Annotated in this window: 91 protein-coding genes, 4 tRNA genes and 1 pseudogene; 36 read left to right on the top strand and 60 right to left on the bottom strand. The window is 72.2% G+C overall.

The features are described from left to right. Positions 1-396, top strand: a 396-nt coding sequence (locus tag ABZ810_RS42710; RefSeq protein WP_358412993.1) for a hypothetical protein, incomplete at its 5' end; no start/stop codon positions are given. Positions 397-446: 50 nt separating this feature from the next. On the opposite strand, the gene ABZ810_RS42705 is transcribed toward ABZ810_RS42710, so the two are convergent. Then, on the bottom strand, positions 447-2,270 hold the full coding sequence (locus ABZ810_RS42705; protein WP_358412991.1) for a glycoside hydrolase family 3 protein: 1,824 nt from the start codon (positions 2,268-2,270) through the stop codon (positions 447-449). A gap of 144 nt (positions 2,271-2,414) precedes the next feature. On the opposite strand from ABZ810_RS42705, the gene ABZ810_RS42700 reads away from it, so the two are divergent. Together ABZ810_RS42700 and ABZ810_RS42695 are read left to right on the top strand one after the other, a co-directional pair. After that, on the top strand, positions 2,415-2,924 hold the full coding sequence (locus ABZ810_RS42700) for a metalloregulator ArsR/SmtB family transcription factor (RefSeq protein WP_358412989.1): 510 nt from the start codon (positions 2,415-2,417) through the stop codon (positions 2,922-2,924). Next, positions 2,921-3,415 (top strand): SRPBCC family protein, encoded by a 495-nt coding sequence (locus ABZ810_RS42695; RefSeq protein ID WP_358412988.1) that lies wholly within the window; start codon positions 2,921-2,923, stop codon positions 3,413-3,415. Before ABZ810_RS42700 ends, ABZ810_RS42695 begins: the two co-directional genes overlap by 4 nt. Before the next feature lies 1 nt (position 3,416). On the opposite strand, the gene ABZ810_RS42690 is transcribed toward ABZ810_RS42695, so the two are convergent. From ABZ810_RS42690 to ABZ810_RS42675, 4 genes are all read right to left on the bottom strand, one after another. Then, a tRNA-His gene (locus ABZ810_RS42690) sits at positions 3,417-3,489 on the bottom strand. Positions 3,490-3,491: 2 nt separating this feature from the next. Continuing rightward, positions 3,492-3,564, bottom strand: a tRNA-Arg gene (locus tag ABZ810_RS42685). An 18-nt stretch (positions 3,565-3,582) separates the two neighbouring features. Beyond that, positions 3,583-3,655: transfer RNA gene (locus tag ABZ810_RS42680), tRNA-Met, on the bottom strand. 1 nt (position 3,656) lies between these two features. Then, positions 3,657-3,742: transfer RNA gene (locus ABZ810_RS42675), tRNA-Ser, on the bottom strand. Positions 3,743-3,873: 131 nt separating this feature from the next. Between ABZ810_RS42675 and ABZ810_RS42670 the strand changes: the two genes are divergently transcribed. Next, positions 3,874-4,467: a LysR family transcriptional regulator substrate-binding protein gene (locus ABZ810_RS42670; protein ID WP_358412986.1), complete on the top strand. Its 594-nt coding sequence runs from the start codon at positions 3,874-3,876 to the stop codon at positions 4,465-4,467. A 167-nt stretch (positions 4,468-4,634) separates the two neighbouring features. Here the strand turns inward: ABZ810_RS42670 and ABZ810_RS42665 are convergent, their stop codons facing one another. From ABZ810_RS42665 to ABZ810_RS42645, 5 genes are all read right to left on the bottom strand, one after another. Continuing rightward, positions 4,635-4,886 (bottom strand): hypothetical protein, encoded by a 252-nt coding sequence (locus ABZ810_RS42665; protein WP_358412984.1) that lies wholly within the window; start codon positions 4,884-4,886, stop codon positions 4,635-4,637. Between the two features lie 402 nt (positions 4,887-5,288). After that, positions 5,289-6,458, bottom strand: coding sequence for an acetate kinase (locus ABZ810_RS42660; protein WP_358412982.1), 1,170 nt, complete (start codon positions 6,456-6,458; stop codon positions 5,289-5,291). Next, positions 6,455-8,497: a phosphate acetyltransferase gene (gene pta, locus ABZ810_RS42655; RefSeq protein WP_358412980.1), complete on the bottom strand. Its 2,043-nt coding sequence runs from the start codon at positions 8,495-8,497 to the stop codon at positions 6,455-6,457. Before pta ends, ABZ810_RS42660 begins: the two co-directional genes overlap by 4 nt. A 181-nt stretch (positions 8,498-8,678) precedes the next feature. After that, positions 8,679-8,924, bottom strand: coding sequence for a sigma factor-like helix-turn-helix DNA-binding protein (locus tag ABZ810_RS42650; protein WP_358412978.1), 246 nt, complete (start codon positions 8,922-8,924; stop codon positions 8,679-8,681). A gap of 143 nt (positions 8,925-9,067) precedes the next feature. After that, positions 9,068-9,856 carry an ATP-grasp domain-containing protein gene (locus ABZ810_RS42645; protein WP_358412976.1) on the bottom strand — a complete coding sequence of 263 codons (789 nt, stop codon included), beginning with the start codon at positions 9,854-9,856 and terminating at the stop codon, positions 9,068-9,070. A 174-nt stretch (positions 9,857-10,030) separates the two neighbouring features. Here ABZ810_RS42645 and ABZ810_RS42640 point away from each other — a divergent pair, with 174 nt between their 5' ends. Further along, a complete protein-coding gene (locus tag ABZ810_RS42640) occupies positions 10,031-10,387 on the top strand; it encodes a YciI family protein (RefSeq protein ID WP_358413053.1) in 357 nt (118 codons plus the stop codon). Between the two features lie 85 nt (positions 10,388-10,472). Here ABZ810_RS42640 and ABZ810_RS42635 read toward each other — a convergent pair whose 3' ends face one another. From ABZ810_RS42635 to ABZ810_RS42625, 3 genes are all read right to left on the bottom strand, one after another. Continuing rightward, positions 10,473-11,915: an alkaline phosphatase family protein gene (locus ABZ810_RS42635; RefSeq protein ID WP_358412974.1), complete on the bottom strand. Its 1,443-nt coding sequence runs from the start codon at positions 11,913-11,915 to the stop codon at positions 10,473-10,475. 431 nt (positions 11,916-12,346) lie between these two features. Continuing rightward, complete coding sequence (locus ABZ810_RS42630; protein WP_358412972.1) at positions 12,347-12,904, bottom strand: DUF4232 domain-containing protein; 558 nt, start codon at positions 12,902-12,904, stop codon at positions 12,347-12,349. 214 nt (positions 12,905-13,118) lie between these two features. Beyond that, entirely contained in the window at positions 13,119-13,979 is an 861-nt protein-coding gene (locus ABZ810_RS42625) for a LysR family transcriptional regulator (RefSeq protein ID WP_358412970.1), read from the bottom strand. Between the two features lie 160 nt (positions 13,980-14,139). Between ABZ810_RS42625 and ABZ810_RS42620 the strand changes: the two genes are divergently transcribed. The 5 genes from ABZ810_RS42620 (at position 14,140) to ABZ810_RS42600 (ending at position 19,191) form a co-directional block, all read left to right on the top strand. Next, positions 14,140-15,279, top strand: a complete 1,140-nt coding sequence (locus tag ABZ810_RS42620) for an MFS transporter (protein WP_358412968.1) — start codon at positions 14,140-14,142, stop codon at positions 15,277-15,279. Between the two features lie 81 nt (positions 15,280-15,360). After that, positions 15,361-16,164, top strand: a complete 804-nt coding sequence (locus ABZ810_RS42615) for an SAM-dependent methyltransferase (RefSeq protein ID WP_358412967.1) — start codon at positions 15,361-15,363, stop codon at positions 16,162-16,164. Positions 16,165-16,411: 247 nt separating this feature from the next. Next, the gene (locus tag ABZ810_RS42610; RefSeq protein WP_358412965.1) at positions 16,412-17,182 is read left to right on the top strand and encodes an MBL fold metallo-hydrolase; all 771 of its coding nucleotides are present in this window, start codon (positions 16,412-16,414) and stop codon (positions 17,180-17,182) included. A gap of 54 nt (positions 17,183-17,236) precedes the next feature. Continuing rightward, on the top strand, positions 17,237-17,725 hold the full coding sequence (locus ABZ810_RS42605; protein WP_358412963.1) for a GyrI-like domain-containing protein: 489 nt from the start codon (positions 17,237-17,239) through the stop codon (positions 17,723-17,725). A 44-nt stretch (positions 17,726-17,769) separates the two neighbouring features. After that, complete coding sequence (locus ABZ810_RS42600; protein WP_358412961.1) at positions 17,770-19,191, top strand: amidase; 1,422 nt, start codon at positions 17,770-17,772, stop codon at positions 19,189-19,191. 47 nt (positions 19,192-19,238) lie between these two features. Here the strand turns inward: ABZ810_RS42600 and ABZ810_RS42595 are convergent, their stop codons facing one another. Both ABZ810_RS42595 and ABZ810_RS42590 read right to left on the bottom strand, forming a co-directional pair. Then, positions 19,239-19,643, bottom strand: a complete 405-nt coding sequence (locus ABZ810_RS42595) for an SRPBCC family protein (RefSeq protein WP_358412959.1) — start codon at positions 19,641-19,643, stop codon at positions 19,239-19,241. Between the two features lie 236 nt (positions 19,644-19,879). Continuing rightward, positions 19,880-20,554 carry an SDR family NAD(P)-dependent oxidoreductase gene (locus tag ABZ810_RS42590; protein ID WP_358412957.1) on the bottom strand — a complete coding sequence of 225 codons (675 nt, stop codon included), beginning with the start codon at positions 20,552-20,554 and terminating at the stop codon, positions 19,880-19,882. Positions 20,555-20,636: 82 nt separating this feature from the next. On the opposite strand from ABZ810_RS42590, the gene ABZ810_RS42585 reads away from it, so the two are divergent. Then, positions 20,637-20,999 carry a MerR family transcriptional regulator gene (locus ABZ810_RS42585; protein WP_358412955.1) on the top strand — a complete coding sequence of 121 codons (363 nt, stop codon included), beginning with the start codon at positions 20,637-20,639 and terminating at the stop codon, positions 20,997-20,999. A gap of 100 nt (positions 21,000-21,099) precedes the next feature. Here ABZ810_RS42585 and ABZ810_RS42580 read toward each other — a convergent pair whose 3' ends face one another. Continuing rightward, the gene (locus tag ABZ810_RS42580; RefSeq protein WP_358412953.1) at positions 21,100-21,591 is read right to left on the bottom strand and encodes a hypothetical protein; all 492 of its coding nucleotides are present in this window, start codon (positions 21,589-21,591) and stop codon (positions 21,100-21,102) included. A 36-nt stretch (positions 21,592-21,627) separates the two neighbouring features. Here ABZ810_RS42580 and ABZ810_RS42575 point away from each other — a divergent pair, with 36 nt between their 5' ends. Continuing rightward, the gene (locus tag ABZ810_RS42575; protein WP_358412951.1) at positions 21,628-22,521 is read left to right on the top strand and encodes a hypothetical protein; all 894 of its coding nucleotides are present in this window, start codon (positions 21,628-21,630) and stop codon (positions 22,519-22,521) included. After that, the gene (locus ABZ810_RS42570) at positions 22,473-23,288 is read left to right on the top strand and encodes a hypothetical protein (protein ID WP_358412949.1); all 816 of its coding nucleotides are present in this window, start codon (positions 22,473-22,475) and stop codon (positions 23,286-23,288) included. The genes ABZ810_RS42575 and ABZ810_RS42570 overlap by 49 nt, the downstream gene beginning before the upstream one ends. Here the strand turns inward: ABZ810_RS42570 and ABZ810_RS42565 are convergent. Further along, positions 23,285-23,836, bottom strand: a complete 552-nt coding sequence (locus ABZ810_RS42565; RefSeq protein ID WP_358412947.1) for an NUDIX hydrolase — start codon at positions 23,834-23,836, stop codon at positions 23,285-23,287. The genes ABZ810_RS42570 and ABZ810_RS42565 overlap by 4 nt on opposite strands. A 120-nt stretch (positions 23,837-23,956) precedes the next feature. Between ABZ810_RS42565 and ABZ810_RS42560 the strand changes: the two genes are divergently transcribed. The 4 genes from ABZ810_RS42560 (at position 23,957) to ABZ810_RS42545 (ending at position 29,856) form a co-directional block, all read left to right on the top strand. Continuing rightward, a complete protein-coding gene (locus tag ABZ810_RS42560) occupies positions 23,957-25,651 on the top strand; it encodes an AMP-binding protein (RefSeq protein WP_358412945.1) in 1,695 nt (564 codons plus the stop codon). Positions 25,652-25,978: 327 nt separating this feature from the next. After that, positions 25,979-28,594, top strand: a complete 2,616-nt coding sequence (locus ABZ810_RS42555) for a PQQ-dependent sugar dehydrogenase (protein WP_358412943.1) — start codon at positions 25,979-25,981, stop codon at positions 28,592-28,594. A 21-nt stretch (positions 28,595-28,615) separates the two neighbouring features. Beyond that, on the top strand, positions 28,616-29,527 hold the full coding sequence (locus tag ABZ810_RS42550) for a phosphotransferase (protein ID WP_358412941.1): 912 nt from the start codon (positions 28,616-28,618) through the stop codon (positions 29,525-29,527). 68 nt (positions 29,528-29,595) lie between these two features. Next, entirely contained in the window at positions 29,596-29,856 is a 261-nt protein-coding gene (locus ABZ810_RS42545) for a zf-TFIIB domain-containing protein (protein WP_358412939.1), read from the top strand. Positions 29,857-29,966: 110 nt separating this feature from the next. Here ABZ810_RS42545 and ABZ810_RS42540 read toward each other — a convergent pair whose 3' ends face one another. From ABZ810_RS42540 to ABZ810_RS42530, 3 genes are read right to left on the bottom strand one after another with little or no spacing between them, the layout of a single operon-like run. Further along, entirely contained in the window at positions 29,967-32,603 is a 2,637-nt protein-coding gene (locus ABZ810_RS42540; RefSeq protein ID WP_358412937.1) for a polynucleotide kinase-phosphatase, read from the bottom strand. Then, the gene (locus ABZ810_RS42535) at positions 32,600-34,060 is read right to left on the bottom strand and encodes a 3' terminal RNA ribose 2'-O-methyltransferase Hen1 (protein ID WP_358412935.1); all 1,461 of its coding nucleotides are present in this window, start codon (positions 34,058-34,060) and stop codon (positions 32,600-32,602) included. Before ABZ810_RS42535 ends, ABZ810_RS42540 begins: the two co-directional genes overlap by 4 nt. A 48-nt stretch (positions 34,061-34,108) precedes the next feature. Continuing rightward, positions 34,109-34,936 carry a DUF3152 domain-containing protein gene (locus ABZ810_RS42530; protein ID WP_358412933.1) on the bottom strand — a complete coding sequence of 276 codons (828 nt, stop codon included), beginning with the start codon at positions 34,934-34,936 and terminating at the stop codon, positions 34,109-34,111. Between the two features lie 72 nt (positions 34,937-35,008). Between ABZ810_RS42530 and ABZ810_RS42525 the strand changes: the two genes are divergently transcribed. Then, positions 35,009-35,395, top strand: a complete 387-nt coding sequence (locus tag ABZ810_RS42525; protein WP_358412931.1) for a hypothetical protein — start codon at positions 35,009-35,011, stop codon at positions 35,393-35,395. Between the two features lie 168 nt (positions 35,396-35,563). Then, positions 35,564-36,451 (top strand): TIGR02452 family protein, encoded by an 888-nt coding sequence (locus ABZ810_RS42520; protein WP_358412929.1) that lies wholly within the window; start codon positions 35,564-35,566, stop codon positions 36,449-36,451. Here the strand turns inward: ABZ810_RS42520 and ABZ810_RS42515 are convergent. Continuing rightward, positions 36,448-37,212, bottom strand: a complete 765-nt coding sequence (locus ABZ810_RS42515) for a TetR/AcrR family transcriptional regulator (protein WP_358412927.1) — start codon at positions 37,210-37,212, stop codon at positions 36,448-36,450. The genes ABZ810_RS42520 and ABZ810_RS42515 overlap by 4 nt on opposite strands. Positions 37,213-37,336: 124 nt before the next feature. Between ABZ810_RS42515 and ABZ810_RS42510 the strand changes: the two genes are divergently transcribed. Beyond that, positions 37,337-38,821 carry an MFS transporter gene (locus ABZ810_RS42510; RefSeq protein ID WP_358412925.1) on the top strand — a complete coding sequence of 495 codons (1,485 nt, stop codon included), beginning with the start codon at positions 37,337-37,339 and terminating at the stop codon, positions 38,819-38,821. Between the two features lie 99 nt (positions 38,822-38,920). Here ABZ810_RS42510 and ABZ810_RS42505 read toward each other — a convergent pair whose 3' ends face one another. The 4 genes from ABZ810_RS42505 to ABZ810_RS42490 all read right to left on the bottom strand — a co-directional run bounded on the left by ABZ810_RS42505 (position 38,921) and on the right by ABZ810_RS42490 (position 42,462). Continuing rightward, on the bottom strand, positions 38,921-39,847 hold the full coding sequence (locus ABZ810_RS42505) for an LLM class F420-dependent oxidoreductase (RefSeq protein WP_358412924.1): 927 nt from the start codon (positions 39,845-39,847) through the stop codon (positions 38,921-38,923). 94 nt (positions 39,848-39,941) lie between these two features. Then, positions 39,942-41,624 carry a DUF11 domain-containing protein gene (locus tag ABZ810_RS42500; protein WP_358412922.1) on the bottom strand — a complete coding sequence of 561 codons (1,683 nt, stop codon included), beginning with the start codon at positions 41,622-41,624 and terminating at the stop codon, positions 39,942-39,944. A 116-nt stretch (positions 41,625-41,740) separates the two neighbouring features. Further along, positions 41,741-41,938, bottom strand: coding sequence for a hypothetical protein (locus tag ABZ810_RS42495; protein ID WP_358412920.1), 198 nt, complete (start codon positions 41,936-41,938; stop codon positions 41,741-41,743). 146 nt (positions 41,939-42,084) lie between these two features. Further along, complete coding sequence (locus ABZ810_RS42490; RefSeq protein WP_358412918.1) at positions 42,085-42,462, bottom strand: helix-turn-helix transcriptional regulator; 378 nt, start codon at positions 42,460-42,462, stop codon at positions 42,085-42,087. A 152-nt stretch (positions 42,463-42,614) separates the two neighbouring features. Between ABZ810_RS42490 and ABZ810_RS42485 the strand changes: the two genes are divergently transcribed. Together ABZ810_RS42485 and ABZ810_RS42480 are read left to right on the top strand one after the other, a co-directional pair. After that, positions 42,615-42,926, top strand: coding sequence for a hypothetical protein (locus ABZ810_RS42485; RefSeq protein WP_358412916.1), 312 nt, complete (start codon positions 42,615-42,617; stop codon positions 42,924-42,926). 112 nt (positions 42,927-43,038) lie between these two features. Continuing rightward, positions 43,039-43,800 (top strand): class I SAM-dependent methyltransferase, encoded by a 762-nt coding sequence (locus tag ABZ810_RS42480; protein WP_358412914.1) that lies wholly within the window; start codon positions 43,039-43,041, stop codon positions 43,798-43,800. Here ABZ810_RS42480 and ABZ810_RS42475 read toward each other — a convergent pair. Further along, on the bottom strand, positions 43,787-43,954 hold the full coding sequence (locus tag ABZ810_RS42475; protein ID WP_358412912.1) for a hypothetical protein: 168 nt from the start codon (positions 43,952-43,954) through the stop codon (positions 43,787-43,789). The two genes, ABZ810_RS42480 and ABZ810_RS42475, sit on opposite strands and share 14 nt — an antisense overlap. 64 nt (positions 43,955-44,018) lie before the next feature. Then, positions 44,019-44,591, bottom strand: a complete 573-nt coding sequence (locus ABZ810_RS42470) for a TetR/AcrR family transcriptional regulator (protein WP_358412910.1) — start codon at positions 44,589-44,591, stop codon at positions 44,019-44,021. 95 nt (positions 44,592-44,686) lie between these two features. On the opposite strand from ABZ810_RS42470, the gene ABZ810_RS42465 reads away from it, so the two are divergent. After that, positions 44,687-45,415, top strand: a complete 729-nt coding sequence (locus ABZ810_RS42465; RefSeq protein ID WP_358412908.1) for a siderophore-interacting protein — start codon at positions 44,687-44,689, stop codon at positions 45,413-45,415. 20 nt (positions 45,416-45,435) lie between these two features. Here the strand turns inward: ABZ810_RS42465 and ABZ810_RS42460 are convergent, their stop codons facing one another. Continuing rightward, the gene (locus ABZ810_RS42460) at positions 45,436-46,785 is read right to left on the bottom strand and encodes a class I SAM-dependent RNA methyltransferase (protein WP_358412907.1); all 1,350 of its coding nucleotides are present in this window, start codon (positions 46,783-46,785) and stop codon (positions 45,436-45,438) included. Beyond that, positions 46,778-48,826: an APC family permease gene (locus tag ABZ810_RS42455; RefSeq protein ID WP_358412905.1), complete on the bottom strand. Its 2,049-nt coding sequence runs from the start codon at positions 48,824-48,826 to the stop codon at positions 46,778-46,780. Before ABZ810_RS42455 ends, ABZ810_RS42460 begins: the two co-directional genes overlap by 8 nt. Before the next feature lie 225 nt (positions 48,827-49,051). On the opposite strand from ABZ810_RS42455, the gene ABZ810_RS42450 reads away from it, so the two are divergent. Together ABZ810_RS42450 and ABZ810_RS42445 are read left to right on the top strand one after the other, a co-directional pair. Continuing rightward, positions 49,052-49,717 (top strand): TrkA family potassium uptake protein, encoded by a 666-nt coding sequence (locus tag ABZ810_RS42450; protein ID WP_358412903.1) that lies wholly within the window; start codon positions 49,052-49,054, stop codon positions 49,715-49,717. After that, positions 49,717-50,376: a TrkA family potassium uptake protein gene (locus tag ABZ810_RS42445; protein WP_358412901.1), complete on the top strand. Its 660-nt coding sequence runs from the start codon at positions 49,717-49,719 to the stop codon at positions 50,374-50,376. Before ABZ810_RS42450 ends, ABZ810_RS42445 begins: the two co-directional genes overlap by 1 nt. Positions 50,377-50,391: 15 nt before the next feature. Here the strand turns inward: ABZ810_RS42445 and ABZ810_RS42440 are convergent, their stop codons facing one another. From ABZ810_RS42440 to ABZ810_RS42410, 7 genes are all read right to left on the bottom strand, one after another. After that, positions 50,392-51,399, bottom strand: a complete 1,008-nt coding sequence (locus ABZ810_RS42440) for a hypothetical protein (protein ID WP_358412899.1) — start codon at positions 51,397-51,399, stop codon at positions 50,392-50,394. Continuing rightward, positions 51,396-53,795 carry a tetratricopeptide repeat protein gene (locus tag ABZ810_RS42435; RefSeq protein ID WP_358412897.1) on the bottom strand — a complete coding sequence of 800 codons (2,400 nt, stop codon included), beginning with the start codon at positions 53,793-53,795 and terminating at the stop codon, positions 51,396-51,398. Before ABZ810_RS42435 ends, ABZ810_RS42440 begins: the two co-directional genes overlap by 4 nt. Positions 53,796-54,237: 442 nt before the next feature. After that, positions 54,238-55,101 carry a DUF3159 domain-containing protein gene (locus ABZ810_RS42430; RefSeq protein WP_358412895.1) on the bottom strand — a complete coding sequence of 288 codons (864 nt, stop codon included), beginning with the start codon at positions 55,099-55,101 and terminating at the stop codon, positions 54,238-54,240. A gap of 30 nt (positions 55,102-55,131) precedes the next feature. Beyond that, positions 55,132-55,557, bottom strand: coding sequence for an OB-fold nucleic acid binding domain-containing protein (locus tag ABZ810_RS42425; protein ID WP_358412893.1), 426 nt, complete (start codon positions 55,555-55,557; stop codon positions 55,132-55,134). A gap of 65 nt (positions 55,558-55,622) precedes the next feature. Beyond that, complete coding sequence (locus ABZ810_RS42420) at positions 55,623-55,955, bottom strand: YnfA family protein (RefSeq protein WP_358412891.1); 333 nt, start codon at positions 55,953-55,955, stop codon at positions 55,623-55,625. A 61-nt stretch (positions 55,956-56,016) separates the two neighbouring features. Continuing rightward, positions 56,017-56,691, bottom strand: a complete 675-nt coding sequence (locus ABZ810_RS42415; RefSeq protein WP_358412889.1) for a response regulator — start codon at positions 56,689-56,691, stop codon at positions 56,017-56,019. Next, complete coding sequence (locus tag ABZ810_RS42410; protein ID WP_358412887.1) at positions 56,688-59,270, bottom strand: DUF4118 domain-containing protein; 2,583 nt, start codon at positions 59,268-59,270, stop codon at positions 56,688-56,690. Before ABZ810_RS42410 ends, ABZ810_RS42415 begins: the two co-directional genes overlap by 4 nt. A 184-nt stretch (positions 59,271-59,454) precedes the next feature. On the opposite strand from ABZ810_RS42410, the gene ABZ810_RS42405 reads away from it, so the two are divergent. Further along, a complete protein-coding gene (locus tag ABZ810_RS42405; protein WP_358412885.1) occupies positions 59,455-60,720 on the top strand; it encodes an Ig-like domain-containing protein in 1,266 nt (421 codons plus the stop codon). Positions 60,721-60,825: 105 nt separating this feature from the next. On the opposite strand, the gene ABZ810_RS42400 is transcribed toward ABZ810_RS42405, so the two are convergent. Further along, positions 60,826-61,707 carry an oxygenase MpaB family protein gene (locus ABZ810_RS42400; RefSeq protein WP_358412883.1) on the bottom strand — a complete coding sequence of 294 codons (882 nt, stop codon included), beginning with the start codon at positions 61,705-61,707 and terminating at the stop codon, positions 60,826-60,828. Between the two features lie 261 nt (positions 61,708-61,968). Between ABZ810_RS42400 and ABZ810_RS42395 the strand changes: the two genes are divergently transcribed. Next, on the top strand, positions 61,969-63,030 hold the full coding sequence (locus ABZ810_RS42395) for a hypothetical protein (RefSeq protein ID WP_358412881.1): 1,062 nt from the start codon (positions 61,969-61,971) through the stop codon (positions 63,028-63,030). 55 nt (positions 63,031-63,085) lie between these two features. On the opposite strand, the gene murJ is transcribed toward ABZ810_RS42395, so the two are convergent. Then, the gene (gene murJ, locus ABZ810_RS42390) at positions 63,086-64,924 is read right to left on the bottom strand and encodes a murein biosynthesis integral membrane protein MurJ (protein ID WP_358412879.1); all 1,839 of its coding nucleotides are present in this window, start codon (positions 64,922-64,924) and stop codon (positions 63,086-63,088) included. Between the two features lie 29 nt (positions 64,925-64,953). Continuing rightward, positions 64,954-65,628: a TetR/AcrR family transcriptional regulator gene (locus ABZ810_RS42385; protein ID WP_358412877.1), complete on the bottom strand. Its 675-nt coding sequence runs from the start codon at positions 65,626-65,628 to the stop codon at positions 64,954-64,956. Positions 65,629-65,894: 266 nt separating this feature from the next. Between ABZ810_RS42385 and ABZ810_RS42380 the strand changes: the two genes are divergently transcribed. Beyond that, positions 65,895-67,133 carry a hypothetical protein gene (locus ABZ810_RS42380; protein WP_358412875.1) on the top strand — a complete coding sequence of 413 codons (1,239 nt, stop codon included), beginning with the start codon at positions 65,895-65,897 and terminating at the stop codon, positions 67,131-67,133. 5 nt (positions 67,134-67,138) lie between these two features. Further along, the gene (locus ABZ810_RS42375) at positions 67,139-68,905 is read left to right on the top strand and encodes a hypothetical protein (protein ID WP_358412873.1); all 1,767 of its coding nucleotides are present in this window, start codon (positions 67,139-67,141) and stop codon (positions 68,903-68,905) included. Between the two features lie 101 nt (positions 68,906-69,006). Here the strand turns inward: ABZ810_RS42375 and ABZ810_RS42370 are convergent, their stop codons facing one another. The 10 genes from ABZ810_RS42370 to ABZ810_RS42325 form a co-directional block, all read right to left on the bottom strand. Continuing rightward, positions 69,007-70,467, bottom strand: a complete 1,461-nt coding sequence (locus ABZ810_RS42370) for an aldehyde dehydrogenase family protein (protein WP_358412871.1) — start codon at positions 70,465-70,467, stop codon at positions 69,007-69,009. Positions 70,468-70,522: 55 nt separating this feature from the next. After that, positions 70,523-71,602 carry a C45 family peptidase gene (locus ABZ810_RS42365; protein ID WP_358412869.1) on the bottom strand — a complete coding sequence of 360 codons (1,080 nt, stop codon included), beginning with the start codon at positions 71,600-71,602 and terminating at the stop codon, positions 70,523-70,525. Further along, complete coding sequence (locus tag ABZ810_RS42360) at positions 71,599-72,252, bottom strand: FMN-binding negative transcriptional regulator (RefSeq protein WP_358412868.1); 654 nt, start codon at positions 72,250-72,252, stop codon at positions 71,599-71,601. Before ABZ810_RS42360 ends, ABZ810_RS42365 begins: the two co-directional genes overlap by 4 nt. A 13-nt stretch (positions 72,253-72,265) precedes the next feature. After that, positions 72,266-73,264, bottom strand: a complete 999-nt coding sequence (locus ABZ810_RS42355) for a P1 family peptidase (protein WP_358412866.1) — start codon at positions 73,262-73,264, stop codon at positions 72,266-72,268. Beyond that, on the bottom strand, positions 73,261-74,010 hold the full coding sequence (locus ABZ810_RS42350) for an ABC transporter ATP-binding protein (protein WP_358412864.1): 750 nt from the start codon (positions 74,008-74,010) through the stop codon (positions 73,261-73,263). The genes ABZ810_RS42355 and ABZ810_RS42350 overlap by 4 nt, the downstream gene beginning before the upstream one ends. After that, positions 74,007-74,990, bottom strand: a complete 984-nt coding sequence (locus tag ABZ810_RS42345; RefSeq protein ID WP_358412862.1) for an ABC transporter ATP-binding protein — start codon at positions 74,988-74,990, stop codon at positions 74,007-74,009. The genes ABZ810_RS42350 and ABZ810_RS42345 overlap by 4 nt, the downstream gene beginning before the upstream one ends. Positions 74,991-75,033: 43 nt before the next feature. Beyond that, positions 75,034-75,864 carry an ABC transporter permease gene (locus tag ABZ810_RS42340; RefSeq protein ID WP_358412860.1) on the bottom strand — a complete coding sequence of 277 codons (831 nt, stop codon included), beginning with the start codon at positions 75,862-75,864 and terminating at the stop codon, positions 75,034-75,036. Between the two features lies 1 nt (position 75,865). Further along, on the bottom strand, positions 75,866-76,831 hold the full coding sequence (locus tag ABZ810_RS42335; RefSeq protein WP_358412858.1) for an ABC transporter permease: 966 nt from the start codon (positions 76,829-76,831) through the stop codon (positions 75,866-75,868). A 3-nt stretch (positions 76,832-76,834) separates the two neighbouring features. Beyond that, positions 76,835-78,445, bottom strand: a complete 1,611-nt coding sequence (locus ABZ810_RS42330) for an ABC transporter substrate-binding protein (protein WP_358412857.1) — start codon at positions 78,443-78,445, stop codon at positions 76,835-76,837. A 152-nt stretch (positions 78,446-78,597) separates the two neighbouring features. Continuing rightward, entirely contained in the window at positions 78,598-80,574 is a 1,977-nt protein-coding gene (locus tag ABZ810_RS42325) for a primary-amine oxidase (protein ID WP_358412855.1), read from the bottom strand. A 116-nt stretch (positions 80,575-80,690) separates the two neighbouring features. Between ABZ810_RS42325 and ABZ810_RS42320 the strand changes: the two genes are divergently transcribed. After that, a complete protein-coding gene (locus ABZ810_RS42320) occupies positions 80,691-81,689 on the top strand; it encodes a LacI family DNA-binding transcriptional regulator (protein ID WP_358412853.1) in 999 nt (332 codons plus the stop codon). Between the two features lie 96 nt (positions 81,690-81,785). On the opposite strand, the gene ABZ810_RS42315 is transcribed toward ABZ810_RS42320, so the two are convergent. The 5 genes from ABZ810_RS42315 to ABZ810_RS42295 form a co-directional block, all read right to left on the bottom strand. After that, on the bottom strand, positions 81,786-83,144 hold the full coding sequence (locus tag ABZ810_RS42315) for an ABC transporter permease (RefSeq protein WP_358412851.1): 1,359 nt from the start codon (positions 83,142-83,144) through the stop codon (positions 81,786-81,788). Between the two features lies 1 nt (position 83,145). Then, positions 83,146-83,928, bottom strand: a complete 783-nt coding sequence (locus ABZ810_RS42310) for an ABC transporter ATP-binding protein (protein WP_358412849.1) — start codon at positions 83,926-83,928, stop codon at positions 83,146-83,148. 122 nt (positions 83,929-84,050) lie between these two features. Next, positions 84,051-84,224, bottom strand: a complete 174-nt coding sequence (locus ABZ810_RS42305) for a hypothetical protein (protein ID WP_358412847.1) — start codon at positions 84,222-84,224, stop codon at positions 84,051-84,053. 123 nt (positions 84,225-84,347) lie between these two features. After that, on the bottom strand, positions 84,348-85,334 hold the full coding sequence (locus tag ABZ810_RS42300) for a BtrH N-terminal domain-containing protein (protein WP_358412845.1): 987 nt from the start codon (positions 85,332-85,334) through the stop codon (positions 84,348-84,350). 98 nt (positions 85,335-85,432) lie between these two features. Beyond that, positions 85,433-86,272 (bottom strand): fumarylacetoacetate hydrolase family protein, encoded by an 840-nt coding sequence (locus ABZ810_RS42295; RefSeq protein WP_358412843.1) that lies wholly within the window; start codon positions 86,270-86,272, stop codon positions 85,433-85,435. A gap of 111 nt (positions 86,273-86,383) precedes the next feature. Here ABZ810_RS42295 and ABZ810_RS42290 point away from each other — a divergent pair, with 111 nt between their 5' ends. The 3 genes from ABZ810_RS42290 (at position 86,384) to ABZ810_RS42280 (ending at position 88,298) form a co-directional block, all read left to right on the top strand. Further along, positions 86,384-87,082: an FCD domain-containing protein gene (locus ABZ810_RS42290; RefSeq protein WP_358412841.1), complete on the top strand. Its 699-nt coding sequence runs from the start codon at positions 86,384-86,386 to the stop codon at positions 87,080-87,082. 336 nt (positions 87,083-87,418) lie between these two features. Further along, a complete protein-coding gene (locus ABZ810_RS42285) occupies positions 87,419-87,628 on the top strand; it encodes a hypothetical protein (protein ID WP_358412839.1) in 210 nt (69 codons plus the stop codon). A gap of 1 nt (position 87,629) precedes the next feature. Beyond that, positions 87,630-88,298, top strand: a complete 669-nt coding sequence (locus ABZ810_RS42280) for a Crp/Fnr family transcriptional regulator (protein WP_358412837.1) — start codon at positions 87,630-87,632, stop codon at positions 88,296-88,298. Between the two features lie 19 nt (positions 88,299-88,317). On the opposite strand, the gene ABZ810_RS42275 is transcribed toward ABZ810_RS42280, so the two are convergent. From ABZ810_RS42275 to ABZ810_RS42250, 6 genes and pseudogenes are all read right to left on the bottom strand, one after another. Beyond that, on the bottom strand, positions 88,318-88,752 hold the full coding sequence (locus ABZ810_RS42275) for a hypothetical protein (RefSeq protein WP_358412835.1): 435 nt from the start codon (positions 88,750-88,752) through the stop codon (positions 88,318-88,320). After that, the gene (locus tag ABZ810_RS42270) at positions 88,749-93,458 is read right to left on the bottom strand and encodes a DNA repair ATPase (protein WP_358413051.1); all 4,710 of its coding nucleotides are present in this window, start codon (positions 93,456-93,458) and stop codon (positions 88,749-88,751) included. The genes ABZ810_RS42275 and ABZ810_RS42270 overlap by 4 nt, the downstream gene beginning before the upstream one ends. A 125-nt stretch (positions 93,459-93,583) precedes the next feature. Next, positions 93,584-95,650, bottom strand: coding sequence for a flotillin family protein (locus tag ABZ810_RS42265; protein WP_358412833.1), 2,067 nt, complete (start codon positions 95,648-95,650; stop codon positions 93,584-93,586). Between the two features lie 130 nt (positions 95,651-95,780). Beyond that, positions 95,781-96,464, bottom strand: a complete 684-nt coding sequence (locus ABZ810_RS42260) for a hypothetical protein (protein WP_358412831.1) — start codon at positions 96,462-96,464, stop codon at positions 95,781-95,783. 539 nt (positions 96,465-97,003) lie between these two features. After that, positions 97,004-97,204 carry an SLC13 family permease gene (locus ABZ810_RS42255; protein ID WP_358412829.1) on the bottom strand — a complete coding sequence of 67 codons (201 nt, stop codon included), beginning with the start codon at positions 97,202-97,204 and terminating at the stop codon, positions 97,004-97,006. Beyond that, positions 97,135-97,946, bottom strand: a pseudogene (locus ABZ810_RS42250) (sodium:proton antiporter). Before ABZ810_RS42250 ends, ABZ810_RS42255 begins: the two are co-directional and overlap by 70 nt. Before the next feature lies 1 nt (position 97,947). Here ABZ810_RS42250 and ABZ810_RS42245 point away from each other — a divergent pair. The 3 genes from ABZ810_RS42245 to ABZ810_RS42235 all read left to right on the top strand — a co-directional run bounded on the left by ABZ810_RS42245 (position 97,948) and on the right by ABZ810_RS42235 (position 100,791). After that, positions 97,948-98,157 (top strand): hypothetical protein, encoded by a 210-nt coding sequence (locus ABZ810_RS42245; RefSeq protein WP_358412827.1) that lies wholly within the window; start codon positions 97,948-97,950, stop codon positions 98,155-98,157. 78 nt (positions 98,158-98,235) lie between these two features. After that, a complete protein-coding gene (locus tag ABZ810_RS42240) occupies positions 98,236-98,697 on the top strand; it encodes a CBS domain-containing protein (protein WP_358412825.1) in 462 nt (153 codons plus the stop codon). A gap of 807 nt (positions 98,698-99,504) precedes the next feature. Next, the gene (locus tag ABZ810_RS42235) at positions 99,505-100,791 is read left to right on the top strand and encodes a DUF222 domain-containing protein (RefSeq protein WP_358412823.1); all 1,287 of its coding nucleotides are present in this window, start codon (positions 99,505-99,507) and stop codon (positions 100,789-100,791) included. The last annotated feature ends 555 nt before the right edge of the window (positions 100,792-101,346 follow it).

Below are 101,346 nucleotides of genomic sequence, written 5' to 3'. Positions count from 1 at the left end.
CTCGACACTCGCGTGACCGGCCTCACGGCCGACATGGCCGATCTCAAGATCCAGGTGACCGGCCTCGACACTCGCGTCACCGGCCTCACGGCCGACATGGCCGATCTCAAGATCCAGGTGACCGGTCTCGACACTCGCGTGACCGGCCTCACGGCCGACATGGCCGATCTCAAGATCCAGGTGACCGGCCTCGACACTCGCGTCACCGGCCTCACGGCCGACGTGGCCGGCCTCAAGACCGACGTGTCCGAACTCAAGACCGACGTGTCCGGCCTCAAGACCGACGTGTCCGAGCTCAAGGTCGGCATGTCCGATCTCAAGCGGAGTGTCGGGACCCTGGAGAAGGGTGTCGGGGCGCTGCTGGCGCATGCGGGGGTAAGCGTGCGGGAGGAGTGACGGGAGGCCCCCGCCGTTGCGCCCTGGGGCGGTGCGGCGGGGGCTCGCGGTCAGCGGCGGTAGGTGAGGCCGTAGCCGTACGGGAAGAGGGGGGTCTTGCCGTCGCCGCGGTTGATGGGCTGCTGGTCGGCGCTCTTCATCCAGGTCACGGGCAGCTTGCCGGTCGGGCGGGCGAGGCCGTAGAGGACGTCGGCGACGCCGCGGCCCTCGGTGCCGGGCAGCCAGGACGCGACCAAGGCGTTCCACTTGGGCAGTTCGGCGGCGATGTCCAGCGGGCGGCCGGAGACCAGGACGACGATGACCGGGACGCCGGAGGCGCGGAGGCGTCCGATCGTCGCCAGGTCGTCGGCGTCGAGGCCCATGCCGGCGGGACGGTCGCCCATGAACTCGGCGTACGGGAGTTCGCCGACGACGGCGACGGCGGCCTTGTACGAGCGGTCGACGCCGGTTCCGTCCTTGCTGTAGGTGACCGTGGTGCCGCGGCCGGCGTTCTGCTCGATGCCCTTCAGGATCGTGGTGCCGGGCGTGATCGGGCCGGGCGAGCCCTGCCAGGTGATCGTCCAGCCGCCGGTCTGGATGCCGATGTCGTCGGCGCTCTTGCCCGCGACGAAGATCTTGTTGTTGGTGCGGGAGAGCGGCAGGACGTTCCGGTCGTTCTTGAGCAGTACCTGGGAACGGGCGGCGGCGTGCCGGGCCAGGGCGCGGTGCTCGGGGCTGCCGACGGTGCGCAGGTAGCCGCGGTCGGCGAACGGGCGCTCGAACAGGCCGAGCTCGACCTTCTTGGTCAGGATGCGGCGGTTGGCGTCGTCGATGCGGGCCTGCGGGACCCGGCCGGCCCGCACCTCGGCGCGCAGGGTCTCGATGAACCGCCTCCAGTCGTACGGGACCATGAACATGTCGATGCCGGCGTTGACCGCCGTGGTGACCTCGGCGGCGGTGAAGCCGGGCTGCCCGTCGATCTGGTCGATGCCGTTCCAGTCGGAGACGACCAGCCCGGAGAAGCCGAGCTCCCTCTTGAGGACGTCGGTGATCAGGTAGCGGTGGCCGTGCAGCTTGACGCCGTTCCAGGAGCTGAACGAGATCATCACCGAGCCGACGCCCCTGCGGACGGCGGCCTGGAAGGGCGGGAGGTGAACGCGGCGCAGTTCGGCCTCGGACACCTGGGTGTCACCCTGGTCGACGCCGCCGGTGGTGCCGCCGTCGCCGACGTAGTGCTTGGCGGTGGCGAGGACCGAGGCCTTGCCGCCGAGCCGGCGGCCCTGGAAGCCGGTGACGATGGTCGACAGGGACGCGGGCAGTTCGGGGACCTCGCCGAACGACTCGTAGGTGCGGCCCCAGCGGTCGTTGCGCGCGACGCACAGGCAGGGCGCGAACGTCCAGTCGGGGCCGGTGCCGGTGACCTCCTCGGCGGTCGCCTGCCCGATGCGCTGCACGAGCTCGGGGTCGCGGGTCGCGCCGAGGCCGATGTTGTGCGGGAAGATCGTCGCGCCGACGACGTTGTTGTGGCCGTGCACCGCGTCCACGCCGTAGATCAGCGGGATGCGCAGCGGCGTGGCGATCGCCTGCCGCTGGAAGCCGTCGGTCATGTCGGCCCACGCCTCGGGCGTGTTGGGGGTGGGCGTGGAGCCGCCGCCCGAGAGGACGGAGCCGAGCCGGTAGCGGGTGATGTCGTCGCCGGTGAGCGACCCGCGCTCGGCCTGCGTCATCTGCCCGATCTTCTCGTCCAGGCTCATCCGTTCGAGCAGGGCCTCCACCCGTTCACGGACGGGTGAGCGCGAGCCGGTGGCCGTGTCGGCCGTCGCGGCGCCGCCCGAGGCCAGCATGAACGTGGTGAGCAGGCCGATGGCGAGGGACCGGGGTGGACTGCGGTGCATCGTCGCCTCCGCTGGAGGTCGGGAACCGGAATACGTTGCCCCACTCAACAAATGGAACGTAAGGCGATCGACGGGCCCGCGCAACGACCGCATCCGGACACCCGGGGGTGGACCAAAGCGTAACCTGTGGGTTACGCTTTAGCCGTGGACGAGGTGGTGAACGCGATCGCCGACCCGGTGCGCCGGGAGATCCTGGCGTTGCTGCGCGCCGAGCCGCGCAGCGCCGGCGACATCGCGGCGCGCTTCCCGATCAGCCGTCCCGCGATCAGCCGCCACCTGCGCGTCCTGCGGGAATGCGGGCTCGTCCGCGACGAGCTGGTGGGCAGGCGCCGCCTGTACACGCTCGACCCCGCGCCGCTCACCGGCCTCGCCGAATGGATCACCACGCTGCGCGCTCCCGCGAGCTGGGACCACCGGCTGGACGCCCTGGAGACCGAGGTCCGCCGCACCACCCGCGACCGCCGGCGCACCGACGGCGAAGGCGAAGGCACCATCCGCGAACGCGGACGCACCACCGGCTCGCGCAAGCACACGGCCCGCCAGAACGCCACCGGCACATCCGCCAACTTCAGCACCGACACGCGCAGCGACACAGCTGCCCACACCGACACCGACACCGACACCGACACCGACACCGAGGAGAACACGGCATGACCCCGATACCGACCGGCAGGCTGCGGCGTACGGCCGACGGCTCCGAGCTCGTGCTCAGCCGCACTTTCAAGGCGCCCATCGAGGACGTCTGGGCGAGCGTCACCGAACCCGAGCGGACGGCCCGGTGGTTCGGCCCGTGGGAGGGCGAGCCGGGAGCGGGCAACGTGATCAAGACGCGGATGCTCTTCGAGGAGGGCGAGCCGTGGATGGAAATGCGCATCGAGGCGTGCGAGCCGCCCGAACGCCTGCTGCTCAGCGCCGACGACGAGTCGGGCGGACGGTGGGAGCTGGAGGCGCGCCTGGCGGAGGCCGACGGCGTGACCGTGCTGGAGCTGATCCACCACCGCATCCGCGACGAGATGCTGGGCTCGATGGGGCCGGGCTGGGAGTACTACCTCGACATGCTGGTCGCGTCGCGCGAGGACACGCCGCGCCCGGCGTTCGAGGACTACTACCCCGCGCAGAAGGACTACTTCGACGGACTTGCCTGAGGGCGATCGCCCGGGATCGAACCGAGGACTTCCAGGGCCACAACCTGGTGTGCAGACCACTACACCACGACCGCCGTGTCTCCGGCAGGATTCGAACCTGCGGCCTTCGGGTTCGCAACCCGACGCGCTTTCCCCTGCGCCACGGAGACTCGTTGTTCAGTTGTGCGTACCGGATGCAGGAATCGAACCTGCCTGATGCGGTTTATGAGACCGCCGAAGGCGCCAGCCTTCCTATCCGGCGCGGAGGGTGTGAGATTCGAACTCACGCAGGGGGTGACCCTGACGACGGCTTAGCAAGCCGCTGCCTTCCCACTCGGCCAACCCTCCGGGAAAACGAAGAACCGCCCTGACGGACTCCGGGTCCGCGGGCGGTGGGCACGTCGTACGCGCAGGTCGGATCACCTGTGGCGACGGGCACTCCCGAGACCGGAGAGGCTGCGGCTACTGCTGTGCATTCGATGGCGTCGCATCGTTCCGCTCCCCTCTCGGCCGGTCTTGTGTGTGTTCGACGTTCACTCTGCCAAGCCGGTTCCGTTGCCGCAACGCATTTATTCGGCGGGCCGGTCGAAAACCCGGCCCGCCGAAACAGAAAATGCCCGTCAGCCCAGGTCGGTGAACCACGTCACGGCTCCCAAGCCCTGAATTCCTTCGCCGCGACGCACCCCCTGGCCGACCGCACCGAGCTGTCGATCACGGACGTCAAGGACGAGCCAGTCATGTGGACCGAACGCGCACCACGCGAATGGGTCGACTGGTGGGCCGTCAACCCACGGCCCGACGGCTCCGCCCCGCGATGGGGTCCGACCAACGACAACGTGGAAGAGATGCTGGAGCAGGTCGCCGAAGGCGCCGCCATCTGCTTCGCCCCGGCCAGCATGGCCCGCTACTACTCACGTCCCGACCTGGCCTGGATCCCCATGACCGGCGCGCACCCCCTCCGCGTGGCGCTCGCCTGGGTGGACGGACAAGCCGGCCCCCTGGTCCAAAGCTTCGCCCACATCGTCCGCACCCTCCAAGCCACACAGACCTCGCCGCCCGGCCGGACCGCATAGACCGACCGGACCGCATGGAGCGCGCGAACCGACCGGCCAGGACTCGCAGAACGCAACGCGCAGAAGTGAACGTAAAGCGCGCGAGCCGCGCCGTGACGTGACGCACGGTGCGGCTCGCGCTCAGGTGACGCTGGGGTCTTCCCTCTCAGTGCTGGTAGAGCTCGCTGTTAGTCGAGCTTCCAGAGTTCGTACTCTTCCCAGGGCGCGGAACTGCCCTTGCAGTCCCAGGCCTCCCAGCCCTCGTTCCGCACGCCGGCCTTCCCGGCCTCCTTGCAGCTCGAGTGCCAGTAGAACCGGGCACCCGTGTCGCTCCACCGAGCCCGCTGCTGCTCCGCGGCCTGTGCCGACGCCGTTGGCACAACGCACGCGGTGACGGCCAGGGCGGCGCCACACGCACCGATGAGGATTCGCTTCTTCATCGCATCGCCTCGCTTTCGGGGGGATGACTACGTTCGCGTATGAGAATCTCACGCTGAGTAGTCGATCCTGGGTCAGGCACAGTCCACGATTGGGTAGATCTGCGAACGCCCCCGCGCGCCGGTCGTTGCCAGCACCCACCCGCACGGCCACAACCCGGCGACCGGCACGAGCGGCCAGCACGAGCGACCCGCAAGGCGCGTGACTACGAGTGAGGTTCCCCCCGTTCCCCGGCCACCTACGGTGAGATGGGTCATCGGAAGCCGCCGTCGCGAATGAGCGGTGGGTGCGGCGGTTCGTGCGGGCGATTGGCGCGCGCGTGGTTGGTGCCGGGGCTCACGTGGTGACGGCGTGCGTGGTCGGCCTTAGGGGCGCGGGGTTGGTGCGGGGGCGTGGGCGTGGGGTTATTGGATTGTGGCTAGGGATTGGGTGGCTATTTCTCGTTCTTCGTCGGTTGGGATTACCAGGACCCTGACTTCGGCGTGGTCGGGGGAGATCTGGCGTTCTTTGCGGGAGGGGGTGGTGTTGCGGGCGGTGTCCACGGTGATGCCCAGGCGGTCCAGGCCGGACAGGGAGCGGGCGCGGATGCCGGCGTCGTTCTCGCCTACGCCGGCTGTGAAGACGATGGCGTCGACGCGGCCCAGCACCGCGTAGTAGGCGCCCACGTACTTGCGTATGCGGTGGCAGTAGATGTCGAGGGCCTCGCGCGCGTCCGCGTCGTCGGCGTTCGCGCGGCGCCATACCTCGCGGAGGTCGCCGGCGCCCGCGAGACCGAGCATGCCGCTGTGCTTGTTGAGCGCGGTGTCGACCTCGAGGAGGCTCATGTCGGCCACCCGGGCGAGGTACGCGGGCAGCGCCGGGTCGATGTCGCCGGAACGGGTGCCCATGACCAGGCCTTCGAGGGGTGTGAGGCCCATCGAGGTCTCCACGCTGCGGCCGCCTTGGACGGCCGTCGCGCTCGCGCCGTTGCCCAGGTGCAGGACGATGCTGTTGGTCTCCTCGTAGGGGCGGCCCAGCATCTCCGCGGCGCGGCGGGAGACGTACGCGCAGGACGTACCGTGGAAGCCGTACCGTCGTACGCCCAGGTCGGACGCCCACGAGCGGGGCACGGCGTAGGTGTGGGCGTGCGGCGGCAGCGTCTGGTGGAACGCGGTGTCGAAGACCGCCACGTGCGGCAGGTCGGGGAAGACGCCGCGCGCGACGCGGATGCCCTCCAGGTTGGCGGGGTTGTGCAGCGGCGCGAGCGGGCTGAGCTCGTCGATGGCCTTCTCGACCGCGTCGTCGATGACGACCGGGTCGCTGAACCGGTCGCCGCCGTGCACCACCCGGTGCCCGACCGCCACGACGTCGGTCAGCGCCGGGCCCTCGGACTCGAAGACGTCGAGGATCGCGCGCAGCCCGGCCTCGTGGTCGGGGTACCGGTCCTCGCGGGCCGACTCCGCCGTGCTGTGCTCGAGCCTGCCGTTCTGCTCGCCGATGCGTTCGAGCAGGCCGGACGCCAGGGTGCCGGTGGCGGGGTCGAGCAGCCGGTACTTGATCGAGGACGAGCCGCAGTTGAGCACCAGGACGTTCACGGGTTCTCTCCCTGTGCCTGGACGGCGGTGATGGCCACGGTGTTGACGATGTCCTGCACGGTCGCCCCGCGCGACAGGTCGTTCACCGGCTTGCGCAGGCCCTGGAGCACCGGGCCGACGGCGACCGCGCCCGCGCTGCGCTGGACGGCCTTGTAGAGGTTGTTGCCGGTGTTGAGGTCGGGAACGATGAAGACGGTCGCGCGGCCCGCCACCGGGTTGTCGGGCAGCTTGGTCCGCGCCACCCCCGGGTCGATCGCCGCGTCGTACTGGATCGGCCCCTCGACGAGCAGGTCGGGACGCCGTTCGCGGACGAGCGCGGTCGCGGCGCGGACCTTGTCGACGTCGCCGCCGTGGCCGGAGTCGCCGGTCGAGTACGAGAGCATCGCGACGCGCGGCTCCACCCCGAACCGCGCGGCGGTGGCCGCGGCGGAGATCGCGATCGCGGCGAGCTCCTCGGCGTCCGGCTCGGGGTTGACGGCGCAGTCGCCGTAGACGAGCACGCGGTCGGGCAGGCACATGAAGAAGACGCTGGACACGATGTCGGTGCCCGGCGCGGTCTTGATCACCTCGAACGCGGGCCTGATCGTGTGCGCCGTGGTGTGCGCGGCACCGGACACCATGCCGTCGGCCAGCCCCAGGTGCACCATCAGCGTGCCGAAGTACGAGACGTCGGTGACGGTGTCGCGGGCCAGGTCGAGGCTGACGCCCTTGTGCGCGCGGGCCCGGGCGAGTTCCTCGGCGAACCGTTCGCGCAGGGCCGGGTCGAACGTGCTGAGAACGCGGGCGTCACTCACGTCCAGCCCGAGGATCGCCGCGCGCCGTTCGATCTCGGCGGCGTCGCCCAGCAGGGTCAGTTCGGCGACGCCGCGGCGCAGCAGCAGGTCGGCGGCGCGAAGGATGCGCTCGTCCTCACCCTCGGGCAGGACGATGTGCCGGCGCGCCGAGCGCGCCCGTTCGAGCAGGTCGTACTCGAACATCAGCGGCGTCACCGCGGTCTTGCTGACCTGCAGCCGGTCGAGCAGCGCCTCGCCGTCGACGTACTCGTCGAACAGCCCCAGCGCCGTCTCGATCTTGCCGTCGGCCTCCGGCGTGAAGCGGCCCTCGACCTTCGACAACAGGGTGGCCGTCTCGAACGTGTCCTCCTCGGTGATCACCACCGGGAGCCGGACCGACATGCCGTCGAGCAGCTGGGCGACCGGTTCGGGCAGCTCCATGCCACCGCTCATCACGATGCCCGACAGCGCCGGGAAGGTCGGCGCGGTGTGCGCGACCAGCAACCCCGGCAGCAGGCCGGCGGCCCGGTCGGCCGGAATGATGATCGCCGCGTCCTCGGTGAGGCGGGTGAGGATGTTGGGCAGCGACATCGCACCGACGATGATCTTGCCGATCTCGCGGCCGAGCAGGCGTTCCTCGCCCAGCAGCAGCTGCCCGTCGCACGCCTCCATCAGGTCGTGCACGGTCGGCGCGCTGAGCCGCGGCACCTCGGGCAGCGCGAACAACATGCGGTCCAGCCGCGCCACCGCGCTCACGTCGGCGGCTCCGACCCGGGTGACGACGGTGGCCAGCTCGGTCGCGTGCTCGGCCTTGACCTCGGCGAGCGCCAGATCGACCGCGACCCCGTTCTGCGCCGGTGTACGGCCCTGGCCGTTCACCACCAGCAGCAGCGGCGCGCCCAGGTGGGCGGCGAGGGTCGCGTTGAACTCGAACTCCGTCGGCGCCCCGACGTCGGTGTAGTCGGTGCCGACGATGACGACCGCGTCCACCTGCTCGGCGAGGCCGCGGTAGCGGGCGACGATGTCGGCGGTGGCGCGCTGCCGGTCGGCGTGCACGTCCTCGTACGTCACGCCGGTGGCGGTGTGGGCGAGCCGGAAGCGCGAGCGCAGCGTCTCCACCAGATGATCCGGCCGGCCCGCCCGGATCACGGGCCGGAAGACGCCGACGCGCCCGACCCTCCGGGACAGCAGCTCGGTCATGCCGACCGCGATGGCGGCCTTCTTGGTGGCGGCGTCACTGGCCGCGATGTACACCGCGTGCGTCATTCCCCCCGGCCCTTCGCCGTCCGATCGGGCATGAACGATCGTACGGGACCCCCCGCCACGGCCCCTCGCCGGGCGCCGGTCGACCGCCCGCCCAGCGGAGGAGCCTCGCTCCGTCCACCGGTGGTGGGCTCTTCCGCTGGACGGCGGTCGAGCTCTCCGAACGGCGGGAGGCTAGGGCGGGCTAGCCGCTGAGGGCCAGGCGGAGGGCGCTGAGCGCCTCGTAGACGCGGACCTTGACCACGTCGACCGGCACTCCCAGCGACGCCGCGGCCTCGTTCACCGACCGCTCGCGGAAGACCGTCTGGTCGAGGATCTCTCGATGGACCGGGGCGAGTGAACGGAGCGCCCGCGCGACGACCGCCGGACCCGGGGCGGTCGCCGTCGCGGACATCTCGTCCACCGCGTTCTTTCCGTATCGCAGTGCCACGGGATGAATCTCGCACCGCACCACCGCCACCGGGCGTTCCCTAAGCCCCCTTTAAGGTCCGGCTCAGGAGACCTTAGGCGGAGGGGATCTCCCGCGGGCACCGACGCCCCTGAAGAGACCCGGCTCCGCCCGGTCGTTTGCGGTCAGTCGGTGAGCTCCAGGCGTTCTACCGTCCACTGCGTGTCGGCCGGCCCGGGTGCGCATGAGCGGGCCAGGACGGGGAGGACGGCTGCCGGGTCGCAGCCGTACAGGCCGGCGCCCCAGGCCGCGTTGGCCTCCACGACGGCCCAGCCGCGGTCGCGGATCCTGCCGACGTCGACCACCACCGCGGGCGGAACGGGTACCTCGGCCAGCAGTCCGGCCGCGTACTCTCCCGCGGCCCGAACGTCCTCCTCCGATGCCTCCCAGCGGCCCGCGGCGGTGCGCGCCAGCCCGCCGTCGCGCAGGTACGGCGACATCGTCACGACCTCGCCCGCCAGCACGAAGCACCGGAACTCGATCTCCCACGTCACCGGCTCGCCGACGAGAACGGGGGTCTCGCCGGGAAGCACGTCCTCGCCCGGCAGGTCGTCTCCGGCCCGGTACACCGTGCCCTCGAACGCCTTCCGCCCGTCCGCGGGCTTCACGAACATCGGCTCGTTCAGGGAACGGCGCACGGCTTCCAGCGTCGACTCGTTCACCTCGCGCCGCCGGTGCCGTTCGGGCAGACCGAGCAGCCAGTCGTGCGGCGCGTCGACCAGTCCCACGCCGAGCCGAGCCGCGATCACCTCGACGAACGTCGGCTCGCCGTACAGGACCACGTCCTGCCCGCGCAGGTGACCGGGCGCCCGCCAGCCGCCGAGCCGCTCGGTCTTCCAGCCCGCCGCGCCGGCCGCCGCCCGCAGCACCTTCGAGTCGTCGGTGTAGCGGGGCGAGAGAACGAGGGTCGGCACCGGGAACCTCCGGGTGATCAGAAATCTGCTGCCGCTCTATGACGTCCGGCGGCCCGCCGAAGTTTCTCCGGAATCCGCGGCGTCCGTGTCGAGGACGCGGTGGCCGCTCCGACCACGGGGTGAAGGGCGCCCAGGAGGGGCACCCGCGCCAGAAGGAGACCCGCCGTGAAGTACATGATCATCATCTACGGCAACGCCGAACTGTGGACCTCGTTCCCCGCCGAGCAGGCCCGGAAGGCGCTCGCCGAGCAGGACGCGTTCAACGTCCGGTACAAGGAGACCGGTGAGCTCCTCGGCGCGTACGGCAACGCCGACGCCGTCCGCGCCAGGACCGTCCGCGTCCGCGACGGGGTGTCCGCCGTCACCGACGGCCCCTATCTGGAGACCAAGGAGTACCTGGCCAGCTGGTACCTGGTGGACGTCGAGGACGAGCAGCGCGCCCTGGACCTCGCCGCCGAGATCCCGTTCGCCTCGGTCGGCGCCGTGGAGGTGTGGCCGATCCTGCACGAGGCCGCCGGCAACGCGCTCTGACCTCACAACCCAGGGACCCTCACCGCACGGATCCCCTGCTGCCGGATCTTCGGCAGGTGCCCGGACGAGCGGCGTCCACGGGGTTTCAGCGGGCTCGTTCGGCCGCGTCCAGGAAGGCTTCGCGCACCCGGTCGGTGCTGGTCCCGTCCATGCCCAGCATCCCGGCCACCTGATCGGCGAGCCGTACGTACGGCTCGTAGTGCGCCGACGCCAGATCCCCCGCCGGTGCCGCCTCGCGCGGCGCCGGCGGGGACGTCCACGCGGACAGGTCGGGCAGGTCACGCCGCGGCTCGTCCAGCGTCAGCAGCGTGTCGAAGCGCCCCGCCGCCGCGTCGCGCGGCGTCAGCGGCCGTGCGCCCGGCGCGAACAACCCGCGCAGCGTCGCGGGCACGCTCGCGTGCTCGCGCGTCCCGGCCTCCACCGCCCCCGCCGGAACGTACGGCGAGATCACGACCGCGGGCACCCGGCCGCCGGTCGTCGCGAAGCCGAACGCGGCGCTCTTGCGGTGGATGAGCCACCGCAGCACCCTCACCGCCGGGCTGCGGCCCTCCCCCGGGTTCGCCATGCCCGCCGCGGCCGGCACGTGATCGTAGAACCCGCCGTTCTCGTCGTACGTCACCAGCAGGATCGTCCGCTCGAAGACCTCCGGATGCCCCCGCAACGTCTCGTACACCCGCGCCACCAGTGCCTCGGCCCGCACGAAGTCGCCCTCGCCGTCGTCGGCGTCCTCGTGGTCGGCGGCCAGGTCGTTGCCCGGGTGCTGGCTGTCGCTGGACGGGCCGGGCCGGTGAACGGGCTCGATGAACGAGTACGCGGGCAACGTCCCGTCCGCGACATGCCGGGCGAACGCCTCCATCGGGTACCAGTTGCCCAGCCGTTCCGGGCTGCTCCACAACTTCACGAACACCATGACCTGCGGGATGTCGCCGAAGTAGACGTGCCAGCCCTTCCCCGCCGCCTCCAGCACCTCGAAGATCGTCCGGTTGGTGTAGAAACGCGGCTGGATGTCGACGTCCCCGTCCGACGTCGCCGCGTGCAGGAAGTTGCGGTTGGGCCAGGTCTCCCCCGGCACCGAGCAGAACCACCGGCTGCAGGTGCCGAACTCGCGCGCCAGCGTCGCGAGCACCGGCACGTTCCCCGGCGGCTGGCACCGCATGACCAGCGGGCCGTACCCCGCGACGCCCTTCCTGCCGCGCCCGCGCGTCATCAGGTTGACGATCGGGCCGAGCAGCCCGCCCCACGCGCCCGGCGCCTTCCCGAGGCCCTTCCGTTCGTACGACCGGACGAAGCCCGCGTTGCCCTTCAGCTGCTCCAGCATCGCCTCGTGCGAATGGTCCGGGTCGATCGGCAGGACCCGCCTGCCGTTCGCGGTGGCGGTCACCGTCTGCCCCTGCTCGACGCCCGGATTGGTGAACGTCCCGCCGTGCAGGCCGTCGAACGCCGGATCAGGATGCTCCACGAATCCCAGCATGTGATCGAACGAGCGGTTCTCCAGAACGAGAACCACCACGTGCTCGATCTCCGCCATGGCCACTCCCTTCAAAGAGAATGCCCTCGGCACCGAACGGCCACACGCTAAGGGCCGAGGACCGCCAGGAAATTGTCGACCAGCACGTTCTTCTCGCCCTTCCGCCACCCGAATCCAACGGCACCACCCGTGAATTCGCCAACGGATGAACCGACGGCAGAACGGCAACGAACGGCTCAGCCGCCACCACCCGAAATTCCAACCCCGAACCCGCCCCGGCCGTCGTCCATCGCTCGGCCCCCGTCCTGGACCTTCGCTCAGTCCCTGCCCTGGCCCCTCGTTCCCTCCGGATCCCGCGCTCCGGCCCCACCCCTCGTCCCGCCCTCGCCCCCAGCGCCGTCTCCGGCGGCGGGCTGCGGCCAGTCCGGGGCGAGGTGCCTCCGGCGCGTCCAGTTCGACGTCCAGGCCCACGGCGATCAGAGCGGTCCGGGCTAGGGCTTCGAGGGTTTCCAGGGGCTCAGTGCCAGACGTCCGGTGTTGCCCAGGTCGATGGCGTGGCCCGATGGGACGATCTGGCGCGGGGACCTCTCGTCCGGCGCGATGTCCAGGAAGGCGCCGTTCGCCGCCACGGCCGACGCGTCGGTGACCGTGTTGCGCCAGAGCAGGCCGGACGTGGCACGCCCGCCCGGCGGGAGGACGAATCGCTGGGCCGGGACGTTGAAGCTCTCCACCGTCGCGACCGGCGCCGAGCCATGACTGATCTTCAGCTTCAGGGGTCCGCGCCGCCCGTCCAGCACCCGGACGTCGGGATAGCCGTTCACCGTGAACGGCCGGGTGCCGCAGTTGACCATCTCCACGTTCATGGCGCGAAGCCCCATCGCAGCGTCGATCTCGCCTGTCGAGATGCGTACGCCGGGGTCGGGGCAGGCCGCCGGGGCGGGCGCGGGCGGGGTCGTCGGCGGCAGGCGGACGTCATCGGCCGACGGGGTGGAGTCGCAGGCGCCCACCAGCAGCAGGGCCAGAGCCAGGGACCACGTCGTTCTTCTCACAGGACGGTCGCTCTTCTCACAAGATCTCAGCGTTTCTCACAGGCCCCGAGCGTGCGTACGGCTCCCGAGCGTGCGTACGGATCCGAGCGTTCTCACGGGACGTCAGCGTTCTCAAGGGTCCGACGCTTCTCGCGGGACCCCGGCGTTCTCAGGGATCAGCGTTCCAGGTCCGGGCGGCGAGGCGGAAGGCGGGCGGTGTGGAGGTTCCGTGCGGCTAGGAGATGGCTTCGGTGAAGGCCCGGAGCAGGGCGGTCTCGTCGCCGCGTCGCCAGACCACGGTCATGGCGGAGTCGGGCAGGCCGGTGACCGGGACGCTGGTGACGTCGGTGCGGGCCTGGTTGCGGACGGTCGGGGCGCAGAAGAGCATCGCGCCGCGGTCGGCGGCGATCAGGGCCAGGGCCTCCTGGAGCGTGCCGGCCTGCGGGCCGCGCGGGATCGGACGGCCGGACGGGGTGGCGGACGGGGCCTTCCACTCGGCCGGGGCGCGGAGGTCCAGGAGGGCGCAACCGGCCAGGTCCTCGGCGGGGACGGCCGTACGGCCGGCGAAGGGATGGCGGGTCGAGACCACGAGGGTCTGGGGTTCCTTGGAGAACGGCGGCCCGGTGACCAGGCCGGGCTCGTCGACCGGGTCCAGCACGATGGCGGCGTCCAGGTCGCCGCGCCGGAGGGCCGCGAACGGGTCGGACAGCGGAATCTCGGACAGCAGGACCTCGCTCGCGGGGTGCTCATCCTGGAACGCGGCGATCCGGCCGACGACCCGTTCATGCGTGCTGCCGGGCAGGAAGCCGACGCGCAGGGTCCCCTCGACGCCGCGTGCGGCCGACTGGGCGGAGGCGACGGCCGAGTGCAGTGCGTCGTACGCGGGACGCAGGTCGGCGAGAAGGCGTTCCCCGAGGGGTGTCAGGCGGACGCGGCGGCTCGTGCGGTCGAAGAGGCGGGCCCCGGTGCGGCGCTCCAGGGACCGGACGAGCTGGCTGATCCGGCCCTGCGAGACGTAGAGGCGCTCGGCGGTCCGGCCGAAGTGCAGCTCTTCGGACAGGACGAGGAACGCCTCCAGCTCGCGTAGGTCCAGCATTCCGCCCGCCTCCTCCCTCCCTGACACCACCCTCTGGGGGCGCCCCTGATCTGCGACCCGATCTCTCGCCGCGCCTCTGACCGCGATCGATGAGCCACGTTCATACAGGGATGAACGATCGGCGATTGTTCCCGGTCAGGCTTGAACGAAGGCTTGACTCATGTCCTTTCGTTCATGGTTCGGTGTCGGCGTCGTGGGCGCCGGTACGTTCTCGGTCGTCACGTCGGAGATGCTCCCGGTCGGCCTGCTCACCCCGATCGGCACGGAGATGGGCGTGCCCGAAGGCGTCGCGGGCCTGACCATGACCCTGCCGGGACTGGTCGCGGCGGTCGCGGCGCCCGCGGTGGTGCTCGGGATCAGGAGGCTCGACCGGCGGGTTCTGCTGGCCGGGCTGATGGGGCTGCTGGCCGTGGCCAACCTGGTCTCGGCGGTGGCTCCGGTCTTCGGGGTGCTGCTGGCGGCGCGGGTGCTGGTCGGGCTGAGCATCGGCGGTTTCTGGGCGGTCGCGGCGGGCCTGGCGGGACGGCTCGTCCCGGAGCGGAACGCCGGCACCGCGACGTCGATCATCTTCGGCGGGATCGCGATGGCCTCGGTGCTCGGCGTCCCCGCCGGGGCCCTCGCGGGCGATCTGGCGGGCTGGCGGGCGGCGTTCGGCGCCGCGAGCGTGCTCGCGCTGCTGGTCCTGGCCGGGCTGCGCACGCTGCCGCCGCTCCCGGCCGAGACCAAGGTCACCCTGCGCGACGTACCGACCGTGCTGCACGCGATGCGCCTCGGGCTGTTCGTGACGTTGCTGCTGGTCACCGGGCACTTCGCCGCGTACACCTACGTACGGCCCGCGCTCGAGCGCCTCGCGGGCGTGGACGGGCGGCTGATCGGCGGGTTCCTCCTCGCGTACGGCGTCGCCGGGGTGGCGGGCAACTTCTGGGCCGGGGCGCGCGCCGCCCGCGACCCGCGGCGGACGCTCCTGCTGATCTCCCTGGCCCTCGGCGCCGTCGTGCTGCTCGTCCCGCTCGCCGGCGGCTGGGCGGTGATCGCCTGGGGGCTGGCGTACGGAGGGGTGTCGGTCAGCACGCAGGCGCTGCTCATGCGGTCGCCGGGCGGCGCGCCCGAAACGGCCTCCGCGGTCTTCACGTCCGCGTTCAACATCGCCATCGCGCTGGGCGCGCTCATCGGCGGGCGGGTCGCGGACGTCAGCCTGGGCGGCGTGATGTGGCTGGCCGGCGGGCTGGCGTTCGCGGCCGGGCTGATCCTTCTTCTCGCCGCGAACACTCTGCGTTATCTCCCCCGAGAGCACGCTTAGGGGTAGGTTTTGCTCAATATCGACAGGCATTGCCCCAGATCTCGACCGCATCGAGATCCCTACTTCCCTGGGAGGCCGCGCGTGCCCGAAGAGTCCGCCGAAGAGCTGCTGTCCCGGATCGACACCAACGTTCCGCACCCCGCCCGCGTCTGGGACTACTGGCTGGGCGGCAAGGACAACTACCCGGCCGACCGGGCCGTCGGCGAGGAGATCCTCTCCGTCATGCCCGAGCTGGTGGTGAACGCGCGCGCCGAGCGCGAGTTCCTCGGCCGCGCCGTCCGGCACCTGGCCGCCGACGTCGGGATACGCCAGTTCCTCGACATCGGCACGGGCATCCCCGCCGCCGACAACACCCACCAGGTGGCGCAGTCGGTCGCGCCCGACGCGAAGGTCGTCTACGTCGACAACGACCCGATCGTGCTCGTCCACGCCCGGGCGCTGCTCGCCGGCACCCCGGAAGGCGTCACCAGCTACGTGGACGCCGACCTGCGCGACCCCGACCGCGTCCTCGAAGAGGCCGGCAAGTCGCTCGACTTCAGCGAGCCGATCACGCTGATGATGCTCGGCGTCCTGGAGTTCATCCCCGACTCCGACCAGGCCCGCACGTTGGTGACGCGGCTCGTCGACTCGCTCGCGCCCGGCAGCCACGTGATGATCGCGCAGAGCGTGCGCAGCCCGTCGATGGACGAGGCCGCGCAGCGCTGGAACGACAGCGGGGCCACCCCGATCGCGCTGCGCACCCCGGACGAGGTCAGCCGCTTCTTCGACGGACTGGAACTGCTCGACCCCGGCCTGGTGTCGCTCCCCCAGTGGCGCCCCGGCCCTGGAACGCTCTATGCCGGCCGCGAGGTCTTCCAGTACGGCGGCGTAGCCCGCAAATCCTGACGCCGGGCCGCAGGCCCGCAAACCCCGACGCCAGTGCCGACCACAACCCACTGGCGTCGGTCGTCGGCGTGACCGCGGCATCGACCGCAGCCCCAACGGTGCCGGTTCCTGGTCTGGTGGTGGCTTGGGACGTGGACACGGCTGCGGCCCTGGTCCAGGGGATCTCGGTGACCTGGGGGGAATCGGTTGGTGGGTGGTCGTGTTGTGGCGGCTGGCGGGTGCGGGCGAGACGATGGGAGAGGGTCCGATGGCGGGTTTCGCGATTCGGTACGTGGGCGGTCCGACGGCGGTCATCGGGATCGGCGGGTTGCGGCTGCTGGTCGATCCGACGTTCGACGGGCCCGGTGAGTACCCGATCGGCGACCGTGCGCTGGTGAAGACCGGCGGGCCGGCGCTGGGCCCGGACGAGGTCGGGGCCGTGGACGCGGTCCTGCTCTCCCACGACCAGCACCCGGACAATCTGGACACGCTCGGCCGGTCCGTGCTGACGGCGGCCCCGCTGGTGCTCTCCACCGCGTCCGCGCGCGAGCGCATCGGCGATCCGGTCAGGACGCTGCCGAACTGGGACGAGGTGGAGGTACCGCGCCACGACGGCGGCGGGGTGCTCCGCGTCACCGGCGTTCCGGCGCAGCACGGCCCGGACGGCACCGATCATCTGACGGGCGAGGTCACCGGCTTCGTGCTGGCGGGCGACGGCCTGCCGACGGTGTACGTGAGCGGCGACAACGCCTCGCTGGACGTCGTGCAGCGCATCGCCGACCGGGTCACGGTCGACATCGCCGTCCTGTTCGCGGGCGGTGCGCGGACCCCGCTGCTCGGCGACGCGTACCTGACCCTGCCCAGTGCGGGCGCCGCGGAGGCGGCGGCGATCCTCGGGGCCCGGCATGTCGTGCCGCTGCACTTCGAGCAGTGGGAACACTTCAGCCAGGGCGCCGACACGCTCGTCGCGGCGTTCCGCGAGGCCGGTCTCGCCGAACGGCTGCACCTGCCCAAGCCCGGCGACCTGATCGAACTCTGATCCGCCGATGATTTTCGGGCGGTCCACCGGTCGGCACCGGGTATGAGCACTCACATGCCCAAGATCGAAGAACGTGGTGAGCAGCCGTACGCGGGAATCCGGCGGACGATCACCTGGCGGGAGTTCCCGCTGATCGCCGACCGGATCCCGGAGCTGATCGGCTGGCTGGCCGCGCGCGGACTGCGGCCAGCCGGGGCACCGTTCTTCCGGTACGTGACCTTGCAGGGTGAGGACTCCGGGCTCGTCGAGGCCGGTGTCCCCGTCGAGGGGCCGGTGGACGGCGAGGGCGACGTCTTCGCCGGCACCCTGCCCGCCGGGCGGTACGCGACGGTGACCCATGCCGGCCATCCCGACGGGCTCTTCCAGGTGACCACCGACCTCCTCGGCTGGGCCGCCGACCAGGGCCTGACCTGGGACATGTCGGAGTCCGAGGACGGCGAGCACTGGGCCTGCCGGTTGGAGATCTACCGCACCGACCCGGCCGTCCAGCCTGACCTGGGTCAATGGGAGACCGAGCTGGCCTTCAAACTCGCCGGCGGCTGAATAATCGCTGGCCCGCCCCGCCGCCGTGGGCGAGTCTGGGACCTGTGGAGACACACGAGTACGCAGGCCACGACGGGGTCGGCCTGCGCGATCTGATCCGTTCGGGCGAGGTGAGCGCCGCCGAGGTCGAGACGGCCGCACGGCATGCCCTCCAACAGGTGAACGCCGACGTCAACGGCCTGACGCGGCCACCGTTCGACCCGGCGCTCTCCCATGACCCGGACGGACCGTTCGGCGGCGTCCCGTTCCTGATCAAGGACAGCCAGCCGTTCGCGCGCAACGTGCCGTTCGCCATCGGCAGCCGGGCCATCCGGGGCGCGGTCGCCTGGGTCGACCACGAGCTGATGGCGCGTTTCCGCGCCGCCGGGCTCGTCACGATCGGGCAGACCACGTCGCCGGAGATGGCGCTCAGCTTCGCGACCGAGAGCGTCCGGTTCGGGATCACCCGCAACCCGTGGGCGCTCGACCGCGGCGTGGGCGGATCAAGCGGCGGATCGGCCGCGCTGGTCGCCGCCGGTGCGGCGCCGATGGCGCACGCCAACGACGGTGCCGGCTCGACCCGCGTCCCCGCGTCCTGCTGCGGGCTCGTCGGGTTGAAGCCGAGCCGTGGCCGCGTGCCGTGCGGTCCCCTGATCGGCGAGGCCGCGTTCGGCCAGTCGTACGAGTTCGCCGTCACGCGGACGGTCCGCGACACCGCGCACCTGCTCGACGCCGTCGGTGCGCCGCCCCTCGGCGAGAAGTACGCCGCGCCGCCGCCGTCCCGCCCCTACGCCGCCGAACTGGGCGCCCGCCCCGAACGCCTCCGCGTCGCGTTCACCACGACCCCCTGGTCGGGCGTCCCCGTCGACCCGCAGGTCACCGCCGCCGCCCTGAACGCGGCCAAGACCCTGGAGTGGATCGGCCACACCGTCACCGAGGCGAGCCCGCCGATCGACGCCGACGCCGTCATCGAGGCGATGATGCTCGGCGCACTCGCGGCCGGCGCCGCCCTCCTGCGCGCCCCACGCCGCCCCGACCCGGACCTCCTCGAAGCCGTCACCCGGCTCCTCACCGGCGAGACCGAGGCCGCCACCCTCCTCGACGTCATGGCCATGACCGACGCCCAGCACCAGGTCACCCGAGCCGCCGCACTCTTCTTCACCGACCACGACCTGCTCGTCACCCCGACGCTCGGCCAGTTGCCCCCGCCGCACGGCACCCTCGACTACGACAGCCCACGGCACGCCTCGTTCCGCGGCTGGCTGCGGCACATCTTCACCTACGGACCGTTCACCGCGCCGTTCAACGTCTCCGGCAACCCGGCGATCAGCCTGCCCCTCGGCCAGAGCCGCGAGGGCCTGCCCATCGGCGTCCAGCTGGTCGCCGCCCCGGCCCGCGAGGACCTCCTGCTCCGCGTCGCGGCCCAACTCGAACAGGCCCTCCCCTGGCACGACCGCCGCCCCCCGATCTACGCCGGCCTCCCCTGACCCGGCCGCGCGCTCACCGCGCCGCAGCGCGCGGGCGCGCGCCGGGCTCACCTGGGCACGGACTCCTCCATCGCGGCCCGCATGGCCTCCATGCCCCGCTCCATGTAGTCGGCCACGACCCCCGCCACGGCATCCGGCAGGCAGTCGGTGATCCACACGAACCGCGACCGCCCGTCCTCGTCCACCACCTGCGCCGAGGCCATGTGATGCGTGAGCCCCATCGGCGACTCGGTCACCGAATAGGCGACCCTGCGCGCGTCCTCGTCGATCCCGACAAGGCGCTCACGCGCCTCCACCCCGCTGAAGAACGTGATCACCCGGTCGTCGCCCTCCACCCGCGACGCCGTCACGAACCCCGGCGCGAGCCGATCCACCGCCCCGAAGTCGCGGAGCGCGCCCCACACCCGTTCGGGCGGGGCGTCCATGATGATCTCTTTCCGAACGGTCGCCATGCGGACGATCGTGCTCCCGTATCGGCCATCCGGATAGAACATCCTTGCGCACAGGGCCGCCCGTCCATGGCCGACCAGTCCCTCGCCGCCCTACGCCCCGGCAGGTCCCGGCGAGCGCCGCCACGCACTGGACGGCCCGCATCGCGTTCTCCCTCGCGGACCTATGCGCCGACCCCGAAGGAAAGGTGGCCATCCCCCTGATGGCGCCCGGATACGTGTCGGCCGCCGATCGGTGGTCAGGTGGCAGGGGCTGGTTGGGGGCGGGCGTTGTGGAGGGCTTCTTGTCGCCAGTTCCCGCGAGGTTGGGTGTGGAGGCGCCAGTAGTGGTCGGCGATGTCGTCCGGGGCGAAGTCGGTGCCGGGGGCGACGGGGCCGGCCACGGTGACGCTGGCCAGGTGAACGCCGGACGGGCCGTACTCCTGGTCCAGGAGGGTGACGAGTGTGCGGACGCCGGACTTGCCCAGTGAGAGGCTGACGTAGTCCCGTTTGGGCTCGGGCATTCCGCTGGTGATGATGAACGAGCCGTTCCCGCGTTCTGCCATGAGCGGGGCGATGTGGGCGGCGGCGGTGAGGGCGCCGACGACGTTCACCGCCCAGGCGTCGAGGTGGCCTTGGGCGGAAAGCTGTCCGGCGGTGTCCTGCTGGATGATCGCTGCGTTGTAGATGACGGCGTCCGGGAGGCCGTGGGTCTCGATGGCCGCGTCCAGGGCCGATCGGAGGGCCGGTTCGTCGGTGGTGTCGGCGATGTGGGTGGTGACCTGGACGCCCAGGCCGGACACTGCGGGAGCCATGTCCTTGAGGTTGCGCTCGTTCCTGGCGATGAGGGCGATCGGCTGGCCCTCTCGCGCGAAGCGCAGCGCGACCGAACGGCCGATTCCCGGCCCCGCTCCGATGATCACCGCGCCTGCCATGGTCGTCTCCTTTGCTGGAAGATCCCTGATGAGGGTGACGTTATGGGGTCACATCGGTGTGAAGGTCAAGCGAGGAGAGCTCATGCGGATCGGTGACCTGGCTGCTGAGACCGGGGTGAGCAAGCGGCTGCTGCGTTACTACGAGGAGCAGGGGCTTCTGAGGCCGGAGCGGCTCTCCAACGGGTACCGCGAGTACGCGCGGTCCCATGTCGCGGCCGTTCGCCACATTCGGGTGCTGCTGGACGCGGGCATGCCCACGTCGGCCATCTCGCGGGTGCTGCATTGCGTCCATGACGAGGCGGACGGTGTCGTGCCGTCGGCGTGCCCCGAGATGCTCGAGAACCTGCGGCGGGAGCGGCGCCGCATCATCGCGGCGATCACGCAGTTGCAGGCCAATCAGGATGCGATCGACTCTCTGTTGACCACGGCTCTGCGTGATTCGTGACGGTAACCCGTGGGGGTCGGCCGGGTTCGCCCGTTCACCACTGGCCGTCGCGGGTGGAGCGAGGCATAGGGGCCGGCGCGGCCGGCGGACGTGGTGACGGTCAGGTCGGCGGGAGGGGTTCCAGGGCGCCGGGCGGGTTGAGGAGGCGGGCGGCCGTGGCGATGAACGTCGTCATGTGGGCCTCGAAGTCGGCCTCGCGGGCCTTGAGCTCCTCGGGGTCGGAGGCGCGGCGGAGGGGGCGCATGTAGGCGAAGGCGGCGTCGGCCTGGGCGCGGAGTTCGGCGTGGTCGACGACCAGGAGCATGCGGAACTTGGCGGCCTCGGCGGCGGCGCCCAGGCGGTCGGCGTCGGCGAGGGCGTCGTAGTGGCCGTCGCCGCGTTCGCGGCGGAACCAGACGGCGACGGTGCCGCGTTTGAGCTCGGTGATCGCGGCGGCGAACTCGCCGACCGCGGCCAGCCTGTTCTGCCGCACGCGTTCACCGCGGGCGGCGGCCTCGGCACGCTGCGCGACGCGCTGCTGGAAGAAGTACGTGCTGAACGAGCCGAGGAGTGTCCCGGCCACGGCGATCAGGCTGCCCACTACGGCGCTCACCCGAAGAGTTGACCATACGATCGCTAGCCTTCCGGCATGAACCGGATCATTACCCGCTTTCTGGATGGGCGTGTGTGCGCCTACGACGGTGCCGCCGAGGGTGCGCTCGATCCGGTGATCGCCTTCGCGGCCGACGCCGACGAGGTCTCCGGGCATGACGTCGCGCCGGACCTGGGGCGCGCGGTGTACGCGACCCAGCATGAGGTGGTGTGCGTGGACGGCGGCGGCGCGGTCTGGCGGTACGACCTGCTGCCGCGTTCGACCGTGCGGTACGGCCATCACCCGGGCTGCGCGTTCTCCAAGGACGGCAAGACGGTGTGGGTGTACCGGCCGGACGCGATGGCGGGGCGGGGCGGGCTGGACAGGTGGGTGGTCCTGGACGCGGCCGGGGGCGGCGTGCTCGCCGAGGCCGATCTGGGGACGGTCGGGCACGGGGGCCGGCACCACCGGCATCCCAACGGCACCGACGTCCTGCTGGACGTGGGTGAGGGGCAGGACGGGGTGAACCTGTTCCGCGGCTCGCTGCGGAGCGGGCTGGAGTCGTTCAGGTACGACTGGATCGACCGGTGCGTGCTCGACCTGGCGCCGGACGGCTCGCGGTTCATGACCGCCGACCACGAGCAGGACGACGTGGCGTTCCACCGGTATCCCGATGGTGAGGTCACCCTGCGGTTTCGGCTGGAGGAGTTCGGGGTGGACACCGAGGACGGGTTCGTCGAGTGGAGCGGCGGATTCCTGACGAACGAGACGGCGATCGTGACCGTCGGGGGCGAGGAGGAGTGGCACCGGCACTACCGGGTGGATCTTGCCTCGGGCGGCATGGCGCCGTTCGACGCGGAGTCCCGGGACGCCTACGACATCGAGCCGCTGGGTGACGGGTCGTGGCTGACGACCGGCACGGACGGGCGTCCCGTCCGCCGGCGGTCGTGATGGCGCGGTTCTCTCCCGCCTGGCACCTGAACACCGCCGTCGCGGCCGCCCTCGTCCTCGCGGGCGGCATCGGGGCCGTGATCGTGACCGGGCGCCTCGTTCAGGACGACGCCGCCCTGGCCGCCTACCGGGAGGCCGCGCGGTGCCCGGCCGCTCCGACCGTGGCGGCGGAGTGCCGCTGGTCGCGGCAGTTCACAGTGACGGAGATCCGGCACTTCAAGAGGCGCAACCAGCAGAACGGCGTGGTCCTGGTGGCGGCGGACGGGAGCAGATGGGAGACCTCGTACGCCGCCGACGGACCGGTGTTCGACCACCTGAGCGACGGCGACCGGGTCACCGGGACGATCTGGCGCGGCATGGTGACCGAGATCGCCGCGGTGGGCGCCACCCAGGAGACCATGAACGCGCCGGCCGATCTGCGGAAGCGGTACCAGGTCGGGGCGATGATCCTCGTGCCGGGGCTCCCGCTGGCGGTGGTCGCGGGCGGGTGGTGGCTGGTGCTCCTGGCGCGGCGCGGGAGGAGCACGGCCGGTCTGCACGCCACGCTGGGACTGGCGCCGGGCCTGATCGTCTGCGGGATGTTCAGTCCGGCCCTGGCCGGGGAGAGCGGCGACGACCCGATGACGGTGGTGCTCATCTGGGCGCCGATGGCGGTCATCGCGACGATCGTGGCCCGGGTGTACGTCGCGTACAAGCGTCCCGGGGAGGGCGACGAGGACGCGGGCACGACCCCGACCGTGGCCGGAACGGGGACCGCGGCTTCTTAGGGCTCTTCGTGCAGGAGGAGGAGGGCGAACGCGGCGACGGTGGAGTCGTCGGTGATGACGCCGTCGCGGACCAGGGCCTTGAACTCCTCGCGCGTGAAGAAGCGCTGCCGCATGTCCTGTTCCTCGAGCTCCCGCGCGGTCTCCCCCGGGGTCAGCTCGGTGGCCAGGTAGACGTGGAAGCCCTGCCCGCTCGTCCCGTGGGAGCCGTTCAGGTAGCCGAGCCTGGTCATGGCGCCGGCGCGCAGGCCGGTCTCCTCGGCGAGCTCGTGGCGCGCGAGCTCCTCGGGGTCGTCGGCCGCCCGGCGGTCGGGGTAGCCGCCCTGCGGGAAGTTCCAGACGCGGCGGCCGATCGGGTAGCGGTACTCCTCGACGAGATGGAAGCCGTCGCGTTCGGCCGGGATGACGAGCGCGAAGTCGGCCTTGTCGACGACGCCGTAGATGCCGCGTGACCCGTCGAGCCGTTCGATCTCGTCCTCGCGCACGCTCATCCAGCTGTTCTCGTAGACCACTCGCGTCGCCAGTGGCTTGATCGCTCCTTCGTCCGCCATGCCGCAACCCTAACGACGGCGCGGTAACCCCTGCGAGACGACCAAAGCGTGATTGAATCGCTCAATATGTGGCCGTCGTCACAAATGCCTCGCCCTTGGTTGAACTGGTACGAGCAAGACGTGCCGGCCACCTTCGAGATACCGAACGTGCCGGTCACCCGGCTGCTCGACGATGCCGCCCGGCGCAAGCCGTACGGGACCGCGCTGCGGTTCTTCGGCCGTCGCGTGCGTTACCGCGAGCTGCGCCGGGCCGCCGACCGGTTCGCGGCGGGGCTGCACCGGCTGGGCGTCCAGCCGGGCGACCGGGTGGCGCTGATCCTGCCCAACTGCCCGCAGATGGTGATCGCGTTCTTCGGCGTGTTGCGGCGCGGCGCCATCGCGGTGCCGCACAACCCGCTCTACACCGAGGAGGAGATGCGCCACCAGCTCGCGGACTGCGAGGCGCGCGTGGCGGTGGTGCTGGATCGTTCCTACGGCAGGCTGCGCGCCATCCGCGACAAGGTGCCGGTCGAGCACGTCATCGTGACGTCGCTGCTGGACTATCTGCCGTGGCACAAGCGGCTCGCGCTGCGGCTGCCGCTCGTCCAGACGCAGCGCAGGCGGGCGCGGCTCAAGGTCGAGGTCCCCGCCGGCCCGGGGTTGCTGGGTTTCCGCGACGTGCAGCGGCCCACGCAGCGCCGCGTCCGCCAGTACCGGCTCGATCCGGCCAAACATCTGGCCACGATCCAGTACACCGGCGGTACGGGCGGGCGGCCCAAGGGGGCGATGCTGACCCACCGCAACCTGATCGCGAACGCCTGCCAGCAGCAGGCGTGGGACACCGGGTGCCGCGACGGCGGCGAGGTGACGCTGGCGGTGCTGCCGCTCTTCCACTCGTTCGGGATGCTGAGCTGCATGATCGCGCCGGTGATGAAGGCGGGCGCGGTGGTGCACCTGCCGCGGTTCGACAGCGACCAGGTGGTCAAGGCGCTGCGCCGGGACCGGCCGACGATCTTCCCGGGCGTGCCGACGTTGTACGAGCAGGTGCTGGACAGCCCTCATCTCGCGCCGAACGACCTCGACTCGGTACGGATCTTCCTGTCGGGCGGCGTCGAGCTGCCGCAGGCCACGGCGAAACGTGTCGAGGCGCTCGGCGGGCACCGGCTCGTCCAGTGCTACGGGCTGACCGAGGCCTCCCCCGCGGTGACCGGCAACCCGCTGGGCGGCGGCGCCCGCAACACCACGATGGGCGTGCCGCTGCCGATGACCGACGCGCTGATCGTCGACCCGGACGAGCCGACGCGCGTCCTGCCGTACGGCGAGCCGGGCGAGATCGTGGTGCGCGGGCCGCAGGTCTTCGCCGGCTACTGGAACGCACCACTGGCGACCGCTCAGGTGTTGTCCAAGGGCTGGCTGCGCACCGGCGACATCGCGGTCATGGACGAGATCGGCTTCGTCACGATCCTGGAACGCCAGCGCGACGTGATCAAGGTGAGCGGCTTCAGCGTGTACCCGTCCGAGGTCGAGGAGGTGCTGCGCGGCCATCCCGCGGTCTTCGACTGCGCCGTCGTCGGCGGCCGGGACGACCGGCGCGGTGAACGCGTCGTCGCCTACGTCGTGGAGCACCCCGCGTACCCGTTCTCGGCCGACGAGCTGCGCCGCCACTGCGAACGGTTCCTCACCCACTACAAGGTGCCGGCGGAGTTCGTGCCCCGGACCGAGGTGCCGCGCAACCTGCTGGGCAAGCTCCAGCGCCACCACCTGCGCGACGGGGCGTTCGTGGGCGGCCGCTCCGATCCGCTCGACCAGCTGCCGGGCGGCTCCGCCCGGCCCTGAGCCCCTCAGCCCTGGCGCGGCACGCCGCCGGCTCCGGTACGTCAGCACGTCGATTCAGTACGTCGCCTGATGACCCTCGGCGGTTGACACGGTGACCGATTGTGGTGAACCGGTGGCCGCTTGAGGCCCTGGCGGTCCCACAGAACGCGTCGTTCCTTCATCTTTCTTGCACGACGGCATTTCGCCGGGCTCGGTACGGGGCAGAAAAGGGGACCGTCCGTGAGAGCGACGACAGCACGACCATTCGTTCGGACCGGAGTGACACGACGGGGCCGTCCTCTCCTCGCGGGGACGCTGGCGATTCTGCTGACCGCCACGCTCACGGCGGTGAGCGTTTGGACCGCTCCGGCGAAGGCCCGGGCGGCGGCACTGCCGGCCAACTTCCAGGAGAGGGCGGTCCTCTCCGGGTTGACCATGCCGACGAACGTCGAGTTCGCGCCGGACGGCCGGGTGTTCGTGGCGGAGAAGAGCGGCATCATCAAGGTCTTCGACTCGCTCTCCGACACCACCGCCGAGGTCTACGCCGATCTGCGCGCGCAGACCTTCAACAACTGGGACCGCGGCATGCTGGGCCTGGCTCTGCACCCGGACTTCCCGGCCGATCCGCGGGTGTACGTGATGTACACCTATAACGGCGTGCTCGGCGGCACCTACCCCCGGTGGCCGTCCGCGGACGGCTCCAATGACCAATGTCCCGACCCGCCCGGTGCGACCAACGAGGGCTGCGTGGTGGCGGGCCGCATCTCGGTGCTGACCCCGTCCGTGCAGGCGGCGGGCGCGCTGGCGACCCAGGCCGAGGCCGGTCCGGTCACCGAGCGGGTGCTGGTCGAGGACTGGTGCCAGCAGTTCCCGAGCCACTCCGTCGGCACACTGGCGTTCGGCAAGGACGGCATGCTGTACGCGGGCGGCGGCGATGGTGCCAGCTTCAACTACGCCGACTACGGCCAGAAGAACAACCCCTGTGGCGACCCTCCGGCGGCGGCCGGTACGGCGCTGACCCCGCCCACCGCCCAGGGCGGCGCGCTGCGCTCCCAGGACCTGCGCACCACCGGCGACCCGACCACGCTGGACGGCGCCATCATCCGGATCGACCCCGACACCGGTGCGGGCGTGGCGGGCAACCCCCTGCCCAACGGCGACGCCAACGCGCGTCGCATCATCGCCTACGGCCTGCGCAACCACTTCCGGTTCACGATCCGGCCGGGAACCAACGAGGTGTGGGCCGGCGACGTCGGCTACACCACCTGGGAAGAGATCAACCGGCTGACCGAGCCGTTCACGACCGTCCGCAACTTCGGCTGGCCCTGCTACGAGGGCACGGGTCGCCAGGCGGCTTACGACGGCGCCAACCTCACCGTCTGCGAGAACCTCTACGCGGCGGGCGCCGGCGCCGTGGTCCCGCCGCACTACACCTGGAACCACAGCGCCAAGGTCGTGCCGGGCGAGACGTGCAGCACGGGCAGCTCGTCCGCCAGCGGCGTCGCGTTCTACGCGGGCAGCGTGTACCCGACCGCGTACCGCAACGGACTCTTCTTCACCGACTACTCGCGCAAGTGCGTGTGGGTGATGAAGACGGGCGCCAACGGGCTGCCCGACCCGGCGACGATCGAGACGTTCGCGACCCGCTCGGCCGGGCTGGTGGAGCTCCAGGCGGGTCCGAACGGCGACATCTTCGGCGTCGACATCGGCGGCGGCTCGATCGTCCGATATGTCTATAACGGCGTCAACAACCCGCCGGTCGCCGCGATCCAGACCGACGTCACCAGTGGTCCGCTGCCGCTGACCGTGCGATTCGACGGCACCACCTCCAGCGACGCCGACAACAACACGCCGCTGACATACGCCTGGGACCTGAACGGCGACGGCGCCTACACCGACTCGACCGTGGCCAAGCCGACGCACACCTACACGGCCAGAGGCCGCTACACGGTCGGGCTGCGCGTCACCGACACACGCGGGGCCACCGACACCGTCACCCAGCAGATCGTCGCGGGCTCCACCCCGCCGACGGCGACCATCGCCGCCCCGGCGGCCGGGCTGACCTGGAAGGTCGGCGACCGGATCGACTTCTCCGGCGCGGCCACCGACGCCGAGGACGGCGCCCTCACCGGGTCGTCCCTGAAATGGCAAACGATCATGCATCACTGCCCGAGCGACTGCCACACGCACACCATCACCGGGCAGGACGGCGCGTCCGGCTCGTTCATCGCGCCGGATCACGAGTACCCGTCGTGGATCGAGCTGAAGCTCACCGCGACCGACTCCGACGGCCTGACCGACGTCAAGACCGTCGCCCTGCATCCGAAGACCACGCAGGTGACGCTGGCGTCCAATCCGGCCGGCATTCCGCTGACCCTGCTGTCGTCCACCAAGAACGCCCCGTTCGCCGGCACGGTCATCATCGGTTCCACGGTCTCGATCTCGGCGCCGACCAGCACCCAGGTGATCGGGCGCAAGGCCTACGAGTTCGTCGGCTGGTCCGACGGCGGCGGCTCGGCGCACAACATCACAGCGCCCGCCTCCAACATCACGCTGACCGCGAATTACCGGGCCAAGACCAACCTCGCGCTCAAACGGCCGACGAAGGTCTCCAGCTACGAGAAGGCCGGCCTGGAGGGTCCGAAGGCGGTGGACGGCGGAATGACGACCCGCTGGTCCAGCAAGCACGCGGACCCGCAGTGGATCGAGGTGGACCTCGGCGCCGTCAAGAAGGTCGGCTTCGCCAACCTGAAGTGGGAGGCCGCCTACGCCACCGATTACCGGGTCCAGACCTCCACCGGAGGAGGCGTCTGGACGACCGTCCACAGCCGGACCGGGGCCAACGGCGCCGACGACTGGGTCTGGTTCACCCCGGTCGACGCCCGCTGGGTCCGCGTCTACGGCCTCAAACGGGCGACCAAGTGGGGCTACTCCCTCTGGGAGATGGAGATCCACGACAGATGACCCGAATGGTTAACTGATCGGGTGGCCCCCGCCCCCGACCTCGTCTCCGCCCTCGCCGACCTCGGCCGCTCGCCGGGGCCGGCGGGGGCGACCCCCGCGAACGCCCCCGCCGCGGAGCCCGAGGTGTTGTACGACCGGCATGACGTGCTGGTGGTGCGGGTCGGGGACGTGGTGGTGAAGGCGCACCAGCCTGATCGGGACACCGGCCCGTCGCTCGACCGGCGGCTGGAGGTGGCGGCGGGGCTGCCCGGCCTCCTGCTCCCGCCCCTCGGCCCGCGGCGCGTGGTGGCAGGACGGGTGGTGACGGTGTGGCCGTACGGCGAGCCGGTCGACCCGGCGGGGCCGCTGCCCTGGGCTCAGGGCGGACGGCTGCTGGCGCGGCTCCACCAGAGCCCGGCGCCCGAGGGGACGCCGTCCTGGGGCCGCCCGGCCCGGGTGGCGAGGCTCGTCTCGCGGCTGGGAGAGGGCCCGGAGGTGGCTGAAATACGTCACGCGTTCGCCACACTTCCGTCGTGGATCCGGGGCGAGGCGCCCGAGCCCGAGCATCCCGGCCGGCGGCTGATCCACGGTGACTGGCACCTCGGGCAGATGATCCGGGAGGCCGGTGGCGGCTGGCGGCTGATCGACGTGGAGGACCTTGGCCTGGGCGAACCGGCCTGGGACCTGGCCCGGCCCGCCGCGCTCTTCTCGGCCGGAGTGCTGCCGCGCGCCGACTGGGAGGAGCTGCTCGGCGCCTACCGGGAGGCGGGCGGCCCCGCGGCGGCCCGGCACGACATCTGGGAGGCGCTGGAGGTGCCCGCCCGAACTCTAGTGATCCAAATCGCCGCAACGTGCGTCAAATCCGCACGGGAGGGTGACCGACCGCTCGACGGGCCCGAGCTCGCGCTCGTCGATGCATGCAGCAGAATCTCCAGGGCCGGGCTCCCGGCATGACGTGACGGGGGGAGTCCTCTAGATTTAGCCTCTACCTGGGGATTCCATACTGGAAGGACAAGAAGGCGATGCACTGCCCTAAGTGTCGTGGCGTGATGCGGACGTACACCCGCAACGGCGTCCACATCGAGCAATGTGACAACTGCCGGGGCATCTTCCTCGACTATGGCGAGCTGGAGGCCCTCAGCAACATGGCGGCGAACTACGCGCCCCCGCCCGCGGCGGCTCCCGGCTGGAGCGCGCCCGCCCCCTCGGTGCACCACCATCACCACGGTGCGCACCACCGCCCTCACCACGGAAGCGTCTTCCACATGCTCTTCACCACCTGATCGGGGCAGCAGGAAGTACGACGCCTGCGAGATCACTCGGACGTGAGTGATCCCGCAGGCGTCTACTCTTTCCGGCCCCGGAACGGGGCAGAGGCGGGAGCCAGGACGGATTACAGGCGGGGGTCCACGGGCTCGGACTCCAGGGCCAGGACGCCGAAGACCGCCTGGTGGACGCGCCACAGCGGCTCGCCCGCGGTCAGCCGGTCCAGCGCCTCCAGGCCGAGCGCGTGCTCGCGCATGGCCAGCGACCGCTTGCGCCCCAGTGACCTGCCGCGGAGCCGGTCGAGGTTGGCCGGCTCGGGATAGTCGGGGCCGTAGATGATCCGCAGGTATTCGCGGCCGCGGCACTTGACGCCGGGCTGCACCTTGCGGTCCTCGGGCAGCGGGCCGAGCGGCTTGACGACCATGCCCTCGCCGCCGGCTCCGGTCGCCTCCTCCCACCACGCGGTGGCCGCCGCCACCGACGCGGCCGAGCCGAGGTCGACCACCATCGACGTGGTCGGGGCGATCAGGCCGGTGGGGTCGGCGGCGGCCAGCCGCCCGGCCACCGCCATGTGCCAGTCGTGCTCGCGCCCCGTGGCCCAGGTCCTCCCCTCCCCCGCGAGGATCTGGAACGGCGCGAGCCGCACGCCGTCCAGCCCGTCCACCTCCCAGCAGTAACGGGCGTAGGCGTCGCGGAACAGCCCGGCGTTGGCCGCCCTGCGGTCGACGTGCTCGCGCAGGGCGCCGACGTCCAGGCCCCGGGCGGCGGCCTGGGCGAGCGCGGCGGAGGCCACCGGCAGCGCGGCGCGGGCCGCGGCGCCGGTCGCCGCGTACTGGGTGCGGATCAGGTCCATGGCCTTGGCCGACCAGGGCAGCAGCTCGCAGTCGAGCACCAGCCAGCCGGTCTCCAGCTCGTCCCACAGGCCCGCGCCGGTGACGGCCGCGCGTACCCGGTCGAGCACCTCGGCGGTGCGGGCGGGATCACGGAAGAACGCGCGGCCGGTACGGGTGTAGACCTCGCCGGTGGTGCCGTCCGAGACTCCGAAGCGTGCGGCGGCCACGCCGTCATCGCGGGCGACGACCACGACGGCGCGCGAGCCCATGTGCTTCTCCTCGCAGATCACGCGGTCGAGGCCCGGCTCGCGGTACGCGGCGAACGCCTCGGCCGGGTGCTCCAGGTGGCCGGGGAGGCCGGAGTTCGCGGACGGCGCCATGGTCGGCGGCAGGTAGACCAGCCAGCGCGGGTCGACGGCGAAGCGGCTCATCACCTCCAGGGCGGCGAGCGCGTTCTCGTGCCGGACGGCGACCCGGCCCATCAACCCTGTCTCCACGCCCTCGTTGCCGAGCACGTCCTCGATCTTGAGCACGTCGGTCTCGCGGTGGCCTCCCGCCGCCATCGCGGGGGCCGGGACCAGAGGCCGGACCGGCTCGTACCAGACCTCGCGGGCGTCGACGGAGACCAGCTCGCGCTCGGGATAGCGGAGCGCGGTGAGCCGGCCGCCGAAGACCACGCCGGTGTCGAGGCAGATCGTGTTGTTGATCCACTCCGCCGCCGGGACCGGGGTGTGCCCGTAGACGACCATCGCCTTGCCGCGGTAGTCGTTCGCCCACGGGTAGCGGACGGGCAGGCCGTAGTCGTCGGTCTCGCCGGTCGTGTCGCCGTACAGGGCGAACGAGCGGACGCGGCCCGAGGCACGGCCGTGGTAGGCCTCCTTGAGCCCGGCGTGCGCCACGACCAGGCGGCCCTCGTCCAGCACGTAGTGGCTGATCAGGCCGTCCATGAAGCTCAGCGCCTCCGCACGGAAGTCGTCCGGCTCGGCGCCGAGCTGTTCCAGCGACTCGGCGAGGCCGTGCGCCACCTTGACCCTGCGTCCGCGCAGCGCCCGGACGAGCTTCTGCTCGTGGTTGCCGGACACGCACAGTGCCTGCCCGGCCGCGACCATGCCCATGACCAGGCGCAGCACGCCGGGGGTGTCCGGGCCGCGGTCGACCAGGTCACCGACGAACACGGCGGTGCGGCCGCCCGGGTGGTTGGCCCCGGCGGCGCGGCCGAGCGGGTCGCGTTCGATCTCGTAGCCGAGGTCCGCGAGCAGTTCCTCCAGCTCGGCGCGGCAGCCGTGCACGTCGCCGATGACGTCGAACGGGCCGGTGACCTCCCGCTTGTCCGGCCATGCCTTCTCGTAGGCGACGGTCGCGGCGTCGACCTCGTCCACGCCGGTCAGCACGTACGCCCGCTTGAACTCGCGGCCGGTCAGCGAGCGCAGGCCGCGCCCCAGCTCGCGCCGCTGGCGCGGGATGACGTGGTCGGGCAGCCGCCGTCCGGTCCGGGCGGCGTTGCGCTCGGCGGCGACGTGCACGGGCACGTCGAGGACGATCGCCACCGACAGCACGTCGTGGTCCTTGGCGATCTGGAGGAGCGCCTGGCGCGCCTTCTGCTGCACGTTGGTGGCGTCGACGACGGTCAGCAGGCCGCGCCGCAGCCGCTTGCGGACGATGTAGTGCAGCAGGTCGAACGCGTCGCCGGTCGCCGACTGGTCGTTCTCGTCGTCGGCGAGCACGAGCCGGCAGTAGTCCGACGACACCACCTGGCTCGGCGCGAAGTGCCTGCGCGCGAAGTGCGACTTGCCGGAGCCGGAGACTCCGACGAGGACGACCAGGCCCATCTCGGGCAGGCGGATCGTCGTCCCGCGTCCCTCGGCGGGCGCCTCGGCGGGCGCCGTCCGCGAAGCGGCGGGCTCGGCGGGCCGCGCGGTGGGTTCGGTCATCGGGTGAACACCCCCAGCTGGGTCGGGGCGCCGACGTCGGGGTCGTCGTCGCCGACGGGCACGTAGCGGACCTGGTAGCCGTGGTCGGCGGCGACCCGCTCCGCCCACCGGCGGAACTCGGCGCGGGTCCATTCGAAGCGGTGGTCGGGGTGGCGCATGGCCCCCGGCGCCAGCCCCTCGTACCGGACGTTGTATTCGGAGTTGGGCGTGGTGACGACCACCACGCGCGGCCTGGCGTCGCCGAACACCACCCGTTCGACGGCGGGCAGCCGCGGCGGGTCGATGTGCTCGATGACCTCCATCAGCACGGCCGCGTCGTAGCCGCGGAACCGTTCGTCGGCATAGGTGAGAGCGCCCTGCAGCAGCTCGACGCGCGGGACGCGGTCGGGCCCGTGGTCGTCCTGGAGGCCGCGGCGCCGCGCGATGAACAGCGCGCGCTCCGACACGTCCACGCCGGTGATCTTCTCGAAGTAGCGGTCCTGCCCGAGCCGCCCGACCAGCTTGCCCGAACCGCAGCCCAGGTCGATGACGCGCGGCGTCCGCTGAGCGTGCAGCGTCTCCAGGACGGCCTGGACGCGGCGTTCGGCCAGCGGCACGGGCGGCACCGCGGCGGTGTGCTCCGGGTCGGGCTCGGGCGCGGCGCCCGGCTCGGCCGCGGTCGGGTCGGCCGCGGGCGGCTCCTCCTCGATCGGGTCGCGGTCGAGCTCGTCCTCGGGCGCGTCCTCGGAGTCGGCGAGCCGGCCGAGGGCGGTGCGGACCAGGCCGCGCCGGTTGGCGAGGTAGCGGCGGGTGATGCCGGCCCGGTCGGGGTGGGCGGCCAGCCAGCCCTCCCCCGCCCGGATCAGCTTGTCGACCTCGTCGGGCGCGACCCAGTAGTGCTTGGCGTCGTCCAGCACCGGCAGCAGCACGTACAGCTGGTTGAGCGCGTCGGCCAGCCGCAGCTCGCCGGTCAGCGTCAGCGAGACGTAGCGCGAGTCGCCCCAGCCGGGGAACCCGGGGTCCAGCGGCACCGGGACCGCGCCGACCTGCCAGCCGAGCGGCGCGAAGAACCCTTCGGCCCGTTCGGGCCCGCCCCTGCACGGCAGCGCGGGCAGCGTGACCTCGAGCGGGATCGCCGTCCGCGCCAGCTCGGGCCGCAGCTCGCAGCGGCCGCGCATCGCGGTGCGGAAGACGCCGGCCATCGCGGAGGCCAGCAGCGAGGACGCCGCGTAGGGGCGGTCGTTGACGTACTGGCCGAGCGAGAAGTCGGGCGTGCTCTTGCCCCGGGTGCGCACCAGTTTGACGGGGTCGACGTCCAGGAGCAGCGCGGCGGTGCAGCGCGCCGCGTCCGCCTCGGGGTAGAAGACGTGCGCCGTACCGAACGCCTGCCCGAACGCCTGCACCCGGTCGGGATGCTTGTGGAGCAGGAAGCCCAGGTCAGTGGCAGGGGCCAGGGTGGTGGTGATCGTCAGAAGCACCCGTCAAGCATGGCGGACGGGCGTCGCCCCGGCGCAAACGCTTTTCCGCTACTGGACGGCAGGGCCGGTGATGAAACGGCCGCGCCGGTCGTACGGCCAGCCGTTGATCTTGCAGCCCTTCAGGCCGAAGATCTGCTGCTGCATGACCGGCGCCAGGGCGCCCTTCCGCGCGCAGGTCATGTGGTTGTAGCCCAGCCGGTGCCCGACCTCGTGGTTGATCGTCAGGGCGTGGTAGTGGTCCGGCTGGCCACGGTAGTAGGTCGTCAGCAGCAGCCAGCGGCGCAGGTTGACCACCACCTGCTTGCCGCCGCTGCAGTTGGTCTGCCCTTTGGTCTCCAGGCCGTACACGGCGCAGAGCTTGTCGACGGTTCCCGGTGCGGCGAGCCGCACCACGAAGTCAAAAGGGCCCGAGTTCACCCGCTTGAACGCCCATCTGCCGCCGGCCGTCCAGCCGCGCGGATCCGCCAGTATCGTGTCGACGGTCCGCGCGAAGGTCTGCGGCTGCTGGCGAATGCCGCCCTCCACCTCGACCATGTAGCGCAGGACCGTGCCGCGCCCGGCCACCTTGGCGGACGTCACGGGCGGCCGGATGAACTTCCCGGTGCCGCGCTGCGGGATGTAGGGCGCGCGGTTGGGCGTGACGACCGGCGGCACGGCCGGCGGCTGGTCGGCGTGCGCGGCCTGGCCCCCGGTCGGCGACGGGTCGTTGCGCGGCACCGCCGAGCCGGTGTTCTGGCCCGGCGACCCGAAGAACAGGTAGCCGAGCGCGCCGAGCCCGGCGAGCAGGATCACCCCGACGACGAGGATGACCAGGATGCGGAACAGCTGGCGGCTGCGGTTGGCCCCGACGAACGCGATGTCGAGGTCCTTGCCCATGTGGCCGGCGCCGCTGTAGGAGTCGCGGCGCGCGGACCGCCTGCCGCGGCGCTCCTCGGGCCAGAACGAGTCATGGTCGTCCTGGCCGCCGTCGTCCTGGCCGAACGGCGGCCGCTCACGGGGAGGCTGCTGCCTGTCGTACGGCTGGGGTCGCTCGTACTGGGGCTGCTGCTGCTCGTACTGGGGCTGCTGCTGCTCGTACTGGGGCTGCTCGTACTGGGGTTGTTGCGGCCGGCCAGGGGGTTGCTGTTGCGGCCGTCGCGGTTGCGGCGGCTGCTGTTGCTGCGCGTGGGGCTGCTGTCCGTACGGCTGCTGTTGCTGGTCGTACGGCTGCTGGCCGTAGGGGGGCTGGGAACCGTGCTGGTCGAACGCCGACTGCCCCGGCTGCGGAGTCGGGGGTTGCTGGGGCGTGGGGGGACGCCTCGGGGGGTCGGACCGGCGTCGGCGACGGCCCTGTGAACGTGGGGGCTGCATGTCGCAGGCCAGCATGCCAGAAAGGGACGGTCATTTGATCATTTCGCAATAATCGCGTTGCGGTGTCGTCTCGGACATCGGGACACTCAGCGTGATCATCGAGAGAAACCGGACCGCGTGAACGTCGCGTGAAGATCAAGTGAGCAGAGGCGAGTGAGCAGACATCCCCGGCGCCAGACCGCCCAGGAGACGGTGGCGATCCTCGACCGCGGCGACTACGTCGCCCCTTCCGGCCGCACCGTGGAGATCGCCGGCGGCGTCCGCGCGGTCGTGCGCGGCACCGTGCTGCACCGGCCGGCCGAGCTCGACGATCTGCTCGGCGGCCTGCCCGCGTCGCCGGGTCTGGACATGCGGGTGGAGGTCACCGGCGAGACGACGCTCGCCGCGGCGCGCCGTCTGGCCGGGACGGGCACCGAGACGGGCACTGAGACGGGCACTGAGACGGGTGCTGAGGCGGGCGCGGGTGCGGCGGGGCTGCCGTTCGCGCTCAACTTCGCGTCCGCCAAGAACCCGGGCGGCGGCTTCCTCAACGGCGCGCACGCGCAGGAGGAAGGGCTCGCGCGGTCGTCGGCGCTGTACGCGTCGCTGCGCGCGGCCCGGGAGTTCTACGAGTTCCACCGCGAGCAGCGCGACCTGCTCTACAGCGACCACATGATCTACTCCCCCGCGGTGCCGGTGTTCCGCGACGACGCGGGACTGCTGCTGGACGAGCCGTACGACGTGACGTTCCTGACCTCGCCGGCGCCCAACCGCGGCGCCATCCGCGACGCGGCGCAGGCCGCCCGCGTCCCCGAGGTGCTGCGGATGCGCGCCCGCAAGGTGCTGGCGGTGGCGGCGCACCACGGCCACCGGCGCCTGGTGCTGGGCGCGTGGGGGTGCGGTGTCTTCGCCAACGACCCGGCCGAGGTGGCGGCGGCGTTCCAGGAGGCGCTGCGGCCGGACGGGCCGTTCGCCGGGCGGTTCGAGCACGTGGTGTTCGCGGTGTGGGACACCGCCAAGGGAGCGCCCCGGCAGGTCGCGTTCGAGCGGGCCTTCGCCTAGTCGCTCGCCTGGTCGTTCGCCTGGTCGTTCGCGGGCACGTACGACGCGATGCCGCGGACGAGCATCTCGAGGCCGAACTCGAAGCGGTCCTCGCCGTCGCCCGACATCAGATCGCCCACGTTGCGGACGGTCGCCGGGAACCGGTCGGCGGGCAGGTTCGCGAAGAAGTCCCGCACCTGGCCGAGGAACCGGGCCATGTACTCATCGCGCTCCATCCCGCTGGCGCGCTGCTTGGCCAGATGGATGGAGCCGTCGTAGGCGTCGGCGTTGACGTAGAGGTAGATGCGCTCGGCACCCCACGCCGCGGCCCTGGGCGGCACCCCGCCGGCCAGCATGACGCTGAGCATCATCTCGTTCATCCGCAGTGAGCTGGCGCCGGTCGGGATGCTGCCCAGCGGCACCCTGGCGATGTCGGCGTGCTCGCTCAGCACCCGGTGGATCTCGTAGGCGATCTCCTTGACCTGCTCGCGCCAGCGCGCCGGGTCGGGCTCGGCCGGGATCCGCATCTCCTCGCAGACGCGGTCGAGCATGAGGTCGAGCAGCTCCTCCTTGTTGGAGACGTGCGCGTAGAGCGAGGCGGGGCCGGTGTCGAGCTCCTGGGCGACCCGGCGCATGCTCACCGCGTCGAGCCCCTCGGCGTCGAGCACCCTGATCGCGGTGTCGACGATCAGGTCCTGGCTGAGCTGCTGGCGCGCACCGGTGCTCTTGCGCTGCTTGCGCCATGCCGGCGTGGGCAGGGACGTCGACTCACTCCGCTCCATGGCGAACATCGTACTTCACGACGATCGTCGTTCGTTGCCACGAACGCCGTTCTTGACACGATCAGCGTTTCGAACATAGAACAGTGTTCGTAAGCAACGAACACCGATCGTTATGGAGCCTTCGATGAGTTCCTCCACCGTGACCGCGGGGCCCGGCACCGGGCCCGCGCAGACCCTTTACCGCTGGCGCTGGGTCGCCCTCTTCGTGATCCTCGCCGGCGAGATCCTCGACCTCCTCGACGCGTTGATCACCACGGTCGCCGCGCCGACCATCCGTGCCGACCTCGGCGGTTCGGCGGGCACCATCCAGTGGCTGGCCGCCGGATACACGCTCGCCATGGCGATCGGCCTGATCACCGGCGGCCGCCTCGGCGACCTCTACGGCCGCAAGCGCATGTTCCTGATCGGCGCGGCCGGCTTCACCGCCGGGTCGCTGCTGTGCGGGCTGGCCGTGTCCCCCGGGATGCTCGTCGGCTCACGGGTGTTGCAGGGGTTGTTCGGCGCCCTGATGTTGCCGCAGGGCATCGGCATGATCAAGGAGATGTTCCCGCCCAGGGAGATGGGCGCGGCGTTCGGCGCGTTCGGCCCGATCATGGGCCTGTCGTCGGTCGGCGGCCCGGTGCTGGCCGGCTGGCTGATCGGCGCCGACCTCTTCGGCACCGGCTGGCGCATGATCTTCCTGATCAACCTGCCGCTGGGCATCGCCGCCGTGCTGGCCGGGATCAGGTTCCTGCCCGAGTCGAAGGCACGGCACGCCACCCGCCTCGACCTGGTCGGCGCGCTGCTCGCGGCGCTCGGCGCCGGGCTGATCGTCTACCCGCTGGTGCAGGGCCGCGAGCTCGGCTGGCCGGCCTGGTCGTTCCTGATGATGGCCGGCTCCGCGCTCGTCTTCGCGTTCTTCACCTGGTACGAGACGCGCAAGGAGCGGGCCGGCGGCGACCCCCTGGTCATGCCGAGCCTGTTCCGCAAGCGCGGCTTCAGCGGCGGCCTGACCCTGGGCATCGTGTTCTTCTCCGGCCTGACCGGCTTCGCCCTGGTGTTCGGCCTGTACACGCAGCTGGGCCTCGGGTACTCGCCGCTCAAGGCGGGCCTCGCCCAGATCCCCTGGTCGCTCGGCATGGTGGTCGGCTTCGGCCTCGCCCAGGCGGTGGCGCGCTTCGGCCGCAAGGTCATCCACGGCGGCACGATCGTCATGACCGCCGGCGTGGCCGGCGTCATCGCCACCCTCCAGGCGGCCGGCATGGGCGTCAGCCCCTGGCAGCTCGCGCCCGCGCTGGTCGTCACCGGCATCGGCATGGGCCTGCTGATGGCCCCGTTCTTCGACACCGTGCTCGCCGGCGTCGAGCCGCACGAGACCGGCGCGGCGGGCGGCACGCTCACCGCCGTCCAGCAGCTCGGCGGCGCCCTCGGCGCCGCGGTGCTCGGCACCGTCTTCTTCAACCTGCTCGGCGCCCACTTCGAAGGCGGCGCCGGATCCGGCGGCGGCGCCGCCTTCGAGCACGCCATGAACGTGACGTTGTGGGTCGTGGTCGGGATGCTCGCGCTGAGCTTCGTGGTCACGTTCCTGCTGCCCAAGCAGCCGCGCCCCGACCAGGAACCCTCCCACTAGGCACCCTCCCGCTAGGCACCGGGCGTGCGAGCCCCGCGCCCGGCGCGCGAACGAGCGAGCCCCGCGTCCAGGCGATCCGGACGCGGGGCTCGTCCGCGTTCAGAGGCGGTTGAGGACCTCGAACGCGAGCAGCTCGAGGTGGTCGAGGTCGTGCAGGTCGAGCACCTGGAGGTAGACGCACTCCGCGCCGAGCCCCGCGAACTCGCCGATCTTGTCGACCAGCTCGGCCGGGGTGCCCGCCAGGCCGTTCTCGCGCAGCTCGTCCACGTCCCGGCCGATGGCGTCCGCGCGGCGCTTGATCTCGGCGTCGTCGCGGCCGCAGCACACCACCTGCGCGGCGGAGTAGACCATCGGCCTGGTCCGCCCGGCGTTCTCGCAGGCGGCGCGGACCCGGCCGAACGCGGTCCCGGTGTCGCCGAGCTTGTGGAACGGCACGTTGTACTCGTCGGCGTACGCGGCGGCCAGGCGCGGCGTGCGCTTGGCGCCGAACCCGCCGATGAGCACCGGCGGGCCTTCGGCCTGCGCGGGCTTGGGCAGCGCGGGCGAGTTCGCCAGCGTGTAGTGCTCGCCCTCGAAGCCGTACGTGGAGCCGGCGGGCGTGCGCCACAGCCCGGTGATGATCTCGAGCTGCTCCTCCAGCCGTTCGAACCGCTCGTTCAGGCTGGGGAACGGGATGCCGTACGCGGTGTGCTCCTCCTCGAACCAGCCGGTGCCGATGCCGAAGTCGACGCGCCCGCCGCTCATCCGGTCGACCTGCGCGACCGAGATCGCGAGCGGCCCCGGGTAGCGGAACGTGGCGGCCGTCATCAGCGTGCCCAGCCTGATCCGGCTGGTCTCGCGGGCCAGCGCCGCCAGCGTGATCCAGGCGTCGGTCGGCCCGGGATCGCCGGGCACGTCGCCCATCTTGAGGTAGTGGTCGGACCGGAAGAAGGCGTCGAACCCCAGGTCCTCGGTGGCCTTGGCCACCGACAGCAGTGTCTCGTAGCTCGCCCCCTGCTGGGGCTCGGTGAAGATCCGAAGACGCATGATCCCATCCTCGTACGTGCCGCCTCGCGAACGTGCGACGGGGCCCGGAAACCGCTGAAGGTCTCCGAGCCCCTGCCGCCGCGATCCGTTCTGATCAGGCCTTTTCGCGCCGCGGGCGGCGGCCCAGGCGGGTCAGGACCAGCCCGACCCCGACCAGGCCGAGCGCCGAGTCCAGCATGAGCGCCGACTCGGCGCCGGTGCGCGGGAGCTCCCGCATGCCCTTGGTCGGGACCTCGCCGCCGTGGACGCCGCCGGAGTCCGGGGTCCTGCCCTGGGCCGGAGCGCCGGCCTTGTGCGCCGGGGCCTGCGGCCGCTTGACGGTGGCCCTGTCGTGCGCCCGGTGGACCGGCAGCCCTGCCTGGCCGGCGCCGGGCGCGCGGACCCTGGTCTTCGCGCTGGCGGAGTTGTTGGCCAGGTTGAGCTCGACCGTCTTGGTCGTCGCCTTCGTCGGCCAGACGAGGGACGTGCCCGGCCTGGCCTTCTTCGGCTGGACCTTCACGCGGAACGTCTTCTGCTCGCCGGCCTCCAGCGAGGCGACCTCGCAGACGTACTCCGCCGAACGCGCGGTGCAGGCCGAGTCGCCTTCCAGGACCTCCACCGGGACGGTGGACGCGGTCGTGCCGGACTCGGCGCCGCGCGACCCGCAGACCTGCTCGGTGTCCGGGCCGCCGTTCTGGTCGCCGGTGGTGCCGCCGGGCGAGCCGTTGACTCCCCCGGGCGTGCCGTTCTGGTCGCCGGTCGAGCCGTTGGCGCCGGACGAACCGCTCTGGTCCCCGGACGAACCGCTCTGGTCTCCGGACGTACCGGTGCCGCCGCCGGTCTGGGCGGTCTCCGAGCCGCACTCCTGCGCCAGGCCCGGCCCCAGGCCGTTGGTGCCGGTGCCCTCGCCGCACTCGCGGCCGGCCGGGCCGTTCCCTCCGGCATCGCCGTTGCCCGGGCCGTTGCCCGTGCCGGGGCCGTTGCCCGTGCTGTCGCCGGGCCCGTTGCCGGTGCCGCCTCCGGTGCCCGGCGTGCCGCAGATCTCGGCGCGGCCGCCCCTCACCTCCAGCGGCAGCGGGGAGTTGAGCACGACGCCCGCGGCGTCGGACGGTCCGGTGTTCTTCACCGTCAGCTTGTAGACGATCGTCTGGCCGGGATTGACCGACGACGGCGCGGTCTTGGTCACCGCGATGTCGGCGGTCTCGGCGACGCTGACCCGCGGGAACTCCTTGGAGACCCGGGACTTGGCCCACATCACCGTCGCGGTGCTGCCGATCGGCTGGCGCGGCTTGGCCTCCGCCGCGACCTTCGCGGTGATGACGCCCGCGACGGTCTTGCCGGGCTTGATGGAGCCGAGCTGGCAGACCGCGCTGCCCGGGCTGCCCGGTGCGCCCGCGGCGCCGGCCGCGCCGGTCGCGAACGAGCAGTTCTGCATGGCCGACACGAACTCGAGGGCCTCGGGCAGCGGCGCGCGGAAGACCGCCGGGCCCGCCGTGGTCTCGGACTTGTTGGTCACCGCGAACGGCCAGGTGTACGTCCGGCCCGGCAGCAGCGGTGTCCTCGGCCCGGCGGTGTCGATCACCAGGCGGGCCTGCTTCTGCCGCTTGGCCCGCGCCGGCCCGGCCTTACGCCGGTCGTGCTTCTGCTTGTCGTGACGCTTGGCTCCGACCCGTACCGGTCCGTCGGCCTCGGCCGCGTGGTTGGTGCCGACGACGGGGACGGCGACGCCGAGCAACGGTGCCGCCGTCAGCACGACGAGGCTCCGGGCAGCCGTGCGCCCCTTCGCCTTCTGGATCATGTTGGTCTCCCCGTGACCTGGCCTGAAGCATGAGCAGCTCCCGTTGTAGCCGGACCCGGGGTGATCTCCTAGCGCCACGGCGGCGTGTCGTTACGGAGAGTGACATCAACCTTTGGTCAAGGCGGGGGCTCGTCCAGGCGCTCGGCCGCCAGCCGCGCCGCGTTGTGCACCACGCGGGTCTGCGTCTCCAGCTGCCGGATGATGCGGCGCTGCTGCTCGCGGATGTCCCTGACGATCCGTACGAGCACGGCGAGCCCGACGACCAGGCACAGGTTGAGGGCGATGAGGGCCTCGGAGCCGAGTGCCACACGCATGTGCCGTCACTCCTTCGCGGGGGGCTCCTTGACCTTGACCGGCACAACCAGTGTGCCCGCTAGTCAGCGTCCGCAACAACCGGTCAGACCCGGAAATCTTTCAGACTGCGACAACGATCACGCGGTCCGCACGGCACCGGCCGCGGTCACCGGCCGCCGGGCTCCCCGTAGAGCGCGCGCAGGAACGCCAGCGCCATCCGCCGCTTGTCGCCGTCGTCGGCCTGGAGGTCGGCGAAGTAGGCGTTGAGCTCCTCGAGCTCGCGCAGCACGACGTTCATGTCCTCCTGGACGACCCCGGCGGGCTCCAGCCCCTCGCCGATGCGCACGAGGTCACCCGAACGCCACTGCAGGGCATCCTCGATCGCACTGCGGGTGCGCGCCTGCGGCCACCGCTCCCCGGCCTCCAGGTTGTAGATCGTCTTGACCGTCACACCGGCCCGCTCGGCCAGCTGCTCCTGGGTCAGCCCGAGCGATCCACGGCGGGCCACCACGTATTTGGCGATCCGCTCCCTGTCCAGCTCCATGCGACCAGCATGACGGAAACATTAAGGAACATCCAGTAAGCGAAGGGCGAATATTTCCTTCCGGACAGTTTCCGCTAATTACTGGTTACTCCTTGAAGTCTTACTAGTATGTTCTTATTATGGTGACCGGATCAGAAAGGGCAGGGGTCTCCGTGACCGAGGACGGACCGATCACCATGGAGCTGGCCATCTCCGAGCTTCGCCGCGACTTCGACGTCCGGCAGGCCAACCAGGAGGGCCGGCTGGCGCTGCTGTACCAGCGCAACGAACTGAACGAACGCCGCACCGACGACCAGGCCAGGCTCATCGAGGAGCTCGACGCCCGGCTCAGCGCGGCCGAACGCGAGCAGGTCACCCGGGCCCACCTCGACAACCGGTTCCGCCAGACCGTCGCGCTGCTCTCCCTCATCGCCGCCATCGCCTCCGTCGGGGTCGGCATCCTCGTCGCCTTCCTCGGCCGCTGAAATCCGCACCCGCTTCAGCCCGTTTCGTGAACGTCGTGTGATGGCGACGGTTCTGAACGCTCGTGAACGAACGGGCCTTGATCGGGGTGGGCTGCGGGTCTTGACTGGGCGGATGGAGCGCAAGAACCGTGCGAGTCTCTCGCACAAGGCGCGTTACGCCGCCCGGAACCCGGGCCGGATCACTCCGTACGCGCGGCGGGTCGCGCGGGACACGTGGTTGCGGCTGCGGGCGCGGGACCATGTGGCCTACTACCGGGCGGTGATGAAGTCGGACACCGCCAAGAATCCGCGCGGGGCGGTCGGGACGCCCACCGAGAAGCGGTGGATGGCACTGGGCGCGATGCAGTTCGAGTACCTGGTGGGGCACGGGCTCGAGCCGGGGCACCGGATGCTGGAGATCGGGTGCGGCAACCTGCGCGCGGGGCGGTTGTTCATCGACCATCTGGCGCCGGGCCACTACTACGGGATCGACATCTCGCCCGACATCCTGTTCGCGGCGGAGGAGACGCTCGTCCGGTACGGGCTGCAGGGCAAGCTGCCGCATCTGACGCCGGTCCGGGACCTGCGGCTGGAGTTCCTGCCGGACGCGCACTTCGACGTCGTGCACGCGCACAGTGTCTTCTCGCACTCGCCGCTGGACGTCATCGACGAGTGCTTCGCGCACGTCGGACGGGTGCTGGCGCCGGGCGGGTTCTTCGACTTCACGTTCAACCGGACGGAGGGCAAGGAGCACCAGGTGCTCCGCGAGGACTTCTACTACCGGACCGGGACGCTGGTCGAGCTGGCGGGGAAGCACAAGCTCGACGCCTCGTTCATGGACGACTGGGAACAGACGGCGCACAAGCAGTCCAAGCTCCGCGTCACCCGCGCTTAGCCGCGCCAGGGATAGCGGGTGGTGTCGCGGGTGCAGTAGTCGGGTCGAGGTAGATGAAGACGCGCCGCATCAGGCCGTCGCGGATCTCGAAGAGGTCGCCGCCGACGTCGAGGCGGCGCAGGTACTCGATCGCGATGTCCTGGTTGTCGGCCATGCCCCGAGTGTGACCCGCCCGGTCGGGCCTCAGGAGGGGCCTGGCCGGATCCAGCCGGACGGTGTCAGGGCCGGGCGGCGGCGAGGAAGGCGTCGACCAGGCGGGTGATCTGGGCGGACGGCAGGGGCCGGTCGGCGATGAGCCGGTGGTAGAGCACGGGGCCGGCCAGCTGGGCGATCGCGAGGTCGTCGTCGAGGTCGTCGTCGAGGTCGGCGGGGAGTTCGCCGTTGTCGCGGGCGGCGGCCAGGGCGGCCCGGACGCCGGCGGAGCCCTGGGTGAAGACGTCGGCCTTGAGCCGGGCGAACTCGGGATCCACGGCGGCCCGTTCGATGATCGCGCGCAGGCCGCGGTCGGCGATCGGGACGCTCAGCATCTCGCGGAACGCCTCCAGCTCCTGGATCAGGTCGTCGCGCAGGACGCCCGTGGCGGGCCGCCGGTAGGTGGCGACGTCGAGGGCGATGGTGTCGCGGAGCAGGGTCACGGGGTCGGGCCAGTGCCGGTAGAGGGTGGTGCGGCCCACGCCGCTGCGGGCGGCGACGGTCACGTGGGTGACCGCCGTCCAGCCCTGCTCGACGAGGATCTCGCGGGCGGCGGCCAGGGCGGCGGTCCGGCTGCGCTCGGCGCGGGGATCGGTCATGCCGGGAGTCTATGGAACATCTTGCCCCGAAGCCATCTATGGGGCATCCTGTTCCGAAGATATGGACCATGATGTACCGGAGTTGGAGGGTCGCCGTGAATCCCCTGGAACGTGTCTTCGGCAAGCACAAGTCGCAGGGCCGGGTCGTCGAGACCGGGCCCGTCACGCCGACCATGCGGCGGATCGTCGTCGCCGCCTCCCTGGAGGGCTTCGCGCCCGGGCGGCACGTGCGGATCGAGATCAACGACCCGCTGTCGCTACGTGGCATCGTCCGGCCGGCCGACACGCTGCGCACGTACTCGGTCTGGGACTTCGGCGACGGCGCGTTCGAGATCCGCGCCCACCTCTACGACGGCGACGGCATCGGGCTGCGCTGGGTGAACGGCGTGCGGGCGGGCGACGCGGTGACCTTCTGGGGGCCGCTGGGCGACTTCGACATCCGCCCGGACGCCGCGTTCCACCTGTTCGTGGGCGAGGAGACCGCCTCCGCCGCCTTCGGGCCGATGTTGCGGGCGCTCGATCCGGAGACGCGGGTGGTGGGGGTGCTGGAGAGCGGGTCAGCTGATGACGAGGTGCCGGTGCCCCGTTCCGACGGGTTGCGGCGGGTGCACCGCGACGGCGGCCCGGCCGTCTCCTCCCCCGCCCTCCTGGCGGCGGTGGGCGAGCTCGACCTGCCGGCGGGGGCGGGCGCGGCGTACGTCGCCGGCGAGGCGCGCACCTGCCAGGCGGTACGCGACCACCTGGTGCGCGAACGCGGCTGGGACCGCCGGAACGTCCGCGTCAAGCCGTTCTGGACGCCCGGCAAGCGCGGCCTCCACCACTGACCGGGCTCCCCCCGGATCGGCTAGCCGCGGACCAGGGTGGCCAGGCACTCCACGTGCTGGGTCATGGGGAAGGCGTCGAAGGCGCGCAGCGTCTCGAGCGTCCAGCCGCGCTCGCTGAAGTAGGCGAGGTCGCGGGCCAGCGTGGCGGGGTCGCAGGACACATAGGCGATCTTGCGGCCGACCAGCGTGGCGAGGCGGTCGACGACGGCCTGGCCCGCGCCGGAACGGGGCGGGTCGAGGACGACGACGTCGGCGCCGCCGCGCACGCGGGTGCCGCCGCGGTGGCCGCTGGTGCGCTTGTTCTGGCTGCGGTCCGAGCCGTCGGCGCGGCCGAACTCCAGGTCGCCCAGCACCTCCTCGACCGGGCCGCGCTCGATCGCCACGTTGGGCAGGTCGCGCAGGTTGAACTTGGCGTCGCGGACCGCCTGGCCGTCGGACTCGATGCCGACGACGAGGCCTTCACGGCCGACCCGCTCGGCCAGCCCGGCCGTGAAGAGGCCGACGCCGCAGTAGAGGTCGAGCGCGATCTCGCCCGGCTTGGGCTCCAGGGCCGCCATGACGGCGTCGGAGAGCAGCTGGGCGGCACCGGGGTGGACCTGCCAGAACCCGCTGCCGCTGACCTGGAACATCCGGCCCGAGACCTCTTCCCGGACGTACGGCAGGGACTTGCCGGGCTCCGGCTTGCCGCGGACCAGGCGGACCGGCACCTCCAGGCGGGGAACGCGGGCGCGCTTGCGGCCGCGCTCGCGCACCACGACCAGGCGGTCGCCGGTGGAGGAGGAGACGATGCCCTCGACCGAGGAGGCGCCGGACCAGCGGTGCCGCTCGATGCCCATCAGCTCGACACCGGGGTGGGCGATCAGGCACTCGTCGATCGGCTCGACGTCGTGGGAACGGTGCCGGCGCAGGCCGACGGCCCCGTCGGAGACCGCGAACTGCACGCGGGTGCGCCAGCCGAGGCCGGGCCCGGGCGCGAACTCGGCGTCCTCGACGGGGTAGGGCACCTCCTCGACGACCACGGCGCGGGTGATCCCGGCGAGGCGTTCGAGCTGCTCGGCGACGACGGCGGCCTTCAGCGCGCGCTGCGCGGGCAGGGAGGCGTGCTGCCAGTCGCAGCCGCCGCAGCGGCCGGGCCCGGCGAACGGGCAGGGCGGCGTGACGCGGTCGGCCGAAGGCGTGAGGATCTCGACGGCGTCGGCGCGCAGGAAGTTCTTGGTGCGGTCGGTGACCAGGGCCCGGACCCGCTCGCCGGGGAGGGCGTGCCGGACGAACACCACCCGGCCCTCGTGGCGTGCCACGCAGAAGCCGCCGTTGGCGACGTTGCCGACCTCGAGGTCGAGGTACTCGTCTTCAGGGCCCAGATCAGTCACGGTCCGAAACGATACCGCCACCAGCGCGCACTCCATCCTCCTCCGAGCCCAGGCGCGGGGGACGGCGGGACGAGCCGGGGCCGGGCGGCTCCTTGCGGCCCTTGAGCCGGTCGGACGACTGGAGCTGCCAGGCGACGCTCGTCACCATGACGCCCGGCTGGAACAGCAGCCGGCCCTTCAGGCGCAGGGCGCTCTGGTTGTGCAGCAGGTGCTCCCACCAGTGGCCGACGACGTATTCGGGGATGAAGACGGTGACCACGTCGCGCGGGCTCTTGCGGCGCACGCTCTTGACGTACTCCAGCACCGGCCGGGTGATCTCCCGGTACGGCGAGTCGAGGATCTTGAGCGGTACCGGCACGTCCAGGGCGTCCCATTCCTCCTGGAGGCGCTGGGACTCGTCGGCGTCCACGGCGACGGAGACCGCCTCCAGCGTGGACGGCCGGGTGGCGCGGGCGTACGACAACGCCCGCAACGTCGGCTTGTGGATCTTGGAGACGAGCACGATGCCGTGGTTGCGGGCGGGCAGCGCCACGTCCTCGCCGGACGGCACGAGCTCCTCGGCGACCCGGTCGTAGTGCCGCCGGATGCCCTTCATCAGCAGGAAGAGGATCGGCATCGCGATGCACACGATGTAGGCGCCGTGCGTGAACTTGGTGATCAGCACCACGACCAGGACGGTGCCGGTCATGAAGAGGCCGAACGTGTTGATCGCCCGCGCCCGGTGCATCTCGCGCCGCGCGGTCGTGTCGGTCTCGGTCCGCAGCAGCTTGTTCCAGTGCCGGACCATGCCGGTCTGGCTGACGGTGAACGAGACGAAGACGCCGACGATGTAGAGCTGGATGAGCTTGGAGACGTCCGCCCCGTACGCGTAGATCAGCAGCCCGGCGGCGGTGGCCAGGATGATGATGCCGTTGCTGAACGCCAGCCGGTCGCCGCGGGTGTGCAACTGGCGCGGCAGGTAGCGGTTCTGGGCGAGCACCGAGCCGAGCACAGGGAAGCCGTTGTAGGCGGTGTTGGCCGCCAGGACGAGGATGAGCGCGGTCATCAGCGTCACGAACGCGAACATCGGCGTGAAGTTGCTGAAGACGGTGTGCGCGACCTGCGCGACGACCGGGTCCTGCTCGGAGACGTCCTTGCCGGTGGCCGGGTCGATCAGGTGCACGCCGTGGCCGGGGTCGGCGAACTTGGCGTCGGTGATGTAGGCCATGGCGGTGACGCCGATGAACATGGTCATCGCGATCAGGCCCAGCGCCAGCAGGGTGGTCGCGGCGTTCCTGCCCTTGGGCTTCTTGAACGCCGGCACGCCGTTGCTGATCGCCTCGACGCCGGTGAGCGCGGCGCAGCCGGACGCGAACGCGCGCATCAGCAGGAAGGCGAGCGCGATGCCGCCGACCCCCATCTGCTCTCCCTGGACGTCCAGGTCGGCGGTCTCGGCGCGGAGCTCGGTGCCGAAGAGCATCCGGGTGAAGCCCCAGAGCAGCATGCTGAAGATGCCGAACATGAACAGGTAGGTCGGGATCGCGAAGGCGATGCCGGCCTCCTTCAGCCCGCGCAGGTTGAGCACGGTCAGGATGACCACGATGACGACCGCGGAGGTCACCTTGTGCTCGCCGACGAGGTCGACGAAGGCGCCGAGGTTGGCGACGGCGGACGAGACCGACACCGCGACGGTGAGCACGTAGTCGACCAGCAGGGCGCTGGCCACGACCACGCCCCAGTTGCCGCCGAGGTTCTCGGTGGCGACCTCGAAGTCGCCGCCGCCGCTCTGGTAGGCCCGGACGTTCTGGCGGTACGAGGCGACCACGGTCAGCAGGATCACCACGACGGCCGCCGCGACCCAGGGCGTGTACTGGTAGGCGACCACCCCGGCGATGCCGAGGGTGATCAGGATCTCCTGCGGGGCGTACGCGACCGAGGACAGCGCGTCGCTGGCGAAGACCGGGAGCGCGATCCTCTTGGGCAGCAGTTGCTCGTGCTGCTGGGCGCTGCGCAGCGCACGGCCCAGCAGCACCCGTTTGACAAGGTCCGAAGCCTTCGACACGGAAGGAGACTCTAGCCCTTCGATTTGACGGGCCCATGACGCGCCCGCCCACCCCGACGATCTCTCCCCGCGATGTCTCCCGTGCGCCCGCCGCGGAAACCTCGGCACGGCTGGACTCGTTGCCGCCTGGGTAGTACTTGCCTGGGCGGATGTGTAGTTTTGCAGCCCGGCAGGGATCACCGGGAGACGATTCGACGATCCTCGGGCTCCGGGGAAGGAATGGCCGTGCATATCGTGATCATGGGTTGTGGGCGCGTCGGGTCGACGCTCGCCCACATCCTTGAGGACAAGGGCCATTCGGTGGCCATCATCGACCAGAGCCCGGAGGCCTTCCGCCGCCTGCGGAGCGGGTTCAAGGGCCGCCGCATCACCGGGTTCGGCTTCGACCGGGACGTGATCGCCGAAGCCGGGATCGAGCAGGCCTCCGCGTTCGTCGCGGTCAGCAGCGGCGACAACTCCAACATCATCTCCGCCCGGGTGGCCCGCGAGACGTTCGGCGTCGACAACGTCGTCGCCCGCATCTACGACCCCCGCCGCGCCGAGGTCTACCAGCGGCTGGGCATCCCCACCGTGGCCACGGTCCGGTGGACGGCCGACCAGATCCTGCGCCGCCTGCTCCCCGAGGGCGCCGAGCCGCTGTGGCGCGACCCGACCGGCGAGGTGGTCCTGGCCGAGCTGGAGACCGGCCCGGCCTGGGTGGGCCAGAAGGTCGCCCGGCTGGAGGAGGCCGCCACCACCCGCGTCGCGTTCCTCTCCCGCATGGGCGAGGCCCTCGTGCCGCACTCCGACACCGTCATCCAGGACGGCGACATCGTGCACATCATGGCCCGCTCGGACGACGTGGAGCGCATCAACACCACCGTCGCCACCAGGATCGAGGAGGACCACTGATGCGGGTCGCCATCGCCGGGGCCGGCGCGGTCGGCCGTTCCATCGCCCAGGAGCTCCTGGAGAACGGCCACGAGGTGCTCCTGATCGACAAGAGCCCCAAGGCGATCAAGGTCGAGATGGTGCCGCGCGCCGAGTGGCTGCTGGCCGACGCCTGCGAGATCGCCTCGCTGGACGACGCCGCCCTCGAACGGTGCCAGGTCGTCGTGGCCTCCTCCGGCGACGACAAGGTCAACCTGGTCGTGTCGCTGCTCGCCAAGACCGAGTACGGCGTGCCGCGCGTGGTCGCCCGCATCAACCACCCCAAGAACGAGTGGCTCTTCAACGAGTCGTGGGGCGTGGACGTGGCCGTCTCGACCCCGCGCCTGCTGTCGGCGCTCGTCGAGGAGGCCGTCAGCGTCGGCGACCTGGTGCGCCTGATGACGTTCCGGCAGGGCGAGGCCAACCTGGTCGAGCTCACCCTGCCGGAGGACGCCCCGCTGGGCGGCGAGCGCGTCGGATCGGTCGCCTGGCCCCGCGACACCGCCCTGGTGGCCATCCTGCGGGAGGGCCGGGTGCTGGTGCCGACCGCCGACGACACCCTGGAGCCCGGCGACGAGCTGATGTTCGTGGCCAGCCAGGACGTCGAGGACGAGCTCGCCGACCTCCTGAACGCCCGCTGACGGGCGGGTCCGGGGTCAGCGGTATTCGGCGAGGCGCGGGCGCAGGCCCAGCCAGACGAGGAGGACGACGGCCGCCGCGCCCGCGGGCGGGATCGCGGCCCAGACCAGGGGCACCCGTTCCGCCACCTCGGCGGAGACCGCCATCGTGGGCCCGGCCGCGGCGGACCCGGCCTCGCGCAGGTCCGCCGCCCCGGACGCGAGCAGGCTCACGGTCAGCGGGACCAGGAGCAGCACGGTCAGGGTCGCCACGGCCAGCCACGGGTTGACCCGCCGGCGCAGCCGCCGGGAGAGCATGACCTGGAGGGCCGCCAGCGTGCCGAGCAGCAGCGCGCCGGCCGCCACGGCGCCCCAGGTCGTCAGGGCGGCCACGGTGCGGCCGTTCCCGGCGGCGGCGCCGATCCGGTCGCGGTCCATGCCGGCGAGCCTCTCCAGCGGGGCGAACAGCGACGTGCTCATCAGCACGCTCGCGTCCCGCTGCCGTGACTGCGCGCCCAGCGGCCGGTCGCCGAGGGCCATCGCCTGGCCGATCAGTTCCTGGTAGCGGCCGAAGTCGCTCAGCAGCCCGCGGGCGAGCTCAGCAGCCCGCGGTTCGCCGTCCGTCGCCGCGACCAGCCGGTACAGCTGCGCCGCGGCCTGGACGCGCTGCCGCTCGTAGGACTCGATGGACGCGTCGCGCGCCGCCTGCCAGGCGGGGCCCGAACCGCCGCGCACGATCGCGGCGGTGGAGGCGTCCAGGTCGCCGAGCACCGCCCGCAGCTCGGTGGTGACGGTGAGCCGGGGCCCGGCCCGGTGGGCGATCTCGCGCGACCCGGCGCGCAGCCCGGTCACGCCGGTCACGGCGGTGCAGCCGAACACCACCGCCAGCAGCGCCGCCGCGAGGGCCGGCGCGCGGAGGCGCCGCGGGGTGCTCCAGCCCTCCGGGCGGCCGGTGCGCGGGTTGGCGGGCGGGACCTGCACCGGCAGGCCGACGGCGTCCGGGTCGTTCTCGGTGATCCGCGGGGTCGGGCCCGCCACGGCGGTCATGTCAGCGTCCTCGGCCGGACGGCGTTGGCCCGTTCGATGAGGCCCAGCCGTTCCGCGCGGTCGTCCACCGCCCGCGCCAGCTCCCGGTAGGTCCGCTCCAGCGCCAGCCGAAGGTCGTGCTCGTCGAGCTCCGAGCCCAGCGCGTCCACGCCGTCCGCCAGCACCTCGTCGGCGGCGAGCCGCTCCGCCGCCCCGGGCCCGAGGGACAGCGGGCGCCCGGCCAGCACCTGGCCGAGGGCCGACTCCAGCACCAGCGCGCCCAGCCGCCGCTTGCGCCTGCTCGCCAGGTCCAGCGCCTCGACGCGCCCGGCGGCCGTCAGCAGCTCGGCGAGGCCGAGGTCGCCCGGCTCGCGGCCGCGCAGCTCCGCCAGCACAGCCCCGACCTGGGCGTCGACATGGAAGAAGGACGCCGTGGGAACGGAGGCGAGCGCCGCCACGGCGGTGGCCCGGTCACCCCGCGCGACGCTGACCCGGGCCAGCCCGAACACGGCGCTGGCGTGCGCCTGCTGCGTCCGCCAGACGCGCCGGTGGTAACGCCGCGCGGCGTCCAGGTCGGCCTTGAGCTCGGCGCAGAAGGCCAGGGCCAGCTGGGGCGCCGCCTCGCCGGGGAACCGGTCGTACACCCGGTCGAACGCGCGCTCCGCAGCGGCGGGGTCGTGGTCGGCCAGCGCCAGGACCCCCTGGTACCAGGTGACCCGCCAGTCGGTGCCGCCGCCGGCCAGCGCCCGGCGGGCACGGCCGAACTCGCCGCGCTCGACGTGCTCGCGCGCCTGGTGGACGGACGCCGGGTCGGTGCGTTCGGTCCGCGGGTGAGGCAGCGCGGCGGCCATCACCGGAGGCGCCGGGCGGAGGCCGCCGCGGGTGCCGGCGGGCGCGGTCTCCCCCTCGAAGAGCGCGGACCGGGCGGGTCTGGGGCGGCCGTCCTCGGCGGCCAGCACCTCGCGCAGCACGCCGGTGAGCTGCTCGGCCATCTCGGCCGCCGCCCCGAACCGTTCGCGCCGGTCGGCATGGGTGGCGCGGCGCAGCAGGCGGTCGTACGACTCGTACCGCGCCAGCAGCGGCACCGTCTCGCGGTCGGGCAGCGAGTAGCGGTAGCGGCCGGTGTAGCCGTGGAACTCGAAGCTCAGCACCGCCATCGCCCGCGCGACCGTGTAGAGGTCCGAGCCGATCGACGGGCCGGACTCGGCGATCTCCGGGGCCTGGTAGCCCGCCGTCCCGTAGATCGGGCTCTGCTCGTCGCCGGCGTGCCGGACGCCGCCCAGGTCGATGAGCCGCAGCCGGCCGTCGGAGTGCAGCGCGTTGTCCGGCTTGAAGTCGCAGTAGAGCAGGCCGAGGTCGTGGAGGTGGCCGAGCGCGTGCAGCGCCTCCAGGCCGTAGGCGAGCACCTGCGGCAGCGGGAGCGACTCGCCGGTGGCCTCGCGCCGCTCCAGCAGGAGGTTCTTGAGCGATCGCCCGTCGACGTACTCCATCACGATGTAGCCGGCGCCGAAGTGCTCCACGAAGTTGTGGATCTCGACGATGTTGGGGTGCTGGACGGTCGCCAGGAACCGCCGCTCGGCGACGGCGGCGGCCATCGCGTCGGTGTCGCCGGAGTCCAGCAGGCCTTTCAGCACCACCGCCCGGTCGCCGACCTGGCGGTCGCGGGCCAGGTAGATCCAGCCGAGGCCGCCGTGGGCCAGGCAGCCCAGCACCTCGTACTGCCCGGCCACGATGTCGCCGGGCCGCAGCTTGGGCGTGAACGAGTAGCCCAGGCCGCAGCGGGGACAGAAGCCCTCCGTCCTGCCGGAACGCTCCGGACGCGGGCCGGGGGCCCTGGCCGGCCGCCGGACCGGGTGGGCGCTCCGGCCCACCGGGGAGTCGCAGCGGCTGCAGAACCGCCTGCCCTCGGGCACCTGCGGATCTCGCATGATCGCGTCCGCGGGGTCCCGCCGCGGTACGTGCGGCATCGCGACCAGGCCCGCGCCGAGCGTTCCGCGCCGGGACATGACCGTCCGCTCCCCCGGGCCGCCGGCGCCGCCGGGCCCGGAGGTGCCGGACGTGCCGGCCGCAGCCGATGCGCCCGCCGCGTTCGACAGGCCCGGTGTGTTCGACAGGCCCGGTGTGTTCGACAGGCCCGCGCCGTTCGTCCTGCCCGGCGTGTTCGGTGCGCCCGAGGGGTTCGGCCCGCTCGCGGCGTTCGGCCTGCCCGCGCCCGGTGGGCCCGCGCCCGTGCGGCGGGCGCCCTCGACGAGGCGGGCGATCTCCACCCGCCGCCCGCCGCCGTGCCAGCCACGCCGCCAGGGGGTGGAGACCCGGGCCGCCGTCGGGGCGGGGGCCGTTCCGCAGATGTTGCAGTAGCCGTCCTCGACCGCTCCCCCGCAGCCGTTGTCCGCGCAGAGCGCCAATGTGTGGTTCACCGTGAGCACCGCCTTCTTCAGGGCGTGCGGAGACGCCCCGCAAAATGCCTTTCAGAATGGATCGCATGATGAGGTCGCCGCCCGGAATGGCGACGGCCGCGAATCACTGAAGAAGGGGATGGCGTGCGGCCCGCGATCGGCCGGCACGCCCGGCGATCAGGAGGATCCCAGCGGCGGTAGAAGGGGCCCGCGCCCGCGGGTCGGCACCGATCCGGTGCCGCGGCGCCCGGCTGCGGCTTCATCGGACCTCCCGGCGGCAGACTGAACGTCCTGCCGACCAGGCTTCCCGGCGCACCTGAGCGTGATTTTACCGTGGCGGGGCATTCGACAACAGCCGATAATGGCTCCGGGAACGGCCGTTAGTGGCCGCCGCGAGCACGTTCAGGAGCCGCGAGTGCGGCGGCCGCGCGTAGGCGGCCGCGCATATTCCGGGGCAGGCGCGTCAGGTGGCCGCGGGTGGTTTGACGGCGCTCATCGGCGTCCGGCCGCGGGCCAGGAGCCAGGCCATGCCGGCGAACGCGGCCACCTGGAGCGGCCAGCCCAGGACGATCTTGCTGGTGCCCAGCCAGCCGACCTCGCCGGCCAGGTAGAGCGGGTACTGGACCACCACGCGCAGGATGCAGGGCAGCACCAGCAGCCAGGTCAGCCGCTGGCAGAGCTTGACGACGCCCGGGTCGTCGCGCCACGCGGTCGGGTCGCCGGTGACCGACCCGATGATGAAGCCCACCACCGGCCAGCGCGCCACGATCGAGAAGATCATGACCACCGCGTAGCCGGTGTTGTAGAGGATGCCGGGCAGGAAGGCGTCCTCGGCCTTGCCCGAACGGAGGGCGAAGAACGCCGCGATGCCGATGCCGATCAGGCTGTTGAGCACGAACTGGGGCGTGGACTTCTGCGCCAGCCGCACGACCAGCAGCACCACGGCCGCCACGACACCGATGACCAGCGAGAGTCTCAGCTGGTCGGTGAGCACGTAGGAGAGGGTGAAGCCCGCGGTCGGCACCGCGGCCTCGATCACGCCGCGGATGCCGCCCAGCGCCTTGGACAGCTGCGTCCGCACGGCCGCCTCGACCGTGTCGTGAGCGCTGTCACCCGCGACCGCGCCGCCGGCGGCGGCGTCATCGGCTGCGTCATCGGCAGCGTCATCGGCGGCGGTGGCGTCCGGCGCGCCGGGCTCGGGCAGGGTCTGCGTGCCGACCGCCACGGGGCCGTCCGCGGCCGGGGCGGGACGCGCCTCGGCGGGAGGCGGCGGGGCGTCGTCGGCGGCCGGGATGTCGTCCGCCGGCCGGCTCGATTCAGCGCCCACGCCGCTCCTCCAGGTCGATCGTCTCGGGGTCTACGAGTTGCCGCGCAGCTCGTAGCGGGGATTGAACATGACCTTGCGGCCGTCCTGCACGCTCACCAGGCCCTCGGCGCGGAGCCGGCGGCCGGGGTCGATCCCGGCGATGCGGCGCCGTCCCAGCCAGACCAGGTTGATCACGTCCGTGCCGTCGTAGAGCTCGGCCTCCAGGGCCGGCGCGCCGCCACGGGGACGCAGGGTCACTGTACGTAGCGTACCGGCCACGCAGTGCCGCTTGCGCTCGGAACAGGCGGTGATGGGGGTCGCCCCCTCCTCGTCCGAGGTCTTCTGGAGGTCTTCGGCCTCCAGCTCGGCCTTGCTCGAGGCCATGCGGCGCAGGAAACGCCGCAGACCCCCGCGTTCCGGCTCGGGATCGCGACTCTCGTCCGCGTCCGGCGATGAGCCGGCCTGCACCTCGTCCATGATTCGAAGACTATGACATACCCGCGAGAAACGAACCGGTCCGCACGGTTCGAAACGGGAACGAATCAACCCCTCGGCGCGTACATGATCACGAGAACGCCGAGAAGGCAGATCAGGGCCCCCGCGAGGTCCCAGCGATCCGGTTCGAACCCGTCCACGAGCATGCCCCAGGCGAGCGATCCCGCGACGAACACCCCGCCGTACGCGGCGAGGATCCGGCCGAAGTTGGGGTCGGGCTGGAAGGTCGCGACGAAGCCGTAGACGCCGAGGGCCGCCACGCCGGCGCCCGCGAACAGCAGCCCGCGGTGTTCGCGGACCCCCTGCCAGACGAGCCAGGCGCCGCCGATCTCGGCGACGGCGGCCAGCACGAACAGCAGGAGCGAACGGGCGACGGTCATGACAGGACGGTAATGGTGGCGGCGATCCGGCCCCGACCTGGCCCTCGATCTGTCCCTCGGGCTAGCCCTCGAAGCGGTATCCCATGCCCGGCTCGGTGATCAGGTGGCGGGGGTGGGCGGGGTCGGGTTCGAGCTTGCGGCGCAGCTGCGCCAGGTAGACGCGCAGGTAGTTGGTCTCCTTCTCGTACGAGGGGCCCCAGACCTCGCGCAGGAGCTGCCGCTGGCCGACCAGGCGCCCGGCGTTGCGCACGAGCACCTCGAGGATGTGCCATTCGGTGGGCGTCAGCCGGACGTCCCGGCCGTCCCGGACGGCCTTCTTGGCGGCCAGGTCGACGGTGAACGCGGCGGTCTCGACGACGGCGGCCTCCGGGGCGGGCGCGGCGCGGCGCACGGCGGCGCGCAGCCGGGCCAGCAGCTCGTCCATGCCGAACGGCTTGGTCACGTAGTCGTCGGCGCCCACGTCCAGCGCCTCGACCTTCTCGGCGGAGGCGTGCCGGGCGGACAGGACGATGATCGGCACGGACAACCAGCCGCGCAGCCCCCTGATCACGTCGGTGCCGTCCATGTCGGGCAGGCCGAGGTCGAGGAGGACCACGTCGGGGTGGTGCCGGGCGGCGAGGTCGAGCGCGGTGCGGCCGTCGGGCGCGGCGTCCACGTCGTAGCCGCGGGCCTTCAGGTTGATCCGCAGGGCGCGGACGATCTGCGGCTCGTCGTCCACCACCAGAACGCGGGTCACGCCTCCCCCTCCTCCTCATGCCGGTGCGGCCCGGCGTCCGGCGGCACTACCGGCGGCACCGCCGGCAGTGCGAAGACCATGGTCAGTCCGCCCCCGGGCGTGTCCTCCGGGGTCAGCGTGCCGCCCATCGCGTCGGCGAAGCCGCGCGCGACCGCCAGGCCGAGCCCCACCCCGGTCCCCCTCGGCGCGTCACCGAGCCGCTGGAACGGGGCGAACATGCGTTCCTTCACATTGTCGGGCACTCCGGGCCCGCGATCGACCACCCGGATCTCCACCCGGGACCCGTGCTCGCTCGCGGTGACCAGCACCGGGCCGCCGCCGTGCTTCGCCGCGTTCTCGACCACGTTGGCCAGCGCACGTTCCAGCAGCCCGGCGTCGGCCCACACCGGCGACAACCCGTCGGGGACGTCCACGGTGACGTCCGGCACTCCGGCGAGGGCGCGCGGCAGCACCTCCAGCACCGGCACCGGCCCGATGAGGGGGGTGACGACCCCGGTCCGCAGCCGGCTCATGTCGAGGAGGTTGCCGATGAGCCCGTCGAGCCGGTCGGCCGACTCCTCGATGGTCGCCAGCAGCTCGGCCTCGTCCTCGGGGTCCCACTGGACGTCGGTGGCGCGCAGGCTGCTCACCCCGGCCTTGATGGAGGCCAGCGGCGTGCGCAGGTCGTGCGAGACGGCGGCGAGCAGCGCGGTGCGGATCTTGTCGCCCTCGGCGAGCCGCCGGGCCCGCGCGGCGTCCTCCGCGAGCCGCCGCCACTCGAGGACGGCCTCGGCCTGGGAGGCGAACGCCGACAACACGCGGCGGTCGGCGGCGGGCAGCACCCGTCCGCTGAGGGCGAGCACCGAGGCGTCGCTGACTCTCGCGGTCGCCTCGGCGTCGTCGGGGTCGGCGGCCGGATCGGTCCCGGTCGAGCCGACCGTGCGCCAGCCGTCGCCGGTGCGTTCCAGCAGGGCGGCCGCCCGGACCCCGAAGGTCTCGCGGACCCGGGACAGCAGCGCGGGCAGCGCGTTCTCGCCGCGCAGGACGCTGGTGGCGAGCAGGCTGAGGATCTCGGCCTCGGCGTTGCCGCGCGCGGCCTGGCGGGTGCGGCGGGCGGCGAGGTCGACGACCGACGACACCGCCACCGCGACGGCGACGAAGACGGCGAGGGCCAGCGCGTTCTCCGGCTCGCCGATGGTGAGCGTGTGCAGCGGCGGCGTGAAGAACCAGTTGAGCAGCACGAAGCCCAGCACCGCCGCCGCCACCGCGGGCCAGAGCCCGCCGACGAGCGCGACCACGACGGTGAGGGCGAGGAAGAGCAGCACGTCGGTGTTGAGCCCCGGATGCAACCCGCCGGCCCTGAGGGCGAACGTGGCGAGGGCGGGCCCGAGCAGCGCCAGCGCCCAGCCGTACCCGCGGCGCCGGGCGCTGAGCGGGCTGCCGGCGACCGAGACCAGGCCGCGGCCCTTGCCCACCCGCTCATGCGTGACCAGGTGCACGTCGACCCCGCCCGCCGCTGCGCCGTGCCCACTCCCACCACCCGCCCCGATGGAACCGACCTCGCGGGCGACCGTGGCGCCGACGCCGGGGCCGAGGACGAACTGCCAGCCGCGCCGGCGGCTGGAGCCGAGCACGATCTGGGTGGCGTTGACGCCGCGCGCGAACTCCAGGATCGCGGCGGCGACGTCGTCGCCGAGCACCTGGTGGTAACCGCCGCCGAGGCTCTCCACCAGGGTCCGCTGCCGGGCCAGCGCCTGCGGCGAGGTGCCGTCGGCCAGGCCGTCGCTCCTGGCGACGTGGACCGCGAGGAGCTCGGCACGGCCCGCGCGGGCGGCGATGCGCGCCGCGCGCCGGACCAGGGTCTCGCCCTCGGGGCCGCCGGTGAGCGCCACGACGACACGTTCGCGCGCCTCCCACGGCTCGGTGATGCCGTGCTGCTCGCGGTAGCGGGCCAGGCCCTCGTCCACGCGGTCGGCGACCCAGAGCAGGGCCAGCTCGCGCAGCGCGGTGAGGTTGCCGACCCGGAAGTAGGCGGCCAGGGCCGCATCGATCTTCTCCGGCGTGTAGACGTTGCCGTGCGCCATCCTGCGGCGCAGCGCCTCCGGCGTCATGTCGACCAGCTCGACCTGGCCGGCGCGGCGCACCACCTCGTCCGGGACGGTCTCCCGCTGGGGAACGCCCGCGATGCGCTCGACGACGTCGTTCAGCGACTCCAGGTGCTGGACGTTGACGGTCGAGATCACGTCGATGCCCGCGTCGAGGATCTCCTCGACGTCCTGCCAGCGTTTCTCGTTGCGGCCGCCGGGCACGTTGGTGTGCGCCAGCTCGTCCACCAGCGCCACCTCGGGCCGCCGCGCGATCACCGCGTCCACGTCCAGCTCGGTGAACGTGCTCCCCCGGTAGGCCGCCGTGCGGCGCGGCACGACCTCCAGGCCCTCGATCAGCTCGGCGGTACGGGGACGGCCGTGGGTCTCGACGAAGCCGACGACCACGTCGGTGCCGCGCGCGGCCCGCCGGTGCCCCTCGCCGAGCATGGCGAAGGTCTTGCCCACCCCGGGCGCCGCGCCGAGGTAGACGCGCAGCTCGCCCCGCGCCCCCACGATGATCAACCTCCCCGAGGTGAGATGCCCTCCGCCGCCCGGGCGGAATCCATCTCAATTTCGCAGACCGCCCCCGTGATCTAGAACGGGCGTCTAGTTTGCCGAGCGACGTCACCGCCCGTACCCGAACGCTTACGGAGGGGCGTCTTCACTCATTTTCGGACATTCGTCTCGGGGGGACATCATGCGGCGCAAGGCCGAGCAGGGAAAGACCAGAAGACGGCGGCTGGTGTTCACCGCCTCGGTGGCCACCGCCGCGCTCGCCGTCGCGGGCGTCACGCTGGCGGCCTACGGGAACGAGCGCCACCGGCCCGGCGCGGCGCCCGGCGCGGCGCCCGGGGACCGCCCAGCAGGCACGCCCGCGCGGCCGGACGCGATCCGGATCGCCCCGCTCGACGGCGTCCGGCAGGCGCGCCCGGACCGCGGCGTCGTCGTCCACGCGACGCGCGGCACGCTGAGCAAGGTGATCGTACGGGCCAGGGGCGGCGCGCCCGAGCCGGGGCGGTTGTCGGGCGACGGGCGTACGTGGCGCACCCGCTGGGCGCTGCGGCCGGCCACCGCCTACACCGTGAGCAGCACCGGCACCGACGACACGGGCGAGCCGTCCACCGCGGTCAGCCGGTTCCGCACGCTCACCCCGGACGCGACGTTCGCGATCGCCGACGTCACGCCCCGGCCGGGCGAGACGGTCGGCGTCGGCATGCCGCTCATCGTGACGTTCGACCGCGCGATCACCGACCGCGCGGCGGTCGAACGTTCGCTCGTGGTCAGGATGAGCAGGAAGGTGACCGGCGCCTGGCACTGGACGAGCCCCTCCCAGGTCGTCTTCCGGCCGCGCCGCTACTGGCCGTCGGGGCAGCGGGTCACGCTGGTCGCGCACACGGCGGGCGTGCGGTCGGCGCCTGGGGTGTTCGGCGCCGCCCGTTCCGCCTCGGCGTTCACCACCGGCTTCCGCGTCGGGCCCGCCCGCGTCAGCACCGTGGACGTGCGGCGGCACCGCATGACGGTACGGGTCGGCGGCGCCGTCGTGCGCGACGTCGGCATCAGCGCGGGCAAGGGCGGACGGCGCGCGTACACCACGGCCAGCGGCGTGCACCTGGCGATGGGCAAGGGCGACCCGGTCATCATGACGTCCGGCTGGATGGGCGTCACCGACCCCAAGGACCCGGAGTACTACAAGCTCAAGGTGCGGCACGCCGTGCAGATCTCCGGCAGCGGCGAGTACGTGCACTCGGCGCCCTGGTCGGTCGGCTCGCAGGGGCGCGAGAACGTCAGCCACGGCTGCGTGAACGCGCCGCCGTCGTTCGCCCGGTGGTTCTACGGGCAGTCGCTGCGTGGCGACGTCATCACCGTGACCGGCACCGACCGCGTGCTGGAGCCGGCGAACGGGTGGGGCTTCTGGCAGATCCCCTGGAGCAGGTGGGCGGCGGGCAGCGCGCTGAAGCGCTGACCCTCCGGAGGTCGGCGTATACAGGGGCTGCGTGTGCAGGGGGCGGCGTGTGCAGGGGGCGGCGTATACAGGGGGGCGCTCGTCCGGGGAAGAGGGAGGAGCGCCTCAGACGATGGCGCGGCCCTTGCGGATACGGCGGCTGACGTCCCAGCCGTAGACGTTCCAGGGCAGCTCCCGGATCGGCCTGGGCAGCACCTTGTTGACCGCCGCCGTCGTCCGCACGTAGCGGTCGAAGCGCGCCTGGTGGCGGGCCGTCCACGAGACGCCCAGCTCGTCGCGGAACTCCTGCGGCAGGTAGCCCAGGGTCAGGAAACGGTTGAGCGGCCCGAACGTCCTGCGGACCGGCGCCGACAGGAAGGCCATGTCGATCAGGTCGAGCAGGTAGCCGCGCGTCACGTCGTCCATCTGGATCTGGTCGAGGCCGTCCTGCCAGTACTTCTCGAACGCGGCCCGGTCGGCGGGCCACATGTCGTCGGTGACCTGGAGGGTCGTGCCGAACTTCGCCCCGTAGTGGTAGAAGTCGTCCCGGAGCTCCTCGCTGGGCTGCCCGTACAGCTTGATGTAGATGTCCTCGGTGCCCCAGTAGAGGCAGGCGGCCACCCACAGCTGGAGGTCGCGGCTGAACGCGTTGTACTTGACGTCGTCGCCCGGGCGGGACACCACCTGGCGGTGCTGCTTGTCGACCTCGAGGCGCATCGCCTCGCGCTCGGCGTCGGTGCCGTGCATGGCGACCATGATGTAGCTGAGGGTCGTCCGCGCCCGCTTGATCGGGTGCTTGTCGACCCGGCCGCCCTGGACCCTGCTCTCGGCGACCCCGCGCCCGACCGGCAGCCGGGACAGCTGCATGATGACGTTGGCGCTCGCGGCGGCCAGCGCGAAGACGCTGATGCTCTTGCGGGCGATCTCGGGCACGGGTGCGCTCCGGGTGGCGGGATCCGGGGCGGTCGCGACCATCGGGGCCTCACTCTCGTGACACGTGTGATCCATGCGATCACCACCATGCCAAAGTAAGTGCTTGCTTGCAACCCTCGGGGCTCACTTGTCACCCTTTAGGACAAATTTCGCAAATCAGAATATCTGTCCCATGCTCCGGTGCACCGTTTGCAGGTCGTAATACCGAAAGGCCACGAGAAGGCACGGGAATGGATAGTCTCCCCCCTCGATCGCCACGGTCGAGCGAGGGGGAAACGCCACATGACGGCCGCCAGCCGAGCCCAGTCCATCACGCGTTGGTCAGCGATAGCCTTCATGGCGGCCGCGGTCATCACCGCGACCGCGGGCGGTTTCGCCCAGTCCTATGCGGGGCTTTATCACTGGGCCCTCGAACACGGCCTGCGCGGCTGGAAGGCCGAGTCCTTCCCGCTGCTGGTCGACCTGTTCATCATCGTCGGCGAGCTCGGGCTGTTCCTGCTCGCGGTCGACGCGTTCGTGCTCCAGCGCCGCCGGCTGCTCAGCTGGGTCGACTTCAGCCTGCCGCTGGCGATCGCGCTGGCCGGCTGGACCGCCAGCCTGATCTTCAACGTCGGCCACGTGGGCAACAAGGCCTTCTCCTTCCAGGCCACGGCGGCGGTGCCGCCGATCGTTTCCATGCTGGGCCTGTTCGTCCTGCTTCGAACGCTCCACCGCTACGTCTCCGACGAGCCCGAACCCGAGCCCCGGCGCGACGCCCCCGTCCGCGCCGTGGCGTTGCACCAGGTCACGCTCACCTCGCTGCGCCACACCGGCCCGATGTTGCAGATCCCCGCCCGGACGGAGTCCGTGCTGGAGCCCGGCACCGCCGCCGGAACGGCCACCGCGAGGGATGTGGCGGCGGCCGGGACCGTGCCCGCCGGTGCCGCCGGCAACGCCGCCGACGTGCCCGCCGCCGCGCCCACGCTGGTCGGCGCGGGGGTCCCCCGGACCGCCGCGTTCGTCCCCGACGGCACGGCGGCCGCCAACGGCTCCAACGGGGCCAACGGGGCCAACGGCCACCACCCGGCACCCGAACCCGAGCCGGAGCCCGAGCCCGAGCCGATCCCCGAGATCCCGCCGGTGGACCAGGACAACCTCCGCACCGCCGTGATCGAGACGCTCGAACGGCATCGCGGCAACGTGGCGACCACCCTCGCCGAGGTCACCGCGAAGGGGTACGTCTGCGACGAGGACGAGGTCGAGCGGGTCAGGGCCAACCACTGGTTCCCGTACGCGGTGTTCCGCCTGATGGCGCGGCACCAGGGCGACGGCGACAAGGTCGCCTCGGTGCTCGAGGAACGCGGCGTCCCGTACGACCCGGCGGCGCTCGAAGAGCTCGTCCGTTCCTGGCGGGCCTGACGGCGGGCCTAGGGCTCCGCTCCTTGAACCGCGGGACCGCCTGACTCCGGACTGCCTAGCCCCGGCCCGGCAGGCGGCTGCGGGCCAGGTCGACGAAGTAGCCGAGCTCGGCGATCTTCATCAGCCTGGCCGTCAGCACGTAGATCAGCCCGCCGCCGGCCCCGCCGATGATCAGGGCCAGGAACGCGGAGAGCTGCTCGCCGTGGACCTGGCTGATCGCCAGGACGACGGCCACCGCGAACACCAGCGCGGGCAGCGCCGCCACATGCAGCTTGACCAGGGTGCGCAGGATGCGGCGGCCGTCCATGCCGCCCAGGCGGCGGCGCAGCACCAGCGCCGCGCAGATCCCGCCGACCACGTAGAAGAGCCCGTACGAGAGCGGCAGCCCGATCACCACCTGGCGCGGCGGGACGAACGCCAGCAGCGCGAACGCGGTCACGGTCTGCACGATGCCCGCCGGGATCGCGACCAGCCCCGGGGTCCGGGTGTCGCCGAGCGCGTAGAACACCCGCATCAGCAGCTGGTGGACCGTGAACGGCAGCACCATCGCCGCGAACACCATCAGGATGATCCCGATCCGGCGGGCGCCGTCCGGGGTGGTGCTGCCGTGGGCGAAGAGCGCGACCGCGCCCGGGACGCCGAACGCCAGCATGCCGGCCGACAGCGGGACGAGCAGCGCCGAGGCCAGCCGCAGGCCGCGCGAGAAGTCGGCGCGGACCAGGTCGCGGCGGCCGTCGGCGACATGGTCGCTCATCCGCGGCAGCAGCGCGGTGATCACCGAGACCGCGATGATGGCGTAGGGGAGCTGGAAGACGACCAGCGCGAACTTGTAGACCGCGAGCCCGCTGCCCTCGACCGGATGCCCGGCGGCCTCGGCGGCGCGGTCGCCCGCCCGGGTCGCCACGTTCGCCGTCACCAGGACGCCGGCCTGCGCGATGACCACGTACACCATCATCCAGGCGGCGGTGCCGAGCGCCTCACCGAAGCCCGCGCCGCGCAGGTCGAGGCGGGGCCGCCAGCGGAACCCGGCGGCCCGGAGCGTCCAGGCGAGGACGGCGGCCTGCACGACCGTGCCGAACGCCGAGCCCAGCGCGAGCAGCGCGAGCTGGGAGTCGGTGACGGTCTCGGCGGTCCGGCCGCGCCCGGCGAACCACAGGTAGAGCAGCGCGGCGGCCATCGTGATGAGGTTGTTGGCGACCGGCGCCCACACCGCCGCGCCGAAGCGGTGCCGGACGTTCAGCATCGTGCTGCTGACGCCGCTCACCCCGATGAAGAAGATCTGGATCAGCAGCAGCCGGGTGAGCAGGACCGTCACCTCGCGCTGGCGCCCCTCGTACTCGCCCGCGTACAGCGAGATCAGCCAGTCCGCGGCCGCCACCGCGACCACCGTCAGGACCAGCAGGGCCAGGAAGACGGCGGTGAACAGCCGCTGCTCGGTGGCCGTCCCGCCATCCTCGTCCCGCTTGCGCCGCTTGACCAGGAACGGCACGAAGACGCTGGCCAGCATGCCGCCGAGCAGCAGTTCGTAGACGGTGTAGGGGATCATCTCGGCGGCCTGGTAGGCGTCGCCGAGCAGCGCCGTGCCGAGGGCCGCGCCGATCGTGACCGTGCGCAGGAAGCCGGTGGCCCGCGAGAAGAGGGTGCCGATGGCCATCACCGCGCTGGAGTGCGCGACGCCGGGTGGCGGGCGCTGGGCGGCGGTGCCGATCTCGTCGCCCTCGGATCCGGGCCGGTCGGCGGTGCCGGGGTCGTGGACGTCGGCCGGGTCGTGGACCGTGGTCAGGCCCGGCTCGGGTTCGGTGGGCGGTTCCGCGCGTTCGGCCGCGTCGAGGATCTCCGGCATCCGCTGCCGGTCGCCGTTGCCGCCCCCACCCCGCACAGGCGCCACCCCCATAGCCCGGAATCTGAAGTATGCCGGAATCTTTAGGGTGCGGGCAGCGGGGCGGCCAGGATGCCGAGCAGGATCTCGGTGACGGGGTCCCGCAACGACGGCAGGCTCGCGGCCTCCCCCTCGCTCACGTACAGCAGGATCAGCTCGGCGACCGCGCCCACGGCGGCGGCGTAGACCTGGTCGGGGACGGGCGGCCACTCCGGATGGCTCTCGGCGGCGCGCTCGCGCCAGGCGCGCATCAGGTCGGCGACCATGCGGTAGCCGCGGTTGCGGCCCTTGAGCGCCCTGGGCCCCACCGCCGGGAGCTCGATGAGGATGCAGCGCGCGTACTCCGGCTCCTGGGCGCACAGGGCGAGATAGGCGCCGACGCTGTTGCGCAGGATCTCGCGCGAGGTCGTGGGCCCCGTGGGCTTGGGCCGGGGCGCCGTCATCAGCTCGCGGACGATCGCGTCCTGCGCGGCGGCCATCGCCGACAGGAAGCAGTCCTCCAGGTCGCTGAAGTGGTCGTAGAAGGCCTTGCGCGACACCCGGGCGCGGGCGACGACATGGGCGACGGTCGTGGCGGCGTACCCGTTCTCGGCGACGGCCGAGATCACGGCGCGGAGCAGGCGGCGCCGCTGGGCCGTGCGGACGACGTCGGCGGGCAGGCTGCTGCGCCCGCGCGGCAACCCCGGGCGGCCCGGGTCGTACACCTCGGCGAGCCGCAACCCGGGACTCGCCGAGCCGTCCGGCGACGCGTCCAGGGTCCTCGCCCCCTCACAGTGCGCCGATCACTCCAAGGCCGGAATTGTAGCCATGGCGCCGGGCCGAGAGGGGCACGGTCCGGCACCGGACACGGTCCCGAACGTGAAGTCAGGTGCTAAGACCACCACCGCATTTCCGCCCCGCCGCCGATACCGCGCACGGGGCGGTCGCGGCGACCATGGCCCCGTCCCACCAGTACACCCCCGTACCTATGAAAGGTGGACGGCGGATGAGCCACAGTCCTCACCCCGGCCGCGCGCGGCGGCGGCGCACGCTCGCGACCGCGCTCGGCCTGTGCGTGCTCGCGCTGACCTTCCTGCACGCCCCGGCGGCACGGGCGCTGCCGCCCGGCGACGTGCCCGCCATCGGCGTCGACACCGGACGGTTCAAGCTCCCGATCGGCTGCACCATCACCCTCGGCGGCCTGCCGGTCTTCTACCTGCCCACGGACGTGGACGTGCAGGGCGTCGCGCCGGTCCAGCTCGGCCCCGGCCAGGAGTTCTGGCTGACGCAGGGATCGGGGAGCATCACCTTCCCGTCCTGGCTGACCGCGCTGACCCCGATCCTCGGCATCACCAAGGCGGACGCCAGGATCCCTGACCTGAGCATCGGGGCCAGCACCTCGACGCCGGAGTCCATCAACATCGCCAAGGACAAGCCGTTCGAGATCAAGGACATCGCCATCGAGGCGGGCAAGCCGCTCAAGGTCGGGCTGCCGCTGGAGGGCACGTTCGACGTCGGCCCGTTCACGGCCGCGCGGAGCGGTGCGACCACGCTGAAGTTCGACGGCGCCGTGGCCGAGATCGACCTCAAGTCGGACTGGGGCTTCAGCCTGCCGATCAAGGCCGACTGCAAGGCGTCGCAGGGCAACGCGCTGCTGAAGATCGGGATCGGCGGTCCCGCCGGGCAGCCGCCCGCGAAGATCACCGGAGCGCCGCTGAACTTCGCCGAGCCCGCGTCCAACGAACTGGTCGGCATCATCCACGCGCCCTACTCCTGCACGCTGGGGCCCGACCGGCTCGACGTCGGCATCGCGGTCGGCGCCAACATCCCGCTGACGGTCACGCGCAACGGCTCGTTCTCGTTCAGCAGGGCGTCCGGCGCCCTCACCATCCCGGCGGCGACGGTCGGCAAGCTGATCGCCAAGGGGTACACAACCGCCTCCGGCAAGGTGACCACGCAGAACCTGGTCATCGAGGGCGGTACGCCCGCGACGCAGAACGTGGCGGGTGACGGGATCGACATCCCGCCGACCGCGCTGGTGGCCGGCAAGGACATCGTCATCCCGCTGCCCCAGAACGGCACGCTCACCGCCGGCCCGTTCAAGCCCACCGCCGACGCCACGACGGTCGCGGTGTCCCTGGGCGACGCGGCGGCCGACTTCACCTTCAACGGCTCGACCGGCGCCAAGGCCACCTGCGGCACACCGTCGCCGAAGGTCTACCTGGTCGAGAACCCGGTGACCTGATCACGATGACCCGGTCGACGAGAACGACCCCGAGCGCCCTCGCCGCGATGACGGCCGCACTGCTGACCGCGGCGGTGGCCATCGCGGCGGGGGCCGCCCCGGCGCCCGCCGGGGCCGAGGTGACGCGCTCCACGGAACTGGTGGACACGGAACGGGTGGAGACGCCGGTCGCCACCACATCACCGATCACCGAGGTCACCGAGTCGGTGGTCCGGGTGAAGGTCCCCCTGCCCGCCTCGGCGGGCCCCCGCCCCGAGGCCTGTGACTGGCTCTCGTACCTGCGGTTCCGGCACGAGGACGGGCCGGCCGCGTCCGCCCGGGCCGACCGGATCCTGGTCGCGCAGCCCGGCGTGCTGGAGGGCGCCGGGGCGTTCGACGGCGTCGCCCGCAACACCGTCGCGGCCGCCGCGCGGAGCGGGAGGCACATCGAGTTCTGGGCGCTGGACCGGCGGTCCAACTGCCTGGAGGACAACGCCGGCGTCCTGGCCGGGCTGGCCGCGGGCGACACCCACCTCGCGGTCGACTACTACTACCGGAGGAAGGAGGTGGACGGCCGCGCGTTCGCCGGCTACCAGACCAACGACCAGGTGAAGTGGCTGCAGAACGTCGGCCTCGCCCAGACCGTCCGCGACCAGTACGACCTGATGGCGGCCGAGCTCCCCGACCAGGCGGCGCGCAAGAGCACGATGATGTGCGGCGGGCACTCGCTCGGCGGCATCATCACCGGCTTCTTCGCCAAGTGGGACTTCGACGGCGACCGGACCACCACCGCGGACGCCGGGTACAACCAGTGCGCCGGCTACTTCGCGCTCGACACCCGGATCCAGGCGGGCATCCCCGGCCTGGAGGGCCAGGTGCCGACCGACCTCGTCCCGATCATCGCGTTCGGCGCCGACGCGGTGAAGGCCGGGCTGGAGTACGGCGTCGTGCCGCGGACGTTGTCGGCCCCCGCCGTCATCAACACCGAGACCATGAACCTGCTGGCCATCGCGGGACTTGCGGCCCGGCTCGACCCCGGCGGGCGGTCGGACCTGTCGACGTACATCCCGTCGGGCTTCAACACCGACACCACCTACCGGCTGCTGTTCTCCAAGGACCTGGCCACCTTCGCGGCGGGCACGCCCACGGTGAAGGACTTCGGGTTCACCAACGCGGCGGCGCTGGGCGGGCTGATGGACGACGACTCCGAGCCGCTGGCGTTCATGCAGGCCAGCGTGGGCTTCTTCGACGGAGGACGGATCGTCGACAAGGACTTCCCCGTCCCCAACGACCTGGCCAGGGCCGGGATGCCGTTCCTGCGCAACCTGCTCGGCACCGAGGCCAAGGCGATCCCGGACGAGCCGAACGGGCCGCTGTACTCGTGGCGCGACTACGACGACGTCGCCGGCCTCACCTACAAGTCCAGGGACGGCGCCCTCTTCACGACCCCGGAGACCGAGGTCACCGCCATCGGGCAGCTGGCCCGCAGCCTGTCCGAGCACCCGCTGGACTTCACCGAGGACTACTTCCCCACCAAGCTCGTCACCGACATCGGGCTGTCGGCCTCGCCCGGCATCGCCGATCCGGCGGTCCACGACGGCGGCATCGCCGCCAACCCGACCATCGACCTTCAGGCCGGCGACGGGGTCGGCTTCACCTCACCGCGGCCCGGCGACGTCGTCGCCCCCGGCTACCAGCACCTGGACGTGCTGACCGCCGCCACGCGGCAGAACGGAGGGAGGTCCGAGCTCATCTCGGTCAGCCTGGCGCGCTTCGCCACCGGCGCCGGCTGACGCCCCCGGCCGCCCACTCGTCCGCGCCGCGCCCTGCGGGCGAGTGGGCTCAGCGGTGCCCGTGCCCGTGCCCGTGCCCGTGCCTGTGCCAGAGCCCGGGCTCAGCCGGGCTGGCCGAGGTAGACGGTGACGGTGTGGGTGTAGAAGTCGCGTGCCGCGCGGCCCTGCTCCTTGGGCCCGTACCCGCTTCCCTTGACCCCGCCGAACGGCACCCACGGGAACGTCCCGGCGGACTCGGAGTTGATGTGCAGGACGCCGACGTCCAGGTCGTCCACCGCCTTCAGCGCGGCCCCGAGGTCGCGGGTGAAGATGGCGGCCGACAGGCCGTGGTCGCTCAGGTTGGCCAGGCCGAACGCCTCGGCCGCGTCGCCCGCCCGCACGGCGCCGACGACCGGGCCGAACAGCTCGCGGCGCCAGAAGCCCAGGCCGGTGCCGGGGAGGTCGAGCAGGGTCGGCGGGCTGAACCAGCCGGCCGCGCGCTCGGCGTCGGCGTACGGCTCGGCCCCGGCCAGCGGGCGGGCGCCGTCCGCGATCGCCTCCTTCACCCCGGCGGCCACCCGGTCGCGGGCGGCGCCGCTGATGAGCGGGCCCATCTGGACGCCCTCGCCGAGGGGGTCGCCGACGTTCAGCGCCGCGGCGCGCTCGGCCACGCGGGCCAGCAGGTCGTCGGCGACCGCGTCCTGGACGATCAGCCGCGAGGTGGCGGTGCACTTCTGCCCGGTGGAGTTGTAGGCCCCGGCGACGACCTGCGCGGCGGCGTGGTCGAGGTCCGCGTCGGCCAGCACGATCGAGGCGTTCTTGCCGCCCATCTCGGTCTGCACCGGCTTGGCCAGCTCGCCGCAGCGGGCGATGACGGCGCGCCCGACCGCGGTGGAGCCGGTGAACGAGACGGCGTCGACGCCCGGGTGGTCGACGATGGCCGAGCCGGTGTCGCCCTCCCCGTACACCAGGTTGAGGACGCCGTCGGGCAGCCCCGCGTCCGTGAGGGCGCCGGCCAGGCGCCGGGCCAGCAGCGGGACGAGCGAGGACGGCTTCCACACGACGGTGTTGCCGTACGTCAGCGCGGGGGCGATCTTCCACGCCGGGATCGCGATCGGGAAGTTGAACGGGGTGATGATCCCGGCCACGCCGATCGGCTTGCGGACGACGAGGATGTTCTCCCCCGCCCGGGGCGAGGGGAAGATCTCGCCGCTGTCGCGGTCGGCCTCGGAGGCGTAGTAGCGCATGATGCGCGCCGCGCCGCGGACCTCGGCGACGCCTTCGGCGAGGGTCTTGCCCTCCTCGCGGCTCAGCTCGCGGCCCCACTCCTCGGCGTTGGCGTCCACGATGCGGGCTGCCTCGGTGAGGACGGCCGCGCGGGCGTGGTGGGGCGTCGCGGCCCAGCCGGGCGCGGCGGCGGCCGCGGCGGTGATCGCCGCCTCCACCTCGTCCGGGGCGGCGTGCCGGCCGCGCGCCACGATCTCGTCGGGCCGGGCCGGGTTGGCGTCGGCGAACTCGGCGCCCGATCCCTCGATCCAGCGGCCGCCGACCAGGTTGAGCAGGTCCACGTTCTCTCTTTCCATCAGGGGCATTGCGTCAGGGGCATTGCGTCAGGGGCATTGCGTCAGGGGGCTTCCGTCAGAAGGTCTGCCAGGCGCCGGAGGTGACGCCGCACGGTCCGCCCCGGTGGACCTCCAGCCGGCCGGCGGGCACGTCCAGGCTGATGGTGGCCAGCGTGTCCCAGCGCTGGTCCGGCGGGTCGGCGGGGCTGGAGTGGGCGCACACCGGCGCGCCGTCCGGCGCGTGGGCGATCATCGCCTTCGCCCGTCCCGTCGGGTCGGCGTCCCGCAGTTCCCGCGCGCGGTCCTCCAGGTGGGCGTACCGGGCGTACGTGCCGGGACGGTCGGTGCCGAGCCGTTCGCCCCGCGCCAGCGACGGGTCGATGAAGTGGTTGGTGTGCAGCAGCAGCCCGTCCGGGCCGGGCGCGACGACGCCGAGCCCGGCGGGCGACACCTCCAGGCTGCGGGCGTCGGCGCGTTCCCCGTCGTAGGTCACCACGGTGATGACGCTGGACGCGGAGGTGGGGGCGCCGCGGACGATCGCGACGGCCGAGTCGAGGTCGTGCGCCTCGTCCAGGATCCGCCGCGCCACCAGGTGCACGGGGACGCCGATGCCGCCGCCGTCCGCGGTGTGCTTGAGGATGTTGAAGTGCGCGCCGAGCCCCGCGCCGGTCACGCCGATCTTGGCCAGCACGCCGAACTCGGTGAAGGTCCGCACGCGGTGGCCGGGGCGGGGCTCGTACTCCCACAGGACGCCCACCTCGCGCATGCCCTCCAGCCAGTCCCAGGTCTGGAGGGTGCGGGGCGGCCCGCCGGCCGGTAGGACGACGGACGTCGAGCACTCGCCCTCGCCGTCGTCGCGCAGTTCCGCCAGGATCTCGGTGCGCGCGTTGAGGGCGGCGACCTGCCAGGTCTCCAGCCCGGCACCGGTGGCCAGCCCGGCCATCTCCGCGGCCAGGTCCGGGGCCCATTCCGCCGTACGGGCCAGGGCGAGCTCGGCCCAGCCCTGAACCTGCGGGCCGGTGGCGCCCAGGGTCGCGAACAGCTCGGCGTAACCGTCGAAGGCCGCTCGCGTCTCGGCGCTCCAGCGCGCGCCGAACTCCTCGCCGCGCGCCGCCGGCGCCGTCCGGGTCGAGACGTGGGTGGGGAAGGGGGTCATGCTCGTTCACCCTCTTGCGGGTCGCCGATCCTGCACATCAGCTCGGCCAGTTCGGGGTTGGCGTCCGGTCCCTCGGAGAAGGCGGCGTGGATGCGGTCCCAGGGCGAGATCCGGTCCTGGCTGAGCTTGAAGATGCTCCGCTGCTCGCGCACGTGGAACCGGAACGCCACAACGCCCCCGGCGATCGAGCGGAACACCTCGCGCGAACGCTCGCTCGGCGTCCAGCCCGGCGACCGGGGCGTCTCCATGAACGCGACGGTGCGTTCGACGACGTCGAGGAGGCCCTCCTCGCCGGTGATCAGCTCAATCGTCCCGTTGAGGTGGACGGCCGCGTAGTCCCAGGTCGGCACGGAGGGATCGGCGCCGTGCATGGACGGCGAGACGTACCCGTGCGGCCCGGAGAAGATCAGCAGCGCCTCGGGCGAGGACTCCATCTCGCGCCAGTGCGGGTTGACCCGCGCCAGGTGCCCGAGCAGCGTCGTCCCCTCGAACGTGTCGCCGACCCGGGCCGGGTCCTCGACGATGACGGGGGCGTGGGTGGCGACCGGGACGCCGCCCGGAGCGCTGACCACGAGCGCGAACGGGTGGTCGCGCACGAGGTCGATCGCGTGCCGGGGGTCGTCCGCGGTGAACCGGGGGAAGGCGTACATCAGCCGGCCGCCGTCACAACGCCGCGCTGAGGACGGCGTCCCAGGCGACCTCGGAGGCCAGCGCCCCCAGGCCGGTGGACTTGACGCCGGTCAGCTCGACCTCGTCGGTGGTCAGCGCGAACAGCACGTCGCCGTCGGTGGCGGTGTGGAACGGCTGGATGCCGCGGTGCATCGAGCTGTGCACCTGGCGCGCGAACTGCTGGAGCTCGCGGTCGGGCAGCCGCACGTTGGTGACCAGCACGGTCAGCGTGGTGTTGCCCATGACGGCCGTGCCGGGCTCCGCGTCCTCGATCATCTGCTCGTAGTCGGTGAACGGGTGGCGGCGTTCGCCGGACGCCGCGTCGCGGTTGCCGCGCACCACGGTGCCGTCGCGGTCGACGATCACCCCGACCGAGTTGACCACCGTGGCGATGAGCACCTTGGCCGCGCCGAACTCGCCGTACGCGGCGCCCTGGCCGGCCAGCTCGGCGCGCCCGAAGTCGGCCTTGCCCGCGCTCGCCGCGGCGCCCGCGCCGCAGCGCCCGACCGGGAAACGGCCCTCCTCGGCGCGGCGCAGCGCCTCGGCGCCGAGCGCCGCGTCCGGGTGGATCGCGTTGTCGCGCACGGAGAAGTCGTAGATCACCGCGCCGGACACGGTCTGGAGGTCGTCCCAGTGGGTGCGGTTGCGGCGGCGCGCCAGCAGTTCCTGGCTCACCCCGGCCGCGGCGGCGAGCCCGTACACCGAGCCGCCCGCCAGGCAGATCGCGTGGTTGAACGGGTAGCCGCCGCTCATGCCGACCGCCCCGCCGCGCGCGTCCACCGCGGTGCGGGCCCCCGCCGGCACGTGCACGACGGTGCAGCCGGTCGGGCCCTCGGCGTACTCGGCGGTGCCGACGAGCACGCCCGGCAGGTCGAACGGCACCGCCGCGCGGCCCGGGCTGGCCTGCGGCTTCAGCTCGGTCCCGGCGTTGCTCGCCACGTCCGCCGCGTACGCGGACACGATCGCCTGGCGAGGCTCGTACAGGGTGGTCACAGTGCCTCCAGTAGCTGCTGCGAATAGGGGTGGGACGGGCCTCGGTAGAAGACGCCGGTCTCGGCCGTCTCCACCACCTGCCCGGCGCGCATGACCGCGATGCGGTCGGCGACGTAGCGGACGGCACCGAGGTCGTGCGAGATGAACAGGGCCCCGAAGCCGAACTCGGCCTGCAGGTCCTTGATCAGGTTGAGGATCTGCACCTGGACCGAGACGTCCAGGGCGCTGACGGCCTCGTCGAAGACCAGGAAGCCCGGGCGGGTGACCAGGGCGCGGGCGATGGAGACGCGCTGCCGCTGGCCGCCCGAGAGCTCGTGCGGGTAGCGGTCGGCGAACGACCGTTCCAGCCCGACCTGCTCCAGCATGTCGGCGGCGCGGCCGGCGGCCTCGGCCCTGCCCGGCCCGCCGAGCACGACCAGCGGCTCGGCGACGCTCTGCCCGACGCGCATCCGCGGGTTCAGCGACCACTGCGGGTGCTGGAGGACGGCCTGCATGCGCCCGGCGAGCGCGCGCCGCCGTCTGGGGAACGGCGCGCCGTCGAAGCGGACCGTCCCGGACGTCGGGCGCTGGAGGCCGAGGACGACCCGGCTCGTGGTGGTCTTGCCGGAGCCCGACTCCCCCACCACGCCCAGCGTCTCCCCCGCCTCGACGTGCAGCGAGACGTCCTTCATCGCCTCCAGGACGCGGCGCCGCAGCGGCGGGCCCGAGGTGAAGACCACGGTGACCTTGTCGAGTTCGAGGATCATCGTTTCACCGCCGGGACGATCTCCACGGCCGCGCCGGTCTCCTCGGCGCGGTGGCACAGGACGTCCCGGCCCTCGATCCGGACCGGGACGGGGCGTTCCCCGGCGCAGCGGTCGTCGGCCATCGGGCAGCGCGGCGCGAACGCGCAGCCGGCGGGCTCCCCGACCAGCACCGGCGGGCGGCCCGGCACCGGCTCCAGGCGTTCGCCGCGCTCGGCCTTGCCCGGCGCCGACCGAGCCAGGGCCGCGGTGTACGGGTGGGACGGGCGGGCCAGGACCTCGGCGGCGGGGCCGTCCTCGACGACGCGGCCGCCGTACATGACCGCGACCCGGTCGCAGCGGCGGGCCACCGCAGGCAGGTCGTGGCTGAGCCACAGGATGCCGGTGCCCGCCTCCGCCGCCAGCCCGAACACCACGTCCAGGACGTCCTCGCGGACCTGGGAGTCCAGCGCGGCGGTGGGCTCGTCGGCGACCAGGAGGCGCGGCCGGGCCGCCATCGCCATCGCGATCGCCACCCGCTGCGCCATGCCGCCGGAGAGCTCGTGCGGGTACGCCCGCGCGATCCGGCGCACGTCGTCCAGCCGCACCCGCTCGAGGTGGGCGGCGATGTCGCCGCCCTTCGTCCGTCCCGCGACGGCCCTCCTGAGCTGCGCCCCGACGCGCATGGTGGGGTCGAGGTGCGAGATCGGGTCCTGGAAGACGAACCCGAGCCGTTCGCGGCGGACGCGGCGGATCTCCCTGGAGCCCATCTCCAGCAGGGACTCGCCCGCGACGGAGACCGAGCCCGCCCGGACCCGCGCGGCGCGCGACAGCAGCCGCCCTGCGGCCGCGCCCAGGGTGGACTTGCCCGACCCGCTCTCCCCGACCAGGCCGACGGTCTCGCCCTCGGCCACGGTCAGGTCGGCGCCGTCGAGGGCGCGCACCGCGCCGCCCGCGCCGGGGTACTCCACGACCAGGCCTCTCACGTCCAGCAGCGCGCTCATGCCGGCGACCTCCGCTCCGGCCTCAGGCCGGTGACCGGTGACCTCATACCAGTGACCTCGTCTCTCTCGGCTCCAGCCGGTCGCGCAGCCCGTCCCCGAACACGTTGATCGACAGGATCGCCACGACCAGCACCGCGCCCGGCCCCGACACCAGCCAGGGCGCGGCCACCAGGTACCCGGTGCCCTCGGCGATCAGCGAGCCGAGCGAGGCCTGCGGCGGCTGCACGCCCAGCCCCAGGAAGCTCAGCCCGCCCTCGACCGTGATCCCCACCGACAGGGCGTACGTACCCTGGACGGCCACGGTGCCCGCCACGTTCGGCAGGACGTGCCGCCCCAGCACGCGCGGCAGCCGGGCCCCGCTGATCACCGCCGAGGTCACGTAGTCGCGCCCGGCGACGCCCGCCGCCGCGCCCCGGACCAGCCGGGTCATCAGCGGGATCGTGACCAGCACGATCGCGGCGAGCGCGGCGGGCCGGCCGGGCCCCATGACCGCGGCCACCAGGATGGCCAGGATGATCGCCGGGAACGCGTACAGCACCTCCACCAGCCGCATCACCAGGCCGTTGACGGCGCCGCCGCGGTACCCGGCCAGGACGCCGAAGCCGGTGCTGACGGCCGCGGTCACCGCGACCGCCGCCGACGAGAGCAGCAGCGTGGTGCCGATGCCCTCCAGCACGCGCGGCAACATCGCGCGGCCGAGGTTGTCGGTGCCCATCCAGAACTCGGGGCCCGGCGGCTGGAGCCGGGGGCCGGCGATCTCGTCCGGGTCGCCGGCGAGGCCGGTCAGCGGGACCAGCGCGAGCAGCACCAGGACCAGCAGGCAGGCCAGGCCGGCCCGTGACAGCCGGTCGAGGCCGCGGATCGCCTTCCTCATCTCACTTCCCTCCCGCCTCGGTGCCCAGGCGCGGGTCGATCAGCCCGACGGCCAGGTCGACCAGCATGTTCATGACGATGAAGACGGCGGCGGCCAGCAGCACGCCCGCCTGCACGACCGCGTAGTCGCGGCGGGTGATCGCCTGGACGATGAACGACCCGATCCCCGGCAGGTTGAACGCGTACTCCACGATCAGCGCGCCGCCCAGCAGGTAGGCGGCGATGGTCGCGGTGAGCGTGACGACCGGCGCGGCGGCGTTGCGCAGGACGTGGTGCAGCACGATCGACGACGGCCGTTCGCCGCGCGCGACCGCGGCGGTCACGTACGGCTCGACCAGCACGTTCAGCACCGCGTCCCGGGTCGTGCGGGCGGTCGCCGACAGCGCGAAGATCGACAGCACCAGTGCCGGCAGGATCATGGAGCGCAGGTTGCCGGCCGGGTCCTCGCCGAACGGGACGTGCCCGCCCGCCCGCAGCCCGAGCGCGTACCGCGAGAACAGGAAGACCGTCAGCGCCGCGAGCACGAACTCCGGCACGCTGACCCCGAGACCGCTGAGCAGCCGGCCCGCCGCGCCGCCGCCACCCGGGCGCGCCCGGACGGCGGTCAGCACGCCCAGCGGAACGCCCGCCAGCAACGCCACCGCGATGGCGATCAGGGTCAGCTCGGCCGTCACCGGGAGCCGCGCGCCCAGCTCGTCGGCGACCGGCGTCCGGCTGATCATCGAGGTGCCGAAGTCGCCGGTGACGACCGCGCTCAGCCAGTGCCAGTACTGCGCCGGTATCGGCTGGTCCAGCCCGTACTGCTCGGCCAGCGCCGCCTTCTGGTCGGCGGTGGCGAACGGGCCCAGGACGGTCTCGGCGAACCCGCCGGGCATCATCCGGACCGCGGCGAAGATCAGGATCGACACGCCGAGCAGGGTGGCGGCCGAGACCAGGGCCCGGCCGCCCCACCACAGCAGCAGCCGCATGGATCAGCCGACCTTCTTCGCGCGGAAGTCGGTGACCAGGCGCAACAGGTTGCCGTAGCCCTCGGTCGCGTACAGGCCGGGGCTGACCGCGTCGGACCGGAAGCCCAGCGTCGCCGGGCGGGTCACCAGCGGGATCATCTGCGCGTCCTCGTCGACCTTCGTGCAGACCGCCGACAGCGCCTGCTTGCGCTCGGCTCCGGCGGTGGCCTTGCCCGCCGCCGCGATGAGCGTGTTGAGCTCCGCGTCCGGCTTCATGAAGGCGGTGTTGAAGATCGCCTGCTCGGGGTTCCACCAGCGCATCGCCATCGCCGGGTCGGAGTAGCCGGCGAACCACGACAGGCCCGCGTCGAACGTCGGCTTGGCGGCGTAGACCTTGCCGGCCCAGCTCGCCTCGTCCATCTGCTCGATGTTGACCGTGACGCCGATCCGCTTGAGGTTCTGCTGGATCACCTGCGCCACGGCCGGGGCCGGGCGGGTGGAGTAGATGCTCAGGGTGAACGACAGGTTCTGCGCGCCCGCCTGCTGGAGCAGGCCGCGGGCCTTGTCCAGGTCACCCGAGGCCGACGGCAGCGTCTTCGGGTCGCAGGTGTCGGGCAGGCCCGCCGGGGTGACGGCGGTCGGCTTGCCGAGCCCGCCGGTCGCCACCTGGGCGATCTGCTCGCGGTCCATCGCCAGGTTGAGCGCGGTCCGCACGCGCGGGTCGGCGAGCTTGGAGCCGGGCTTCCTGGTGTTGGTGAACAGGTAGTAGAAGTCGGTGGTGGCCTGGTCTGCGACCTGCACGCCGGTGGCGCCGCGGAGCGTGGTGCGGGAGTCGACGTTGCCGAGCACCGCCATCGACGCCTGGCCGTTCTGCAGGGCGGCGACCCGCGCGGCCTCGTCGGCCGCGATGCCGATCTCCAGCCCCTCCAGCGCGGGCTTGCCCTGCGACCAGTACTTGGCGTTGCGCTTGAAGCTCCACGACACGTCCTGCCGGTGCGACACGACGGTGAACGGGCCGGTGCCGACCATCTCGTCCTTGGGCTTGACCGAGCCGTCCTCGATCTCCTTCATCGGCAGGACGGCCGCCGGGACGTTGGCCAGCGCCGCCAGGAAGGGCGTGTACGGCTCGCTCAGCTTGACCGTGACCGTGCCGTCGCCGGTCTTGCTCACCGACGTGATCGGCCCGAGCTGGCCCGACCACACCGACTTGGCCTTGCGCAGCCGCTCCAGGCTGCCGACGACGTCGTCGGCGGTCATCGCGCGGCCGTTCGAGAAGGTGACGCCCTTGCGCAGGTGGAAGACGTACGTCGTGGGGTCGGGGGTCTCCCAGCGTTCGGCCAGCAGCGGCTGGATCGAGAAGTCGGGGCCGACCGTCACCAGCGTCTCGTAGACCAGGGACATCAGCTGCCAGGACGTCGCGACGTCGGCCATCTGCGGGTCCAGCCCGGTCGCCGCGCCGGTGTCGACGTGCGTCTGCAGCTTCAGGACGCCGCCGGCGGGAAGCGAGGTGTCGGCGACGGCCGCGTAGCCGTTCTTGGCGCCGGTGTTCCCGGCCGAGGTCGTCTCGCCGGCCGTACAGGCCGCGGTGAGCATCAGGGCCGCGGCGGCGGTGGCGGCCAGTTTCACGTGGCGCATGAGCACCATCTCCAGAGAATTCGTGCGAGTGGGATCAGTGGCAGGCGGGGGGCAGGGCGGTGCGGGATGGGGCAGGGCGGTGCGGGATGGGGCAGGGCGGTGCGGGATGGGGCAGGGCGGTGCGGGATGGGGCACGGCGGAAGGTGGCGGGATCAGTGGCAGTGGCACGCCTCGCCGCCGCCGCAGCAGGCGGAGGTGCTCGGCGGGACGTCCAGCGTGGGGTTGCGGTCGAAGAAGCCGGCCGGCTTCAGCGTGAACCCGCAGGTGTCGACCGGCATGATCGGCCAGTCCTCCACGCGCGGGAAGTGGGTGAGGCCGAAGGTGTGCCACAGGACGATGTCCTGGCCGTCGATGTCGCGGCCGGCGGCCGCGTACGCCGGCAGGCCCGCCCCGCCCGGATGCTGGTTGGGCAGGTCACCGGCCGGATATCGCTCGGCGTGGTCGTGCCGGGTCACCCACAGGTGGTGGGCGGCGAAACCGGCGCGGGACGCGATCGGCGAGCCGGGGTCGGCCATGAGGGCCGGGCCCGCCTCCGGGTAGAGCGCGTACCCGACCGGCTCCCCCAGCCTGTTGGGCACGGACGGGTTGACGACGTGCCAGACCCGGTTGCGGGCGGGGTCGGCGTCCCGCCGCGCCTCGTGCTCGGTGCGCAGCCGGGTCGCGGCGCGGCCGAACGCGTTGCCGTACGGGTTGCCCTCCCCCATCGGAACGGGGACGGCGTCCACCTCTTCGACGGCGTTCTCCAGGCCGTCCACCATCATGTCCAGCCGCGCGCCGAACAGGTGCTGATGGTACGGCGCGGCGAGGCCCGGCGCGACCTGGGACGCGTACGGCGCCACCCGCTCGTCGTAGGCGCCGGTGAAGACGATGCCGGTGGCCTTGACCTCCAGCTCGATCGTGCCGTCCAGGTAGAGGTACCAGTAGAAACCGTAGTCGTAGTTGCCGACGGTGACGAAGAAGGAGATGACCAGGCGCCGCTGCCGGCGGGTCTCGCGCGAGCCGTTGGCGGGGTCGGTGTGCTTCCACAGCACGCCGTAGTCCTCCTCGTGCATGCAGATCGCGTTGGGCAGCACCACCGGGCTGCCGTCGTCCCCGGCCACCGTGACGTCGAAGTAGGTGATGTCGCCCAGGCAGTCGCAGCCCAGCTCCAGCGCGTTGGCCAGCCGCCCGAGCTGGTATTCGCCGGTGTCGAAGTAGGTCTGCCAGAACCGGATCGGGCCCGGGTCGGCGTAGGGGACGATCATCTCGGCGACCGAGGCGCGGTAGACCACCGGCCGCGTGCGGCCCTGGTCGTCGAAGCCGATCTGGTGCAGGACCAGGCCCTCGCGCATGTCGTAGCCGAGGCGCAGGCTCCACTTCTCCCAGGTGACGAGCGGTCCGTCGATCTGGAAGCTCGGCCCCTCGGGCTGGGTGATCTCGATCGGCCGCTGCGTGGTGCGCGGGGGCCCGGCCACCTCGGGGAGGTGGTAGTCGCCCGACTCCGCCGGCACCGGCTGCGGCCCGGTGTCGATGATCTCCAGGACCTCCGCGGCGATGAGGTCGACGAACGCGACCAGCCCGTCGATGGGGTACGCCCACGGCAGGCTCTCGGGCGTGGGCTGCCGGTGCGCCAGCACGCGGGCCAGCCGGCGGCCCGGCTCGTCCGGGAGGCCGAAGTTCCCGGCCGACAGGGCGGCGAGGTAGACGGTGTCGTGGTCGGTGATGCCGCGCGCGGCGAGCGCCTTGGCCCAGCCCTCGTCCTCGCGCAGGACGCGCCGCACCAGCGCGTGGTCGCCCGTGAGCATGGGGACCTGCCCGCCGGTGACCGGGTCGATCGGCCGGCGCTCGTCCACCCGGCGCTCGCCGATGGAGACGATCACGTCCTCGGCGGCGCCCGTTCCGGCGTCGATCAGCAGGGCGCGCGCCCGGCGCGGCGCCTCGTCCCCGTTCAGGACGGCCTGCTTGGGCGGTTCCTCCAGCCCCAGGTAGGCGACCCTGGTGCCGTCGGTGGCCACGCCCTCGGCCTCCAGGATCTCCCGGACGTCGCCGAACTCCTGCGGGCTCAGCGGGTCCAGGGGGTGGGGGCGTTCGCCCGTGCCGAGCATCCGCCCGGCCGAACCGTGGGCCGCCATCGTTCTCCCTCCGATCATGCCGGAACGTTCCGGCAGTGGAGAGCACGGTAGGCGATGCCGGAACGTTCCGGCAAGACCCTTCCGCAGGTGTAACCGGGGATTAACACCCGGACCGGTACGGCTACGATGACGCCGTGTCCCCGACCCGCCCCGTCACCCTCCTGACCGTCGCCGAGCGCGCGGGGGTCTCCAAGACCACCGCCTCGGACGCCCTGCGCAGCAGCGGCCGGGTGTCGGCCGAGACCCGCGCCCTGGTGCTGGAGGCCGCCGAGCAGCTCGGCTACGTCCCCAACGGCTCGGCCCGCCACCTGCGCCGGGCCAGCACCGGCGCGATCGGGCTGCACGTGCCCGAGGTCCTCACCCGCTCGGACTACTACATGCGGTTCGTGTTCGGGGTCGTCGAGGCCGCCGCCGCCCACGACCACGACCTGACGCTCATCACCTCGGGACCGTCCTCCCGGGTGCCCCGCGTCGACGGCCTGATCCTGGGCGACCCGCTCGACGGCGACCCCATCGTCGAGCGGCTGATGCGCTCCGGCCTGCCGACGGTCACCGGCGAGCGTTTCCGCGGCGACGGGGAGGCCGACGGCGTGGTGGTGTCCGACCACGCCGCGATGCTGGGCGAGATGCTCGACCACCTGCGCGAACGGGGCGCCATCCGGCCCGCGCTCATCGTGGCGGGCGGCGAGACCGACTGGGCGGCCGGCATCCGGCGCGGCTACGAGGAGTGGTGCGCCCGGCACGGGGCGGCCTCCGTCGTGGGCGCGGTCCCCTTCGACGTCTCCTACGACGAGACCCGCGCGGTCGCCCGGACGCTGCTGGCCGCCGAGCCCCGTCCGGACGCCCTGATCTGCGCGCCCGCCGGCTCCGCCGCCCAGCTCCAGCCGGTCCTGAGCGAGGCCGGGCTCCAGGCGGGGACCGACCTGCTGCTCGCCTCCTGCGTCGAGGGCCCGAGCATGCGCGCGGCCGATCCGCCCGTCACCGCCGTCGACCTGCACCCGCGCGAGGCCGGCGCCGCCTGCGCCGAGCTGCTCTTCGACATCCTCGGCGGCGAGGCCGAGCCCGGCACCGAACGGGTGCACCCGATAGAGCTCATCATCCGCGAGTCGACCCGCGGCAACGCCCCTCGGTGAGCTCGGTGAGGCTGCGGCGAGCGGCCCCGCCGTGAGACGACGACGAAGGCGGGCGGCCGAGGCCACCCGCCCTGTCGCGGCGTTCCCTCCCCGTCGTCAGACCGCCACCGCCTCGACGGCGGGGGTACGGACCGACCGGCGGGCGGTGCCCAGCGCCGTGCCCAGGGTGAGGACCACCGCCAGCACGGTCACGCCGACCCAGATCAGCGGGCCGCCGTCCGGCAGCGCCGAGTCCAGCCGGACGCTGGCGTACGGGGCGATCGTGAAGAGCGAGGCGATCGAGCCGAGCAGCACGCCCGTCACGGTCAGGACCGCGCTCTCCAGCCCGACCATGGCGATCACCTGCCGGCGGGTGGAGCCCGCCAGGCGCTGCTGGGCGAACTCCCGCCCGCGGTAGGCGGTCGCCGCGAGCAGCGTGTTCACCAGCATGATCGCGGTGAAGACCACGATCATTCCGATGACCACGAAGTTGAGCGTCTCGATGTTCTTCTGCTCGAGGCCCTTGGCCAGGCCCGCGGCGGCCAGCGCCGCGTTCTCGGTGCTCTGCATGTAGAGCGTGCCGGTCGCGATCGCGGTGAACAGCACGATCGGGGTCAGCGCGCTCGCCATCTGGCCGGTCCGCTGCCGCAGGTTGCACACCGCCAGGTAGCCGGTGACGCCGCCCAGCAGCTGGAGCGGCCCGGCGAGCAGCGCGACCACCCGCCGGATCGCGAACGGCCCGAGGAAGGCCATGCCGATCGCCGCCCAGATGCTGGACTGCCCGGCCGTCTGCATCGCGTCGCTGCCTTCGGCGCGCATCGCGGTGGCGGTGACGATCGCCAGGTTGAGCCCGAGGAGCAGGAAGGCGACCGCACCCGCGATGCGCTTCTTGCTCATCCGGCCCGGGTCGACCGCCGCGTCGGCCAGCGACTCGGTCACCCGCATCCGGCTCGCCCGGCGCACCGCGAGCGACGCGGCGCCGATGGACGACACGACCGTGATGCCCATCCCCATCGCGACCGCCAGGGGCCCGAAGACGTACGAGACGTCCGCGTTCACCTGCTCGGTCGAGATCAGCATCTCCAGCAGGCCGCGGCCCGCGAACAGCCCCGGCACGACCGCCAGCGCGGAGGCCGCCACCGACAGCACGGCCGCCTCGCCGACGACCATGCGGCGGATCTGGCCGGGCGTGGCGCCGACGCTCTTGAGCAGCGCCACCTCCTCGGCCCGCTGCCGGATCGACAACGTCAGCGTCGACGCGACCGCGAAGACGACGAGCAGGAGGCCCCAGCCGCCGACGACGCTCGCCATCGTGACCATCGTCTCCGTGCCCGCCGACGACGCCCCGCCGAGGAGCGCGGTGTCGAACATGGAGCCGAACGTCATGATGATCGACGCGCCGAGGAACATCGAGAGGAAGGCGGCGGCGAAAGTGGCCGCGCGGAAGCGCAGGGTACGAAGGGCCAGCCCGAACATGTCACGCCACCGCCTGGTCGAGGTCGTCGGACAGGTGGGTCATGCGCTCGGCCACGGCCTCGGCGGACGGCTGGGCCATCCAGCCCACGATCCGGCCGTCGGCCAGGAACACCACCGCGTCGGCGAACGAGGCGGCCACCGGGTCGTGGGTCACCATGACCACGGTCTGCCCGTGCACGTCGACGGCCTCCCGCAGCAGCGCCAGCACGGCCCGCGCGCTGCGGGTGTCGAGCGCGCCGGTCGGCTCGTCGCCGAACAGCACGCTCGGCCGCGTGACCAGGGCCCGCGCGATGGCCACCCGCTGCTGCTGGCCGCCCGACAACTCCGACGGCCGGTGGTGCAGCCGCTCGCCGAGACCGACCCGCTCCAGCACGGCCCGCGCCCCATCCTGGTCGGCCCTCCTGCCGGCCAGCTTCAGCGGCAGCGTCACGTTCTGCATGACCGTCAACGCCGGCAGCAGGTTGAACTGCTGGAAGACGAACCCGACATGCTCCCGCCGGAACCTCGTCAGCGCCGTCTCGTCGCGTCCGGCGAGCTCCTGCCCGTCCACGAACACCCGGCCCTCGGTGGGCTGGTCGAGCCCGGCCGCGCAGTGCAGGAACGTGCTCTTGCCCGAGCCGGACGGCCCCATGACCGCGGTGAAGGAGCCCGCGGGCAGCGACAGCGACACGCCGTCGAGGGCGGCCACCCGGTTGCCCTCGGCACCGTAGATCCGGCGCACCGACTCCAGGCGGAGCGCCTCCGCCGACCGCCCCGCGCGCTCCGGTCCTTTTCGCTTGAACATCTCGTACCTCCCTTAGCGGCGCCGGCAGCGCCTGACAGGTACGAAGTTATGAGCGCGGAACGGCCCGTCCCAGGGGCTCAACTCGCCAAGCGGGGTAGGCAAAACCCCACCTTCGGGCGGCGTCAGTCGTCGTCGTCGCCACCGTCGTCATCGTCACCGTCGTCGTCGGCCGGCGCGCACGCGGCCGTCACGGCGACCGTCGCGCCGAGGGCCGTCACGACCGCCACGGTCGAGACGGACGCGGGAATCAACGCCGTGCACAGTGCGAGCACGGCCTTGACGAGATTCATCAGCATCTTGTGCACTCCAGGCCTCCGCAGGTCGTCGTCTGCCGGGAACTGTCTCGCGCCGGCCCCCGGCGCACAAGCGACCACGCACAACCGTCACCCACCGGCCACACGGCGGACGGCCGCCGGGGGTCACTCCCCCAGGCGGCTCAGCGCCTCCATGGCCTCACGCTCTATTCGCGACAGGTCGCCGAGGATGGCGCCCGCCTGGTCGAGAGGCTTCGCATCGCCTGATTCACCGGCTTCGGTGATCAGCGCCGCGACCTCTCCCCACAGGACGGCCGCCTCGGCGTAGAGCTCGTGGCCGGTGCGCAGGTGGCGGCTGTCGAGGTGGTGGGCGCACTCGGCGAGGAAGTCGCGGTAGAAGTTGCGGAACAGGGCGCCGCCGGTGCCGCCCTTCTCCATCAGAAGGGCGGCCTGCGGCAGGTCCCGCCGCGGGTCGTCGGCGCGCTGGAGCCAGGTGCGCACGAGCCTGCCCGCCTTGTCGATGCCCCGGTGGCCGAGGTTGGCGATGGGCGGGTCGAGGAAGGCCCCGGCGCAGGCGGTGATGGCGGGAACGAGCTGATCCCGCGGAGGGCGCGCGTTCCTCGGTGCGGTGAGGGTGAACGACCGGTGCCGGGCGGTCATCGGGCCGCGCGCCGCCCTGGCCCGGGCGAGACCGGTCAGGCTGGTGGACACCGCTCCGCCCTGCTGGTCGGTGTCCACCAGGTAGGCGTCGTGGTCGTCGTAGCCGTACATGGCGACGACGTGACCCCCGAAGTGCACCTTCGACCGGAAGTAGTCCAGGTGGTAGCTGTCGAGCTGCAACCCGACGGGACGGCCGGCGTCGATGGCGGCCGTCACGTTCTCCCATGCCCTGCGGGACGAGGCGGTCTCCTGGACCCGGAGCTCCAGCCCGAGCCGGGCGGCCAGGTTCCGGGTGAGCTCGAAGGGCTTGACCCGTCCCCCGAGGAACGGGAAGCCCATGTTCTTGCCGTCCCAGTAGATGAAGGACAGACCGGAGCCGAGGCCGAAGAGCATGGGCTCGGACAGGTCGAGTCCCTGGTGCCGCAGCAGCACCCCCAGCGCCGTCGTCTCGCAGTGCCGCGTACCGCGGGCGTCGATGTCTTGTACTCGCACGCCCTCATGGTGGCGCCTCCCACAGTGGGAGGGTCCAGCGCGGTCAGGCGTGTCCTACGGCACGGCGGCGGTCTTGATGACGTCCGTGGCCCTTGGAGTCAGACGAAGCGCTGGCGGAGCTCGCCGATGCCCTCGACGTGGCTGACCAGCTCGTCGCCCTTGGCGAGCCAGCGCTGCGGGGTGCGGCCGAGGCCGACGCCCGCGGGCGTGCCGGTGAAGATCAGGTCTCCCGGCAGGAGCGGCAGCACCGCCGACAGCCGGGCCACCAGCAGCGGGATCGAGAAGATCAGCTCGCGGGTGCGGCCCTTCTGCACCTCCTCGCCGTTGATCGCCGAACCGAGCTCCAGGTCGGCCGGGTCGCCGAACTCGTCGAGCGTCACCACCCACGGGCCGGTCGGGGCGAACCCGGGGAACGACTTGCCCAGGCTGAACTGCGGCGCCGGCCCGGCCATCTGCGAGACCCGCTCGGAGATGTCCTGCCCGACGGTCAGCCCGGCGATGTGCCCCCACGCGTCCGTCTCGGCCACGTTCCGGGCATGCCTGCCGACGACCGCGACCAGCTCGACCTCCCAGTCGGTGTTGCCGCCAGGCGGCAGCGCGACCTCGGTGACCGGCCCGGTGATGCTGGTGGCGAACTTGGTGAAGACCGGCGGCAGCCCCTCCGGCACGTCGAAGCCGGACTCGGCGGCGTGGTCCCGGTAGTTGAGCCCGATGGCGAACACCTGGCGCGGCGCCGGCACCGGCGCGCCCAGCTCGCTCGCCTCGAACGCCGTCCCGCCCGGCAGGTCGGCCCCCTCGGCCCAGGCCCGGAAGGCCTCCCACTCGGCGTACACGGCCTGCGGGTCGCTCCCGAACCGCCCGCCGCTCGCCCTCTCCACGTCGACGGCGAGCCCGCCCCCGACCAGTACCGCACGACCTGCGAGGTTGCCGATCCGCACCCTGTCTCCCTAATTCGTCATGATGATTAGGGCGATAATGCCCGCAGCTGGACAAGCACGTCAACCCGCATCCTGCTAATGTGCATGATGAATTGAGCCAGAGGAGGACGGGTGTCCGTTGACGCCTCGACGACGGGCCGGGCGGAACAGGCCGCGGACCGCATCGCCGGCCTCGCCCGCGCCGCCGCCCCCGGCGCCCGCCTGGGCACCAAGGCCGATCTGCGCGCCCTGTGCGGCGTCTCCGTCAGCACGTTCAACGAGGCCCTGCGCCTGCTCCAGTCGCGCGGCCTGGTCTCCGTGCGCCCCGGCCCCGGCGGGGGCCTCTTCGCCGCCGAGCCGTCACCGATGGCCCGGCTGGGCAACGCCGTCCTCGCCCTGGACGCCGAGCAGACCTCCGTCACCGAGGCCATCCGCATCCGCGACGCCCTCGACCCCCTCCTGATCGAGGACGCGCTCTGGCACGCCTCCCCCGCCGACATCGCCGAGATGCGCACGATCCTCGACGAGATGTCACGCGCGGCCGGCGCCGGAGACCCCGACGCGTTCGTCCACGCCAACTGGCGCCTCCACGCCCGCATCGCGGCGACGAGCCCGCACGCCCTCCTGCGCTCGCTCTACGCCAACCTCCTGGACCTCATCGAGGCCCACACCCTCTCGGTGCTCCCCGACGGAGAGCACCCGCTCCCCCCGTACCTGCGCGAACGCCACCGCCTGCACGCCGACCTCGTCGACGCGATAGCCCGCCACGACCGCGACGCCGCCCTGTCCCTGATCCACGCCCACAAGACCAGCGCCTCCGACGCCCACTGAACGAACCCACTTTTCGAGGCGTTCACCTGTGGCACCGGACACAGAACGCGTACGCCCGTCACCCTAAGCTACTTTCGGGCGCACTATCGCTCTCCATCATTTGTCATCCGGTTTCCCTGATTTGATGGACCGCCCTTCCGTCAGGGCACCACAAAATCCCTAACGATCTCCGGTAATGATGGATCACAGCAGGTCAGAGCGATTCCAATGCATTTCATGCTGCCCTTTTCGCACTCGCACAACCGATCACTCCATTCTGCCGCAGCAGTCGTTTCCGCTCTATTTTCGGGGCATACGTTCCGGTAATCACGGTGCGAGGAGGAGCGGGCGACAGCGATGGACGACCATGAAAACGAGCATGACAACGACCCCGCGCAAGGACGCCGGGACCGGCGCCCGGAAGTGCTCGTGGCACTCGGCGCGATTCTCCTGGCGGTGGCCATCGTGCTGCTGGTCGCCATCGTCTCGCCCGGCGACCTGCAGGCGGTCATCGGCTGGGTCACCGTGGTGCTGGCCCTCATCACAGCGATCACCCGGGAGCACTGACATGACCGATCCCCGCGGCTTCTGGGACAGGCTGGACGACGAGGGCCGGGCCATCGTGCGCGAGATCTCGCGGGCCGAACGGTTCGAGCCGGACGACGAGCTGTACACCGAGGGCAAGCCGGCGAGCTCGGTCATCGTCATCGTCGAGGGCTGGATCAAGATCTCGAACGTCACCGGCGAGCGGACGTCGTTGCAGGCGCTCCGGTCGGTCGGGGATCTGGTGGGCGAGAGCGCCGTGTCCGGGTCCCCGGCCGTGTCGACGGTCACCGCCGCCACCGACGTGCGGGCGCTGGTCATCCCCGCCGAGGCGTTCGAGGATCTCCTCGCCACCTCGGCGAAGGCACGGCGGGCCCTGCTGCTCACGCTCCGGGACAGGATCGTGGAGGCGGACCAGCGGTGCCTCCGGTTCGGCGGGGCGACGGTGGGCCAGCGGCTCGCCTTTCTGATGATCTGGATGGTCGACCGCGGCGGCACCGTCCCGCTCGCCAAGCGACAGCCCCTCGTCCCCTCGCTCACGCAGGAGGAGCTCGCCCAGCTGGTCCGTGCCGCCCGTCCCACCGTCGAGGCGATACTGCGCCAGTGGCGGGAGCGCGAGTTCGTCGAGACGGCCCGCCGCACCACCGTCCTCACCAACATCGGCAAGCTGCGTTCCATCGCCGGCCGCGCGTGAACCCTGGCGCGCGTCCAGGTCATCGGCGGCGGTTTCCGAGGGTGCGGCAGGTGCTGGTCAGGAGGGCGGTTCCGAGGGTGGCCAGGAAGAGGGCGCCCATGGAACGGCTGAACGTGATGTCCCACTCGGGTGGGCCGCCGCGGGCGTAGACGAAGTCGCGGGAGCCCACGTCCAGGGCCTGGACGCGCTGGCCGGTCGCGATGTCGCCGTCGGTGGCGCCGCGCAGCTCGAAGTCCCGGCCGGGGGCCCGGTGCGCTCCGGGGGCCTGGAAGGAGCCGTACCAGGCGCACATCTTGGGGCAGTTGCGGCGCTCGGCGACGAAGGTGCCGGTGCGCCCTTCGCCCTGGGCGGCGCGGCGGGTGGCGGTGCCGTCGCTGACGGCGGCGGACAGGCAGTACGTCGCGCCGGCGAAGAGCAGCGCCATGCCCGCGCATCTCAGGAGCATGCCGATCATGTGGGCCGTCCCGTGGAGAAGGTCTTGATCTGGGTCCAGCGGGCGGCGCCGGCGGGCGTGAGGCGGCCGCGGAGTTCGGCGAGCTTGAGGAGGTTGGCCTCGGCGGCGGAGGTGAGGGTCTGGGCTTCGGCGCGGTAGTGGTCGTCGATGAGGGCCTCGAGTTCGGTGTCGTTCATGGCCGGGAGGACGCGTGCGGCGAGCTTGTTCATGTCGCGGTAGGAGCCCTGGAGCCGGAACGGGGGTTCGGTGCGGGAGCCGTCCGACTGGGCGGCCGAGGCGATGTAGGCGCGGTTGACGGTGAGGACGGTGCGCTGGACGTGCAGCAGCTTGGTCAGGACGGCGAGCATCTGGTCCAGCTCCGCGCGGGAGTAGGGGTGGGAGAGCTGGACGGCCTGGTCGCCGGACGCGAGGCGGATGAGGAGTTCGAGGTCGCCGCGGTCGCGGGTGGAGAGCGGGGCCAGGACGGGGTTGGCGGTGAGGGCGTTCTCCAGGTAGCTCAGGGCGAAGACGTCGTCGCGGCCGGACAGGACGTCGCCCAGGTTCCAGACGTCGGCGCGGTTGGCGAGCATGTCGGGGATCTGGAAGAGGCCGCCCGACTCGGTGTACGGGTTGCCCGCCATGCAGACGGCGAAGCGTTTCCCGCGCAGGTCGTGGCCCTCGATGCGGCGCTGGCCGTCGCAGAGCGGGATGAACTTCTGCAGGAGCTCGGGCGAGGTGTGCTGGACGTCGTCCAGGTAGAGCAGCACGTTGGTGCCGAGCTCCAGGGCGAAGTTGATCTTTTCGACCTCGCGGCGGGAGGTCGCGTCGGGCGCGGCGGCAGGGTCGAGTGAGGTGACCGAACGGCCCAGCGCGGGGCCGTCGACCTTGACCAGCAGCAGCCCGAGGCGGTCGGCCACGTACTCGATGAGCGTGGTCTTCCCGTAGCCGGGCGGCGAGATCAGCAGGAGGAGGCCCAGCGGGTCGGGGCCGAGCTGCTTGGCGAGGTTGTCGCCGATGAGCGGCAGGTAGACCTCGTCGATGAGCCGGTTGCGCACGAAGGAGCCCAGGACGCGCGGCCGGTGGTCGTCGAGGCGGAGGCGGCGGTTCTCGGCGGCGATCAGCTCGGTACGGCGGCGCTGGTAGGCGCGGAACGCCGGGACGTGTTCGGTGTGGAAGAGGTGGACGCGGGTGAGCAGCTCGTCCAGGCGCAGGTCGAGACGGCCGCCGGTCAGGCGCGGGTGGGTGCCGAGGAGACCGTCGACGGTGGTGGACGGGGTGGCGGTCCAGGGGCGGCGTTCGAGGTCGGGGCAGAGGAGCAGCGCCACGGCCTCGGGCAGGTCGGGGCCGGGGCGGAAGGCCGTGAGCCAGGCCTCGGCCAGGCGGTGGCGGTCGGCGAGGGTGGTGAGGGCGTTCAGGTCGCGGTCGAGGCCGTCGCCGTGCTCGGCGCGGAAGTCCTGGAGCAGGGCGGACGCCGCGGAGCCGGTGATGAAGCCGCCGCCGCGGGCCAGTTCCTCGACGAGGTAGTCGCCCGCGAGAGGTTCTCGGGCGTGGGCGAACGAGGCGCGGGTGAAGGAGGCGCGGGTGAAGGAGGCGATGGCGTCGTCGAGTTCGGCGGCGAGGTCGTCGAGGGCTCCGGGGCGTCCGAACGCGGTGCGGGCACGGGCCAGGGACGCGGCGCGGGTGGCCCAGGCGGCACGGGTCGTCGCGTCGGTGCCGTGGGCCCAGAAGAGCTGGGCGGCGGCACGGGCGGCGGCGGTGTAGCGCAGCAGGTCGGCGCCGGTGTGCAGGCCGAGGAGGGCTTCGAGGATCGCGGCGGCGTCGTGGTCGTGGACGCCGCGTTCGTACCCCTCGTCGATGCGGGCGGCGGCGGCGCGGCGGACGGCGTCGAGCGGGGCGTCCAGGTCCGCGAGGGCGCCGGCGCGTTCGGCGTCGAGGAGGATCGAGGCCGCCAGGTACTCGGCCCGGTAGGTTCCGGGGGTCTCGCTCGGGAGGAGCTGGTCCCAGAAGGGCCGCGTCTCCGCGAACGCCTCGTCGCGCACGGGCGCCCGGTAGCCGGTGCCGGTGACCGCGTACGCGAGGGCCCCGTCGTGCGGTACGAGGGTCAGTTCCATCGGCTGGGTGTTGACCGCGAAGCGGTGCCGGCCCAGGACGATCACCGCGCCGTCGTCGTCGTAGAGGTCCCGGCGGTCGCGCAGCGCCCGGCCCGCCTCCTGGCGCGCCGTTTTCAGGCGGCCGTCCAGTTCCTCCGCGCGGGCGATCTCGCCGAGGTCGCGCAGCTCGGCGGACACCCGGCGGAGCCGCGTCACCATGGCGTCGGTGGCGAAGTACGCGTTGACCTCGTCCGGTGAGGCGAGGGAGACGGCACGGCGGCGTACCCCGGTGAGGATGCGCTCCGCCGACTCGGTCAGGCGGTCCGCGCGGCGGGACCGTTCGTCGAGCAGCGCCTGCTTGCGAGCCGAGAACGCCTCGTAGACGTCGCCGCGCTTGCCCTCCAGGCGTTCGACGAAGTCGTCGAACTCGGCGAAGCGCGCCTCCAGCGACTCGAGCTGGAGGAGCAGGCGGCCCAGGTGCTCGTCGCACCGTTCCGGCGTTCCGGACTGGGCGAGCGCGCCCGCGACCGCCTGGTCGAGGAGCGCGAACTCGGCGGCGAACGCGGCCCGGCCCTCGATGTCGAGCAGCTCGCGGCGGCGGGCGTCGAGCACGGCGCGGGCGCGGTTGAGGCCGCCCATCACCTCGCCCGCACGTTCCAGGATCGTGGTGCGGATCGTGGCGTCGGTGACGTCCAGCGTGCCGACGACCTCGGTGACGATCTCCAGCCCCTCCGCCTGGGCGGCGAGCCGTTCGGCGACCGGCGCGGCGTCGGCGGCGGTCCCGATCGCCGCCGCGTCCGCGTCCAGCCGCCCGACCTCCTCGTGGTAGCCGGCGAAGGCGCCCTCGGTCTGGAGGAAGCGCACGGTGCGGCCGGCGGCGGCGTCCTGCTCGGCGGCGAGCTCGGCGGTCAGTTCGTCGAGGCGCGGGACGTCGGCGTACCGCAGGTCGCGGAGGGTCTCCAGGTGCCCCTGGGCGCGGCGCAGCTCGGCGAGCCTGGCCACCCACGCGTCGGCCGAGCCCGGTTCGCGGCCGTGCGCAGCCCGGATGAGGGCGCCGACCCGTTCGGCCGCCGCGCCGACCGCCGCGGCCGCCTCCCGGGTCAGCGCCTGGACGTTCGCGTACTCCTCCAGGACCTGCCGGGCGGTCGCGCGCAGGTCGCCGAGCGGGGTGAGCAGGTCGCCCAGGTCCGCCTCGCCGAGCCAGTGCGACAGGTCGGCGGTGCGCACGCAGGCGGCGATCAGGCCCTCGAAGACCTCGGTGGACGGCGACATGTCCTCGGCCATCCGGACCACGGACAGGCAGTCGGAGATGCCGCGCACCAGGTCGGCGTTCCCGACGCGTTCGAGCGGGCCCGTCCCGGCCGGGCGGGCGGCGGCGTGCGCGTCCGACACGTACGGCGTCCGCCAGATCTGGACGGGGTGGACGCGGGACGGCTCACCGGTGGAGGCGCGCAGGACGACGAGCGTGCCGTCGTCGAAGAGCGCGTGGCCGCGGCCGGTGATCGGGGTGGCGACCTGCTTGCGGATGACGTTGTAGTGCAGCAGCAGCGACCGGCCGTCACTCCTCGAGTGGAAGACGTAGAGCACGTCCTCCCCGTTGGGCGAGCGCACCGAGCGTTCGTACTCCAGGCCGGTGACGTCGATGTCGAACGTCTTGGCGGTCCCGGTGTCCAGGTAGTGGCCGCCCGGGAAGACGATGCCCTGGTCGCCGGGCAGGCGCCGGCACGCCTGCGCGATGCCGTCGAGCCTGACGACGGTCTTGGTGCGGGTGTTGAAGACCAGGTGCCGCCAGCCGGTCTCGTTGTACGGGCGGACGCGCAGCAGAATCAGCGCGCCGACCCGCGCGTAGAGCACGTCCGCGTCGGCGAGGCTCTGCAGCGGCTCGTCCACCGGCTCCTCGTGGACGCCGGGCCCGGTACCGGTGTCGTCCTCGACCTTCACGGTGAACGAGCCGCCGGTCGTGGTGACGAACACCTCGCCCTCGATCGACACGTGCGGGCGCCGTCCGGGCACGTGGTCGTCGCGGGTGGTCTCGATCCAGTCGAAGTCGTGCGCCGGCGGGAGGACGTGGTCGCGTTCGCCGCGGTTGTCGACGTAGGCGAAGTCGCCGTCGGCGTTGGTCTTCCAGCGCAGCACGCGGACGTCGTCGAGCCGCGGGCCGGTCTGGAACACCGCCAGCAGCAGGCCGTTCAGCCGCCGCAGGCGCAGCAGCCTGGCCTGCCGGTAATAGCGGTACATCTCGGCGAAGTCGCGTTCGAACGTGGGATCGCGCAGCAGCTCCGGAAGCACGCCGGCCGCCACGTCCTCGATGCCCGGACCGGCCGTCCCGCCGTCGGCGCCGGACGCCTCGGGGCCGGACGCCTCGGGGCCGGACGCCGTCGTGAGGCGGCGCAGGGCGAACACCTCGTCGACGGTCGCCTCGGTCCCCGGGACGGCGACGGCGTTGGTGCCGACGAGCATCAGGCCCGCGCCGACCGGCAGCACGTCCCGGGGGACGCAGGCGTGGCCGGTGCGGATCCGGTGCGTTCCGGCCAGGGTCAGCTCGGTGCCGCCGAACGTCTCCAGGCGCCGCGCGTTCAGCGCCTCGGCCCGGCGGGCCAGCTCGGCGGCCTGGCCGGCCAGGCGGGCCCGCAGCACCTCGTAGGTGCCGTGGTCGAGCCCGGCCTGACCGTCCCGGCCGTCGAGACGTCCGTCGAGCCGCTCATCTTCGTGCGCGGTGACGAGCCCGCTCACAGGACCTCCTCCTCATCAGGGGTTGCGGGTCAGTTGGAGACGGCGGTGACGGTCGCCGCGGGCGCGACCGGCGCCGCGGGCGGCCCCGGGATCGTCGCCGTGAGGGGCGCGTCGGCGACGCCGAGGCGCCGCGCGGACTCCAGGAGTTCCGTGAGCTTGCCGGTCTCCGGGCCGCCCGCCTTGATGAGCCGCAGCAGCAGCGCCGACACCGTCAGGTCGCGCACGCCGTCCGCGCCGAGCGAGCCGAGCACCCGGGTCATGTCGTCGGTGAAGCTCGCCGAGCCGTCCAGCCACGGCCCGGCCAGCGAACGCGCGACGTCGGAGCCCTCGACGAAGGCGTCCACGCCCTTGCCGAGCGCGATCGAGCCGACGAGCCGGTCGAAGAACACGCTGTCGCCGCCGACGATGTCGACGTCGGCGTTCTCCAGGCCGGTGGCGAGCACGGTCGCCTGCGCCTCGGCCACCTGCTTCTGCACCTCGAGCCCGGCCAGCCGGATGTCCTTCTCGGCCTCCAGCCGGAGCCGGTACTCCTCGTGCCGGCGGCTCGCGTCGTCCAGCGCCGCCATCGCCTCGGCCTTCTCGCCGATGCCCGCGGCCTCGGCGGTCAGCTTCTCCCGCACGCCGACGGCCTCGGCCAGGCCCCGCTCGCGGACGCCCGCGGCCACGGCGAGCTCCCGCTCCCGGACGCCCGCGGCCTCGGCGAGGGCCCGCTCCCTGACGACCGCCGCCTCGGCGAGCCCGGCCGCGGCGGCCTCGGCCCGCAGCCCCTCGGCGAGCCGCACCTTCGCCTGCGCGTCCAGGTCGGCGGCCTGCTGCCGCGCCTCGGCCAGGACGAGCTGCTCGCGGGCCTTGTGCGCGGCGGCATGCTCGGCGGCCTCGGCGGCCTTGATGTCCTTGACCAGGTGTTCCTGCGCCTCGGCCTCGGCCTGGATGACGATCGCCTGGCGGACCCGCTCGGCCTCCTCCACCGCGCGCAGCCGCTTGATGCTCTCCTCCTGCTCGGCGACCGTGCGCTCGACCGCGATGCGCTCCCGGACGACGTCGGCGATCTCCCGCTTCTCCGCCTCGACCTCCTTGTCCTTGGCGATGGTGGACAGCTCGACCTCCCTGTCGCGGGCGACGACCTCCAGCAGGCGGTCCTTCTCGATGCGCTCGCTCTCGATCGCGATCACGCGTTCCTTGTTCTTCTCGGCGACGGCCACCTCGCGGTTGCGGTTCTCGGTCTGCACGCCGAGCTGCTCGTCGGTGCGGAGGTGGGCGGCCTGCGCGCGCAGCCGCTCCTCGGCCTGGACCCGTTCGATCTCGGCCTGCTCGCGCGCCCGGACGGTCTCGATCTCGCGCTGCTGCTTGATCTCGGCGTCGGCCTGGCGCCGTTCGAGCTCCAGGATCGCCTCGCGCGCCTCCACGTTCTGGCGGGTGATCTCCTTCTCCTCGTTGCGGGCGTGCTCGTTGGTGCGGACGTGCTGGATCGCGGTCAGCTCGGTGATCTTCCGGATGCCCTGCGCGTCGAGGATGTTGCTCTTGTCCAGCGACATCAGCGACGTCTGCTCCAGGTAGTCGATCGCCGCGTCCTCCAGGCTGTAGCCGTTCAGGTCGGTGCCGATCACCTGGATGATGTGGTCGCGGAACTCGTTGCGCCGCGTGTAGAGGTCCTCGAAGTCCAGCTGCTTGCCGACGGTCTTGAGCGCTTCGGAGAACTTGGCCGCGAACAGCGCCTGCAGCGTGGTCTGGTCGCTGGCCCGCGCGGTGCCGATGGCGGCGGCGACCTTGCGGACGTCCTCGACGGTCTTGTTGACGCGGACGAAGAACGTGATGCGGATGTCGGCCCGGATGTTGTCCTTGCAGATCAGCCCGTCCCGGCCGGTGCGCTCGATGTCGATGGTCTTCACCGAGATGTCCATGACCTCGGCCTTGTGCAGCACGGGGAGGACGACCGAGCCGGTGAACGTGACGTCCACCTTGCGCAGCTTGGAGATGATCAGTGCCTTGCCCTGCTCGACCTTGCGGAACAGCCGGGTGACGGCGAACAGCAGCGCGAGCATGATGATCATCAGGAGCGCGAGCAGGCCGCCGATTCCTATGGTGATCGCTTCCATTCGGAGTCCTGTCTTCCGAAGTGACATGAAAGAACGCGGGGATGCGGGGGAACCGCGCGGGCCGCACGGGGACGTGCGGATCGCGCGGGGGAACGCGGGATTTCGCGGGGGGATTTCGCGGGGACGGCGGTCAGGGCCGTTCGGGGTCCAGTGCCGCGTCGTACGGCATGACCCAGAAGAACTCCCCGCCGGGATCGAGATCGAAGATGAGCGCGGTGCTGCCGGCGGTGAGCCCGGTGGCCCCGGCCGCCCCGGCCACCGCGACGTCGCCGCTCGTCTGCCGCACCTGGACCAGGGCGGACGAGCCGTCGGGCGCCAGCACCTCGGCCTGGCCGAAGTCGGTGCCGACCCGGCCGGTGCGGATGACGCACGTCCGGCCGACGAAGTCGTGCAGCGAGGTCTCCGGCCCCTGCCGGAGGACGTGGCGGAGCGGGACGGCGAGCAGCCTGGTGACCGCCCACGCGCAGCCCGCCGCCACCACCAGGACGGCCGACGACATCACGGCCTGCGGGCCACCGGCCCGGCCGGCCACGACCGAGCCGGCCAGGCTGGCGAACCATCCGGTGGCGACCAGCAGCGACACCGCGATCGTGATCGGGACCCCGTCCAGCCCGGCCGCGCCCAGCAGGCCGCCCGGCCCGTCCAGGCCGGCGTCGTCTCCCCCGATGCCGGCCCCTGTGTCGGCATCGGGTTCGAGGCCGCCGACGCCGAGGCCGCCCAGCAGGACCAGCCCCCAATATCCGGCGACGACGAGCAGCGGAAAGGTGAACAACGCCGTCGGGAAACCGAGCACGACGTCAATGAATTCGCCCATGAGAACGCACGCCTTTACTTTCGAGCATGGCTTTTACGGCCGGCACAGAGCGTGCGACGGCCGAGTCATTCGAAAAGTGAAAAAGCAGCGTGGCCGGGCTGCGGCGCCAGCGGGCGCGGCAGCGCTACCGGGACCCGCTATCGGGGAACTCGGTCGGACGTGAGGAGACGACAAGGCCGAAGGCCGTGCAATGGGCGTCGGCGAGCGGCACGCGGAGACACCGCGGCGCGGTCGGCGTGCAGAGAATCATCTGGCCCCCAAAAAGGAGAGACTTCACCCCTATCGCCGACCAGGCTTCCCGGCACACCTAGGCGTACTTTAACGCATCTTTATCTTTAGGGAAAGCCTTTACCGGCCCTAACGACTTCGCCGCTGCCCGTTCAGAGGTGGCGCAACCACAGGTAGAGCGTCGCCACAGCCACGCTGACCAGCGTCACCGCCAACCCGCACCCGGTGAATCGCCAGAAGGAAATGGGGTGCCATTCTTGGCCGCGATGCCGGGCACCACGACGTTGGCGCCGGCCCCGATGGCGGTGGCGTTACCGCCAGACCGGCGCCCAGACCGGCGCCCAGGCCGGCACCCAGGCCTGCACCCAGGCCGGCACCCACCAGAGCACCTGCGCCTCGCCCTGGCCGCCGTTCTGCTCGACGAGGCCGACGACGATCGGGCTCATGGTGGCCACGTACGGGATGTTGTCGACCACCGCCGACAACGCGGCCGACGCCCACAGCAGCAACATCGCGGCATGGCCGAGCCGGCCGCCGGTGAGAGGTCGCCGATGACGCCCGTCTCGACCAGGCCGCCGACCATGACGAACAGCCCGGCGAAGAAGATCAGCGTCGGCCACTCGACCTCCTCCAGCGCCTGCTCGGTGGTGACCCTGGTGGTGGCGACCAGCAGCCCGGCGCCCAGCAGCGCGACGACGGACGCTTCGTAGTGCAGCACCGGGTGCAGCACGAACGCGGCGATCACCACGGCGAGGACGGCCAGCGACTGGTACAGCAGCCGGTGGTCGGTGATCGCCTCGCGCTCCTCCAGCGACATGATCTCCTCGGCCCGCTCCGGGTCGTAGGTGAACGCGGGCGGAACAGCCAGCGGCACACCACGCAGAAGACCGCCGTCAGCACCACGATGAACGGGGCCAGGTGGACCAGGAAGTCGTTGAACGACAGGCCGGCCCGGCCGGCGATGATGATGTTGGGCGGGTCGCCGATGAGGGTGGCCGTGCCGCCGATGTTGGACGCCATCACCTCGGCGATCAGGTACGGCGCCACCGCCAGCCCGAGCCGTTCGCACACCAGGAACGTCATCGGCGCGATGAGCAGCACGGTCGTGACGTTGTCGAGCAGGGACGACGCGGACGCGGTGATGAGGACCAGCATCACCATCAGCCGGTAGGGCCGCCCGCGGGCCCGCTTGGCCGCCCAGATCGCGACGAACTCGAAGACGCCGGTCTGCCGCAGCACCGAGACGATCACCATCATGCCCAGCAGCAAGAAGATGACGTTCCACTCGATGCCGGTGTCGGAGGAGAAGAAACGCCTTCTCCGCGTCGGTGATGTGCAGGAGCAACATCAGCGCCGCGCCGCCGAGCGCCACCCTGGTCCGGTCGATCCTCTCCGACGCGATGAGCGCGTAGGCCGTCACGAAGATCGCGATCGCGGCGAGCGCCACGATTTCCTCCCGGGGTAGGCGTCGCCACCCGTTTCTACGCGTTCTCAGTGCGACCCGCCCATCCCCGGACGTGTGGCCTCGGATAACGTCATCGACGTGCGCGCGTACGAACTGGCCGTCGGCTATCCGACGGTGACCCCTGACAGCGGTGCGCTGGACGCGGCCCGCCTCCTCGCGGAACACCGGTTGCCGGGACTCCTCGTCGTCGACGGCGACCACCGTCCCGTCGCCGTCCTGCCCGGCTCCCAGTTCCTGCGCTTCATGATCCCCCGGTACGTGCAGGACGATCCCAACCTGGCCCGGGTGTTCGACGAGAGCCATGCCGACCGGCTGTCGGACAAGCTCGCCGGCAAGCGGGTCGCCGACCTGCTGCCCAAGGAGGCCACGGCGCCCCCGATCGTCGACGCGAACGCCACCGCCATCGAGATCGCCACCGTCATGGCCAACACCCGCAGCCCCCTCGTCGCCGTCTCCAGCGACCCCCGCCGCACCGACGCCCCCATGATCGGCGTGGTCACCGTCTCCCAGCTCCTCACCCGCCTCCTCCCGCCCGCCTGACCGAGGCTCGGTCGCGCCCGCCTCGCCGCGCGCGGCCGAGGGACGCGGCCGAGGGACGCGGCCGAGGGACGCGGCCGAGGGTGGCCAGGCCACCGAGCATGAAAGCCAGGCCGGAGATTCAAGCCAGGCAGCGACAAGAAATGGGCGGGCCGCTGGCGTGTCGGGCCGCTGGCGTGTCGGGCCGCTGGCGTGTCGGGCCGCTGGCGTGTCGGGCCGCTGGCGTGTCGGGCCGCTGGCGTGTCGGGGTGTGGAGGTGTTGGGGGTGTTGGAGCTTCGCTGCGGGTCAACGCTTCTCTCTGTTAGATCATTAGCCCCTTCGGGGATGGCGGCCTCGGTCACCCCTTTAGCTAGCGCCTGTCTCCCGAGTGCGAGTAGATACGGCCTTCTGTTCAAACTTGGCAGCGACAAGAAAGTAGGCGGCTGGTCTCGCTTTCCTGTCATGGTGCGGGTGCTGGTGATCGCTGATGTTCGAACTTTGGGGCCGCGCGAAGCGCGGGTTTCCGGTGCGACCTCAGGCGGCAGCACACCCTTCGCCTCATCGCATCCTTGGGTTTCTGGGACCCCGGCTGACGTGCCAGCAACCCTCGGAAGGGCGGAGGCTTGTGCGCGGTGGGTCAGTCCGGCTCCGCCCAGCCATCCACCAGCAGCAACCCGCCTAGACTCCGACCCACCCGTGCCGGGCCACGCACCCACCGTGGGACGAAAGATCCACCCTCCCACCGCCCGGTGAATTGTTGGCCACCTGCGGCCAATCGAAATGTCCGTAATCAGATAATTGCAATACGTGACCGTCGATATAATCAAGACATGCATTCGATCGTGACGGATCTAGAGACCGCTTCCACCGCGGAATTGGTGGAAGCGGTAGCCGCGATCGCCACCCACCTCGCACACCGCCCCGCCCCCGACTCCGGCGCCGCTTGCATGGAGCTGACCGAGACACTCGCGAGGGCCGCAGATCAAATCGAATTCGCGCTCGCGGGCACGATCGCAGTAGTGGACCGCACCGGCGAAATGAAACACTGGGGCCTGCCGTCCACGCAGGCGTGGCTGCGGTGCCGTCTGGGGATGCGGGAAGGCCGCGCCAAGGAACGCGTCACCCTGGCCCGGCAGTTGCCGCGTCTGGAGCGGGTGAGTAAGGACCTGGCCAGCGGTGACCTGTCGCTCGGCTACGCGGCTACGGTTGCCGACGCCGTGCAGCGGTTGAACGATGAGGACTGCGCGGCGGCCGAGGACATCCTGCTGAACGCCGCCAACGACGGCTTGTCGGCGGGCAAGGTCGCCCGGCTCGGCCGCAAGATCCACGACCTGGTCTCCGAAGCCGACGGCACCGAGACGGCCCCCGAAGACGTCAAACGCGGCTACGAACGCTCCTGGTTGACGTTGAGCCGGTCGCTGGATGGCGGGTCGTATGTGAACGGGTGGCTCAACCCCGAAGACACCGCGATCCTGGACGGCACCCTCGGCCCGCTGACCAAACCAGCCGGCACCGACGACCGCCGAGACCTAAGCGAACGCACCGCAGCCGCCCTCACCACCGTGCTGTCACACGGCCACAAGGACACCCGCGTCACCGTCATCGCCAACCTCGAAACCCTCATGGGCGACAACGCGCCCGGCTGGCTGCGCGACGGCACCCAGGTCCCGGCCGAGCAGGTGCGGCGGCTGGCGCTCACCGCAGGCGTCTCACCCCTCATCCTGGGCCCCGGCAACGTGCCCCTATACCTCGGCCACACCGTCCGGATCGCCAGCCCAGGCCAACGCAGGGTGCTGGAAACCCAATACGACACCTGCGCGGTGCGTGGGTGTGAGGTGCCGGGCTTCCTGTGCGAAGTCGACCATGTTGACGGATGGGCATTGGGAAACAGCCCCACCGACATCAACAAGCTCGCGCTGTGCTGCGGATGGCACAACCGGTGGAAACACACCCACCCTGACCAGATCAACATCAGCAAGAACCAAGCCGGACAGTACGTCTACCAGACACTGCCACCCGACGGGATCACCCGCTCCGGACGGGGCAGATGGCCCACCGGACGAACACCCGACCCCGGCGGCGACAACCCGTGGAACGACCACCACCTCGCAGCCTGATCGCCCACGAACAGCCACAACCCCGCGCCAGCCTCATGGCCCGGCGGACACCCGTCCACCGGGCCTACAGGCACGCCCACAACCAACCCCCAACCCCCAACCACCCGCCGGAAGGGGCCAGGGGCGAACTTCACACCAATGACCTTCGAAGATCAACAGTCAGCAACCACAACCGGCCTAGCTGCATGAAACCGGATGTCCACGCCCCGGGGTGAAGGTCAGTGACGCCAACAGCCACCACCCCACGTTCAACAGGCACAACGCAGCACACCATTCACGCGCACCCCGGCGAACAGCAGCCAGCCTCCCGGCCTGACCCCGAGGCTGCTATATCGCGTCAAGCCACTTGAGGAAGATCTTCGAGACTCTTCGGGGCGGGGGTATCTCTCCAAGTGTGGAAAGTGATCTTGCTGGGAAGTGAGTGATCTGGGCCGATGGTCCACTTCTTCGGGGGGAAGCATCATCATGTCGATCATCGAGGGTGTCGACGGTTCGACGTCGACTACGGTAAGTGATCTTGCGTCTACTGTGGTGGACGTGGCCGAGACCGAGCGT

The sequence above is a fragment of the Spirillospora sp. NPDC047279 genome (assembly GCF_040643285.1).
In the GTDB taxonomy this organism is placed as follows: Bacteria; Actinomycetota; Actinomycetes; order Streptosporangiales; family Streptosporangiaceae; genus Spirillospora.
The sequence above is the reverse complement of the archived record's forward strand: the minus strand, read 5'-3'. Positions and strand labels throughout refer to the sequence as shown.

Coding starts and splice junctions, on each gene's coding strand:
- ABZ810_RS42705 (WP_358412991.1), bottom strand. CDS start 2,270: ATGCACCGCAGTCCACCCCGGTCCCTCGCCATCGGCCTGCTCACCACG.
- ABZ810_RS42695 (WP_358412988.1), top strand. CDS start 2,921: ATGACCCCGATACCGACCGGCAGGCTGCGGCGTACGGCCGACGGCTCC.
- ABZ810_RS42670 (WP_358412986.1), top strand. CDS start 3,874: ATGGCGTCGCATCGTTCCGCTCCCCTCTCGGCCGGTCTTGTGTGTGTT.
- ABZ810_RS42665 (WP_358412984.1), bottom strand. CDS start 4,886: ATGAAGAAGCGAATCCTCATCGGTGCGTGTGGCGCCGCCCTGGCCGTC.
- pta (WP_358412980.1), bottom strand. CDS start 8,497: ATGACGCACGCGGTGTACATCGCGGCCAGTGACGCCGCCACCAAGAAG.
- ABZ810_RS42640 (WP_358413053.1), top strand. CDS start 10,031: ATGATCATCATCTACGGCAACGCCGAACTGTGGACCTCGTTCCCCGCC.
- ABZ810_RS42635 (WP_358412974.1), bottom strand. CDS start 11,915: ATGGCGGAGATCGAGCACGTGGTGGTTCTCGTTCTGGAGAACCGCTCG.
- ABZ810_RS42625 (WP_358412970.1), bottom strand. CDS start 13,979: ATGCTGGACCTACGCGAGCTGGAGGCGTTCCTCGTCCTGTCCGAAGAG.
- ABZ810_RS42620 (WP_358412968.1), top strand. CDS start 14,140: ATGTCCTTTCGTTCATGGTTCGGTGTCGGCGTCGTGGGCGCCGGTACG.
- ABZ810_RS42610 (WP_358412965.1), top strand. CDS start 16,412: ATGGCGGGTTTCGCGATTCGGTACGTGGGCGGTCCGACGGCGGTCATC.
- ABZ810_RS42605 (WP_358412963.1), top strand. CDS start 17,237: ATGCCCAAGATCGAAGAACGTGGTGAGCAGCCGTACGCGGGAATCCGG.
- ABZ810_RS42595 (WP_358412959.1), bottom strand. CDS start 19,643: ATGGCGACCGTTCGGAAAGAGATCATCATGGACGCCCCGCCCGAACGG.
- ABZ810_RS42590 (WP_358412957.1), bottom strand. CDS start 20,554: ATGGCAGGCGCGGTGATCATCGGAGCGGGGCCGGGAATCGGCCGTTCG.
- ABZ810_RS42585 (WP_358412955.1), top strand. CDS start 20,637: ATGCGGATCGGTGACCTGGCTGCTGAGACCGGGGTGAGCAAGCGGCTG.
- ABZ810_RS42575 (WP_358412951.1), top strand. CDS start 21,628: ATGAACCGGATCATTACCCGCTTTCTGGATGGGCGTGTGTGCGCCTAC.
- ABZ810_RS42565 (WP_358412947.1), bottom strand. CDS start 23,836: ATGGCGGACGAAGGAGCGATCAAGCCACTGGCGACGCGAGTGGTCTAC.
- ABZ810_RS42545 (WP_358412939.1), top strand. CDS start 29,596: ATGCACTGCCCTAAGTGTCGTGGCGTGATGCGGACGTACACCCGCAAC.
- ABZ810_RS42540 (WP_358412937.1), bottom strand. CDS start 32,603: ATGACCGAACCCACCGCGCGGCCCGCCGAGCCCGCCGCTTCGCGGACG.
- ABZ810_RS42530 (WP_358412933.1), bottom strand. CDS start 34,936: ATGGGCAAGGACCTCGACATCGCGTTCGTCGGGGCCAACCGCAGCCGC.
- ABZ810_RS42525 (WP_358412931.1), top strand. CDS start 35,009: ATGGTCGTCCTGGCCGCCGTCGTCCTGGCCGAACGGCGGCCGCTCACG.
- ABZ810_RS42515 (WP_358412927.1), bottom strand. CDS start 37,212: ATGGAGCGGAGTGAGTCGACGTCCCTGCCCACGCCGGCATGGCGCAAG.
- ABZ810_RS42510 (WP_358412925.1), top strand. CDS start 37,337: ATGAGTTCCTCCACCGTGACCGCGGGGCCCGGCACCGGGCCCGCGCAG.
- ABZ810_RS42505 (WP_358412924.1), bottom strand. CDS start 39,847: ATGCGTCTTCGGATCTTCACCGAGCCCCAGCAGGGGGCGAGCTACGAG.
- ABZ810_RS42500 (WP_358412922.1), bottom strand. CDS start 41,624: ATGATCCAGAAGGCGAAGGGGCGCACGGCTGCCCGGAGCCTCGTCGTG.
- ABZ810_RS42495 (WP_358412920.1), bottom strand. CDS start 41,938: ATGCGTGTGGCACTCGGCTCCGAGGCCCTCATCGCCCTCAACCTGTGC.
- ABZ810_RS42490 (WP_358412918.1), bottom strand. CDS start 42,462: ATGGAGCTGGACAGGGAGCGGATCGCCAAATACGTGGTGGCCCGCCGT.
- ABZ810_RS42480 (WP_358412914.1), top strand. CDS start 43,039: ATGGAGCGCAAGAACCGTGCGAGTCTCTCGCACAAGGCGCGTTACGCC.
- ABZ810_RS42475 (WP_358412912.1), bottom strand. CDS start 43,954: ATGGCCGACAACCAGGACATCGCGATCGAGTACCTGCGCCGCCTCGAC.
- ABZ810_RS42470 (WP_358412910.1), bottom strand. CDS start 44,591: ATGACCGATCCCCGCGCCGAGCGCAGCCGGACCGCCGCCCTGGCCGCC.
- ABZ810_RS42445 (WP_358412901.1), top strand. CDS start 49,717: ATGCGGGTCGCCATCGCCGGGGCCGGCGCGGTCGGCCGTTCCATCGCC.
- ABZ810_RS42440 (WP_358412899.1), bottom strand. CDS start 51,399: ATGACCGCCGTGGCGGGCCCGACCCCGCGGATCACCGAGAACGACCCG.
- ABZ810_RS42425 (WP_358412893.1), bottom strand. CDS start 55,557: ATGGACGAGGTGCAGGCCGGCTCATCGCCGGACGCGGACGAGAGTCGC.
- ABZ810_RS42420 (WP_358412891.1), bottom strand. CDS start 55,955: ATGACCGTCGCCCGTTCGCTCCTGCTGTTCGTGCTGGCCGCCGTCGCC.
- ABZ810_RS42405 (WP_358412885.1), top strand. CDS start 59,455: ATGCGGCGCAAGGCCGAGCAGGGAAAGACCAGAAGACGGCGGCTGGTG.
- ABZ810_RS42400 (WP_358412883.1), bottom strand. CDS start 61,707: ATGGATCACACGTGTCACGAGAGTGAGGCCCCGATGGTCGCGACCGCC.
- ABZ810_RS42395 (WP_358412881.1), top strand. CDS start 61,969: ATGGCGGCCGCGGTCATCACCGCGACCGCGGGCGGTTTCGCCCAGTCC.
- murJ (WP_358412879.1), bottom strand. CDS start 64,924: ATGGGGGTGGCGCCTGTGCGGGGTGGGGGCGGCAACGGCGACCGGCAG.
- ABZ810_RS42380 (WP_358412875.1), top strand. CDS start 65,895: ATGAGCCACAGTCCTCACCCCGGCCGCGCGCGGCGGCGGCGCACGCTC.
- ABZ810_RS42375 (WP_358412873.1), top strand. CDS start 67,139: ATGACCCGGTCGACGAGAACGACCCCGAGCGCCCTCGCCGCGATGACG.
- ABZ810_RS42370 (WP_358412871.1), bottom strand. CDS start 70,467: ATGGAAAGAGAGAACGTGGACCTGCTCAACCTGGTCGGCGGCCGCTGG.
- ABZ810_RS42365 (WP_358412869.1), bottom strand. CDS start 71,602: ATGACCCCCTTCCCCACCCACGTCTCGACCCGGACGGCGCCGGCGGCG.
- ABZ810_RS42360 (WP_358412868.1), bottom strand. CDS start 72,252: ATGTACGCCTTCCCCCGGTTCACCGCGGACGACCCCCGGCACGCGATC.
- ABZ810_RS42350 (WP_358412864.1), bottom strand. CDS start 74,010: ATGATCCTCGAACTCGACAAGGTCACCGTGGTCTTCACCTCGGGCCCG.
- ABZ810_RS42345 (WP_358412862.1), bottom strand. CDS start 74,990: ATGAGCGCGCTGCTGGACGTGAGAGGCCTGGTCGTGGAGTACCCCGGC.
- ABZ810_RS42340 (WP_358412860.1), bottom strand. CDS start 75,864: ATGAGGAAGGCGATCCGCGGCCTCGACCGGCTGTCACGGGCCGGCCTG.
- ABZ810_RS42335 (WP_358412858.1), bottom strand. CDS start 76,831: ATGCGGCTGCTGCTGTGGTGGGGCGGCCGGGCCCTGGTCTCGGCCGCC.
- ABZ810_RS42330 (WP_358412857.1), bottom strand. CDS start 78,445: ATGCGCCACGTGAAACTGGCCGCCACCGCCGCCGCGGCCCTGATGCTC.
- ABZ810_RS42325 (WP_358412855.1), bottom strand. CDS start 80,574: ATGATCGGAGGGAGAACGATGGCGGCCCACGGTTCGGCCGGGCGGATG.
- ABZ810_RS42315 (WP_358412851.1), bottom strand. CDS start 83,144: ATGTTCGGGCTGGCCCTTCGTACCCTGCGCTTCCGCGCGGCCACTTTC.
- ABZ810_RS42310 (WP_358412849.1), bottom strand. CDS start 83,928: ATGTTCAAGCGAAAAGGACCGGAGCGCGCGGGGCGGTCGGCGGAGGCG.
- ABZ810_RS42305 (WP_358412847.1), bottom strand. CDS start 84,224: ATGCTGATGAATCTCGTCAAGGCCGTGCTCGCACTGTGCACGGCGTTG.
- ABZ810_RS42285 (WP_358412839.1), top strand. CDS start 87,419: ATGGACGACCATGAAAACGAGCATGACAACGACCCCGCGCAAGGACGC.
- ABZ810_RS42280 (WP_358412837.1), top strand. CDS start 87,630: ATGACCGATCCCCGCGGCTTCTGGGACAGGCTGGACGACGAGGGCCGG.
- ABZ810_RS42275 (WP_358412835.1), bottom strand. CDS start 88,752: ATGATCGGCATGCTCCTGAGATGCGCGGGCATGGCGCTGCTCTTCGCC.
- ABZ810_RS42265 (WP_358412833.1), bottom strand. CDS start 95,650: ATGGAAGCGATCACCATAGGAATCGGCGGCCTGCTCGCGCTCCTGATG.
- ABZ810_RS42260 (WP_358412831.1), bottom strand. CDS start 96,464: ATGGGCGAATTCATTGACGTCGTGCTCGGTTTCCCGACGGCGTTGTTC.
- ABZ810_RS42255 (WP_358412829.1), bottom strand. CDS start 97,204: ATGTTGCTGCTGTGGGCGTCGGCCGCGTTGTCGGCGGTGGTCGACAAC.
- ABZ810_RS42245 (WP_358412827.1), top strand. CDS start 97,948: ATGCCCAGCAGCAAGAAGATGACGTTCCACTCGATGCCGGTGTCGGAG.
- ABZ810_RS42235 (WP_358412823.1), top strand. CDS start 99,505: ATGCATTCGATCGTGACGGATCTAGAGACCGCTTCCACCGCGGAATTG.